At 61.8% G+C, this 112,648-nt stretch carries 108 protein-coding genes and 3 pseudogenes; 55 read left to right on the plus strand and 56 right to left on the minus strand.

The window, feature by feature from the left end:
* A pseudogene (locus Q7T10_RS07240) lies at positions 1-253 on the minus strand (zinc carboxypeptidase); the annotation flags it as partial.
* Positions 254-555: 302 nt separating this feature from the next.
* Complete coding sequence (locus Q7T10_RS07245) at positions 556-2,061, minus strand: CYTH and CHAD domain-containing protein (RefSeq protein ID WP_304747190.1); 1,506 nt, start codon at positions 2,059-2,061, stop codon at positions 556-558.
* Positions 2,062-2,207: 146 nt separating this feature from the next.
* Here Q7T10_RS07245 and Q7T10_RS07250 point away from each other — a divergent pair, with 146 nt between their 5' ends.
* Complete coding sequence (locus tag Q7T10_RS07250; RefSeq protein WP_304747192.1) at positions 2,208-2,417, plus strand: hypothetical protein; 210 nt, start codon at positions 2,208-2,210, stop codon at positions 2,415-2,417.
* Positions 2,418-2,445: 28 nt separating this feature from the next.
* Complete coding sequence (locus tag Q7T10_RS07255; RefSeq protein ID WP_304747194.1) at positions 2,446-3,297, plus strand: endonuclease/exonuclease/phosphatase family protein; 852 nt, start codon at positions 2,446-2,448, stop codon at positions 3,295-3,297.
* A 17-nt stretch (positions 3,298-3,314) separates the two neighbouring features.
* Here the strand turns inward: Q7T10_RS07255 and Q7T10_RS07260 are convergent, their stop codons facing one another.
* Positions 3,315-4,400, minus strand: coding sequence for a patatin-like phospholipase family protein (locus tag Q7T10_RS07260; protein ID WP_304747195.1), 1,086 nt, complete (start codon positions 4,398-4,400; stop codon positions 3,315-3,317).
* A gap of 254 nt (positions 4,401-4,654) precedes the next feature.
* On the opposite strand from Q7T10_RS07260, the gene Q7T10_RS07265 reads away from it, so the two are divergent.
* From Q7T10_RS07265 to Q7T10_RS07280, 4 genes are all read left to right on the plus strand, one after another.
* Positions 4,655-5,662 (plus strand): thiamine pyrophosphate-dependent dehydrogenase E1 component subunit alpha, encoded by a 1,008-nt coding sequence (locus Q7T10_RS07265; RefSeq protein WP_304747196.1) that lies wholly within the window; start codon positions 4,655-4,657, stop codon positions 5,660-5,662.
* A gap of 28 nt (positions 5,663-5,690) precedes the next feature.
* Complete coding sequence (locus tag Q7T10_RS07270; protein ID WP_304747197.1) at positions 5,691-6,731, plus strand: alpha-ketoacid dehydrogenase subunit beta; 1,041 nt, start codon at positions 5,691-5,693, stop codon at positions 6,729-6,731.
* Positions 6,728-6,979 (plus strand): lipoyl domain-containing protein, encoded by a 252-nt coding sequence (locus tag Q7T10_RS07275; RefSeq protein ID WP_304747198.1) that lies wholly within the window; start codon positions 6,728-6,730, stop codon positions 6,977-6,979. The genes Q7T10_RS07270 and Q7T10_RS07275 overlap by 4 nt, the downstream gene beginning before the upstream one ends.
* 98 nt (positions 6,980-7,077) lie before the next feature.
* Complete coding sequence (locus Q7T10_RS07280) at positions 7,078-7,674, plus strand: ligase (RefSeq protein WP_304747199.1); 597 nt, start codon at positions 7,078-7,080, stop codon at positions 7,672-7,674.
* Positions 7,675-7,689: 15 nt separating this feature from the next.
* On the opposite strand, the gene Q7T10_RS07285 is transcribed toward Q7T10_RS07280, so the two are convergent.
* Complete coding sequence (locus tag Q7T10_RS07285; protein WP_304747200.1) at positions 7,690-7,836, minus strand: lmo0937 family membrane protein; 147 nt, start codon at positions 7,834-7,836, stop codon at positions 7,690-7,692.
* 275 nt (positions 7,837-8,111) lie between these two features.
* On the opposite strand from Q7T10_RS07285, the gene Q7T10_RS07290 reads away from it, so the two are divergent.
* The 5 genes from Q7T10_RS07290 (at position 8,112) to Q7T10_RS07310 (ending at position 13,137) form a co-directional block, all read left to right on the plus strand.
* Positions 8,112-8,426, plus strand: coding sequence for a BON domain-containing protein (locus Q7T10_RS07290; protein WP_304747202.1), 315 nt, complete (start codon positions 8,112-8,114; stop codon positions 8,424-8,426).
* Between the two features lie 211 nt (positions 8,427-8,637).
* Entirely contained in the window at positions 8,638-9,231 is a 594-nt protein-coding gene (locus tag Q7T10_RS07295) for a chalcone isomerase family protein (protein WP_304747203.1), read from the plus strand.
* A 109-nt stretch (positions 9,232-9,340) separates the two neighbouring features.
* Positions 9,341-11,161 (plus strand): DEAD/DEAH box helicase, encoded by a 1,821-nt coding sequence (locus tag Q7T10_RS07300; RefSeq protein WP_304747204.1) that lies wholly within the window; start codon positions 9,341-9,343, stop codon positions 11,159-11,161.
* A gap of 105 nt (positions 11,162-11,266) precedes the next feature.
* The gene (locus Q7T10_RS07305; RefSeq protein ID WP_304747206.1) at positions 11,267-12,229 is read left to right on the plus strand and encodes a patatin-like phospholipase family protein; all 963 of its coding nucleotides are present in this window, start codon (positions 11,267-11,269) and stop codon (positions 12,227-12,229) included.
* An 8-nt stretch (positions 12,230-12,237) separates the two neighbouring features.
* Positions 12,238-13,137 (plus strand): nucleotidyltransferase, encoded by a 900-nt coding sequence (locus Q7T10_RS07310; RefSeq protein WP_304747207.1) that lies wholly within the window; start codon positions 12,238-12,240, stop codon positions 13,135-13,137.
* Positions 13,138-13,402: 265 nt separating this feature from the next.
* On the opposite strand, the pseudogene Q7T10_RS07315 reads toward Q7T10_RS07310, so the two are convergent.
* Positions 13,403-13,624: pseudogene (locus tag Q7T10_RS07315) on the minus strand (DUF4172 domain-containing protein); the annotation flags it as partial.
* Between the two features lie 62 nt (positions 13,625-13,686).
* Complete coding sequence (locus tag Q7T10_RS07320) at positions 13,687-14,586, minus strand: LysR family transcriptional regulator (RefSeq protein WP_304747208.1); 900 nt, start codon at positions 14,584-14,586, stop codon at positions 13,687-13,689.
* Positions 14,587-14,769: 183 nt separating this feature from the next.
* Here Q7T10_RS07320 and Q7T10_RS07325 point away from each other — a divergent pair, with 183 nt between their 5' ends.
* Positions 14,770-15,411 (plus strand): NAD(P)H-dependent oxidoreductase, encoded by a 642-nt coding sequence (locus Q7T10_RS07325; RefSeq protein ID WP_304747323.1) that lies wholly within the window; start codon positions 14,770-14,772, stop codon positions 15,409-15,411.
* A gap of 125 nt (positions 15,412-15,536) precedes the next feature.
* Here Q7T10_RS07325 and Q7T10_RS07330 read toward each other — a convergent pair whose 3' ends face one another.
* Positions 15,537-16,712: an ATP-binding protein gene (locus Q7T10_RS07330; protein WP_304747209.1), complete on the minus strand. Its 1,176-nt coding sequence runs from the start codon at positions 16,710-16,712 to the stop codon at positions 15,537-15,539.
* Between the two features lie 162 nt (positions 16,713-16,874).
* Here Q7T10_RS07330 and Q7T10_RS07335 point away from each other — a divergent pair, with 162 nt between their 5' ends.
* The 3 genes from Q7T10_RS07335 to Q7T10_RS07345 all read left to right on the plus strand — a co-directional run bounded on the left by Q7T10_RS07335 (position 16,875) and on the right by Q7T10_RS07345 (position 18,282).
* On the plus strand, positions 16,875-17,252 hold the full coding sequence (locus Q7T10_RS07335) for a VOC family protein (protein ID WP_304747210.1): 378 nt from the start codon (positions 16,875-16,877) through the stop codon (positions 17,250-17,252).
* Between the two features lie 11 nt (positions 17,253-17,263).
* Positions 17,264-17,515, plus strand: coding sequence for a hypothetical protein (locus Q7T10_RS07340; protein ID WP_304747212.1), 252 nt, complete (start codon positions 17,264-17,266; stop codon positions 17,513-17,515).
* A 62-nt stretch (positions 17,516-17,577) separates the two neighbouring features.
* Positions 17,578-18,282: a glutathione S-transferase N-terminal domain-containing protein gene (locus Q7T10_RS07345; RefSeq protein ID WP_304747213.1), complete on the plus strand. Its 705-nt coding sequence runs from the start codon at positions 17,578-17,580 to the stop codon at positions 18,280-18,282.
* 56 nt (positions 18,283-18,338) lie between these two features.
* Here Q7T10_RS07345 and Q7T10_RS07350 read toward each other — a convergent pair whose 3' ends face one another.
* The gene (locus tag Q7T10_RS07350; protein ID WP_304747215.1) at positions 18,339-18,653 is read right to left on the minus strand and encodes a DUF2917 domain-containing protein; all 315 of its coding nucleotides are present in this window, start codon (positions 18,651-18,653) and stop codon (positions 18,339-18,341) included.
* A gap of 81 nt (positions 18,654-18,734) precedes the next feature.
* Here Q7T10_RS07350 and Q7T10_RS07355 point away from each other — a divergent pair, with 81 nt between their 5' ends.
* A complete protein-coding gene (locus tag Q7T10_RS07355) occupies positions 18,735-19,715 on the plus strand; it encodes a LysR substrate-binding domain-containing protein (protein ID WP_304747217.1) in 981 nt (326 codons plus the stop codon).
* A 28-nt stretch (positions 19,716-19,743) separates the two neighbouring features.
* Positions 19,744-20,310, plus strand: coding sequence for a DUF1439 domain-containing protein (locus tag Q7T10_RS07360; RefSeq protein ID WP_304747218.1), 567 nt, complete (start codon positions 19,744-19,746; stop codon positions 20,308-20,310).
* Positions 20,311-20,402: 92 nt separating this feature from the next.
* On the opposite strand, the gene Q7T10_RS07365 is transcribed toward Q7T10_RS07360, so the two are convergent.
* On the minus strand, positions 20,403-22,799 hold the full coding sequence (locus Q7T10_RS07365) for a penicillin-binding protein 1A (protein ID WP_304747219.1): 2,397 nt from the start codon (positions 22,797-22,799) through the stop codon (positions 20,403-20,405).
* Positions 22,800-22,811: 12 nt separating this feature from the next.
* Positions 22,812-23,462 carry a TetR/AcrR family transcriptional regulator gene (locus Q7T10_RS07370; protein ID WP_304747220.1) on the minus strand — a complete coding sequence of 217 codons (651 nt, stop codon included), beginning with the start codon at positions 23,460-23,462 and terminating at the stop codon, positions 22,812-22,814.
* A gap of 94 nt (positions 23,463-23,556) precedes the next feature.
* Here Q7T10_RS07370 and Q7T10_RS07375 point away from each other — a divergent pair, with 94 nt between their 5' ends.
* The 4 genes from Q7T10_RS07375 (at position 23,557) to Q7T10_RS07390 (ending at position 26,135) form a co-directional block, all read left to right on the plus strand.
* A complete protein-coding gene (locus tag Q7T10_RS07375) occupies positions 23,557-23,961 on the plus strand; it encodes a VOC family protein (protein WP_304747221.1) in 405 nt (134 codons plus the stop codon).
* A gap of 90 nt (positions 23,962-24,051) precedes the next feature.
* Complete coding sequence (locus Q7T10_RS07380) at positions 24,052-24,522, plus strand: VOC family protein (RefSeq protein WP_304747222.1); 471 nt, start codon at positions 24,052-24,054, stop codon at positions 24,520-24,522.
* A 43-nt stretch (positions 24,523-24,565) separates the two neighbouring features.
* Positions 24,566-24,964 (plus strand): VOC family protein, encoded by a 399-nt coding sequence (locus Q7T10_RS07385; protein ID WP_304747223.1) that lies wholly within the window; start codon positions 24,566-24,568, stop codon positions 24,962-24,964.
* Positions 24,965-25,049: 85 nt separating this feature from the next.
* The gene (locus tag Q7T10_RS07390) at positions 25,050-26,135 is read left to right on the plus strand and encodes a pirin family protein (RefSeq protein ID WP_304747224.1); all 1,086 of its coding nucleotides are present in this window, start codon (positions 25,050-25,052) and stop codon (positions 26,133-26,135) included.
* A 14-nt stretch (positions 26,136-26,149) separates the two neighbouring features.
* On the opposite strand, the gene Q7T10_RS07395 is transcribed toward Q7T10_RS07390, so the two are convergent.
* The 3 genes from Q7T10_RS07395 to tkt all read right to left on the minus strand — a co-directional run bounded on the left by Q7T10_RS07395 (position 26,150) and on the right by tkt (position 29,943).
* Positions 26,150-26,674, minus strand: a complete 525-nt coding sequence (locus Q7T10_RS07395) for an outer membrane protein assembly factor BamE (protein ID WP_370653744.1) — start codon at positions 26,672-26,674, stop codon at positions 26,150-26,152.
* Between the two features lie 178 nt (positions 26,675-26,852).
* Positions 26,853-27,851: a type I glyceraldehyde-3-phosphate dehydrogenase gene (gap, locus tag Q7T10_RS07400; RefSeq protein ID WP_304747226.1), complete on the minus strand. Its 999-nt coding sequence runs from the start codon at positions 27,849-27,851 to the stop codon at positions 26,853-26,855.
* Positions 27,852-27,903: 52 nt separating this feature from the next.
* On the minus strand, positions 27,904-29,943 hold the full coding sequence (gene tkt, locus Q7T10_RS07405) for a transketolase (RefSeq protein WP_304747228.1): 2,040 nt from the start codon (positions 29,941-29,943) through the stop codon (positions 27,904-27,906).
* A 128-nt stretch (positions 29,944-30,071) separates the two neighbouring features.
* On the opposite strand from tkt, the gene speD reads away from it, so the two are divergent.
* The 3 genes from speD to Q7T10_RS07420 are packed head-to-tail and all read left to right on the plus strand — an operon-like array spanning position 30,072 to position 32,663.
* Positions 30,072-30,452 (plus strand): adenosylmethionine decarboxylase, encoded by a 381-nt coding sequence (gene speD / locus Q7T10_RS07410; RefSeq protein ID WP_304747230.1) that lies wholly within the window; start codon positions 30,072-30,074, stop codon positions 30,450-30,452.
* Between the two features lie 14 nt (positions 30,453-30,466).
* Positions 30,467-31,231, plus strand: coding sequence for a nucleotidyltransferase family protein (locus tag Q7T10_RS07415; RefSeq protein WP_304747325.1), 765 nt, complete (start codon positions 30,467-30,469; stop codon positions 31,229-31,231).
* A gap of 34 nt (positions 31,232-31,265) precedes the next feature.
* Positions 31,266-32,663, plus strand: coding sequence for an aminopeptidase P N-terminal domain-containing protein (locus Q7T10_RS07420; RefSeq protein WP_304747231.1), 1,398 nt, complete (start codon positions 31,266-31,268; stop codon positions 32,661-32,663).
* Between the two features lie 10 nt (positions 32,664-32,673).
* Here the strand turns inward: Q7T10_RS07420 and Q7T10_RS07425 are convergent, their stop codons facing one another.
* Both Q7T10_RS07425 and Q7T10_RS07430 read right to left on the minus strand, forming a co-directional pair.
* A complete protein-coding gene (locus tag Q7T10_RS07425) occupies positions 32,674-33,450 on the minus strand; it encodes an SDR family oxidoreductase (RefSeq protein WP_304747233.1) in 777 nt (258 codons plus the stop codon).
* Positions 33,440-35,926, minus strand: coding sequence for an alpha/beta hydrolase fold domain-containing protein (locus Q7T10_RS07430; RefSeq protein ID WP_304747234.1), 2,487 nt, complete (start codon positions 35,924-35,926; stop codon positions 33,440-33,442). Before Q7T10_RS07430 ends, Q7T10_RS07425 begins: the two co-directional genes overlap by 11 nt.
* A 150-nt stretch (positions 35,927-36,076) precedes the next feature.
* Here Q7T10_RS07430 and Q7T10_RS07435 point away from each other — a divergent pair, with 150 nt between their 5' ends.
* Positions 36,077-37,135: an AraC family transcriptional regulator gene (locus tag Q7T10_RS07435; protein ID WP_304747235.1), complete on the plus strand. Its 1,059-nt coding sequence runs from the start codon at positions 36,077-36,079 to the stop codon at positions 37,133-37,135.
* A gap of 67 nt (positions 37,136-37,202) precedes the next feature.
* Entirely contained in the window at positions 37,203-40,334 is a 3,132-nt protein-coding gene (locus Q7T10_RS07440) for an EAL domain-containing protein (protein WP_304747237.1), read from the plus strand.
* An 18-nt stretch (positions 40,335-40,352) separates the two neighbouring features.
* Here the strand turns inward: Q7T10_RS07440 and Q7T10_RS07445 are convergent, their stop codons facing one another.
* From Q7T10_RS07445 to Q7T10_RS07495, 11 genes are all read right to left on the minus strand, one after another.
* Positions 40,353-41,246: a hypothetical protein gene (locus Q7T10_RS07445; RefSeq protein ID WP_304747238.1), complete on the minus strand. Its 894-nt coding sequence runs from the start codon at positions 41,244-41,246 to the stop codon at positions 40,353-40,355.
* A 145-nt stretch (positions 41,247-41,391) separates the two neighbouring features.
* The gene (pip, locus tag Q7T10_RS07450) at positions 41,392-42,354 is read right to left on the minus strand and encodes a prolyl aminopeptidase (RefSeq protein WP_304747240.1); all 963 of its coding nucleotides are present in this window, start codon (positions 42,352-42,354) and stop codon (positions 41,392-41,394) included.
* Positions 42,351-43,025 carry a tetratricopeptide repeat protein gene (locus Q7T10_RS07455; RefSeq protein WP_304747241.1) on the minus strand — a complete coding sequence of 225 codons (675 nt, stop codon included), beginning with the start codon at positions 43,023-43,025 and terminating at the stop codon, positions 42,351-42,353. The genes pip and Q7T10_RS07455 overlap by 4 nt, the downstream gene beginning before the upstream one ends.
* 92 nt (positions 43,026-43,117) lie before the next feature.
* Complete coding sequence (locus Q7T10_RS07460; RefSeq protein WP_304747242.1) at positions 43,118-44,725, minus strand: FAD-dependent oxidoreductase; 1,608 nt, start codon at positions 44,723-44,725, stop codon at positions 43,118-43,120.
* A gap of 46 nt (positions 44,726-44,771) precedes the next feature.
* Entirely contained in the window at positions 44,772-46,328 is a 1,557-nt protein-coding gene (locus Q7T10_RS07465) for a polyamine aminopropyltransferase (RefSeq protein ID WP_304747244.1), read from the minus strand.
* Positions 46,325-46,546 carry a DUF350 domain-containing protein gene (locus Q7T10_RS07470; RefSeq protein ID WP_304747245.1) on the minus strand — a complete coding sequence of 74 codons (222 nt, stop codon included), beginning with the start codon at positions 46,544-46,546 and terminating at the stop codon, positions 46,325-46,327. The genes Q7T10_RS07465 and Q7T10_RS07470 overlap by 4 nt, the downstream gene beginning before the upstream one ends.
* 37 nt (positions 46,547-46,583) lie before the next feature.
* Positions 46,584-48,107: a DUF4178 domain-containing protein gene (locus Q7T10_RS07475; RefSeq protein ID WP_304747247.1), complete on the minus strand. Its 1,524-nt coding sequence runs from the start codon at positions 48,105-48,107 to the stop codon at positions 46,584-46,586.
* A 70-nt stretch (positions 48,108-48,177) separates the two neighbouring features.
* A complete protein-coding gene (locus Q7T10_RS07480; RefSeq protein WP_304747248.1) occupies positions 48,178-49,212 on the minus strand; it encodes an SPFH domain-containing protein in 1,035 nt (344 codons plus the stop codon).
* 89 nt (positions 49,213-49,301) lie between these two features.
* Positions 49,302-51,179, minus strand: coding sequence for a potassium transporter Kup (locus Q7T10_RS07485; RefSeq protein WP_304747249.1), 1,878 nt, complete (start codon positions 51,177-51,179; stop codon positions 49,302-49,304).
* Between the two features lie 68 nt (positions 51,180-51,247).
* Positions 51,248-51,934, minus strand: a complete 687-nt coding sequence (locus tag Q7T10_RS07490; protein ID WP_304747251.1) for a response regulator — start codon at positions 51,932-51,934, stop codon at positions 51,248-51,250.
* On the minus strand, positions 51,931-53,430 hold the full coding sequence (locus tag Q7T10_RS07495; RefSeq protein ID WP_304747252.1) for an ATP-binding protein: 1,500 nt from the start codon (positions 53,428-53,430) through the stop codon (positions 51,931-51,933). The genes Q7T10_RS07490 and Q7T10_RS07495 overlap by 4 nt, the downstream gene beginning before the upstream one ends.
* 224 nt (positions 53,431-53,654) lie before the next feature.
* Here Q7T10_RS07495 and Q7T10_RS07500 point away from each other — a divergent pair, with 224 nt between their 5' ends.
* The 7 genes from Q7T10_RS07500 (at position 53,655) to Q7T10_RS07530 (ending at position 59,402) form a co-directional block, all read left to right on the plus strand.
* Positions 53,655-54,137 carry a rubrerythrin family protein gene (locus tag Q7T10_RS07500; protein WP_304747254.1) on the plus strand — a complete coding sequence of 161 codons (483 nt, stop codon included), beginning with the start codon at positions 53,655-53,657 and terminating at the stop codon, positions 54,135-54,137.
* Positions 54,138-54,236: 99 nt separating this feature from the next.
* Positions 54,237-54,401: a rubredoxin gene (locus Q7T10_RS07505; RefSeq protein ID WP_304747255.1), complete on the plus strand. Its 165-nt coding sequence runs from the start codon at positions 54,237-54,239 to the stop codon at positions 54,399-54,401.
* A gap of 109 nt (positions 54,402-54,510) precedes the next feature.
* The gene (locus tag Q7T10_RS07510) at positions 54,511-55,677 is read left to right on the plus strand and encodes an FAD-dependent oxidoreductase (RefSeq protein ID WP_304747257.1); all 1,167 of its coding nucleotides are present in this window, start codon (positions 54,511-54,513) and stop codon (positions 55,675-55,677) included.
* Positions 55,678-55,855: 178 nt separating this feature from the next.
* Positions 55,856-58,165, plus strand: a complete 2,310-nt coding sequence (locus Q7T10_RS07515) for an NADP-dependent malic enzyme (protein WP_304747258.1) — start codon at positions 55,856-55,858, stop codon at positions 58,163-58,165.
* A gap of 158 nt (positions 58,166-58,323) precedes the next feature.
* The gene (locus Q7T10_RS07520) at positions 58,324-58,716 is read left to right on the plus strand and encodes a ribonuclease (RefSeq protein ID WP_304747259.1); all 393 of its coding nucleotides are present in this window, start codon (positions 58,324-58,326) and stop codon (positions 58,714-58,716) included.
* 36 nt (positions 58,717-58,752) lie between these two features.
* Entirely contained in the window at positions 58,753-59,202 is a 450-nt protein-coding gene (locus Q7T10_RS07525) for a barstar family protein (RefSeq protein WP_304747261.1), read from the plus strand.
* Positions 59,181-59,402 carry a hypothetical protein gene (locus Q7T10_RS07530; protein ID WP_304747262.1) on the plus strand — a complete coding sequence of 74 codons (222 nt, stop codon included), beginning with the start codon at positions 59,181-59,183 and terminating at the stop codon, positions 59,400-59,402. The genes Q7T10_RS07525 and Q7T10_RS07530 overlap by 22 nt, the downstream gene beginning before the upstream one ends.
* Before the next feature lie 75 nt (positions 59,403-59,477).
* On the opposite strand, the gene rsmA is transcribed toward Q7T10_RS07530, so the two are convergent.
* The 3 genes from rsmA to Q7T10_RS07545 all read right to left on the minus strand — a co-directional run bounded on the left by rsmA (position 59,478) and on the right by Q7T10_RS07545 (position 64,105).
* On the minus strand, positions 59,478-60,263 hold the full coding sequence (rsmA, locus tag Q7T10_RS07535) for a 16S rRNA (adenine(1518)-N(6)/adenine(1519)-N(6))-dimethyltransferase RsmA (protein ID WP_304747264.1): 786 nt from the start codon (positions 60,261-60,263) through the stop codon (positions 59,478-59,480).
* 77 nt (positions 60,264-60,340) lie between these two features.
* Positions 60,341-61,714, minus strand: a complete 1,374-nt coding sequence (locus tag Q7T10_RS07540; RefSeq protein ID WP_304747266.1) for a peptidylprolyl isomerase — start codon at positions 61,712-61,714, stop codon at positions 60,341-60,343.
* A gap of 6 nt (positions 61,715-61,720) precedes the next feature.
* Positions 61,721-64,105, minus strand: coding sequence for an LPS-assembly protein LptD (locus tag Q7T10_RS07545; protein WP_304747267.1), 2,385 nt, complete (start codon positions 64,103-64,105; stop codon positions 61,721-61,723).
* 89 nt (positions 64,106-64,194) lie between these two features.
* Here Q7T10_RS07545 and Q7T10_RS07550 point away from each other — a divergent pair, with 89 nt between their 5' ends.
* The 3 genes from Q7T10_RS07550 to Q7T10_RS07560 all read left to right on the plus strand — a co-directional run bounded on the left by Q7T10_RS07550 (position 64,195) and on the right by Q7T10_RS07560 (position 66,979).
* Entirely contained in the window at positions 64,195-65,283 is a 1,089-nt protein-coding gene (locus Q7T10_RS07550; RefSeq protein WP_304747269.1) for an aminoglycoside phosphotransferase family protein, read from the plus strand.
* A 68-nt stretch (positions 65,284-65,351) separates the two neighbouring features.
* Positions 65,352-66,101: a 16S rRNA (uracil(1498)-N(3))-methyltransferase gene (locus tag Q7T10_RS07555; RefSeq protein ID WP_304747270.1), complete on the plus strand. Its 750-nt coding sequence runs from the start codon at positions 65,352-65,354 to the stop codon at positions 66,099-66,101.
* Positions 66,102-66,301: 200 nt separating this feature from the next.
* The gene (locus Q7T10_RS07560) at positions 66,302-66,979 is read left to right on the plus strand and encodes a hypothetical protein (RefSeq protein ID WP_304747272.1); all 678 of its coding nucleotides are present in this window, start codon (positions 66,302-66,304) and stop codon (positions 66,977-66,979) included.
* A 100-nt stretch (positions 66,980-67,079) separates the two neighbouring features.
* On the opposite strand, the gene Q7T10_RS07565 is transcribed toward Q7T10_RS07560, so the two are convergent.
* The 8 genes from Q7T10_RS07565 to Q7T10_RS07600 all read right to left on the minus strand — a co-directional run bounded on the left by Q7T10_RS07565 (position 67,080) and on the right by Q7T10_RS07600 (position 73,906).
* Positions 67,080-68,366, minus strand: coding sequence for an acyl-CoA dehydrogenase family protein (locus tag Q7T10_RS07565; protein ID WP_304747273.1), 1,287 nt, complete (start codon positions 68,364-68,366; stop codon positions 67,080-67,082).
* Between the two features lie 82 nt (positions 68,367-68,448).
* Entirely contained in the window at positions 68,449-69,933 is a 1,485-nt protein-coding gene (gene ubiD / locus Q7T10_RS07570; protein ID WP_304747275.1) for a 4-hydroxy-3-polyprenylbenzoate decarboxylase, read from the minus strand.
* Between the two features lie 6 nt (positions 69,934-69,939).
* Positions 69,940-70,560, minus strand: coding sequence for a UbiX family flavin prenyltransferase (locus Q7T10_RS07575; protein ID WP_304747277.1), 621 nt, complete (start codon positions 70,558-70,560; stop codon positions 69,940-69,942).
* On the minus strand, positions 70,551-70,955 hold the full coding sequence (locus Q7T10_RS07580; RefSeq protein ID WP_370653745.1) for a putative zinc-binding protein: 405 nt from the start codon (positions 70,953-70,955) through the stop codon (positions 70,551-70,553). The genes Q7T10_RS07575 and Q7T10_RS07580 overlap by 10 nt, the downstream gene beginning before the upstream one ends.
* Positions 70,956-70,974: 19 nt before the next feature.
* Positions 70,975-71,448, minus strand: a complete 474-nt coding sequence (locus Q7T10_RS07585) for an SCP2 domain-containing protein (protein WP_304747280.1) — start codon at positions 71,446-71,448, stop codon at positions 70,975-70,977.
* An 18-nt stretch (positions 71,449-71,466) separates the two neighbouring features.
* Complete coding sequence (locus Q7T10_RS07590; RefSeq protein ID WP_304747282.1) at positions 71,467-72,381, minus strand: U32 family peptidase; 915 nt, start codon at positions 72,379-72,381, stop codon at positions 71,467-71,469.
* 2 nt (positions 72,382-72,383) lie between these two features.
* On the minus strand, positions 72,384-73,442 hold the full coding sequence (locus Q7T10_RS07595) for a peptidase U32 family protein (protein WP_304747284.1): 1,059 nt from the start codon (positions 73,440-73,442) through the stop codon (positions 72,384-72,386).
* Between the two features lie 173 nt (positions 73,443-73,615).
* Complete coding sequence (locus Q7T10_RS07600) at positions 73,616-73,906, minus strand: DUF2249 domain-containing protein (RefSeq protein ID WP_304747286.1); 291 nt, start codon at positions 73,904-73,906, stop codon at positions 73,616-73,618.
* Between the two features lie 184 nt (positions 73,907-74,090).
* On the opposite strand from Q7T10_RS07600, the gene Q7T10_RS07605 reads away from it, so the two are divergent.
* A complete protein-coding gene (locus Q7T10_RS07605; protein ID WP_304747288.1) occupies positions 74,091-75,260 on the plus strand; it encodes an MFS transporter in 1,170 nt (389 codons plus the stop codon).
* Positions 75,261-75,274: 14 nt separating this feature from the next.
* Here Q7T10_RS07605 and Q7T10_RS07610 read toward each other — a convergent pair whose 3' ends face one another.
* Both Q7T10_RS07610 and Q7T10_RS07615 read right to left on the minus strand, forming a co-directional pair.
* A complete protein-coding gene (locus Q7T10_RS07610) occupies positions 75,275-76,117 on the minus strand; it encodes an alpha/beta hydrolase (RefSeq protein ID WP_304747289.1) in 843 nt (280 codons plus the stop codon).
* A 14-nt stretch (positions 76,118-76,131) separates the two neighbouring features.
* Positions 76,132-78,111 (minus strand): methyl-accepting chemotaxis protein, encoded by a 1,980-nt coding sequence (locus tag Q7T10_RS07615; protein WP_304747290.1) that lies wholly within the window; start codon positions 78,109-78,111, stop codon positions 76,132-76,134.
* A 223-nt stretch (positions 78,112-78,334) separates the two neighbouring features.
* Between Q7T10_RS07615 and Q7T10_RS07620 the strand changes: the two genes are divergently transcribed.
* Genes Q7T10_RS07620 through Q7T10_RS07630 form a run of 3 tightly spaced genes read left to right on the plus strand, consistent with a single transcriptional unit; the run spans position 78,335 to position 81,131 of the window.
* Positions 78,335-79,357: a sialic acid TRAP transporter substrate-binding protein SiaP gene (locus Q7T10_RS07620; protein WP_304747291.1), complete on the plus strand. Its 1,023-nt coding sequence runs from the start codon at positions 78,335-78,337 to the stop codon at positions 79,355-79,357.
* Positions 79,358-79,365: 8 nt separating this feature from the next.
* A complete protein-coding gene (locus tag Q7T10_RS07625) occupies positions 79,366-79,836 on the plus strand; it encodes a TRAP transporter small permease (protein ID WP_304747292.1) in 471 nt (156 codons plus the stop codon).
* A complete protein-coding gene (locus Q7T10_RS07630; protein WP_304747293.1) occupies positions 79,833-81,131 on the plus strand; it encodes a TRAP transporter large permease in 1,299 nt (432 codons plus the stop codon). The genes Q7T10_RS07625 and Q7T10_RS07630 overlap by 4 nt, the downstream gene beginning before the upstream one ends.
* Positions 81,132-81,152: 21 nt before the next feature.
* On the opposite strand, the pseudogene Q7T10_RS07635 reads toward Q7T10_RS07630, so the two are convergent.
* From Q7T10_RS07635 to Q7T10_RS07645, 3 genes and pseudogenes are all read right to left on the minus strand, one after another.
* A pseudogene (locus Q7T10_RS07635) lies at positions 81,153-81,825 on the minus strand (hydroxypyruvate isomerase family protein).
* A 61-nt stretch (positions 81,826-81,886) separates the two neighbouring features.
* Complete coding sequence (gene chrA / locus Q7T10_RS07640; protein ID WP_304747294.1) at positions 81,887-83,332, minus strand: chromate efflux transporter; 1,446 nt, start codon at positions 83,330-83,332, stop codon at positions 81,887-81,889.
* Positions 83,329-84,156, minus strand: coding sequence for a chromate resistance protein ChrB domain-containing protein (locus Q7T10_RS07645; RefSeq protein ID WP_304747295.1), 828 nt, complete (start codon positions 84,154-84,156; stop codon positions 83,329-83,331). Before Q7T10_RS07645 ends, chrA begins: the two co-directional genes overlap by 4 nt.
* A gap of 203 nt (positions 84,157-84,359) precedes the next feature.
* On the opposite strand from Q7T10_RS07645, the gene Q7T10_RS07650 reads away from it, so the two are divergent.
* Positions 84,360-85,055, plus strand: a complete 696-nt coding sequence (locus tag Q7T10_RS07650) for a transglutaminase family protein (protein ID WP_304747296.1) — start codon at positions 84,360-84,362, stop codon at positions 85,053-85,055.
* Between the two features lie 39 nt (positions 85,056-85,094).
* Here Q7T10_RS07650 and metW read toward each other — a convergent pair whose 3' ends face one another.
* Both metW and Q7T10_RS07660 read right to left on the minus strand, forming a co-directional pair.
* Positions 85,095-85,676 (minus strand): methionine biosynthesis protein MetW, encoded by a 582-nt coding sequence (gene metW / locus Q7T10_RS07655; RefSeq protein WP_304747297.1) that lies wholly within the window; start codon positions 85,674-85,676, stop codon positions 85,095-85,097.
* Complete coding sequence (locus Q7T10_RS07660; protein ID WP_304747298.1) at positions 85,673-86,842, minus strand: homoserine O-acetyltransferase; 1,170 nt, start codon at positions 86,840-86,842, stop codon at positions 85,673-85,675. The genes metW and Q7T10_RS07660 overlap by 4 nt, the downstream gene beginning before the upstream one ends.
* A gap of 173 nt (positions 86,843-87,015) precedes the next feature.
* Here Q7T10_RS07660 and Q7T10_RS07665 point away from each other — a divergent pair, with 173 nt between their 5' ends.
* The 5 genes from Q7T10_RS07665 to Q7T10_RS07685 all read left to right on the plus strand — a co-directional run bounded on the left by Q7T10_RS07665 (position 87,016) and on the right by Q7T10_RS07685 (position 90,957).
* A complete protein-coding gene (locus Q7T10_RS07665) occupies positions 87,016-87,882 on the plus strand; it encodes a formate/nitrite transporter family protein (RefSeq protein WP_304747299.1) in 867 nt (288 codons plus the stop codon).
* A 168-nt stretch (positions 87,883-88,050) separates the two neighbouring features.
* The gene (locus Q7T10_RS07670) at positions 88,051-89,253 is read left to right on the plus strand and encodes an ammonium transporter (RefSeq protein ID WP_304747300.1); all 1,203 of its coding nucleotides are present in this window, start codon (positions 88,051-88,053) and stop codon (positions 89,251-89,253) included.
* A 228-nt stretch (positions 89,254-89,481) separates the two neighbouring features.
* Entirely contained in the window at positions 89,482-90,066 is a 585-nt protein-coding gene (locus Q7T10_RS07675; protein WP_304747301.1) for a sigma-70 family RNA polymerase sigma factor, read from the plus strand.
* Positions 90,063-90,293, plus strand: a complete 231-nt coding sequence (locus Q7T10_RS07680) for a zf-HC2 domain-containing protein (RefSeq protein ID WP_304747302.1) — start codon at positions 90,063-90,065, stop codon at positions 90,291-90,293. Before Q7T10_RS07675 ends, Q7T10_RS07680 begins: the two co-directional genes overlap by 4 nt.
* 226 nt (positions 90,294-90,519) lie before the next feature.
* A complete protein-coding gene (locus tag Q7T10_RS07685; protein WP_304747303.1) occupies positions 90,520-90,957 on the plus strand; it encodes an RNA-binding protein in 438 nt (145 codons plus the stop codon).
* 111 nt (positions 90,958-91,068) lie between these two features.
* Here the strand turns inward: Q7T10_RS07685 and Q7T10_RS07690 are convergent, their stop codons facing one another.
* From Q7T10_RS07690 to Q7T10_RS07705, 4 genes are read right to left on the minus strand one after another with little or no spacing between them, the layout of a single operon-like run.
* Positions 91,069-91,845, minus strand: coding sequence for an SDR family oxidoreductase (locus tag Q7T10_RS07690; protein WP_304747304.1), 777 nt, complete (start codon positions 91,843-91,845; stop codon positions 91,069-91,071).
* Between the two features lie 18 nt (positions 91,846-91,863).
* Complete coding sequence (gene lptC, locus Q7T10_RS07695) at positions 91,864-92,481, minus strand: LPS export ABC transporter periplasmic protein LptC (protein ID WP_304747305.1); 618 nt, start codon at positions 92,479-92,481, stop codon at positions 91,864-91,866.
* Positions 92,478-93,026 (minus strand): HAD family hydrolase, encoded by a 549-nt coding sequence (locus tag Q7T10_RS07700; RefSeq protein WP_304747306.1) that lies wholly within the window; start codon positions 93,024-93,026, stop codon positions 92,478-92,480. The genes lptC and Q7T10_RS07700 overlap by 4 nt, the downstream gene beginning before the upstream one ends.
* On the minus strand, positions 93,026-94,027 hold the full coding sequence (locus tag Q7T10_RS07705) for an SIS domain-containing protein (RefSeq protein WP_304747307.1): 1,002 nt from the start codon (positions 94,025-94,027) through the stop codon (positions 93,026-93,028). Before Q7T10_RS07705 ends, Q7T10_RS07700 begins: the two co-directional genes overlap by 1 nt.
* A 44-nt stretch (positions 94,028-94,071) precedes the next feature.
* Between Q7T10_RS07705 and Q7T10_RS07710 the strand changes: the two genes are divergently transcribed.
* Both Q7T10_RS07710 and Q7T10_RS07715 read left to right on the plus strand, forming a co-directional pair.
* Positions 94,072-96,057, plus strand: coding sequence for a monovalent cation:proton antiporter family protein (locus tag Q7T10_RS07710; protein WP_304747308.1), 1,986 nt, complete (start codon positions 94,072-94,074; stop codon positions 96,055-96,057).
* Positions 96,058-96,125: 68 nt separating this feature from the next.
* Positions 96,126-96,680: an adenine phosphoribosyltransferase gene (locus Q7T10_RS07715; RefSeq protein ID WP_304747309.1), complete on the plus strand. Its 555-nt coding sequence runs from the start codon at positions 96,126-96,128 to the stop codon at positions 96,678-96,680.
* Positions 96,681-96,695: 15 nt separating this feature from the next.
* Here Q7T10_RS07715 and Q7T10_RS07720 read toward each other — a convergent pair whose 3' ends face one another.
* The 7 genes from Q7T10_RS07720 to rpmH form a co-directional block, all read right to left on the minus strand.
* Positions 96,696-97,457, minus strand: coding sequence for a hypothetical protein (locus Q7T10_RS07720; protein ID WP_304747310.1), 762 nt, complete (start codon positions 97,455-97,457; stop codon positions 96,696-96,698).
* Positions 97,458-97,687: 230 nt separating this feature from the next.
* Positions 97,688-98,266 carry a Crp/Fnr family transcriptional regulator gene (locus Q7T10_RS07725; protein ID WP_370653743.1) on the minus strand — a complete coding sequence of 193 codons (579 nt, stop codon included), beginning with the start codon at positions 98,264-98,266 and terminating at the stop codon, positions 97,688-97,690.
* On the minus strand, positions 98,256-99,665 hold the full coding sequence (gene mnmE / locus Q7T10_RS07730; RefSeq protein WP_304747311.1) for a tRNA uridine-5-carboxymethylaminomethyl(34) synthesis GTPase MnmE: 1,410 nt from the start codon (positions 99,663-99,665) through the stop codon (positions 98,256-98,258). Before mnmE ends, Q7T10_RS07725 begins: the two co-directional genes overlap by 11 nt.
* A 17-nt stretch (positions 99,666-99,682) precedes the next feature.
* Entirely contained in the window at positions 99,683-101,398 is a 1,716-nt protein-coding gene (yidC, locus tag Q7T10_RS07735; protein ID WP_304747312.1) for a membrane protein insertase YidC, read from the minus strand.
* Positions 101,395-101,667: a membrane protein insertion efficiency factor YidD gene (yidD, locus tag Q7T10_RS07740; protein WP_304747313.1), complete on the minus strand. Its 273-nt coding sequence runs from the start codon at positions 101,665-101,667 to the stop codon at positions 101,395-101,397. The genes yidC and yidD overlap by 4 nt, the downstream gene beginning before the upstream one ends.
* Positions 101,664-102,110, minus strand: a complete 447-nt coding sequence (locus tag Q7T10_RS07745) for a ribonuclease P protein component (protein ID WP_304747314.1) — start codon at positions 102,108-102,110, stop codon at positions 101,664-101,666. Before Q7T10_RS07745 ends, yidD begins: the two co-directional genes overlap by 4 nt.
* A 54-nt stretch (positions 102,111-102,164) precedes the next feature.
* Entirely contained in the window at positions 102,165-102,299 is a 135-nt protein-coding gene (gene rpmH / locus Q7T10_RS07750; RefSeq protein ID WP_066096666.1) for a 50S ribosomal protein L34, read from the minus strand.
* Between the two features lie 264 nt (positions 102,300-102,563).
* Between rpmH and dnaA the strand changes: the two genes are divergently transcribed.
* The 3 genes from dnaA (at position 102,564) to gyrB (ending at position 107,889) form a co-directional block, all read left to right on the plus strand.
* Entirely contained in the window at positions 102,564-103,976 is a 1,413-nt protein-coding gene (gene dnaA / locus Q7T10_RS07755) for a chromosomal replication initiator protein DnaA (protein WP_304747315.1), read from the plus strand.
* 97 nt (positions 103,977-104,073) lie between these two features.
* On the plus strand, positions 104,074-105,180 hold the full coding sequence (gene dnaN / locus Q7T10_RS07760; protein ID WP_304747316.1) for a DNA polymerase III subunit beta: 1,107 nt from the start codon (positions 104,074-104,076) through the stop codon (positions 105,178-105,180).
* 105 nt (positions 105,181-105,285) lie between these two features.
* Positions 105,286-107,889, plus strand: coding sequence for a DNA topoisomerase (ATP-hydrolyzing) subunit B (gyrB, locus tag Q7T10_RS07765; RefSeq protein WP_304747327.1), 2,604 nt, complete (start codon positions 105,286-105,288; stop codon positions 107,887-107,889).
* Between the two features lie 85 nt (positions 107,890-107,974).
* Here the strand turns inward: gyrB and Q7T10_RS07770 are convergent, their stop codons facing one another.
* The gene (locus Q7T10_RS07770; protein WP_304747317.1) at positions 107,975-109,882 is read right to left on the minus strand and encodes an FAD-dependent monooxygenase; all 1,908 of its coding nucleotides are present in this window, start codon (positions 109,880-109,882) and stop codon (positions 107,975-107,977) included.
* A 130-nt stretch (positions 109,883-110,012) separates the two neighbouring features.
* Here Q7T10_RS07770 and Q7T10_RS07775 point away from each other — a divergent pair, with 130 nt between their 5' ends.
* The 4 genes from Q7T10_RS07775 to Q7T10_RS07790 all read left to right on the plus strand — a co-directional run bounded on the left by Q7T10_RS07775 (position 110,013) and on the right by Q7T10_RS07790 (position 112,149).
* A complete protein-coding gene (locus Q7T10_RS07775; protein ID WP_304747318.1) occupies positions 110,013-110,435 on the plus strand; it encodes a MarR family winged helix-turn-helix transcriptional regulator in 423 nt (140 codons plus the stop codon).
* 384 nt (positions 110,436-110,819) lie between these two features.
* Positions 110,820-111,179 carry a helix-turn-helix transcriptional regulator gene (locus Q7T10_RS07780; RefSeq protein ID WP_304747319.1) on the plus strand — a complete coding sequence of 120 codons (360 nt, stop codon included), beginning with the start codon at positions 110,820-110,822 and terminating at the stop codon, positions 111,177-111,179.
* Positions 111,176-111,685 (plus strand): SRPBCC family protein, encoded by a 510-nt coding sequence (locus tag Q7T10_RS07785; RefSeq protein WP_304747320.1) that lies wholly within the window; start codon positions 111,176-111,178, stop codon positions 111,683-111,685. Before Q7T10_RS07780 ends, Q7T10_RS07785 begins: the two co-directional genes overlap by 4 nt.
* A 2-nt stretch (positions 111,686-111,687) precedes the next feature.
* Positions 111,688-112,149 carry an SRPBCC domain-containing protein gene (locus Q7T10_RS07790; RefSeq protein WP_304747321.1) on the plus strand — a complete coding sequence of 154 codons (462 nt, stop codon included), beginning with the start codon at positions 111,688-111,690 and terminating at the stop codon, positions 112,147-112,149.
* Positions 112,150-112,648 lie beyond the last annotated feature (499 nt).

Consider the following 112,648-nt stretch of genomic DNA (forward strand, 5'->3'; position numbering starts at 1 on the left):
GCAGGCGCATGACCAGGCTTTGCAGGTAGGCAATCACCACGCCGGCGCCAATGCGCTCCAGGCCATGAACGCCGCCGAAATAGCCCACTGCAGGTACCTCGCGCCCGGGATTTCCCAGGGTGATCACATGAACGGGGTAGGAGCCACCTGCGGGCAGATTGACTTCGCAGGCGATGCGTGATTCCAGTCGGCCTGCGCCCAATTCAATGATGCGTTCCAGCGCTTCCAGTTCGGGCAATTTAGGTGGGGGCACGGTTGTTTTTGGCGCATCGCGGCAAGGCTGGCGGCATCACCGCCGAGCATACAGGCCCTGCCGCCCCAAGTGCAAAACCTGTGCACATTGCCGTCTGAATTTCAAACTGACACAAAGGTGTCATATCACGCGCGTAACTTGCAGGGCGACAACCCAATGGCCGTCAAAGCTCACACATCATGTTGCACAAACCCGCCTTCTTTCGCGTACTGGTCATCCCCGCCTGCATCGTCTGGGGTGTTCTCGAATTCCTGGCCTTGCAGCGTTCCCGTTTGCAAGGCCGACGTGCACACTCTTAGCCGCTAACCCGGCCAAGTCTGCCCCACGACGACACCTCGCAAGAACTCCACCAGGCCCCGGTCCGCTTCCAGCTTGGCGACCAGCGCACCCGCTTGCAGCACATCGCGGGTGGCCCCTATGTTCGTCTGCAGGGTGGTTGCCTGCAGGTACCAGCGCTTCGTGCGTCGTTTGGGCAGAAGTGGGCGCAATGCCTCGATGCCGTAGCGCAGTCGCTTGGCCAGAATCCGGACACGGTGCTGACTCTCGGGGCTGCCGGCCTCCTTGCGCGCGACTTTCAATTGCGCATGCAGACGGACGATGCGGCGCGCAGCCCAGCGGCGCAAGGCTATTTCCAGCTCAACCCCGGCAGCGTCTGACCCACTCGATGCAGACAGGCCTTCCAGCCATTGTGTGATCTCAAGCAATGTGGCACCGACCGCGGGCTCCTGCAGTGCGTAGCGCACCGATTTGCGCCGAAGGTCGGCGGCATCCAGCAAGGCCTGCGTCATTGCCTGCCAGGCGTCTGCACGCCGGGCGTCTCCGGCCATGTAGCCGTCCGCAAGCGGCGGCAGCGTATCAATCCGGGCAACATCGAGATCCCGCAGTTCGCCCAGGAAGCTCAGCAGTGTTTGCAGCGCCTGCCAGGTCGGCAGCGCGTCGAGCGCCAGCACTGGCTTGAACAGCCGCAATGCACTTTTGAAGCGTCGCCAGCCGACCCGGGCCTGGTGCACCACTTCAGCATCCTCCGAGCTGCGCAGCGCGTTCAGGTTGGCGGTGAACTGGCAGAACATTTCGCGCAGAACCCGCTGCGCAGCCTCAGGCAATGACAGATCAGGCGTCAGCGTTGGCGGCTGGGCACGTAGCGCAGCGTCCATGCCATTCTGTGCCAGGGCGTAGCCGCGCTCCGACTTGCTCACGGTCAGCGGCAGCACGGCAAGCGTGCGGGCAATCTGCCGGGCAATGTCGAACAAAGCTGCCGGCTGACCCGACAGCAGTTCGAGCTCCAGCTCGCAAATGGGGGTGGTTTTGTCGCCGGCTGCAATCTGACCGACATCCAGCGCCACCTCGACCACACTGCCATCGCGCCGGCGCACCAGCCAGGTAGTCCGCGCGAAGCTGGTCACAAAGCAGGGTGCCAGCGCCCCAAACACGCTGCCATCGGGGTCAATGCCCGACCATGGCGTGGCCTTGAGGGCAGACCGTGACAACGCTGCACCCGGCACGGGAACTTCCCATTCGCCACGCTGCGCCAATGCCGAGTCGCTGCGGCCACCGGTCTTGAGCGTCTGCAGCCATTGTGGCTGCGCCTCGCTGCCAACGCGCCGTATGCGCAAGGCAACGCGCTGCTGCTGCAAAAGCTGCTCGGGCGTATCGAAGTACACGTTGTGCAGATGGTGCTGGCTCGCCTTGCGACGCGCTAACACGGGCGTCCGGGCGAGTTGCCTGGCCAGACTCGACGGATCGGAAGTTGGTAGCGCCAGCTTGAGTTCGATCTCCTGCGAGTCGTTGCGGGGAGCCGCTGGTTTCATTGGATGCACCCCTCTGTTTGAATGTTCAGGATTGTCCTGAAATCGGTTGATGAGCATGCCTCACTGACGCCGAGAGGTCAAGGATGTCTGACTCAAAAAACTGTCACCAAATGAGCTTACTATTTGAAAAATCGTTGGAGGAAATCATGTCTCGAAACCTCGACAACCTGAAAAGGCTGTTCCAGAAATTGCAGGCTCGCTATGGCGGTGACGATGCCATCGTCCTGCAGGTCAAACAGGCCCTTGAATTCCGTGAAGCCTTTGAGTCACGGCACTCGTGGTGGTTTGCCCCTCGGCATGAGCGCCGCTCGGGCAGGGCCCCTGAACGGCAATTGGATCCCGTGTCAGGCAGTTGACGCGCGGATCAGCCCTGTCGCCCGAAACGTGAGACTCGTTACGTGGAATATCCAATGGGGCCGCGGCGCCGATGGCCGTGTGGATCTTGACCGGATCGTGGCCCATGCACGCCGATTGGCGGATTTCGACGTCCTGTGCCTGCAGGAAATAGCGGCAGCTTACCCCGAACTGCCAGGCTGCGATGGCAGTGACCAGTTCCAGCAGCTGGCCGACCGTCTGCCGGGTTTTACAGCGATCGCAGGCGTTGCCACCGACACACCCCATCCGGCTGGCGGCCGGCGCAGCTTTGGCAACATGATTTTTTCCCGCTTTCCCGTGCTCCAGGTATTCCGCCATCTCTTGCCCTGGCCAGCCGATCCCGGCCTTCCCAGCATGCAACGGATCGCCCTGGAGGCGACGCTTGATACGCCATTGGGTTTGATCCGTGTCACCACGACGCATCTTGAATACTATTCAAGCCAACAACGCGCGGCGCAGGTCGAGCGGCTGCGCGAGTTGCATCAGGAAGCCGTCGCCCACGCCGCTGGACTGCGACCCGGTGCAGTGGCCGAAGGCCCGTTCTTCGCCGTGCCACGTGCGGCAGCATCGATTTTGACCGGTGACCTCAACTGTCGCCCCGAGTCCGCTGAGCGCTCCCGGCTGCTCGCGGCGATGGACGACGCCACGCCCCCGTACCGGGATGCGTGGAGCATCACCCACCCCGGTGTGCCCCATGCCCCGACCGTGGGCCTGTATGACAAGACCCAGTGGCCCGACCCGCCGTTCACTTTCGACTTCATCTTTGTCAGCGACGACCTGACGCCCCGCGTGAAGGAAATGCGGGTGGATGCGATGAGTGACGCTTCAGACCACCAAGCGGTTCTGCTCGTGCTTTCCTGAGCCCTGGTGAAGTTCGCTCACGCCAACCACTTCTTCATATCGACCGTTGACCGGCTTCCAATGCCTTCGGAATGCGCCGAAAGCCAGGCGCTTGCACACTCGCGGCCCTGTCCCCGCAGGACGTCAAGAAACGGGCCGTGTGCCAGCAGCTTGGTCTCGGTGCGCTGCAGACTCTCCAGGTGGCTGGCGTCGATCATATGAAACCGCATTTTCTGCAGCCGCCGCTCGAGCCGCCCCATCGTCAGGAATGTCGGGCTTGAGAATTCAGTCGCCTGCGCGAACATGCGCATCTCGCGCATGAAGTTGGCGCTGAATGCCAGCTCGACGATGCGCGCCTCGATCTCCGGCAAGGTGCGCGGCGTGCCTTCGCGCTTGAGCGGACTCAGCAGCACCAGCATGACATCGCGCGAGTCACACTCGTAGAACAGCGGGTAGACCGCAGGATTGGCCGAGTAACCACCGTCCCAATACGGCTCGCCATCGATCTCCACCGAGTGGTGGATCGTGGGCAGGCAAGCGGAGGCGAGCAGCACATCAACACTCAGTTCCGTTTCGCGAAAAATCCGCAGCTTGCCGGTGTTCGCCTGCGTGGTGCCGACGAACAGTTTGAACGGACTGCGTGCGCGCAATTGTTCGAAGTCGACCTGCCGGTTGAGCAGACTCCGCAAAGGGTTCAAGTCCAGCGGGTTGAGCTGCGACGGTGAAAAGTAGCCGGCCCACTTCACGAACAGTTTGCTCGCTGGCGAGAGGCTGAACGCGTCGCCCTCGCCCTGGGTCACCATGCCCGAGGGCATCTGCTTGCCGACTTCCGTCCAGAAGTCCGCCAAACCCTGGCGCGCGCCATCGCGCCCGCCCTTCATCCAGCCGTCCGCAAAGACCACCGCGTTCATGGCCCCGGCACTGCTGCCGCTCAGCCCCTCGAACCGGATGCGCGGGTCCTCCAGCAGCGCGTCCAGCACGCCCCAGGTGAACGCCCCGTGCGCGCCACCGCCCTGCAGGGCAAGGTTGAGCCGGGAAGGTGACGAGCGCAACCAACGCTTCAGCAGGGCAAGCCCCGACTGCGCAGTGACGCCTGGGCGTCGGAGTGTTTCGCTGTCGATCACATGGACTCCTTCCCCTTGCATGGACGGCCATGCGGTTAGGTCAGTATAGGGTTTTCCCTGATGTGCGATTCACGGATGTTGACGGCCATGCAAAGGGCTGCAAGTTCGCCTGCATGGATGGTTGGCAGTTGATAAAAATCAAAAAATCGAATGGTCGCAAGCCTATGCTGGCGTTCCCCGTCCCCTCCTAATGCTGAGCCCGGCGCAAGACACATTTCCGGTATTAGGCCCACCACAACTTCAAGGAGATGAGCATGCAAGCCAGCAAGGAAAAACTACTCTGGATGTACGAGACGATGGTCGAAATCCGGAACTACGAAGAGACCATGGTCAACGTCTATCTGGAAGACAAACTGCCGCCCAAGATTCAAAAAGGCCTGGCGTTTGACATCGGCTCCGGCCCCGTGCCCGGCGAGATGCATCTGGCGGCTGGGCAGGAGCCGGTGGCTGTGGGCGTTTGCGCCCATCTCAATAAAGAAGACACGGTGGTGGGCACGCATCGGCCGCATCACTTTGCGATTGCCAAGGGCGTGCCGCTCGACAAGATGACGGCCGAGATGTTTGGCAAGGTCACCGGGCTGGGCAAGGGCAAGGGCGGCCACATGCACCTGTTTGACCCTGACCACAAGTTCAGTTGCAGCGGCATCATCGGTGCCAGCTTGCCGCCGGCCTGCGGCGCCGGTCTGGCCGCCAAAAAAATGGGCAAGGACTGGGTCGCCATCGCGTTCTTTGGCGAAGGCGCTGCCAACCAGGGCTCGTTCCATGAGTCACTGAACCTGGCAGCCCTGTGGAAGCTGCCGGTGATCTTTGTCTGCGAAGACAACAAGTGGGCAATCTCCGTGCCCAAGACCAGCGCCACCTCTATCGACTGGGTGGCCGACCGCGCGTCGGCCTATGGCATGCCCGGCATCAAGGTGGCGAACAATGACGCGCTGGAAGTGTATGAGGCCGTGGCGCCGGCGATTGAGCGCGCGCGCCGCGGTGAAGGCCCCAGCCTGATTGAAGTGAAGACCGACCGTTACCTGGGCCATTTCCAGGGGGACGCGGAGGTCTATCGCCCCAAGGACGAGGTCAGCAATCTGCGCAAGAACGATCCGATCCCGAAGCTGGCCGCCATGCTGAAAAGCCGCAGCCTGATGACCGACGCCGAAGAAGGCGTCATCGTGGCCCGGGCCAAACAGCGGGTGGCCGATGCCTTCGACTTCGCCCGCAAGAGTGCCTACCCGGCAGCGCAGGATGCGCTCAATGACGTTTTCGTCTGAAACCAAACATCGACATCAGGAGCAGAACATGAGCACGACCCGCAAACTCACGATGGCCCAGGCGATCTCGGAGGCCATGGCCCAGGAAATGACACGCGACCCCAATGTGTTCGTCATGGGCGAAGACATTGGATCTTATGGCGGCATCTTTGGCGCCACCGGTGGCCTGCTGGAGAAGTTCGGCCCGGACCGCATCATGGACACGCCGATTTCCGAGACGGCCTTCATCGGTACCGCAACCGGTGCGGCGGCCGCTGGCCTGCGACCGATTGTGGAGCTGATGTTTGTCGATTTCTTCGGCGTCTGCATGGACCAGATCTACAACCATCTGGCCAAGAACACCTACATGGCCGGCGGCAACATCAAGCTGCCGGTGGTGCTGACCACGGCGATTGGCGGCGGCTACAACGATGCCGCCCAGCACTCGCAGTGCCTGTACGCGACCTTTGCCCACATGCCGGGCCTCAAGGTGGTGGTGCCATCGAATGCCTATGACGCCAAGGGCCTGATGATCCAGGCCATCCGCGATGACAACCCGGTCATGTTCATGTACCACAAGGGCATCATGGGCCTGCCGTGGATGGCGTATTTCGAGGGCAGCAGCAACGAGGTGCCCGAGGCGGCGTACACCATCCCGTTCGGGCAGGCCAAGGTCGTGCGCGAAGGGCAGGACGTCACCATCGTGACGATCAGCCAGATGGTGCAGAAGGCGCTGCTGGCCGCTGATGAGCTGGCGAAACAGGGCATCAACGCCGAAGTTATTGATCTGCGCACGCTGGTGCCGCTGGACCGGGCCGCGGTGCTCAAATCAGTGGCCAAGACCGGACGGCTTTTGATTGCAGACGAGGATTACCTCGGCTTTGGACTCACCGGCGAAATCTCGGCCATCGTGGCGGAAAACCTCGATACCCTCGTGCTCAAGGCGCCCATCAAACGACTTGCCGTACCCAATGTGCCGATTCCCTACAGCCGGCCGCTTGAGCAGTTTGTCATCCCGCAGGTGAAAGGCATTGTGGAGGCGGTTCAAAAGCTGATGCAGGCGCGCATTGCGGAAGGCGTCGCAGCATGATCGGGATCACGCTGAGCCCTGACGCGTGGAAGGATGTCGATTCGGCAACAGAGGCGCTGGTTGACAAATGGCTGGTGGCCGAAGGCGATGCCGTGCGCGCCGGCCAGTTGTTGGCCAACGTCGTTCTCGTCAAGGCCAACCAGGACATCGTGGCACCAGCCGACGGTCGCATCGAGAAGATCCTGGTGCCGGCCGGTGAAACCTTCGCGCAGGGCAAGCCAATTGCCATGCTGAAGGGCCTGCCGTAAACACGGCGGCGCAAGAGCAGGCGTGGAACAGCCATCAGCTCTCGCTGCCGGTTGCTGCACCGCGTTGGCGCGTCTGGACCTACGCCGCACCCGCCGTTGTGCTGGGCTGTTCCCAGCGCTCCCTGCAGGATGACATCGAACACCGGCTGCAAGGTCGGGCCGAAGTGACGGCGCGTGAGTCAGGGGGCGGTGCCGTTCTGACCGGGCCCTGGCTGGTCAGCACCTCGGTCGTTTTCCCGCCGGGGCATCCCTGGGTCTGCGACGGGCTGATCGACAGCTATCGGCGCCTGGGGCAGTTGCATGTGGAAGTACTCAAGGAATTTGGCGTGCCGGCCCGCGCCCTGCCACCGCAGGAACTGCCGCGCACCCCTGATTCAAGCGCGGTCAATGCAGTGGGCTGGGCCTGCTTCGGCGGTCTGTCGCCGTGGGAGCTTGTCAGTGCCGAAGATCGCAAGCTGGTGGGGCTGGCGCAGCGACGGTGCCGAGCCGGCGTACTGCTCGTGGCCGGCACCCTCGTGGGCGCGGTCGACTGGCCTTTGCTCTGCGGCGCCATGGGCTACCCGCAGCATGAGCATCTGCTTCGGCGCCGCACCGTTTGCGCGGAAGAGCTTGCTGGTTGCGCGATTGAACCTGAGCGCTATGCTGCTGCCCTGATGCAATGGCTTGAACGCGAACTCTCCACAACCCCGGCGTGAAGAGTTTCAACGTCGCTAAAGTCGTCGGCCTTGAATGAGACGAATCAAAATCACCACGACGGCGACGACCAGCAGGATGTGGATGAATCCGCCCATGGTGTACGAGGTGACAAACCCCAGAAGCCAAAGGACAACCAGGATGACGGCAATGGTCTCAAGCATTTTTCTTCTCCTATTGCGACAAGTTGCCGGATAGTAAGCCGATCGACTCACTGCTGTCCAGCGGTTTTGCGGCGGTGTGCTGCTGATGCGGACTCGGCATCCTCTTCACGGATCTGGGCATCGCCTTTGTTTGCGTGTTGTCAAAGCCCATGGTTTTTCCTGCATGCGGTGACTTGTCGGCTGCGCTACTTCGCATTACCATTATTTTTGGGTGGCAGGCCAGGTTGCCGGCCAGTCAAGTTCAAGCACACATCAACGCTCACTGGAGGTTCCTCATGATCATGCGTACCACTCTCGCCGCTGCTGTCACCGCCGTGGCTCTGCTCACCGCGTCCGGCTGTGCGGTGACCCGCGGCCAGGAAACCGTCGGCGCCTACATCGACGACGCCGCGATTACCACCGCCGTGAAGGCGCGCTTCGCCGAGAACAAGGAAGTCGCCGCGACCAGCATCAGCGTCGAAACCCTCAATGGCACCGTCATGCTGTCAGGCTTTGCCAAGAACGCCGCGGAGAAGAGCACGGCCGAAACCATCGCGCGGGGCGTGAAAGGGGTGAAGGCAGTGAAGAACGAGATCACTGTGCGCCCGTAAACGTCCGCGCAGGCGCGCATCGGGGGTCGATGCGCCTGTGTCAGCCATGAGTCAAGGTCGTATCGATAATGCGGTGCGGTACAGCATGGCGCTGATCTGTTGCGACAGTTTTTGAACGGAGTCGATTCTCTTTGGGGTCGTGTCGTACCACACGGCTAAAAATAACAAGTCACGGTGCGTGCAGGGCGTGACATCCCATCGAGGACGACTCATGTTTTTTTCAGGTATCGCACGCGCCAGCCGCGTGTCGGTGGTGTTGGCAGCACTCTCTCTTGCGGCCGCGGGCAGTGTTGCCGCTGCGCCAACTTCGACCAAGTTCGAACCCTCCCAGACAGTACAGGGGACCCCCCTGGCGCTCAACGGCGCGGGCACCCGCTACCGGGCTATCTTCAAGGTGTATGACATGGCCTTGTACACCCAGGGCAAGGTTGGCACGCCGGAAGCGCTGCTGGCGCTGCCCGGCCCCAAGCGGTTGAACTTTGTTGCACTGCGCGATGTGCCTGGCACCGATCTGGGCCTGGCCTTCATCAAGGGTCTGGCAGCCAACTCGACACCTGAACTGACGCAGAAACACACGGCATCAAGCACCCGCCTGATCGAGATATTTTCCGGCCGCCCCAAGCTGGCCACCGGGGACAGTTTCGCCATGGAGTACCTGCCCGGCAAGGGCACCACTTTCTACATCGTTGGCCAGCCCCAGGGCGCGCCGGTGGGCGATGCCGAGTTCTTCGGAATGGTGCTGAAAATCTGGGTCGGCGCCAACCCGGCCGACTTCAAACTCAAGGACGCCTTGCTGGGTCTGTAGCTTGCGGCGCCAGTCTGGCGCCTGCCCTTGCCTGCCCGAGTGCCGGGCCGGGCCCGCCGTGTTTGCGCCCATAATGGCCCGCAAACAATTCAGGGACGGGACAACCAGAATGGCAACCCTCATACCGGCGCTTGGCGCCTGCGCATCGCGCATGGAGCCGGGCGAGCGTCGGCTGGCCGAACGGCTGGAACACAAGCTCGACGACGACTACCTGCTCTGGTACGACGTGCCGATGGGCCCGCGCAACGCCCACCCCGACTTTTGCGTGATGCACCCGCGCCGCGGCATTCTGGTGCTGGAGGTGAAGGACTGGAAGCTCGCCACCATCCAGCAGGCCGACAAACTGACGTGGACCATCATCCCCGACGGCATTCCCAAGACCGTCATCAATCCGCTGGAGCAAGCCCGCCAGTACGCGCACCAGGTGGTGGGCGCACTGGAGCGCGACCCGCAACTGGTGCAGGCGGATGGCGCCCACGCCGGCAAGCTGGCATTCCCCTGGAGCTATGGCGTGGTGTTTACCAACATCACGCGCAAACAGTTTGAAGCCGCTGAACTGCAGCACGCCATCGAACCGCACCGCGTGCTGTGCCAGGACGAAATGCTGGAGAGCGTGGGCGCCGAAGAACTGCAAAGCCGCCTGTGGGACATGTTCCCCTACATGATGCGTGGCGTGATGAGCCTGCCGCAGCTGGACCGCGTGCGCTGGATCATGTTTCCGCAGGTGCGCGTACAAACGCAAAGCGCCCTGTTTGACGACACCGACGCGGACGCCGAGATGCCCAGCATCATGCGCGTGATGGACCTGCAGCAAGAGCAGCTGGCCCGCAGCCTGGGCGACGGCCACCGCGTGATCCACGGCGTGGCGGGCTCGGGCAAGACCATGATTCTGGGCTACCGTGCGGAGTATCTGGCGCAAGCCAGCACCGCCAGCAGCAAACCCATTCTCATCCTGTGCTTTAACGAGCCGCTGGGCGTGAAGCTGCACAGCGTGATGGACGCCAAGGGCCTGAGCGACAAGGTGCATGTGCGGCATTTTCATAAATGGTGCCGCGACCAGCTGGTGGCTTTTGGGCAAACCCTGCCGGCCCAGATGGGCAGCCAGCAGTATGTGGAAGAGCTGGTGCAGCGCGTCATTACCGCCGTAGACCGCAAGCAAATCCCCAGCGGCCAGTACCAGGCCGTGCTGATTGACGAAGGCCACGACTTTGCCCCCGAATGGCTCAGATTGGTTACCCAAATGGTGGACCCCACCACCAACAGCCTGCTCCTGCTGTACGACGATGCGCAAAGCATCTACGAGCGTGCGCGCAGCAAGCAGTTCAGCTTCAAAAGCGTGGGCGTGCAGGCGCAGGGCCGCACCACCATTCTGAAAATCAACTACCGCAACACCAAGCAGATTCTGCAAACCGCCAATCTGATTGCGGCCGACCTGCTAACCGCGGATGACCGCGACGACGACGGCATCCCGCTGGTCAAACCCGTCAGCTGCGGGCGCGAAGGGCAAGCGCCCATCCTCATCAAGCTGCCCAGCCTGCATGAAGAGGCTTATGCCATTGCCGACCAACTGAGCCACGCCCACAAAGAGGGCCACGCCTGGGGCGACATGGCCATCCTGTGCGCGGACTGGAAAACCATGGACCTGTGCGCCGACGCCCTGCGCCAGCGCAAGCTGCCGTTCAATGTGCGCAAGCGCACCGGCGAATACAACCCCGCAGCCGACGCCATCCAGATCATGACCATGAAGGTCAGCAAAGGCCTGGAGTTCCCCGTGGTGGCTCTCCCCGGCGTGGGGCACATGCCCGCCAAGGGCGAAGACGAGCAGGAGGCCGCGCGGGTGTTTTATGTGGCGGCGACGCGAGCGACGCAGAGGTTGGTGATTGGGGTGGGCGGGGATGGGGGATTTGCGCGGAGGTTGGCGGGTGAGTAGTGATATCAATATTACTGATTCTGGCCAGAATTGATATTGGGCTACGCCCACTCGAGGAAGTAGTGGGCCAAGTAGACTTGTTAAAAACAAACCAGGGAGCAAACATTGACTGAAATCACGACGGTGTCTTCGCTGACGGCCGAACACCAAAGCGACGGCGTATTCCGTATCCTCTCTCTTGACGGTGGCGGTGCGAAGGGCTTCTATACCCTTGGCGTACTCAAAGAGATCGAGGCAATGCTGGGTTGCCCGCTCTACAAGCGATTCGACCTCGTGTTCGGCACGAGTACAGGTGCGATCATCGCTTCGCTCATCGCGCTCGGGTACGAGGTTGATCAAATACACGACCTCTACAAAGAGCATGTCCCACGCGTAATGGCTCAGAAGTCCCCCGCAGCTAAGACGGCTGCGTTGAGTAGTCTGGCAAAGCAAGTATTTAAAGAGAAGACCTTTGAAGATGTCATGACCGGCATAGGCGTAGTCACCACTAGGTGGATGACTGAACGACCGATGATTTTCAAGGGCAAGGTGGCGCAAGCCCATGGCCGTGTTGGAACATTCAAGCCTGGATTTGGGGTCAGCGTCGCAGATGCAGTGCAGGCATCTTGCTCAGCCTACCCTTTCTTTGAGAGAAAAATAGTCACCACGGCTGCGGGTGACAAGGTCGAGTTGATCGATGGCGGTTACTGCGCAAACAATCCAACTCTCTACGCAATTGCCGATGCCGTCGTGGCGCTCAAGAAGGAGCGCAAAGACATACGCGTGGTCAGCGTTGGTGTCGGGGTGTATCCAGAACCTAAGCCCGGATTCCTAATGTGGGTGGCGAAAAAGTGGCTTGCGGTTCAATTGCTGCAGAAAACGTTGGAGATAAACACGCAGTCAATGGACCAACTTCGTGAAATTCTCTTTAAAGATATCGAGACTATTCGGATCAGTGACACATTCGAGCGGCCAGAGATGGCAACTGATTTGATGGAACACAACGTTGACAAGCTTAATGTCTTGCGCCAACGGGGAAGCGAGTCGTTCGCTTCACGAGAAAAGCAGCTCCGAAACTTCCTGATCTGATTGGATAAATGAAAATGGGAATACCTGAATCGCAGCTGGACACGTGGTCGCATCAAGGATCTATCACACAGTCGGCTACCACTTACAACACCATCAAGAACGCACTGGAGCATGCTGGTACGGGGTACGCTGGAAAAAACTACAAGGTGTTTCTGCAGGGTTCTTACGGCAATGACACGAACATCTATTCCGAGAGCGACGTAGATGTCGTGATCCGACTTGATGATGTGTACTTCAGCGATGTTACGAACCTGTCCCCTGAAGAAAAGAGCGCCTTCGACAATGCGTTTGTCGCTGCGACATACACATACGACGAGTACAAGAAGGACGTGCTTAAGGCGCTTACAGACAGGTTCGGTACTGACGCGAAAGTTGGCGACAAGGCTATCGCAATCGCAGCCAATGGAGGCAGGCGAAAGGCGGATGTAATTGCCGCGATGCAGTTTCGTCGCTATTGGAAGTTCAAGGGTACTTACGATGAAAGATATGACGAGGGTATATGTTTCTTGAATGGGGATGGTGAGCGAATTGCCAACTATCCAAAGCAGCATTCGACGAATCTGACAACGAAGCATCAGGATTGCAACAAGTGGTTGAAGCCGATGGTTCGTATCCTCAAGAACCTACGAAGCAAGCTGGTCGCAGATGGCTCGCTGAAGGCCGGGGTTGCGCCGTCGTACTACCTTGAAGGGCTTCTCTACAACGTGCCAAGTGACAAGTTCGGAAGGAGCTATCACGATTGCTTTGTAAACGCAATGAACTGGATTCAAAGTGAAGCGGACAAAGATAACTTGTTATGTGCCAATGAGCAGTACTACTTGCTTCGGGACGGCTCACACACCTGCTGGGAAAAGTCCAGCGCAGAGGCGTTCCTGAACGCAGCTATTGGGGCATGGAATGACTGGTGACGCGACAGTGCGCTGGCTGAGTGAGCCCGCTCCAGGAGTGAGGATCACCATGTGATGATTCTGCTCGGGCGCTTACGGATTGGCTATGAGCCAAACGCCTCATGGCAAGGTGAATTCAAGTTGCAGGGAGAGGCGCGGGATGGCGTCGATGGTGCGCGGGGCTGGGGTTTACGGTGCGATCCTGATTTGATAGCGGCTTGCGCAGGTAGGACGAGGGCTGGAGCCCGATTTGGCACACAAGTCGTACCCCGTACTGCGCTCGCCATCTTCCAGCCTGCGGAGCACTTGACCAGCGTTGCCAGAACTGGGCTTTGTCCAGCATGCGGGCCAAAGTGGCATCTGCGCCCAGCACGGCGCGCGACAGGCAGCCCAAGAACCAGCTGAGCCAGGGTGTCACGTCCAGCGGTCCTTTTTGGGTGGCCTCCAGTTGGCCGTAATAGTATTTGCGTTCGCGCTGTATCTGGGCGCTAAAGCTGTAGAAGCGTTGGCGTCAGCGATGGGGGCGCTTATTCGCCGCAATTTGTGCGGTGAATGCATGCAGAGTCAGTTTCAAAGCCGTTCAGCAAACCGCCGCGACAGCAAGAACTCCACAAACGTAGCCGTATTCAGTGCCAGCCATTGGCGCGCCGGGTACACCGCATACAGCGACGGCCCACTGGGCAGGCGGTAGGCCGGGAGCAGTTCGACCAGTGCACCACTGGCCAGCTCCTGCTCCACCAAAAGGCGGTCCAGCACGGTGACGCCCGCCCCGGCACAGGCCGTGGCCACTAGGGCCATGCCGTCGTTGATGCGGATACGGCCCTGCACCCGGACCAGGGTGGTGGTGTCGTCCAGCATGAAGGTCCATTCGTCGAACACGCGGTTGTCGCGCGTCCACAGCAGGCATTCGTGCTGCGCCAGATCCTGGGGCACTGCGGGCACCCCGGCGCGTGCCAGGTAGGCAGGTGCCGCCACCAGCACGCGGGGGTTGTCGGCCAGTTTGCGCGCCACCAGCGTGGAGTCGTCGAGATGCGCCACACGGATGGCCACGTCGATCTGCTCGGCGATCAGGTCGCTCATGCGGTCTTCCACCAGCAGCGTCAGCTCCACCAGGGGGTGCAGTTGCGTAAATTCGGTGATCAGGGGCACCAGATGGCGCTGCCCCAGCGGGCGCGGGCAGGCCACGCGCAAGGGGCCGCGCACCTCCTGCTGGAACTGGCCAGAAATTTGCGCCACGTTGCTCAGGGCGCGGTCAATCTGCTGGGCTTGCAGCAGCACCACCTTGCCCACCTCCGTCAGCGTTAACTTGCGCGTGGTGCGCTGGATCAGGCGTGCGCCGAGGTCGGCTTCCAGCCGGGCCAGCTGGCGCGAAAGGACAGACTTGCCGCAGCCCTGCCGGGTGGCCGCAGCGCTGATGCTGCCCGCATTGACGATGGCCGAGAAGGTGGTGAGGAGTTGGGGATTGAGCATGGCTAGCGGTTTATTGTTGCTCTAAAAGCAACTCAATTGTGCTTTATTGGGGCTTCTCAGGCAACGGTATTGCTTCTACATTCGATACCAACATACCCCAACCCCTATCCAAGGAAGCTTTGCATGACCCAGTCCGCCACTCTCGCAGCACCCGCAAACACCGAACTCCCCAGCACCCAGGAGATGCCATCGGACGCCATGATCGAGCGCCTGCAGTGGCGCTACGCCGCCAAAAAGATGGACCCCGCCAAAGCGGTGCCCCACAACAAAGTGGAGCGCATTCTGGAAGCCGCGCGCCTGGCACCCACCTCCAGTGGCTTGCAGCCCTACGAGATCATTGTGGTGACGAGCAAAGAGGTGCGCGAGCGCATCAAGCCCATCGCCTGGAACCAGGGCCAGATCACCGATGGCTCGCATCTGCTGGTGTTTGCGGCGTGGGACAACTACACGGTCGAGCGCATCAACATGATGTTCGACCTGACCAACACCGTGCGCGGCTTTAAAAACGAGGGCTGGGAGAACTACCGCAACATGCTGCTGGGCATGTACCCGCAGCGCGATGCCGAGGTAAACCACCAGCATGCGGCGCGCCAGGCCTACATTGGCATGACCGCTGCCATGCTGGCCGCCGCCTTTGAAGAGGTGGATTGCACCCCGATGGAAGGCTTTGACCCCAAGGCGCTGGACGAGATTTTGAACCTGCGCGAGCGGGGCCTGCGCAGCGTGGCCATTTTGCCGCTGGGCTACCGCGAGGCAGACAAGGACTGGCTGGTGAACCTGACCAAAGTACGCCGCCCGCGCGAGCAGTTCATCACGGAAGTCTGATCACCGAAGGCCCGATCCCGCTGGCGTTCTGAGACTGAAATCAACCCTCAGAACCGCAGAGTGATTTGCTCTGATTTTGATAGCTACTGGCGCACATTTCACGGGGGCTACAACCCAATTTGGCATTAACCCTGTGCCAACAGCGCGGCCAGCTCCTGCAAGCCAATCGCCTGCGCCCCATGGCGCAGGGGGATGCGCTCTTGCCCCGGGTACACCACGTAGCACTGCGCAATCTGCAGGTCGTCGCAGGCAATGGCGAAGCCCTTTTCCGGGCTGGGCGCCACGGAGCGTTTGATCTCGATGGCCATCTCGGGTTTGCCGCCTTTTTCCAGCACCAGGTCAATTTCCGCGCCGACCTGGGTGCGGTAGAAGTAGGGCACGCGGCGGCTGCCGGCGGCCTGGATCAGGTTCTCAATGCAATGGCCCTCATAGCTCAGGCCGCACACGGGGTGGCCCAGCAGGTCGTTCAGAGTTTCCAGTTCCAGCAGGCCGTGCAGCAGGCCGCTGTCGCGCACATAGACCTTGGGCGACTTGACCAGCCGTTTGCCCAGGTTGCCGCCCCAGGGCCGCAGGCGGCGCACCAGCTGCAGGTCCACCAGCAGGTCGATGTAGCGGTCTATGGTGGGGTTGGCCACGCCCAGCGCGCTGGCAATGCGCGCCTGGTTGAGTACACTGCCCTGGTTGTGCGCCAGCATGGTCCACAGTCGGCCAATGGTCTCGGCCGGCAGGCGGGGCGCAAACATGGGCACGTCGCGTTCCAGGTAGCTGCGGATAAAGTCGCGCCGCCAGTTCAGGCTTTGGGTATCGTCAGCAGCTAACAGGCTGTCGGGGAAACCGCCGCGCAGCCACAGGGTGCTGTCGGCAATGCCAGCCGCAGCGGCTTCACCGGTGTTGAGCGGGGCAATGTCGAGGTAGGCCACGCGCCCGGCCAGTGTTTCGCTGGATTGGCGCATCAGGTCCAGCGCCGCCGAGCCCAGTAGCAAAAACTGCCCGCTGCGCAGGCCGGCTTGCCGGTTGTCGTCAATGATGCCGCGCAAGATTTCAAACACGCCGGGAGCGCGGTGGATCTCGTCCAATATGACCAGCTTGCCCTGCTGGGCTCGCAAGTAGGTGTCGGCATCTTCCAACCGAAGACGGTCGGCGGGGCGCTCCAGGTCCAGGTACACCGCGCCGCCGGGCCAGTCCTTGGCAAGGGTGCGGGCCAGCGTGGTTTTGCCCACTTGGCGCGGCCCCAGCAGCACCACAGCAGGGGTTTGGAGCAGTTTCTGGCGGACGGTGGATTCAAATTGGCGACTTATCATTATTGCAATTTTAACGAATTAAGTTAATTTTGCAATGCAAATATGAATCTCCCTGGTATTGAAGGGCACCCGTTCGTCATTTGAGTGACCGGCCGTTAACCAACCAGCAAGTACCATGGCAACGAATCAACCTGCCCGCCATGGGCGCCAACGGAGAAAGTTATGTTCAGTCATGTGATGTTCGGTGTGAATGACCTTGAGGTCTCGAAGAAGTTTTACGACGCGCTGCTTGGCACGCTGGGCATTGCCCCCGGGGTTGCCAACAAGAGCCGGTATTTCTATCGCAGCCCCACCGGTACCTTCGGCATCACCACGCCCATCAATGGCGAGCCCGCGACCCACGGCAATGGCAGCACGCTCGGGTTTACCGTGCAGTCGCCGGAACAATGTGACGCGTTCCATGCGGCCGGCATCGCCAACGGCGGCACCACCTGCGAAGAACCCCCGGGCTTTCGCGACGGCGCGGTGGGCAAGCTCTACCTGGCGTATCTGCGCGACCCGGACGGCAACAAGATCTGCGCGCTGCACCGCCCGACATGAGGAGCAGCAGCATGACCCAAGACTTGAATCAACCCGACGAATCGAAAAAACCGGCGCTGTGCGACTCGTGCGCTGGCATCCAGCGCAACTGGCGCGGCGCGCCCGGCCACCCCGAGCTGATGCAAGGCGTCAACCGCAAGGAACCGCGCAGCCACGGCCAGGTCACCATCACCAAGTACCGCTGTGAACGCTGCGGCACACAGTGGGAGTACGAGAACAACAAGGTCAACCTCCACGCGGGCTGGTCGGTGGTGGGCGAATAGCTTTCCAGCCAAAATAGGCGCATCAGGGCGCTCGTCGCCCGCTTCCCTTTCAAGGAGCCACCATGACCGATCTCTCCAGCTTCCCCATCACCAAAAAATGGCCCGCCCAGCATCCCGAGCGGCTGCAGCTCTACTCGCTGCCCACGCCCAACGGGGTCAAGGTGTCGATCATGCTGGAGGAGACCGGCCTGCCGTATGAGCCGCATCTGGTGAGCTTTGAGAGCCACGACCAGCTGTCGCCGGAATTCCTCTCGCTCAACCCCAACAACAAGATTCCGGCCATCATCGACCCCAACGGCCCGGGCGGCAAACCGCTGGCGCTGTTCGAGTCCGGCGCGATCCTGATTTATCTCGCGGAGAAGACGGGCCTGTTTCTTCCGCAGGATGCGGCGCAGCGCTACGAGACGATCCAGTGGCTGATGTGGCAGATGGGCGGCGTCGGCCCGATGATTGGCCAGCTGGGCTTCTTTCACAAGTTCGCCGGCAAGGACTATGAGGACAAACGCCCGCGTGACCGCTACGTGACCGAGGTCAGGCGCCTGCTGGGCGTGCTGAACCAGCGTCTCGCTGGCCGCACCTGGATCATGGGTGACGCCTACACCATTGCCGACATTGCCACCTTCCCGTGGATGCGCAACCTGATCGGGTTCTATGGCGCAGGTGACCTGGTGGGCATGCCGGATTTCCCGCATGTGACGCGGGCGCTGGACGCGTTTATTGAGCGCCCGGCGGTAGCGAGCGGTCTAGAAATACCTGCTCGCTCCTGATTTGATAGCTATTCAGGCAGACAACACGGGGGCTGGGTGCCGAATTTGCTCTGAGCTCAGGCAGCTTGCAGCGCGAAAGTCACTTTGGCGCCTGAGGCCGCGTGCGTTCGGCCCATCCGGCGTACCGGGGCGACGGACGGCACCATGGCCAGACTGAGGGACGAAGGCCGCAGCGCATAGATCAAGGCGCGGCGATGTTCGGTCGCCGTAAAGCTGTCCCCGGCGTCAAGGACGACATCGCGCGTGTCGCCATCCAGCGTGACCCACACACTGCCCTCGTGGCAGGCGATTTGGACCCCGGCGGCGTCGGACACGTTGAACATCGCCTGGTGGGCGAGGGACAGGTCAAACTGGTTGGAAGTGGTGTTCATGGCAGTCCTTTCATATTCGGTGTGAGAATGAATATACTGACCGACTCCTAATCTATCAAACGGTGAATTGGAATCTCTAGCATGCAGCCAAGGAATGCCAAATCTCCCGCCTCCGCGACTGTTGTGCGGGGCATCCGGCGCGCGGAACTGCCGCCGCTGAACCTGCTTTACAGCTTCGAGGCGGCGGCGCGCACACTGAGCTTCACCCATGCGGCCACCGAGTTGTTCCTGACGCAATCGGCCGTCAGCCGGCAGATCCAGCAGATCGAGAGCGGGCTCGGCACCGCGCTGTTCGAACGGCGCCACCGCGCGCTCGCGCTCACCGAAGCCGGCAAAGTCATGCAGCGCGCGGTCAACGATTGCCTGGAGCGCCTGCGCGATGCCACCGCCATCGTGCGCGCTGCCCAGGCACCACGGCAGGTAGCCATCACCACCACACCCGGTTTCGCCTCGCTGTGGCTGATTCCCCGGCTGGCCCGCTTCACTGCCAGCCATCCTTCGGTGGACGTGCGGATTTCCGCCACGATGGACCTGTTGGACTTGCAGCGCAGCGGCATTGATGTGTCGGTGCGCCTGAGCACCATCAGCCGGGGCGTTGGCACTGCCCTGTTTGAGGAGCAGGTGCTGCCCGTCTGCGCGCCGCAACTGCTGAAGAACCCCGCGCTCCCCTTGAAGAAGCCGGCCGACCTGGCCAGGCACACCCTGCTGGCCATCGACACGCCGCAGGGCCAGCCGCTGAACATCGACTGGGAGCCCTGGTTCAAGGTGATGGGGCTGCCGGAGTTGCGCATGAAGAACACCTTGCGGTTCACGCAATATTCCGATGTCGTGGCGGCGGCTGTGGCCGGGCAGGGCGTGGCGATTGGCCGCCTGCCGCTGCTTGACGCGATGCTGCGCGACGGCAGGCTGGTCGCGCCCTTCGGTAGCGCAGCATCTCATTTCGGCTATTTTGTGAACGTGGCGCCGCGCTCGGCCGGCAATGCCGACGCACAGGATTTCGTGCGCTGGCTGATGGCCGAGGCCGAACTGGCCAAGACACTGGAGCCCGGGAAAAGCAGATGAGTGATCAAACCCTCAACGGAGAACATCGATGCATCGCAGATTCTTTTTGACCGCCGTCGCCTGTCTCGCCCTCGCCGGGGTGGCCCAGGCGGCGCTGCCGGACGCGCAGCCCCAGCCGCGCTACACCGTGTCGGCCGAGCAATTGCAGCAGGCAGTGGCGCAGCGTTTTCCGAAGCGTTATCCGGTGGCCGGCCTGTTCGATCTGGCGGTGCAGGCGCCGCGCCTGCGTCTGCTGCCCGAACAGAACCGCGTGAGCGCCGAGATGGCGGTCGAGGCCACCGGCCCCGCGTTGGGGCGCAGCCAGACGGGCACGTTCGATGTGGACTTTGCGCTGCGTTACGAGGCCAGCGACCGCACGGTTCGCGCCTACCAGCTGCGCTTCAAGCACCTGCAATTCGCGGGCCTGCAGCCGGCAGTGTCCGAGCTGCTCAATGCCTACGGGCCGGCGCTGGCCGAGCAGTCCTTGCAGGAGGTGGTGTTGCACCAATTGCGCCCGCAGGACCTGGCCCTGGCCGATGGCATGGGGCTGCAGCCCGGCAGCATCACGGTGACGGACAAGGGCCTGGTGATTGGCTTTGTGGTGAAGCCGCTGTGACCGCGAGCGGCGGCTGAGGCCGGTCGTCTTTTGCTCCTGAATAGATAGCTGCTTGCGCTTATTTGACGCAGTCTACAAGCCAATTTGGCACTTCAGGGTGCTCGGTCTTCGGTGCCTAGCGGATTCACCTCAGCCGGCACCGGCGTAACGGGTTCAGGCGCGGACCCGGCAGGCGAACTGGCGGGGGCCGCTGGCGGCACGACATTCACCGGTTCGACAGGCACAGCCGGCAGATCAACCGGCGCGGGCAGGGGCTCGGACAAGAGCTCTGGCTCGGGCGCCTCGTCCGGGGCCGGCGGGGGCACCGGCCTGGGTTCGGCCGGGCGTCCAGGCTCTTCTGTGATCGTGCCCATGAGCTTGTTGGCCCAGTCGCGCAGGCGCCCCAGCAGCGGGCCGATCAGGCTCATGTCCTGCGGCTCGGCAAACCGTGCGCGGGCGTCGATGATGCGCGCGCGCAGGGCTTGCGCCGTGAAATCGCCCACGATGGGCAGCGCACTGTGCGCGCCCTGGCCCCAGTAGTTGCTGCGCAGCGTGACGCGGCCGTCGTTAAAGCCAACCCAGGCGCCAGTCACCAGCTGCGGATGCATCAGGATGAACCAGCCGTCGGCGTTGTCCTGCGTGGTGCCGGTTTTGCCAGCCACATCGGCCCGTATGCCGTAGCGGCTGCGAATGGCGGCGCCCGTGCCTTTGTCGACCACGCCGCGCATGGTGTCGAGCAGCGTGTAGTTGACGCGGGCCGACAGTGCGGCCTCAGGCGATGCGGGCCGGAACTCGGCCAGCACGTCGCCCGCGCGGTTTTCAATACGGGTGACCAGCATCGGCTCCAGGTAGGCGCCACCGTTGGCGATGGTGCCGTAGGCGCTGACCATCTCGAACAGGGTGACCGGGCTGGTGCCCAGTGCAAGCGACAGCACGGGGTCGAGCTTGCTTTGCCGCACCCCCATGGCGTAGGCCAGTTTGGCCACCCTGGCGGGGCCCACGGCCTGCATGAGCTGGGCGGTGATGGTGTTTTTTGAATACGCCAGGCCGTCGCGCAGGGTCATTGTGTTGCCGCTGGGCGGGGTGTCGTCGGTGGGGCGCCACACGTCCTTGCCCGACACGGTGATTTCCACCGCCTGGTCAACCAGGGTGTCATCGGGGCTGGCGCCTTTGTCAAACGCCGCGCCGTACACAAAGGGCTTGAAGGTGGAGCCGGGCTGGCGCCGCGCCTGCTGCACATGGTCAAACGGGTCCGCGGCGAAGTCACGGCTGCCCACCCAGGCGCGGACCTGGCCGCTGCGCGGGTCCAGCGCCAGGAAGCCGGCCTGGACCCGGGTTTTTTGCTCGCGCAAGCTGCGCATGAAGGCCGCGTCGGCCAGCAGCTTCTTCAAGGCCGCTTCTTCCGTCAACCCGGCGTCGCGGGTGGTTTTGAACTCGGGCGTTTCGCGCACCCAGTCCTGCACCAGCGCATTGCCGGCACCCCAGGCAGCGCGCGAACTCCAGGCGGCGTCGGCAATGCCCTGGAGTTGGCGGCCGTGGCGCGCCACAGCCTGGTTGGCCACGGTCTGCAAACGGGAGTCGATGGTGGTGCGCACCACGAGGCCATCGGTGTAGATGTTGTAGTCGTTGCTGTCAGCCCAGGTGATGAGCCATTTGCGCAAGTGCTGGGCGAAGTGGGGCGCCGGGCCCAGCGGCGCGGTCTGGCGCTCAAAATCGACGCGCAGCGGCCGTTTTTTCAGCGTCTCGTACCTGGCTGCATCGAGTTGCTGGCGCTTGACCATTTGCGCGAGCACGGTATTGCGTCGCTGCAGCGCGCGCTCGGGGTTGAGCACCGGGTTGTAGTAGCTGGTGCCCTTGAGCATGCCCACCAGCGTGGCGCTCTCCAACAGGTCGAGCTGGTCGGCCGATTTGTCGAAATAAGTGCGCGCCGCCATCTCGATGCCAAAGGCGTTGTAGAGAAAAGGCACGGTGTTGAGGTAGGTCTCCAGAATGTCGCGCTTGCTGTAGAGGGCCTCGATCTTCAGCGCCGTGATGGCTTCCTTGAGCTTGCGGTTGAGCGTGGGCGCGCGGCCAATTTCCTGCGGGTACAGGTTGCGCGCCAGCTGTTGCGTGAGGGTGGAGCCGCCTTGCCGGTCACCCGAGAAAGTGCTCACGGCCGCAGCGGCGGTGCGCCGCCAGTCCAGGCCGTGGTGCTGGTAGAAGCGGTGGTCTTCGGTGGCAATCAGGGCCGTGACGACCGCGGGGGCGATGTCGTCAAGCGGCACCCAGGCACGGTTGGCCCACTTGAATTCGGCCAGCAGCTTGCCGTCGGCCGAGAGCACCTGCGCCGGCTGCTCCTGCCTGGCCTTGCGGATATCGCTGATGCTGGGCGTGAACGGAATGAGCGCCAGCACATAGAGCAACAACAGCGCCGGCACGGCGGCCAGCGCCCAAGCGGCCTCGCGCCGGGTGGGGCGGCGCAAACGGCGAAGTTGGTCGGCAGCAAGGGTTTTGAGTTGGGAGAAATTCATCAAGCGCATGCTCTACAAGCCCTTTTCGACCATGTCCAGCAGCCGCTGCCCGATGCGCTGCATCTGGGGCCCGACGACGCTGGCCAAGGGGCCGTCGATGACCAGCATGGCCAGGCCATGCACGGCCGACCAGGCGAGAAACTCCGCGCCCGGGCGGCGTTCCGGCGGCATCACGCCGGCTTGCACCAATCGGTCCAGTGCGGCGCCCAGCAGTTCAAACGGATTCAGGCCGCCGGGGCCGGCCGTGGGCAGCTCGGGTGTGCCTTGCAGCAACTTGTCGGACGCAGCGAAGGCGGTGCGGAACAAGCCCGTCTCAGTCTGGGCAAAGCGCAGGTAGGCGGTGCCAACGGCACGCACGCTGGCGCGGGCAAAGTCGGCGGGGGGCAGGTCGGGCGACAGGGTGGCGAGTTCGTCCTCCATGGCCCTGGCCACGGCCGACAGGGCGGCGGCACGCACCGCCTGCAGCAGGGCCTGCCGGCTGGCAAAGTGCCGGTAGGCCGCGTTGGGTGCCACGCCGGCGCGCCGGGTGGCTTCGCGCAGCACCACGGCGTCAGGGCCACCGCGGCGGGCCAGCTCAATGCCGGCCTCCAGCAAGGTGCGCCGCAGGTCGCCGTGGCGGTAAGTGCTGCGCGGGGACGGGGCAATTGTTGATATGGCAGTCATGGTATTGGCAAATGTGGACAGCGTCCATTATCTTTGCTATTCTTTTGTGGACGGTGTACACAAGTAGCGCGGTTCAAGCTGTAAAGGAGCTGCCATGACAACCCAGATCTTCGTCAACCTGCCCGTCAAAGACCTCGCCCGATCGACCGAGTTCTTCACCCGGCTCGGCTACAGGTTCGACCCCCGGTTCACCGACGAAAAAGCCGCCTGCATGATCGTGAGCGACGATATTTACGTGATGCTGCTGCTCGAAAAGTTCTTTCAGACCTTCACCACCAAGCCCATTGCCGACGCCACCCAAAGCACCGAGGTCCTGATGGCCCTGTCCTGCGAAAGTCGTGCCAAAGTGGACGAACAGGTGCGCAAGGCGCTGGCCGCCGGTGGCACATCCCCCAGAGCACCGCAGGACCATGGCTTCATGTACGGGCACGGCTTTGACGACCTGGATGGGCACATCTGGGAACTGTTCTACATGGAGCCCAGTGCCGTCAAGGATTGATATTGCCGCTTTACAGCGCGCCCATGGGCAGCCATAGTTCGTCGCCCACCACCCGCAGAATCTCTATCCCAACCGCAAAGGAGAACCACCATGAGCACTGTCAAACCGACCCCTGAGGGCTTCCATGCCATCACGCCCTATCTTGCCGTCAAGGGTGCGAAGGCCGCCATTCAGTTCTATCAGCAGGCCTTTGGCGCGAAAGAGGTTGGGCGCATTTCGATGCCCGGTGGCGCCGTGGGGCATGCCGAATTGCAGATCGGGGACTCCCGGATCATGCTGGCGGAGGAGATGCCCGACTGGGGCAACAAAAGCCCGACGACCCTGGGTGGATCGCCTGTTGGCATAGCCTTGTATGTCGTCGATGTGGATGCCACTTACCAGCGTGCGCTGGACGCTGGTGCGAAGGCGATCGAGGCCGTGAAAGACCAGTTTTATGGCGATCGTGCGGGCTCCTTGCTGGATCCGTTCGGGCACAAGTGGCACATCCTGACGCACATTGAAGATCTGTCATTCGAAGAGATGCAGACACGTTGCGACGCGATGTTTTCCGCCAGCAAATGATTGCCTGGCTTTCAATCATGCACCTACTGAAAAAGGAGATCCCATGAGAGTCGAGCCCTATCTGTTTTTCAACGGCCGCTGCGACGAGGCCCTGGATTTTTACAAGGAAGCGCTGGGTGCCGAAGTCACCATGCTGATGCGCATGAACGAGGGTCCCGAACCGCATCCGCCGGACTCCGGGCAAAAGATCATGCATGCCACCCTGCGCATTGGCGAGACCAGTGTCATGCTCTCGGATGGCAACAGCGCCACGCCCGCCAGTTTCCAGGGGTTCTCGCTCTCGATCGGGGTTTCCGACGAAGCCCAGGCCGAGCGGATTTTTGCCGCCCTGGGCCAGGGCGGCCAGGTCCAGATGCCGCTGGGAAAAACCTTTTTCTCGCCCTGTTTTGGCATGGTCGCAGACCGATTTGGCGTGGGCTGGATGATCATCGTGGCGCCCTGAGGCATCCGATCGAAGCCCGCCAGGCGCTGAATGCAGGGCGGTGTGCAATGGGGTAATCTCGACGACACCCCTCGAAAGTACCGCCATGCCCGACACTTCCCGCCATCCCATCCTCCAGATCAAGCCGCTCGGCTTCCCGTGGGAGACCATCGACCCGTTTCTGTTTTGCGTGTATCACGACGACGCCTACCCGCAGGGCAATGCGCAACTGGGGCCGGGTGCCTCGCTGGCTGGCCGCGACATGGGGCAGGACTTCAGCCGCAAGGACGGCTGGAGCATGTACCACGGCGCAGAAGTGCCGGGCTTTCCCTCGCACCCGCATCGCGGATTTGAGACGGTGACCATCGTGCGCAAGGGGCTGATCGACCATTCGGATTCGCTGGGCGCAGCGGCACGATTTGGCGGCGGTGATGTGCAGTGGCTGACCGCGGGCAAGGGGGTGGTCCATTCGGAGATGTTTCCGCTGCTGAAAACCGACGCACCGAACCCGCTGGAGCTGTTCCAGATCTGGCTCAACCTGCCCGCATCGTCCAAGATGTCGGCGCCGCACTTCACCATGTTCTGGTCCGAGCAGATTCCGCGTCAGCTGGTCACGGATGCACTGGGCCGCAGAACCGAGGTGACGGTGATTGCGGGCCAGCTGCAGGGCGTGAACGTCAACGCGGCGGGGGCGCCGGTGAGCGGACCGTTGGCGCCGCCGCCCGACTCGTGGGCGGCGCAGTCAGACGCCGACGTGGCGATCTGGACGATTCGCATGGCGCCCGGCGCCAGCTGGACGCTGCCGGCGGCCAAGGGTCAAGGCACGCGGCGTCAGTTGTATTTTTTCAAAGGCAGTGCGGTGTCCGTCGCCGGGCAGGGCGTGAGCCAGCATGCCGCCATTGAACTGCGGGGTGATGCAAGGCTTGAATTGAAAAACGACGATCAGGGTGCAGAAGCCGAGTTTCTGCTCTTGCAGGGGCGCCCGATTGCCGAGCCCGTGGCGCAATACGGGCCATTTGTCATGAACACCGAGGCCGAGATTTCGCAAGCCATTGCCGACTACCAGCGCACGCAATTTGGCGGCTGGCCCTGGCCCGACAGCGGGCCGGTGCACGGGCGTGACCCGGCGCGCTTTGCGCGGCACCCCGACGGGCGGGAGGAAAAACCGGCTGCGGTCGCCGCTCGATCCTGAAACGGGAACTCCGGTCAGCGGAGCTGCGGCCCGGTGTCCACCACGGAGGCGGTGGAGACAACCCGCAGGTCGCTGTTGAAGATCACCGTGAATATTTTCTTGTCCGATTCATTGGGGCCGTCGATATAGCGCCAGTCGTAATGCCAGGTCTTCTGGAGCTCAAACGGGGTGATCTTCATGGGCTTCCCCAGCATCCTTCGCACCTCTTCCATTGCCATTCCAGGCTGGATTTTGGCAAAATTTTCCGGCGTCAACACCTGTCGCAATGCGCTCATCTTGCCGTCCGTGCCGATGGTGATCATGTAGTTTTTCGCGCCTTCGGGCTGGCGGTTGTACTCGAAGATCCTGGCGCCGTTGGCACCCTCCCATATCTTCTCCGGCTCACCGAATTTCATCCGCACATCGCCCTCCGTGGCAACGCCTTCTTCCAGTTCGGCGATGCGCTGAACATCGCAAGCCGACAGGCCAATCATCAGGAAAAACAAGGACGAGATGACGCGGAATCTTCGAATGACCGGCCCGAAAGCGGTGGAAAACATGTTCAAGATGAGCCCCTCCAAAAAGTTGACGATAACTGAAGAAACTGGCCGCGTCTATCGCTGCGGTACGCCAAGTCTGCACCAGAATGCAGGGCAAGAAAAAAGGCTCCTGCCAGTGATTGGCAGAAGCCTTGCTGCGGTCCCGTCCCGTCGACCGCGGGACTGACGGCGGGTCGAATTACCTGGCGACGACGCGCACCATTTCCAGGCACTTGTTGGAGTAACCCCATTCGTTGTCGTACCAGGCGACGACCTTCACGAAAGTGCCGTCGAGCGCGATGCTGGCGTCGGCATCAAAGACGCTGGTGCAGGTCTCGCCACGGAAGTCGGTCGCCACCACTTTGTCTTCGGTGTAGCCCAGCACGCCTTTGAGAGCGCCTTCGCTCTGCGCTTTCATCTCGGCGCAGATGTCCTTGAGCGTGGCTTCCTTGTTCAGCTCCACGGTCAAGTCAACCACCGACACGTCACTGGTGGGCACGCGGAACGACATGCCGGTGAGCTTCTTGTTCAGCTCGGGAATCACCACGCCGACTGCCTTGGCCGCACCCGTGCTGGACGGGATGATGTTTTCCAGAATGCCGCGGCCGCCGCGCCAGTCTTTGTTGCTGGGGCCGTCCACCGTCTTTTGCGTGGCGGTGGCGGCGTGCACGGTCGTCATCAGGCCGCGCTTGATGCCCCATTTGTCATGGAGCACCTTGGCGACGGGCGCCAGGCAGTTGGTGGTGCAGCTAGCGTTGGAGATGATGGCCTGGCCCGCGTAGGTTTTGTCGTTGACGCCGAACACGAACATCGGCGTGTCGTCTTTGGACGGTGCCGAGAAAATGACCTTCTTGGCACCGGCGGCCAGGTGTTTCTCGCCAGAAGCCTTGTCCAGAAAGAGGCCGGTCGCTTCGATGACGATGTCGGCACCGACTTCGTTCCATTTGAGGTTGGCGGGGTCACGCTCTTGCGTCAGGCGGATCTTCTTGCCGTTGACGATCAGGGTGTTGCCATCGACCTTGACGTCACCCTTGAAGCGGCCGTGCACCGAGTCGTATTGCAGCATGTAGGCCAGGTAGTCAGGCTCCAGCAGGTCGTTGATGCCAACGACTTCAATGTCGCTGAAGTTCTGCAGAGCCGAGCGCAACACGTTGCGTCCGATGCGGCCAAAGCCGTTGATACCAATCTTGATCGTCATGCTTTTCTCCAATAGTTAAAACCAGAAACCTGAGCCACCCCATGCGGGGCAATTACTTGCGCAAAACCTTTTCCACGGTGTCCGCCACATTCTCGGGCGTAAAGCCGAAGAGCTTGAACAGCACCGGTGCTGGAGCCGACTCACCATAGGTGTCGATACCGACCACGGCCGCACAGCCGTATTTCCACCAGCCATCCGTCACACCCATTTCGACGGCGATGCGGGGTACGCCGGCCGGCAACACGCTGGTCTTGTAGGCCTCGCTTTGCTTGTCAAACGTGGTGTTGCTCGGCATCGACACCACGCGCACGGCTATTCTGCGGGTCGCCAGCAGTTCCTGCGCCTTCAGCGCCAGCTGCACCTCGGAGCCGGTGGCGATGATGACGGCCTGGGTCTTTTTCCGCAGGCCCACTTCGCTCGGCTCGGCCAGCACGTAAGCACCCTTGCTGATGTCGCCCAAACCGCCCTTGGGCGCGTAGTTGATGTTCTGGCGGCTCAAGAGCAGCGCGGTCGGCTTGCTCTTGTTTTGCAGGGCCACAGCCCAGGCCACGGCGGTCTCGGCCGTATCACCCGGACGCCACACGTCCAGATTCGGAATCAGGCGCAAGGATGCGGCGTGCTCGATTGACTGGTGCGTCGGGCCGTCTTCGCCCAGACCGATCGCGTCGTGCGTGAACACATGCACTACGCGCAGCTTCATCAGCGCGGCCATGCGGATGGCATTGCGGCTGTAGTCGCTGAAGGTCAGGAAGGTGCCGCCGTAAGGGATGAAGCCACCGTGCAGCGCAATGCCGTTCATGATGGCCGCCATGCCGAACTCGCGCACACCGTAGTTGATGTGACGCCCGCCGTTGCCCACACCGGTGAGCGAATCGAAACGAAGACTGGGTGTGCTCTTGGTGTTGGTGAGGTTGGAGCCGGTGAGGTCCGCCGAACCGCCCAGCAGTTCCGGCAGGGCGGCGGTGAATGATTCCAGCGCCAGTTGCGAGGCCTTGCGCGAAGCCACCGTCTCCGCCTTGGTGTGGGCGGCCACGGCCGTGTCCACCGCCACCTGGTTAAAGTTCCTGGGCAACTCGCCTTTCATGCGGCGCACCAGCTCTTTGGCGAGGTCCGGGTAGGCCGCTTTGTAGGCAGCAAACTTGTCGTTCCAGGCGGCTTCAGCGGCGTTGCCTGCGGCCTTGGCATCCCACGCGGCGTACACGTCTTTTGGAATGACGAACGGCTTGGAGGGCCAGCCCAGCGATGCGCGGGTGAGCGCAATTTCTTCCGCACCCAGCGGTTCGCCGTGGGCCTTGGCGGTGTTGGCGCGGTTCGGGCTGCCGTGACCAATCGCCGTTTTGCAGATGATCAGTGTCGGGCGGTCGGTGGACTGCTTGGCTTCTGCAATGGTGCTGGCCACCAGCTCGGCGTTGTGGCCGTCGATGGGACCCAGCACGTTCCAGCCGCAGGCCACGAAACGCAGCGAGGTCTGGTCGATGAACCAGGGGGCCACTGCGCCGTCAATCGAGATGCCGTTGTCGTCGTACAGGGCAACCAGTTTGTTGAGCTTCCACGCGCCCGCCAGCGCCACCGCCTCATGGCTGATGCCTTCCATCAGGCAGCCGTCGCCCATGAACGAAAACGTGTGGTGGTTGACGACCTCGTGACCATCGCGGTTGAACTCTTTGGCCAGCAGTTTCTCCGCCAGCGCCATGCCTACGGCGTTGGTGATGCCCTGGCCCAGCGGGCCGGTGGTGGTTTCCACGCCGGGTGTCACGCCTACTTCAGGGTGACCCGCGGTTTTGCTGTGCAGCTGGCGGAAGTTCTTCAACTCGCTCATCGGCAGCTTGTAGCCGGTGAGGTGCAACACCGCGTACAGCAGCATGGACGCATGCCCGTTGGAGAGCACGAAACGGTCGCGGTCGAACCAGTGCGGGTTGGCGGGGTTGTGCTTGAGGTGCTGGCTCCACAAAGCGACGGCCATATCGGCCATGCCCATGGGCGCACCGGGGTGACCCGAGTTGGCTTGCTGCACGGCATCCATCGCCAGAGCGCGGATCGCATTGGCCATGTCGGCGCGGTTTGCGCTGCTTGTTTGTTCTGTATCAGCCATCTGTACCAACTCCGGGAAAGTTCTGGGGGGTGTTAGGGGAAACCCGGCATTTTACCGGTCGCGGCCAAGCCGCCGATTTGTTCGGTCTGCAAACCGGTGCGCGACCTGCAATGCGTATAGTCTCACCCATGCAAGGACTCCACCTGACCGCCGATCTTCACCAATGCCGTTGTGACCTGCGATGGCTGGCCGACGCCGCCCTGCTGGGTGAGCGTTGCCTGCAGGCTGTGGCCGCTGCCGGCCTGCAGGCCGTGGCGCAAGTGTTTCACGCCTTCCCCGCCACCGAGCATGGTCCCGGCGGCGTCACCGCCACCGTGCTGCTGGCCGAGTCGCACCTGTGCGTGCACACCTGGCCCGAGCAACACGCCGTGACCCTAGATGTTTATGTCTGCAACTTTGGTGGCGACCACTCAGCGAAAGCGCACGCATTGATGGCGGCGCTGATGACGCTGTTCGAGCCGGGGCACGTGGAGCGACACAGCCTGCTGCGCGGAGCGGTTGCCGCATGACGCCGACCAAAGCCATGATCCTGGCCGCCGGGCGTGGCGAGCGCATGCGGCCACTCACCGACACCACCCCCAAACCGCTGTTACCGGTGCAGGGCAAGCCCCTAATGCAGTGGCCGCTGGAAGCGCTGGCGCGTGGCGGCTTCGCCAGTGTGGTGGTGAACACGGCCTGGCTGGGGCAACAGATTGCACAAACGTTTGGCGATCATTTCACGCTGCAGCCCCCGTCAAATAAGCTTAACCAGCTATCAAATTCGGAGCAACTGCACATTGCCTATTCGCACGAGGGGCAGGACTTCGGTGGCGCGCTGGAGACTGCGGGCGGCATCGTGCGCGCGCTGCCACTGCTGGGCGATGTGTTCTGGGTGCTGGCTGGCGACGTGTTTGCGCCCGACTTTGTGTTCAGCCAGGACGCCGTGGACCGTTTCGCCGCCAGTGACCAACTGGCCCATATCTGGCTGGTGCCCAACCCGGCACACAACCTCCGGGGCGATTTTGGCTTGAGCAGCGCGGGCCTGGCACTCAACCAGGCCGACGTGAAATACACCTACTCCACCATTGGCCTGTACCGCAGCCAGCTGTTTGCGCCGCCCTGGTGCGACATCCCTGCGGGCAACGCGCAGGGCGTCAAAGCCCCACTCGCGCCGCTGTTGCGCGCGGCGATGGACAATGGCCTGGTCAGCGCTGAACTCTACCGCGGCGCCTGGACCGACGTGGGCACGCCCGAGCGGCTGCAATCACTGAATCAGGTCCCTGCAACCGGACCGAACAACCCTGACTGATCTGGCCCCCATCCGTGCCAACTGGAGCTAACCCATGAACCCCGCTACCACCACCGCCCTCTACGCCCAACGCCGTGCCCGACTGGCCGGACTGATCGGGGCCAAGGGCATCGCCATCCTGCCCACCGCGCCCGAGCAACAGCGCAACCGCGACGGTGATTTCCTGTACCGGCACGACAGCTATTTTTACTACCTGAGCGGCTTCACCGAACCCAAGGCCTGGCTGGTGATCACCGGCGACGGCAAGACCACCCTGTTTTGCCAGCCCAAAGACCTGGAGCGGGAAATCTGGGACGGCTACCGCCTGGGGCCCGATGCAGCGCCCGCCCAGCTGGGTGTGGATGCCGCCTTTTCCATCGCCGAACTGGATGCCCGGATGCCCGCGCTGCTGGACGGGCGCGATGCGGTCTGGTACCCATTTGCCACCCACAAAAGGCTGGAGACCCGCATGGACGACTGGCTGGGCAGCGTGCGGGCACGGGTACGTTTTGGTGCCCTTTGCCCGGAGCAGCAGCGCGACCTGTGCGGCCCGCTGGACGAAATGCGCCTGATCAAGGACGTGCATGAGCAAGCGGTGATGCGGCGCGCGGCGCAGATCAGTGCCGGGGCCCACATCCGCGCCATGCAGCTCAGCGCCCGCATGCTGCGCGAAGGCAACGAGGTGCGTGAATACCACCTGGACGCCGAGCTGCTGCACGAGTTTCGCCGCCATGGCTCGCAGTACCCGGCCTATGGCTCCATCGTGGCGGCCGGCGCCAATGCCTGCGTGCTGCACTACCGCGCCGACACGGCCCCGGTGCGCGATGGCGAGCTGGTGCTGATCGACGCCGGCTGCGAGCTGGATGGCTATGCGTCCGACATCACGCGCACCTTCCCGGCTAACGGCAAATTCACCGGGCCGCAGCGCGCGCTGTACGAACTGGTGCTGGCCTCACAAGAGGCGGCCGTGGCCGCCACCCGCGCCGGCGCCCGCTTTACCGACCCGCACGACGCCAGCGTCAAGGTGCTGGCGCAGGGCATGCTGGACCTGAGCCTGCTGGACAGGAACAAGGTAGGTACGCTGGAGGACGTGATCGAGAAACGAGCCTACTTCCAGTTCTACATGCACCGCACCGGCCACTGGCTGGGCATGGACGTGCACGACTGTGGCGGCTACGTGGAGCCGTCGGAGATCGGCCGGGTCAGCGAACGCAAGGACCCGCTGAGCGGTGAAGTCATCCGGGACCGGCCCAGCCGCATCCTGAGGGCCGGCATGGTGCTGACCATCGAGCCCGGCATCTATGTGCGGCCGGCCGATGGGGTGCCGGAGCAGTTCCACGACATCGGCATTCGCATTGAAGACGATGCCATCGTCACCGAGACCGGCTGTGAACTGATCAGCCGCGGCGTGCCGGTGGAGGCCGATGCGATTGAGGCGCTGATGCGGGGGTGAGTGGCGGGGATCAGCTGGCGATGCGCCTGGCGATGAAACGGGCCAGCCAGTCGGGCGTCAGGCTCGTCAGACGGTAAAGCCAGATCGCCTGCAAGCCGACGGGCCAATGGACCTTGCCATACGACCCCTTGAAATCGGCGGCCTTCCAGATCACCCTGGCGACGTCCTCGGCGGTCAGTCGCACGCCGAGACGATCAGCGCTTCGGGCATTCAAGTCCTTGACCATTCCCGTGCGCACATACAGCGGCATGATGTCCATGACCCGAATGTCATCCTTTTGCCATTCGACGTTCAAGCCTTCGGTCAGGCCCCGCACCGCAAATTTGGTGCTTGAATAGGTTGCCAGCGACGCCTGGCCATAGACCGCTGCCGTTGAAGACAGGTTGATGACGCGCGCCCTGGGTGTCGAACTCAGGTAAGGCTTGGCATGAAAACAGCCATTCAGCATCCCCTTGAGGTTGACGTCGACCAGGGCGTGATGCCGGGACAGCGCGTTGGACTCAAAGGGACCCGAGATCAGAATGCCGGCGTTGTTCACCAGCACGTCGAGACGACCACAAAGACTGTGGAATTTCTTGAGGGCCAGATGCCAGTCATCGGAACTGGTGACATCCAGGTGGAGGGGTGTTGCACTTTGCGCGCCCAGCTCCTGCGACAGGGTCAGGAGCGCAGCCTGATCGATGTCAGCCAGGCCCACGAACCAGCCACGCTGCGCGAACAGGCGTGCGGTCGCGCGACCGATCCCGGTGGCCGCGCCTGTGATGAGTATGCAGGATCTAGTGTCCATGGGAATTGCCGCCACGAGGTGAATGGGGAGGTGGGGATGCAACGCGCGCACGCGCAAAACGGGCCAGCGTCTGCAGCGCCCGAACGGCAGAGCGAAGGTAGAAGGACTGGAGATGAAAAACATGCCACCGCGCGCGGTGGATTTCGATCCTGCAATCAACCCCGCATTGCGCCGCGTGGTCGGCAAGCCGGGTGGCATCCGAGAGAAGTATCTCCCGGTCACCAACTTGAATCAGCATCGGAGGCAGGCCGCCCAGTTGGGTCTTCAGCGGTGAGTGTGCTGGTACCCCCGGCGGACACTGGTACCAGTGCAAACCCTGCGCCAGCCAGCCACGGCGGACCATCGGATCCGCGTCTGCGTTTTCCGTCAGACTTGCGCCGCTCAACGTGGGGTCGGTGACCGGCGAAATCAGCATCAGTCCCGCCGGCATGGCTTCTCCCCGGTCCCGCAGGCTGATCGCCAGGGCCAGGGCCAGGGCGCCGCCGGCTGAGTCGCCTGCCAGCACGATGCCGCCAGGGGCATGCCCCTGGCTCAGCAACGCGCGGTAGGCGGCCGTCACGTCGTCCAGTGCAGCCGGATAGGGGTGCTCTGGCGCCAGCCGGTAGTCGGGTACCCAGACCGACATGCCGCTTTCATACGCCAGGTGTGAGGTGATGCTGCGATGCGTGTTGGGCCCTCCCAGGCAGAACGCGCCACCGTGAAGGTACAGCACTGCACCCTCCGCCTTGCCGGCGCGCGGCACGACCACTTCGACCGGCACGCCGGACACCACGGTCTGGGAGCGAACAACTCCACGGCGGCCCGGCATCAGCACCGAAAGAATGGCGGTCCAGCGGCGCTGGCCGGTCGGCCCGACCGGCGGACCGATGAAGGTCCGAAAAGCAACACGGAGAAAGCCGCGCAGAAAAGCAGCGTTGGCCGCTTCAAGCAAGCCACCCGGTTCGGCGATTTCAACCGCGGCGGCCTTGCCCGCCGCGACATTTTCAGTGTGCGTGAAACGATAAGCAGCCAGGCTTCCCCGTTGCGTGAGCCAGCGGTAGGAGAGCGTGAAGCCCGGCCAGTTGTTGCTGTTGTGCCCCCGTGCATCGACGTACCAGCTCTGGCAGCCATTCCACACCGTATCCGCCAGGCGACGCTGAACCCGGGCATTGAATCGGGTGTAGGGAAGGGTCTGCACTTCGATGGCATTGGCATGGCTGGCGCGCATCGCCTGCAAGCAGCGCATCACATGCGCAATCTGGCTCTCGAGCATGTAGACGATGGAGTTGTGGCCAAGGTTGGTGTTCGGACCGTAGAGCATGAAGAAGTTCGGGAACCCCGGCACCGTGAGTCCGAGATAGGCTTGGGCTCCCTGGCTCCACGCAGCGTTGAGTTCCTGGCCGCCACGCCCCTTGATGCGCATGGGCGCCAGAAACTCGGTCGCGGTAAAACCCGTTCCATAGATGATGGCGTCGACTGCATGATGCCGGCCGTCGACGGTTTCAATGCCCTCAGGGGTGATCCGCTGGATGCCTTCAGTCAGCAATTCCACATGGGGCTGGGCGAAGGTGGCCAGGTAGTCGCTGGACAGGAGGATGCGTTTGCAGCCGATGGGATAGTCGGGCACCATCCTGGCGCGCAGCGCTGCGTCCTTGACTTGCCTGTCCAGCAGCCGGCGAAAGGGCCAGCCGGCAGCGATCTTCATCAGCCCCTTGAATCTGGTGAAGGCCAGGGCCCGCGATTCATAGCGCACATAAAGGCTCAGGCGAAGCAGCTTCATGAGCCACGGCGCAAAGCTGAACAGCGTTTTCTCCAGATCCGAATAGGCGCGATCGGGCCTTGGAAGAATATAGGCAGGCGAACGCTGAAACACCTTGAGCTGGGCGACCCGGCCCGCAATGGCAGGAACAAACTGGATGGCCGATGCCCCTGTGCCGACGACCGCGACCCGCTTGCCCTCCAGCGCGTAGCCGTGATCCCAGGCGGCCGAGTGAAACGAATGCCCCTTGAAATCCTCCATGCCTTGCAGGCGCGGATAGGCGGGGCGGCTCAGTTGGCCGGTAGCGGTGATCAGCAGATTTGCCGCCAGGCTCGACCCGTCCGTCAGCGTGACCGTCCAGAGGGCGCTTTTTTCGTCGTACTCTGCCTCGCTGACTTCAGCGCCGAAACGGATGTGGCGCAACAAATCGTACTTGCGGGCGCAATGCCTGAGGTAGTCAAGGATCTCACTCTGCGGCGAAAAAATCCGTGACCAGCGCGGGTTGGGCTCGAAAGAAAATGAATAGAGTTGGGACGGCACGTCGCAGGCCGCGCCGGGATAACTGTTGTCGCGCCACACGCCACCCACGTCCGCCGTCTTTTCAAGGATGACAAAGTCAGTAATGCCCTGCTTGCGCAGGGCCACAGCCATGCCCAGACCGGCAAATCCAGTGCCGACAATGATGGCGCTGAGCCCGGCGCGGCTGTCTGGGCTTCGGGTCACATCGGGGTCAGGCATCTGTAGTTTCCTCGGCAATCAGGGTGGTCGGCGCATCCGGCCGCTTTGCAAGGGCGCAATTGTTCTGTGGGCACGGGTATTCGCCAATGCTTTCAAAGGACAGTCCCATTAGACTTTGGGCCAATTCGTGCCAACCAAGGGTATCTCCTTATGCGTGTCTGGGATTTCATGCGCAGTCCTGCGAGTGTCCGCCTGCTCGTGGATTTCGGGCTGGATCTCGGACTCCCGCCCGGCGAATTGCTCAAAGGCAGCGATGTGGCGCAGTCGCAGCTGGAGGACCCGAATGCCGAGCTGTCGGCCGCCCAGGAGTTACGTGTCATCGGCAATCTGCTGCGGCTGTCAGGCAAGCCCGGCAGGCTGGGGCTGGAAGTCGGGCTCAGATACAACTTGTCGGTCTATGGCTTGTGGGGCTACGGGCTGATCAGCAGCGCGACATTGGGCGACGCCATGAGCCACGCCCTGCGTTTCATCCCGCTGACTTTCGCGTTCACGTCGATCTCGTACCACATCGAGGATCAGCTGGCCGTACTGGATTTTGACGAGCCCGATCTCGATGACGAAGCCAGAAGGTTCGTGCTCGACCGCGACATGGCTGCGGCCACCGTGCTTTTCAGAGAACTGGCGGGGGCGGAATTTTCCATCCAGCGCGTGAACCTGCGCGAAACGGCCGAGGCAAGGCGCGAGAACAGCGATGGTCTGGTGCGCGCCTTCGGCATCGAACCGACCTGCGGCGCCCGGTCCAACAGTCTGGCATTCGACGTGAAGCTGTTGAACCGGCCTCTGCCCCAGGCCAATACGATCACCGCCACCATGTGTGAACAGATGTGCCGCGACCTGCTGGAGCGCAGGCGGGCACGGCAAGGTAGCGCCGCGATTGTCAGGCAATACCTCGCCATACGCGGCGATCGCCCGGCCGATCTTGCCAGCATGGCCCGCCTGATGAACACCAGCGGGCGCACCCTGAAACGCAGACTGAAAGAGGAAGGCACTTCTTTCAGAGCGCTGCTGATGCAGTCGCAAAGCAGCAGCGCCGCTGAGCTGCTGCAGGACGGCACCCTGAGCGTTACCGAGATCGCAAGCCGTTTGGGGTTCAGCGATGCCTCCAGTTTTTCCCAGACCTTCAAACGCTGGTTTGGCGTGGCGCCAAACAATTACCGCAAGGCGCAGGCCGAAGGTGTGCCGGCAGAGGTGGACGCGATTGAGGGGTGATGACGCGGGCGCCGGACAGCGTGACAACTTTGCAGGACCAAAGACGCTTCCCGATGTAAAGTGCAGCATGGCTTTAACGGTTCGCGCCAGGCATTCTGTGAAAACCAGAATCACACTCACCATGCTGGTTATCTTCCTGGTGGGATTGTGGTCGCTGTCCTACTACGCCACCCAGATGTTGCACAAGGACATGGAGCGCTTGCTCGGTGAGCAGCAGTTTTCGACGGCCTCCCATGTCGCGGCGGAAATCAATCGCGAACTGGACGACCGGCTGGGAGCGCTCAAGACAATTGCCGAAGCGGGTGGTCCGGCCATGCTGCTCAATGGAGCGACTTTGCAGATGCTTCTGAGAGAGCGCCCGCTTCTCCACGGGCTGTTCAACGGGGGCGTCGTCGCCTGCCGGCTGGACGGCACCGCCATCGCGGAGGTTCCGCTCTCGGCAGGACGGGTTGGTGTCAATGACATGGACATCGATACCGTCGCCGCCGCGCTCAAGGAGGGCAAATCCACGGTGGGCCGGCCGGTCATGGGCAAGAAGCTGCTGGCGCCCGTTTTTTACATGACGGTGCCCATGCGCGATGCGCAGGGCAGCGTCATCGGCGCCTTGTCGGGGGTGACCAACCTGAGCCAGCCGAGCTTTCTTGAAAGACTGACGGAAAATCGCTACGGCAAGAGCGGCGGCTATCTGCTGATCGCGCCGCAGCACCGGCAGATCATCACCGCCACCGACAGGAACCGCAGCATGGAGATGTACCCCGCTGCCGGCATCATTGCGCTGCTCGACCGTATCATTGACGGCTATGAGGGTTCTGGTGTTGCCGTCAACCCCCACGGCACGGAAGTGCTGGTCTCGGCCAAGGGCATTCCGGCGGCCGGCTGGATCCTGTCGGCCACACTACCGACCGCGGAAGCCTTTGCCCCGATTCGCGCCATGGAGCAGCGCATGCTGCTGGCAACGCTCATCCTGACCCTGCTGGCGAGTGGTCTGACCTGGTGGATGGTCGGTCGCCAACTGGCACCGATGCTGGTTGCCGCAAAGACGCTGGCCAACATGTCGGATATCAACCAGCCCGCAAAGCCCCTGGTCGTCGAGCGGCAGGATGAAATCGGCCAGCTGATTGGTGGCTTCAATCGCCTGCTTGAAACGCTGGGGCAACGGACGTCTTTGCTCAAGCAGATTCTTGACACCTCCAGCGTGGCCATCTTTCTGGTCGATCCGCAGGGACGCATCACGCAAGCCAACCAGCGCATGGCAGAGATGTTTGGATACCCTCTGGATGCCCTGGAAGGGATTGAATACGTGGCCCTGGTCCACCCGTCGGAACGCGAGGTCGGGCGCCAGAAGATGCTGGCCCTGCTGGCCAGCACCATTGGGTCGGTGGATGTCGAGCGCCGGTACTGGCGCGCCGACCACACCGAGTTCTGGGGGCACCTGACGGGCCAGCGTTTCACCGATGCCAACGGTGTGAAACGTGGCCTCGTCGGTGTCATCGCCGACATCACCACACGCCGGCAAGCCGAGGAGGCGCTGCGCATCGCCGCCACCGCCTTCGAGTCGCAGGAAGGCATATTGGTGACCGATATCACACGGGTGATCCTGCGCGTCAATCACGCCTTCACCGCGATCACCGGCTACACCGCCGACGAAGCCGTGGGCCAGAACCCGCGCCTGCTTAGCTCGGGCCGCCATGACGCCGGTTTTTTTGCCGCCATGACGCACAGCCTGGAGCACGGCGGAACATGGCACGGTGAGATCTGGAACCGGCGCAAAAATGGCGAGGTCTACCCGCAATGGCTCACCATCACCGCCGTGAAAGACGAGGCCGGGCGGGCAACGCACTACGTCGGCATCTTCACCGACATCACCGCACGCAAGATGGCCGAGGACGAGATCGAAAGCCTGGCCTTCTTTGATCCGCTCACCCGGATGCCCAACCGCCGGCTCCTGATGGACCGCCTGGAGCAGGCACTGGCCGCCGGCGCCCGTCGCCAACGTAAAGGCGCGCTGCTCTTTGTCGATCTGGACAACTTCAAAACCCTCAACGACACGCTCGGTCATGACACGGGTGACCTGTTGCTGGAACAGGTCGCCCGCCGTCTGGCCGCCTGCGTGCGCGAAGGCGACACCGTGGCCCGTCTGGGCGGTGACGAATTCGTGGTGCTGCTGGAGGATCTGAGCGAGAACGCGATGGAGGCCGCCACCCAGGCCGAAGCCGTGGGCGAGAAGATTCTCACCGAGCTGAGCCAGAGCTACCGGCTCGCCAGCCAGGAACATCACAGCACCGCCAGCATCGGCATCACCCTGTTCGGTGAACAGCAGGAAGGCATCGATGAGCCCTTGAAGCGGGCCGATCTGGCCATGTACCAGGCCAAGGCCGCCGGTCGCAATACCGTGCGCTTCTTCGACCCGCAAATGCAGGCGGTCGTCACGGCGCGTGCAGAACTCGAAACGGGTTTGCGTGAGGCCGTTGCAAAAAACCAGTTCCTGCTGCACTACCAGGCCCAGGTGACGGGCGAACACCGGGTCACGGGCGCGGAAGCGCTGGTGCGCTGGCAGCATCCCCAGCGCGGCATGGTGTCGCCGGCCGAGTTCATCCCGCTGGCCGAGGACACCGGGCTGATCCTGCCTTTGGGCCGTTGGGTGCTGGAGAGCGCCTGCACCCAGCTGGCGCTGTGGGCCACCCGGGCAGACATGGCCCATCTCACGGTCGCGGTGAATGTCAGCCCCCGCCAGTTTCACCAGCGTGATTTTGTCGAGGAGGTGCTGGCGACGCTTGAGCGCACCGGCGCCAACCCGCACCGGCTCAAGCTGGAGCTGACCGAGAGCCTGCTGGTGTCCAACATCGAGGACGTCATCGGCAAGATGCACGCACTGAAGGGAAAAGGCGTGGGCTTCTCGCTGGACGACTTCGGCACAGGCTATTCATCGCTCTCCTACCTGAAGCGGCTGCCGCTGGACCAGCTCAAGATCGACCAGGGCTTTGTCAGGGACATCCTGATCGATCCCAACGATGCGGCCATTGCCAGGATGGTTGTCGCGCTGGCCAACAGTCTGGGACTGGCCGTCATCGCGGAAGGTGTGGAGACAGCGGCTCAGCGGGACTTCCTCGCCGGCCAGGGCTGCCATGCCTACCAGGGCTATCTGTTCAGCCGCCCGCTGCCGCTGGACGAGTTCGAGGCCTTTGCGCGCCGGGCGTGAGCCGCGTTCAGCACGCGTTCAACGCACCGTCTGCTGCCGCAGATGCTCGGCACGCTTCATGTCCACATACTGCCCCCGGTCCATCTCATGCAACTGCCGTGGATACTGCTCGGTCGCCGAAAACCAGTCCTGCAAACGCTTCTCAACCCGCGTCGCCAGCGGCGCACCGGCGGCCCCCAGGAAGGTGTCGATCGCGAGGTAATAGCGCATCGTGTTGCGCTCCATCACGCCCCGCACCCCGCCGATGTGTTGAGGCCGGCCGTCGGCCCCCTTGCCGGTGACGGTGAACCCTACTTTGCTGCGGGCGACGGTCCCGAGATAGGTCTGCATGGCCAGCCGCGCGGCAAAATTCACGGCGTAGGAGTAAGTCAAATGCAAAAAGGTTTTGGCGTTCGGCAGCGCCACCGCCTCCAGCCGGATCAGGTAGTCGCTGGTGCCCATCGGGCCGTCTTTGGCGTTGAGCACAATTTCAAGGTACTGCGGGGTGGCGGCCGCGACGCCGTAATTGAATTCAACCCGCGCCACGTTGATCAACAGTTCAGATGTCTTCTTGCCGATATTGACCCGCAGCCTGGTGCCCGGCTGCCCCTCCATCGCATGACAGTACTTCACATTGATGTGCAGCAGCATCACGTCGCACCAGTGATTCGGATCGTTCAACGCGGCCGTCACCGTGCCAAAGGGGTGATCGACGACTGCGTAGATATCGCCCTTCAATCGGTCCGGCAATTCAGCGGAATCGAGAACCAGCGGCCGTTTGAATTGATTCTGGCGCAGCTGTTCCTCCAGCGACGCATGCTTGGCCAGCAGTGTCGCCACCGCATCCGTCTTGGCCATCGCCGCGCACGCAGAACCCGCCACCCAGACCAGGAGCAGGCATTTCAGCCAGCTCACCCAAAAACGCTTTTGCATTGCCCCTCCATTACTTCACCAGATTTGCAGAAGATAGTCCGGACAGCCGAACAGGTCTGTACGCCAGCGAACGCGCCACTGGTATTGGAGGCAGACATGACGTCCAGGGTTCCCGGCACGGGATCAGCGCGTGGCCGCGGCCGGGCTACAGCGTGCCCTGCCGCTTGAATTGCTCGGTGGCCGCCACCAGGGCACGGGCAGTACCGGGCTCGAAGGCCGCGTGGCCGGCGTCGTCGATCATGCGAAAGCTGGCCTGCGGCCAGGCCTGATGCAGTCGCCACGCCGCGCGCGGCGGGCACACCATGTCATAACGGCCTTGAATGATGGCGGCCGGCAGATGGCGGATGCGGTCCACATGGCGGATCAGTTGGTCATCCGCCAGGAAGGCCTCGTGGCGGAAGTAGTGCGCCTCCAGCCGCCCCACACCGAGGGCGACCGTATCCGAGCCAAACTCGTCGGCCACGTCCGGGTGCGGCAGCAGGTGCAGGCAACTGCCTTCGTAGCGGCTCCAGGTGCGCGCCGCCAGCAGGTTTTGCGCCGCATCATCGCTGAACAGGCGCCGGCAATAGGCCTGCAGCAAGTCTGCCCGTTCTGCTTCAGGAATGGGCGCGACAAAGCGTGCGTGCTCCTGCGGGAAGAACCATTGCATGCCGTTCATGAACCAGTCAATCTCGGGCCGGGTGCACAGGAAGATGCCGCGCAGCACAAAACCCGTGCAACACTGCGGATGGGCCTGGCCATAGGCCAGTGCCAGCGTCGAACCCCAGGAGCCGCCAAACACCAGCCATTGCGCAATGTCCAGCAGCTGGCGCAGGCGCTCGATGTCTTCAACCAGCAGCTGGGTCGTGTTGTTGCGGCATTCGCCCAGCGGCGTTGACTTGCCGGCGCCGCGCTGGTCAAACAGCACGATGCGGTAGTACGCGGGGTCGAAGAATTGCCGATGTCTGGGCGACAGGCCGGCACCGGGTCCGCCATGCAGAAACAGCACCGGCACACCCTGGGGGTTGCCGCATTCCTCCCAGTACAGGGTATGCAGGTCGTCCACCGGCAACCGGCCGCTGCGGTAGGGCTCGATGGGGGGAAAGACGTCGCTGGGGCTGGGGTTCATGGCCGAGGCATTTTTCTCTGAAGTTCAGCCACGAAACCCTTGTCAAGCTCATTGGCACGAGGCGTCTTCTCCGCCAGTTTTACCTTCTGCCATGCCTCCCGGTAGTTGCCCAGGTGGTACAGGGTAATTGCCCAGTTCTGAAAATTCAAGACGTGATCAGGTGCTCGCGCTTGAAGTTTTGCGAACCTGGTCAGGGCATCGGCGACAAGCGCCTTGTTTTCCGTTTGAACACCGATCATTCCCAGCGCGCGAGCGTGATCCACAGCAAAATCAATGTCGTTACCCACAAGGCGATCTGCCTCGGCGAACAGACGCAGTGCATCACTGTTCTTTTCAAGTGATGCCTGGGCTGCAGCCATTCCCCAGATCGCGGCCCCGTTGCCAGCATCCAGCAGCCATGCTTGATTGAAACGACGCATCGCTTCATCAGGCTTACCCTGCCGCAGGAGGCTCCAGCCTCGTTTCGCGGCTTCCGCCGCGCCCTTCTTGCGATCCCCCTGGTAGTGCTTATCGATCTCAGAGATGAATCGCTTGTCCGCATCCTGCTGCGCTGTTGTCTTTTGTGCCGATCCGTATTTTGGCAATGAATTAATGTCTTGCGCCTTGACCGGGATCGTCGTCGTGACCGCAAGGACAACGCTGACAATGAGCGAATTCAATAGTTGACGCATGAGTACTCCTGACGAATTGCGTTTATCTGCCGCGAGGCCAAGCTGATGGGAAACCTGACGCGGACGAATTTCCAAAAGCGCGCCACAGCCCGTCAGGCAACGAGCCCGGCCCCATGCCCCATGGTAAACGCCTCCTCAAACACCGAGTACCCGGCCCAGTCGCTATGGGCGAAAGCCAGTCGCTCATGGGCGAACTGCAGTCGCTCCGAATTTTGTAGCTGACTGCGCTTGTTCTGCGCGGGCTGCAGGCCAATTCGATCAAATTTCCGGGGCATCGGGATGGCCATGGCGTGGCCATAGCGGGTGATGTCGATGTGGCTGGTTTTGCCCGCCAGATCAGGGTGGGCTGCCGACAGCTCCGCCAGGATCTCGTCGCGCCACGCGGCCCATGTTCTTTCCAGCAGCTGGCGCCGGCCGGCCAGCGCGCCACCCGGCACATCGCCCAGCGCGCGGTAATAGGTCAGCACCGTGGCGCCCGGCACCGGCTGCAGGCTCTGGTGCATGGCGTCCACATAGCCCAGGCCCGGCGCACCGTACAGCACGTTGTCCCAGCTCGGCGCCGGCCCGGGGCGGTCATGCAAGGGGCTTCTGATGTGGATGTTGGCCACCAGCCAGGGCGCGTACACGGTGCGGGCTGCGGCCTGGCGCAAGAAGTCGGGCGCGTCCTGCACCACGCGCGCCGCCACGAACACCGGCAGCGCCACGATGGCGCGCCTGGCCTGCCAGCGCTCCATGGTCTGCGTGGCGGTGTTGAAGGCATCCACCTCCACGCCGTGTTTGACGTTGGCAATGCGCAGCACCACCCGCCCGGCGTGCAGGCGCTCTTGCAACGGGGCTGCGAGGCGCTGCGTGAGCCAGGCGTTGCCCTCGGGCCAGGTGAGCACGCCTTCGCGCTCGGGCGTCTCCGTACCGGGCGCAGAGAAGCCGTGGCGGCTGGCAAAGTAGTGGATGCCGGCCCAAGCCGACACGGTGGCAATGCCCGCACCGAAATCATCGCGGCAGCAGTAGTCCAGGTACCAGCGCAGGTGCGGGTCGCTCAAACCGTTCTGCTCCAGATACGCTATGAAAGTAATAGCTACCAGCGCATGTTGTACGGGGGCTAGAGGCCTGTTTGATGCTGGAATTGTCCAGCGTGCCGCCTGGCGCGCCTGCGCCACCAGCGCGGCAAACTTCTGGTACTGCGCCAGCGTGGCAGCACCCACGCCCTGCACCGGCAGCAGACCATCCTGCCACTCGCCATGGAAGAACAGGCGCTCCTGCGGGCTGTGGCACAGGTGACGCTCATCCATCACCCAGCGGCCCGCGACGCGACGGCGCACCCCCAGTTCTTCCAGCAAGTCCTGTACCTCCGGCGCATGGTCACCCGGCACCGGCAGGTAGTGCGCGCCCAGCGGGCAGGCGATGCCGTTCACTGCGCCACCGCGGCTGTTGCCGCCGGCGGTGTCTTCCAGCTCCAGCAAGGCAAAGTCGTCCAGCCCCTTGAGGCGCAAGGCACGCGCCGCTGCCAGCCCCGCCACGCCGCCACCGGCGATCAGCACGTCCGTTTTGTGAATCACCGACGGGGCGGGCCAGTTCTTGCGGTCACGCAGCAGGTGGCCGCGCTCATGGTTGATGCCGGTGAAGCCGCCGGTGATCTGCTGTTGCTCATCGCAGCCAAACAGCGGCAGGGCTGAGGCGGCGAGAAAGTGACGCCGCTTCACGGCGTGACCCCAGCGGCGTAGCGAGCAGGCGCAGTAGCCGCCAGCATCAGTGCGCCACCTTGCCCCACTCCGCCTCATACGTCGTCACCAGCACCTGGTTCGACAAGCGATTCACCTCGGTCGGCACCCGTGCCATGTCCAGCGGAAAATCAAACAACAAGGGCAGACTCGGCAGGTTCAAAAAGCGCAACCCCTCAGGCAAGACGGTGGGCAGCCGGTAGGGGCGGCGGCTGGCGACGACAAAGCCCCACTCGCCAAAGCTGGGCACATGGGCGTGGTAGGGCATTGCGTTGAGTCCCACCGACTCGATGGTGCTGACCACGGTCCAGAAACTCTGGCGTGCCACCAGCGGCGAGGTGGTCTGGATCACGGCATAGCCGCTGGCGGCAAGCCGCTTGTCCAGCAGGGCATAGAAGGAGTTGGTGTAGAGCTTGCCGATGGAGAAATTGGTGGGGTCAGGAAAGTCCACCACCACCACGTCAAAGGTCTCGGTCGTGGTCTCCAGCCAGCTGAAGGCATCGGTGTTGATGACCCGGACCTTGGGCGACTGCAAGGCGCCGCCATTGAGTTGCGCCAGCATGGGCTGCGTGGAAAACAGCGTCGTCATGGCCGGGTCCAGCTCGACCAGCGTCACGCTTTCCACCCCGGGGTATTTGAGGATTTCACGCACCGCCATGCCGTCGCCGCCGCCCAGCACCGCCACTTTTTTCGGCGCGCCACCGGCTGCCGCATAGGCTGCCATCACCGGATGCACCAGGGCTTCGTGGTAGCGGTACTCGTCGCGCTGGGCAAACTGCAGATTGCCATTCAGGAACAGGCGGTAGCCCGCCCGGCCTTCGCCCCCGCTGTGCGTGAGCACAATGCGCTGGTAGGGCGAAGTGGCAGCAAACACCACGCGGTCCTGGTAAAAGCGGTCTTCGGCCCAGGTGGTGATGTGCTCGGCCCCGGCCATGCCGGCCGCCAGCGCGCCCAGCGTGGCGACGCAGGCCAGCGCATGCGCCCGGAACTGCCGCAGCTCATGGCGAAACAGCCACAACGCCCACAAGGCCACGGCGGCATTCATCAGGCCAAACAACAAGCCGGTGCGGATCAGCCCCAGCTGGGGCACCAAAATCAGCGGGAACGCGAGCGACACGGCCAGCGCGCCGAGGTAGTCGAAGGTGAGCACCTGCGACACCAGGTCTTTCAGCGCCACATTGCGCTTGAGGATGCGCATCACCAGCGGGATTTCCAGTCCCACCAGCGTGCCGACCAGCAGCACCAGCGCGTAGAGCAGAAAGCGAAAGGAGCCCGGCAGCCAGGCATTGGCGATGAAAAGCAGCGCTGGCAGCGCCCCGCCAACGAGGGCAACCAGCAGTTCTATGCGCAGGAAATGGGCGGGCAGCTGGCGCTCGAAAAAGCGCGACAGGTACGAGCCCACCCCCATCGCAAACAGGTAGGTGCCGATGACGGTGGAGAACTGCAGCACCGAGTCGCCCAGCAGGTAGGACGCCAGGGCGCCGGCCGCGAGTTCATAGACCAGCCCGCAGGCCGAGACAATGAAAACCGACGCCAGCAGGGCAACTTCGACCGGACGTGGCCCGGTCCGCTCATCGCTACTCATCCATGAATGGCGGCCGCCACGATGATGCAGATGCCCAGCGACATGGCGGCCACCACCAAGGCCAGCGCCTTGTTCTGCTTCTCGACGATTTCTTCCCACAGGTTGTAGGGCGTGAGCTTGTCAATGATCAGAAAGCTCAACCAGAAAATGAGCACGCCCATCAGCGCAAACAGGATGGAGCCGAAAAAAGCACTCGTTCTCAACCATTCCATAGTCATGGTGATCTCCTTCAAAAATAACGATTCAATTGGCGCTTCATTTGTGCCCGCCGCCGCTGGAGAAGCCGCCGAACGAGCCGCCTGAGCTGCGGGCGCTGCTGCTTGAACAATTCTCGGTCTTCGGGTCGCAGCTTGAACAGCGGCTGGTCAACAACAGGAACAGCAGGATGATGAGAAAGAGCACGATGACCGTGCCGAAACCGACCCCCTTGGCCGCGCTGCCGGGGCCGGCATCGCTGCGCTTGAGCAGTTCCTTCTTGTCTTCCAGCTTGAACGCCCTGGCGACCGCATCGCTCTCGATGTTGCTGCCGGCCGACCATGTCACTTCATTCGGCGACTGCTCCATCGACAGCAGGTTTTTGCCGCTGGCGAAATCGCGGTTCGAGGTCTTCTGGCCGCGACTGACCTGCCAGTAAAACTCGCCCGCTACATAGGTGGTTTCGGCGTTGTAGCTCTCTTTGAGCTGGTAGCGGCTGCCGAGGTAGGTGGCGCTCTGGCCGTTGTCGCTCATCACCGGCGCGCCGGTGGTGGGCTTGACCACGCTCCAGCCCTCGGTGGAATCCACCAGAAAGGTGAAGCCGCGCTTGGCGTTGTAGAGCAGGTACTCTTCCCAGCCGAAGTGCTCGTCCGGGTCAGTCGGGTCGAAACCCATGCGGTGCTGAAAGCCCACCACCTGCCACGGCACGCCCTGCAGGAGGCCCTGGCTGCCCAGCGGGATGAGCGGCGCCACCGGCTCGTCCTGGAGCGCGTGTTTGAGTTCGGCACCGATGCCCTGCGACAGGTCAATGATGCTGTTGCACGAACCGCAGGTGATGCTCTTGCTGCTGGCCAGCCGCACCGCCACCTGGGCGCCGCAATTGGGGCAGCTGAACTGGCGGCCCGTCTCGTCCTTGGCGGACTCGTCACGCAGGCCCGAGAGCTTGAGGTCGTCCAGCAAAACCGGTTTTCCGATGGAAACGCTGGGCGGCTGGGTGCCGTAGTCGATGCTGAGCACCGACTCATCGCGGCCGATGCTGCCATTGCCCTGGCTGCGCAGCTCCACCATGGCAAAGGACTGACCCAGCACCGGCAAATGAGGTAACTCGCCCTGCGCCGATATCAGCGCCACCTGCTGGTTGGAGGCAACGCTGAAGGACTTGCCGTTGATGGCGGTGGTGGCGCCCACGCGGAAGTGCGCGGCGTCCGGCAGGTCGCGCTGCATCGCCAGCGGCGTGCTGAAAACGTAGGCGCCGTTGTCTTCGCTCAGATAGGCGCTGGTGCCGTCCACCAGCACCGCATGCCACTCGGTCCAGGTGCCCTCGCCGTACTTGTACTGCAGGCGGCCGACCAGCGTGAAGGCCTTGCTGTTCCAGCTGCCCGACGCCAGGAGTTGCAGTGGGCTGTGGTCATCGAACAGCTCGGCCATCTTGCCGATGCGCGCCAGCGTCTCGCCGCTGCGCACCACCGTGCTCTGGCAATACGCGCACACCGCGTGGGTGGACTGCGCGCTGCGAAATTCGACCGGCGCACCACAGCCCGGGCACGGAGCCCGGTAGGCGCGTTGAAAGGATTCGGTAGCCATGGGGTGCGAAGTCACCGTTGCGCCTGAGCCTGTCGCAGTCTTCGACAGGCTCAGGGCGAACGGGAAAAAGTCAGACCAGCTTTTTCAGGAGTTCTGCTTTCTTCGCGTCAAACTCTTCCTGCGTCAGGATGCCTTTGGCTTTGAGCTCGCCCAGTTTCTCCAGCGTGGCCATCACGTCCTCGGCCTTGACCCCCACCGCTTGCGCTGCGGGTGGCGTCGCGCCGCCCTGCAAGCCAGCCTGCAGGTTCTGCGCCAGCACCTGGCCCAGCGCCACACCGGCACCCAGCCCCATGGCGTCACCCGCGATGCCGCCGCCGCCCGAGCCGGCGCCTTCGGCAAATTTCGGAATCGCCTGTGCCGTCTGGTACTGCATGAACTTGCCCATGTCGTTACCGACCATGCCCATGCCGATTTTCTGGTCGAGTATTTTCTGCAACTCTTCCGGCAGCGAAAGGTTTTGCACCGTCATGCCTTCGAGCGTCAGGCCGATTTTGGCGAACTCGGGCGTCAGCTGCTGCTTGAGCGCTTGCGCAAACATCAGCTGGTTAGCCGCCAGATCGAGAAACGCAACGCCGCTGCTGGCGATCGCATTGCTGATGTTTTGCAGCACCAGCCCGCGCAACTGGCCCTCCAGGTCGCCCACGCCATAGCTGTCGCGTGTACCCGAAATCTCGGTGTAGAAAAGCTTGGGGTCCGACACGCGGTAGGTGTAGTTGCCGAAGGCCCGCACGCGCACGGCGCCAAAGTCCTTGTCGCGAATCGTGATCGGCTGCGGCGTGCCCCACTTCTGGTCGACCTGCTGGCGCGTGCTGAAAAAGTAGACGTCGCTCTTGAACGGGGACTCAAACAGCTTGTCCCAGTTCTTCAGGTAGGTCAGTACCGGAATGGTCTGCGTCGTGAGCTTGTACATGCCGGGCCCGAACACGTCGGCAATCTTGCCCTCGTTCACGAACACCGCCATCTGCGACTCGCGCACGGTGAGCGACGCCCCGTACTGGATCTCCATGTCGGCCATGGGGAAGCGCCAGGCCAGCGTGCCGTCTGACGCTTCGGTCCATTGAATGATGTCAATGAACTGTTTCTTGATGAAGTCCATCAGCGCCATGGGTTGCTCCTGTAGGTGAGATTGGAATGGGATGATACCCGGCACAGTTGGGCAGCGGCATGCCAGTTTTCTCACCGGCCTGCGCCATGTCAAATCTGAACCCGGGTCCCCAGTTCAATCACGCAGTTGTTGGGCAGGCGAAAGAAGTCCGCCACGCTGCCTGCGTTGCGGGACATGACGGCAAACAGGGCTTCACGCCAACGGGCCATGCCGGCGCCCCGGGTCGGCACCACGATTTCGCGGCTGAGGAAATACGAGGTCTCGAACAAGTTGATGGGCAAGCCCTGGGACTGACAGAGTTCCAGCGCTTTCGGAATATCCGGTGTGTTTTTGAAGCCGTAATTCACCTGCACCTTCCAGAAACCGGACACCAGAGGTTTGACTTGCACGCGCTCCTCGAATGGAATCCAGGGCACATCGTGGAATACGACCGTGAGGATCAGATTGCGCTCGTGCAGCACCTGGTTGTGCTTCAGGTTGTGCATGAGGGCCTGCGGCACGGTATCCGGGTTGGCGACCGCATAGACCGCCGTCCGCGGCGCCCGATGCATACCGTCTGCGGCCAACGCCGTGATGAACGGCAGCAGCTCGGGATCATCCTGGCGAATGCTGTCAATCAACAGTTCACGTCCGCGCCGCCAGGTGGCCATGATCGTGAAGATGGCCATGCCAAGCACCAGCGGGAACCAGCCCCCTTGAAAGAACTTGAGCGAACAGGACACCACGAGGAGTGCGTCGAGAGCCAGGAGCGCCCCCGTCGCCGCCAGCGCCACCGGCAAGGGGTAGCCCCAGCCATGGCGGATAACAAAGAATGTCAGCGCGGTGGTGATGAGCATCGTCACGGTCACGGCAATGCCGTAAGCCGAGGCCAGGGCCGAAGAACTTCCGAAGCCCACCACGGCCAACAACACGGCCACCAGCAGCATCCAGTTCACTTCAGGTATGTAGATTTGCCCCATCTCCTTGGCTGACGTGAAGTGCACCCGCATGCGCGGCAGCAGGCCCAGTTGCACGGCCTGTTTCGTCATGGAGTAGGCCCCCGAGATCACCGCTTGCGACGCGATGACCGTTGCCAGCGTTGCCAGCACCACGGCCGGGATGAGCCAGGCTTGCGGGAACAGGCGATAGAACGGGTTCTCCAGGGCGGACGGGTCACGCATCATCAGCGCGCCTTGCCCCATGTAATTGATGGCCAGGGCCGGCAGCACCATGCCCATCCAGGCGAACTGGATCGGTCGTTTGCCGAAATGGCCCATGTCGGCGTAAAGCGCCTCCGCACCGGTGAAGGCCAACACAATGGCGCCCACCGCGACAAACATGTGCCAGCCTTGTGAGCGTAAAAATGCCAGCCCGTTCAAAGGGTTCAGCGCCGCCAGAATGGCCGGTTGCTGAATGATCTCCACCACGCCGGTGACGGCCAGCACGCCAAACCACAGCATGATCACGGGTCCGAACAGTTTGCCCACCAGCCCCGTGCCATAGCGCTGCACCGCAAACAAACCGATGAGCACGGCCACCGAAATTGGCAGCACATAGGGCTTGAAGGCAGGCGTCACCACCTCCAGCCCTTCGACCGCACTCAGCACGGAGATGGCCGGGGTGATCACGCTGTCGCCATAAAACAGGGCAGCGCCAAACACGCCCATCAGCAGCAGGACGGTACGCCGCTGAGGGGTTTTGCCAGCGGCATTGGCTGCAAGCGCCGTCAGCGCCATGATGCCGCCCTCGCCACGGTTGTCGGCACGCAGGATCAGGAACACGTATTTCAGCGTGACGACCAGCATCAAGCCCCAAAAAATGACGGAGACCGCGCCGATGAGATGGACCGCGTCCAGCGGGATGCCAGTGGCGGGACTGAAGACCTCTTTCATGGTGTACAAGGGACTGGTGCCGATGTCGCCATACACCACACCCAGGGCGCCCAGGGTGAGCGCGGCCAGGCTTTCCCTCTCCGATTTTTTACTCATTGCAATCCATTGACAGTGAACAGGGTGTCACTATCGCCCTGGGCGCATCAGGAACGCATAAGGACCGGTCAAGCAGCCGCCAGCCTGTAGCCCACACCGGTTTCGGTCAGCAGATGGCGTGGTTCTGCCGGGTCACGCTCAATCTTGGCCCGCAGCTGCGCCATGTAGAGCCGCAGGTAGTGCGTGTGCTCCGTGAACTCGGGTCCCCAGACATCGGTCAGCAACTGCCGATGGGTCACGACCCGGCCCGCACTGCGCACCAGGCGCGCCAGCAGCTTGAACTCGGTCGGCGTGAGATGCAGCACTTCACCCTTGCGCTGCACCACATGGGCCGCCAGGTCGATGCGCAGGTCTTCCAGCTCATGCACCGTGACAGCGGCGGCCAGGGCTGTACCACGATGGCGCAGCGCGACGCGGATGCGGGCCAGCAACTCAGCCACACTGAACGGCTTGGTCAGGTAGTCATCGGCACCCGCGTCCAGCAGCTGAATTTTCTGCGCCTCCTGATGGCGGGCGGACACCACGATGATGGGCACCGCATTGCGCTTGCGCACCTCACGCACCAGCTGCACCCCGTCGCCGTCGGGCAGCCCCAGATCCAGCACGATGACATCAGGCGGGTCGTGGCGCAGCAGTGCGCTGGCCTCGCTCAGGGACACTGCCGTTTGAACCTCAAACCCCTCCACCGACAGAGAGGATTGCATCAGCGCCCGTATCTCACGATCGTCCTCGACCACCAGAACGTGCAGGCTCATGACAGCTCCGTGGCGGGTTGCTGCGCTTCGATCGGCAGGATGAGAGAGAAATTGCTGCCACCGCCAGCGCGCGTCCGCAATGACAATTGCCCCCCATGCGCCTCGGCGATGGCCCGACACAGTGCCAGGCCCAGACCGGCACCGCGCTGGCCCGACTGGTCACTGCGGGCGTAGGGCTCGAATAGGGTTTTGTGCTCCGCTTCAGGGATGCCGGGTCCCCGATCCTTGACGGACACCGTCAGCGCCTGAGCGTCAGCGCTCACCGTCAGCTCAATCGCACCGTCGCTGTATTTCAGCGCGTTGTCCAGCAGATTGCCGATCAATTGGCCGAGCAGCACCGGGTCTGCCTTCACCAGCGGCAACCCCTCGGGCACTCTGGACTTGATGCGGCGCCCGGGGTCACGTTGGCGCACGCGTGCCAGCACGGCGCCGACAATCTCTTCCATCGACTCCCAGTCCCGTTTGAGTTCCTGCGCCGAGCTTGAGAGGCTCACGAGTTGCAGCGTGTTCTCGGTCACCGTGGACAGGTAGGCGGCTTCGCCGGCAATGCTGCCCAGCAAGCGCTCCTGCTCAGAGGGGCTTAACTTGTCGCGCTGGGTCTGCAGGGAAGAGGCGGCGCCGACGATGGCTGCCAGCGGCGTGCGCAGGTCGTGCGAGATCGCTGCCAGGAAAGTGCTTTGCAATTGCTGGCGTTGTGCTTCGCCCTGCGCCGCCAGCATCGAAGCGGTCAGGCGCAGACGCCACAGCGCTTGCGCCAGCAGGGTGCAGAGTGCTTTCGCATGCGCGCGACCGCTTTCATCACTGGCCAGTGCAGGCTCGACACAGGCGGCGCCCGTCATGTGTCCCTTGTCACCCAGTGGCAGGTACCAGGCATTCAGCCCCGGCCAGCGTCCGGTCCCGGGTCCCAACACCGCCGCTTCGGCCATACAGCAGCGCATGCCGTCCCGCACGGAGGCGGCAAGCCCGGTGGCGGGATCCGGTTCCTTCCCGTCATGCGTCAAGGCCAGCGAACAAGGCCCGGCAAAGGCGACGTCCAGGGCCGCCTGGCCCAGCGCCAGAACCTCCTGCGCCGTGGTGGCATTTGACAGGTCGCTTGCCAGGCCCTGCAATTGCCGGGCACGTCGCTCGTTCAAACGGGCCATCTCGGTCTCGCGCCGAATCCCGGTGGCCAGGTGACTGATGACCAGGGCCACCACCAGCATCGTGGCCAGTGCGATGAAGTGTTCCTGGTTTTCGACCTCAAACGTCCAGCGCGGCGGCACAAAAAAGAAATTTAATGCCGTGACCGCCCCGACCGCGCAGACAGCCGACTCGATCCAGTCCAGTTTGTAGGCGGCAATCACGACCGCCAGCACATAGAGCATGGCCTGGCTTGTCAGCGATACATACCGGTCCAGCAAAAATCCGCAGGCAGTGGCGGCTGTCAGCAGCAAAGCCACGATGACCCACGCTCGGGCCGAATGAGGGCTGGGTTCCAGAACTTCAGGGGCGTTCATGAGGTAGCCAGCGTAACACTCACGGTGTCAGGATTGCATTAGGAAAGCGCGGTTGTGCTGCGCAGAGCGGCGGTGCCACGCGCCATCTCGTCGCACGCCTCCGATAGCCACTATCAATCACTTAGCCAAAACCAATTATCTATAACTATAGATTGGTCATATCATTCATCCCATGCTGATTGAAAACCTCTATCAGAGAACTCTTCAACCCACAGGAGCCCAAGATGACTGCACCACAACGCCCCGAGATCAAGACCATGGCCAACCTGGAGTCCGCCTTCGCCGGCGAATCCATGGCCCACATCAAGTACCGCTACTTCGCCAAACTGGCCCGCGAAATGGGTGACGAGGACACGGCCCGCACCTTTGAAGAAACTGCTGACCAGGAGGTGATGCACGCCTTTGGCCACCTGGATTTGCTCTACCCCAAGGCCACCATGACGCCGGCCAAGGCCCTGCAAATCGCCATCGACGGCGAGACCTATGAGTACACCGAGATGTACCCCGGCTTTCGCAAGACCGCCGAAGCCGAGGGCCACGCTGCCGCCGTGGCCGAGATGGACGAGCAGATCGAAGAAAGCAAAGTGCACGCGGCCGCCTTCCGCGCCACGCTGGAAAAAGCCCAGAAGCGCTTTGCCGCGCTGGCCAAGGTGGAAGAGCGCCACGCCAACCACTACAAGGCACAGCTGGCCAAGGTGACGGCCTGAGCCAGGGCGCCGCGCCGTACGCTATTGTTTTAATAGCTAGTTAGGCATATTCGACGGGGGCTGTAGCCCGATTTAATCAATATTTATCTGGAACATCACATGAAAACCTATCTCTGCATTGTTTGCGGCTTCATCTACGACGAGGCCACTGGCCGGCCGGAAGACGGCATCGCACCCGGCACCAAATGGGCCGACGTGCCCGAGAGCTGGGCCTGCCCGGACTGCGGCGTGGCCAAGGCCGACTTTGAAGCCGTCGAAATATGACCCCCACGCTTGCCACTTCGTGTGCTGCGCTGCCCCCCGAGGGGGCTAATCTTCCTGGGGGCGGCCCGGCGGAAGATTGTCAACCATTGCTAAATCGGAGATTTCCTCAATGAGTCCCATCATCATCATTGGCGCCGGTCTGGCGGGCTGGACCACAGCGCGTGAGTTCCGCAAGCTGGACAGCACCACGCCAGTGATGCTGATCACTGCAGACAGTGGCGACTTCTATGCCAAGCCGTCGCTGTCCAACGCGTTGGCGCAAGGCCGCGCCCCGGCGCAGCTGGTCAGCACGCCGGCGGCCAAAATGGCGCAGACCCTGGACGTCACGCTGCTGGCCCAGACGCGGGTGGAGGCGATCAACCCGGTGACCCGGACCATCGCCACTTCGCAAGGCGACTTCGGTTACAGCCAGCTGGTGCTGGCCACGGGTGCGCAGCCGATCCGCGTGCCCGTGGCGGGGGATGCAGCGGACCGGGTGCACTCGGTCAACTCACTGGATGACTTCTCGGCGTTTCACGCGCGCTTGACGGACCCACAAGCGACCGGGAAACATGTGCTGATCATGGGCGCGGGCCTGATTGGCTGCGAGTTTGCCAACGACCTGGCCGCCGCTGGCCACCAGGTGACGGTGGTGGACCCCTCCACCGGACCGATGGCCGCGCTGTTGCCGGCTGAAGCCAGTGCACAACTGCGCGATGCGTTGACTTCTGTGGGCGTGACGTGGCACTTCGGCGCCACCGTCAGATCGGTGAGCTTCGTTGCTGACGCTGATGCACAGGATTCGGTGCTCCGGGTGGATTTGTCCAATGGGCATGCAGCCTTGGTCGATACGGTGTTGAGTGCTATCGGTTTAAGAGCGGACACAGCGCTGGCAAAAGCCGCCGGGCTGGCCTGCGAGCGCGGCATCGTGGTAGACGCGGCCCTGCAAACCAGCAGCCCCCACATCTACGCGCTGGGCGACGGCGCACAGTACGCCAGCGCCGGCAACCGGACCCTGCCCTACGTGATGCCGATCATGAGCGCCGCCCGGGCCCTGGCCGCCACGCTGGCGGGAACGCGCACCGAAGTCGCTTTTCCGTTGATGCCGGTGACCATCAAGACCCCGGCGCTGCCGCTGGTGGTGGCAAGCGCTGCGCCCGGCACGCCCGGCGACTGGCGCAGCGCGGAGCCAGGGCTGTGGCAGTTCATGGGAGCGCAAGGTCAGGCGCGCGGCTTTGTGCTCGCTGGCAAGCAGACCAGCCGGCGCGCGGAGCAGGCGAAACTGATTCTGGCCTGAGGCGCCATGGCGCGGCGGCACAGTCACACGATTACGCCGGAAAAAGTCACAGCCGAAACACCCTGATACGCGAATTCCCGTACCAGGGTTTGCCATTGGCAGCGCCTACAATTCCATCCCTTGTAGAGACGCTGACGGGCTGGCCTTTCGGTCATACTGATTGCAGCAGGAGACAAAAATGCCCCAAACACCGGCCAATGCCGAAGAAAAACGCGCCGAGCTGCGCCGCGCCGCACTCGAATACCACGAGTTCCCCACTCCCGGCAAGATCTCGATTGCCGCCACCAAGCAACTGACCAACCAGCACGACCTGGCCCTGGCCTACTCGCCCGGCGTGGCCGCCCCCTGCGAAGAAATCGTCAAGGACCCCAACGCGGCGTTCAAGTACACCAGCCGCGGCAATCTGGTGGCCGTCATCACCAACGGCACGGCTGTGCTCGGCCTGGGCGACATTGGCCCGCTGGCCTCCAAGCCGGTGATGGAAGGCAAGGGCGTGCTGTTCAAGAAGTTTGCCGGCATTGACGTGTTTGACATCGAGATCAACGAGAAGCACGACCTCGACAAGCTGGTGGACATCATCGCCTCGCTGGAGCCGACCTTTGGCGGTATCAACCTGGAAGACATCAAGGCGCCCGACTGCTTTTATGTCGAGCGCAAGCTGCGCGAGCGCATGAAGATTCCGGTCTTTCACGACGACCAGCACGGCACCGCCATCACGGTCGGCGCGGCCATTCTGAACGGCTTGAAGATCGCCGGCAAGGAACCGAAGGATGTCAAGCTGGTGACCTCTGGCGCCGGCGCTGCCGCGCTGGCCTGTGTCGGCTTGCTGGTCAAGCTGGGCATTCCCCGCGAGAACGTCTGGGTCACGGACCTGGCCGGTGTGGTGTACGAGGGCCGCGTCGAGTTGATGGACCCCGACAAGGCGATTTATGCCCAGAACACATCGGCACGATCGCTGGGTGAAGTCATTGACAATGCCGACGTTTTTCTGGGCCTGTCCGCCGGCGGTGTGCTCAAGAGCGACATGGTCAAACGCATGGCGCCACGACCCATCATTTTTGCGCTGGCCAACCCGACGCCCGAGATCACGCCGGAGGAAGTGAAGGCGGTGCGCAGTGACGCCATCATTGGCACCGGGCGCTCCGACTATCCCAACCAGATCAACAACATTCTTTGCTTCCCCTATATTTTCCGGGGTGCACTGGATGCGGGGGCCTCCACCATCACGGTGGAAATGGAAATGGCCGCCGTGTATGCCATTGCCGAGCTGGCCCAGGCCGAGCAGAGCGAAGTGGTGGCCGCCGCCTATGCGGGCGAGCCGCTGGCCTTTGGCCCGGAGTACCTGATTCCCAAGCCGTTCGACCCGCGTCTGATGATGAAGGTGGCGCCGGCGGTAGCCCAGGCGGCAGCCGACAGCGGCGTGGCCTTGCGGCCCATCCAGGACATGGACGCCTACCGCGAGCGGCTGCAGAGCTTTGTCTACGCCTCGGGCACGGTGATGAAGCCGATTTTCACGGCGGCCAAGAAGGCGCTCAAGAAGCGCGTGGCCTACGCCGAGGGCGAAGAAGAGCGGGTCCTGCGCGCCGCCCAGATTGTGGTGGACGAGCGGCTCGCCCTGCCCACCCTGATTGGCCGTCCGCTGGTGATTGCCGAGCGCATCGAGAAATTCGGCCTGCGCCTGCGCCAGGGCGTTGATTACAGCGTGGTCAATGTGGAGCAGGACCACCGCTACCGGGATTTCTGGCAGACCTACCACCGCATGACCGAACGCAAGGGCATCACGGCCCAGGTCGCCAAGATCGAGATGCGCCGCCGCCTGACCCTGATTGGCGCCATGCTGCTGCACAAGGGCGACGTGGACGGGCTGATCTGTGGCACCTGGGGCAGCACGGCCATGCACCTGCAGTACCTGGACCAGGTGATTGGCAGGCGTCCGGGGGTCAACACCTATGCCTGCATGAATGGGCTGATGTTGCCCGAGCGCCAGCTGTTCCTGGTGGATACCCACGTCAACTACGACCCCACTGCCGAGCAATTGGCCGAAATCACCACGCTGGCGGCCGAGGAAATGATGCGTTTCGGCATCCGGCCCAAGGCCGCCTTGCTGTCCCACTCCAACTTCGGCAGCAGCAACCAGCCCAGCGCCGTCAAGATGCGCCAGGCACTGGACTTGCTGCGGGTCCAGGCGCCCTGGCTGGAGGTAGACGGCGAAATGCACGGCGACCTGGCCCTGGACGGACGGGCCCGTGCCGCCCTCATGCCCAACAGCACGCTCGCTGGAGACGCCAACCTGCTGGTGCTGCCCAACATCGATGCCGCCAATATTGCTTACAACCTGCTGAAAACAGCAGCAGGAGGCAACATTGCCATTGGCCCGGTGCTGCTGGGGGCGGCCAAACCGGTGCATATTCTGACGGCCAGCACCACTGTGCGCCGGATTGTCAATATGACAGCACTCACCGTTGCCGACGCCAATGCGACCCGCTAATTGATGTAGCTCAAGTTAGCGCACACTTACAAACCCTGCAAACCCCTCCCGATTGCCTAATATTTGGGCAGTCGCTTGCATTATTTCCGTAAATACGCGACACTACGAACCTTGAAATTTCCGGGTAAACCCGGAGTGTTGTCAGAAAAGTTTTTTTCATGCCGCGTCTAACAAGCTTGAAGTTAGTACTTACTGGCTTTTTGCTTCTGACCGGTCTAGCCTTCGGTTTGGTGCAGGCCAAGGGGCCTGCCGCTGCGGATGCCAAGGCCACCATAACGGTGGCTGAATTGTCCAGGCAAGGCGCCCAGACCTATGCCCTGATTCATCAGGGTGGTCCGTTTGCACATGAAAAGGATGGGGTTGTATTTGGAAACCGGGAGCGTTTGCTACCGGCCCGCAAACGTGGTTACTACCGCGAATACACCGTTGCAACACCGGGTTCGCGCGACCGGGGAGCCCGGCGCATTGTGTGCGGGGGGCCACCACAAACACCGGACGCCTGTTATTACACGGCCGATCACTATGCAAGCTTCCGCAAGATCGTTCCGTGATTTTGATTTTTTGCCATTTTGGAAAGTGAAGCGGGAATGAATATGTCACTTACTCAAGAAACACCAGCGCCACAGCGTGCTGCGCCGGACGTGCCGCTACGCGGCATACGGCCAAATATTGTCCAGTCGATCCGCGCCTTCCGGGTGCAGGAGTTGCAGGATGCGGCCCAGTCCCTGGGACAGCATTTTCTGTATGCCAATCTGGCCAATGCCCAGACCAAGCAGGACGTGCTGGACCTGATCGCCCAGCAATTCATGCTGTCTGCGCATGTTGGCAAGAATTTCGATGCGCTGTATGACAGCATGACAGACCCGCTGCACAAGTCCGGCCCACAGCCTGGCTTTATCGCGGTACTGGAGCACATCCCGGCCAATACCAAGTTCGACAAGGAAGCACGCGAGCAGTTGCTCGATATCTTCCGGGACGCGGCCGATTATTGGTCGGATCGAAAGATTCCGTTCCGATGTTTCTATTCTTTTCTGTAGCCCGTTCTGCACACACCAGCCAAGCAGAACGGGCGAACGAGGCAAAAGGCACAAACGCGGGCAGCGAAGCCGTGTCTGGCATTGAACTCACCACCGAATCCGGTGAAAAAATGCCAACCGACAAACTATTGGACATCTCTCCGATGGCGCTGCGCATGAGCAGCCCCTTCAATGCCGGGTACTGGCTGACTGCTGCCTGATAACGGCAAGCAACCGTAAAAAAGGCTCACCGGATGGTGAGCCTTTTTTCTTGGGTGCTGATCATGGCGCGGGCGTCAGACAGATGCCGGTTGCCTGCCGCCCTGGATCTGCCCGGCCAATGCCAGATACTCGGCCACCGGGACTTCCTCGGCCCGGCGCTGTACGTCGAACTCGCCCGCAAAGCCTTTCTCCTGCAGCCACTTGCCCAGGGTGTGGCGCATCAACTTGCGACGCTGGCTGAAGGCCACCTGCACGATTTCGCTGAGCAGTTTCTCGTCCACCAGCGCAGCGTTCTCTCGCGGCACCATGCGCACGACAGCACTGTCCACCCGTGGCGGTGGCTCGAAACTTCCGGGCGGCACAAACAGCACGTTTTCCATGGCGTAGCGCCACTGCAGCATGACACTCAAGCGGCCATAGTCCGAGGTCGCCGGGCGGGCCACCATGCGGTCAATCACTTCCTTTTGCAGCATGAAGTGCTGGTCTTCGATGACGTCCACGAAGCCGAGCAAATGAAACAGGATGGGGGTGGAGATGTTGTAGGGCAGGTTGCCCACGACTCTCAGCTTGGTGGCCCCCTGCGCGTGCGCGAGTTCGGCAAAGTCAACCTTCAGTACGTCGGCCTCAATCACCGAGAGCTGTGCATGAGCCCGCAGGCGCGCCGCCAGGTCGCGGTCCAGCTCAATCACGGTGAGGTGGCCCAGGCGCTCCACCAGGGGTTGCGTCAGCGCCGCCAGACCGGGCCCAATTTCCACCATGGCCTGTCCGGGCTTGGGTGCAATCGCGTCAACGATGGCTTCAATGATGCTGCCATCGGCCAGGAAATGCTGGCCGAAACGTTTGCGGGGAATGTGTTTCATGCGGGGAACGTGGGGGCTGCCGCCGCGCCGGGCAGCGCCGTACGCGAAGCGACAAGCGTGGGGGTTGTCATATATTTCTACTGGGGCGGTTCGCGCATTTCCACATAGGCACGGGCACGCAATTCTTGCGCCCAGGTGGCGTAAGCATCGTCGAGCTTTTTCTCGCGCAACATGGCGCGCACGGCCTCGCGTTGCTCGCGCGGGCCCAAGGCAACATTGCGGCGCTCGGTCAGCTGAATCAAATGGACACCAAAGCGCGACACCAGCGGGTCGCTGATCTGACCGGGTGCCAGCCGGTTCATGACCTCCTCGAACTCCGGCACAAACATGCCGGGATTGGCCCATCCCAGATCGCCTCCCTGCGCCGCACTGCCGTCTTGTGAGTTGTCACGGGCCAAGGCTGCAAAATCGGCCTGCCCCGCCAGAATGCGCTTCTTGAATTCACTGAGCCTGGCGCGGGCAGCCGCCTCGCCCAGTTGTGGACTGACACGTAACAGGATATGCCGCGCCCGACTCTGCGTCACGGTCATGACAGGCATTCCAGCACTTTTCTTCTCAAGTACCTTGAGGATGTGAAATCCCGCACCGGAACGCACCAGCGCCGAGAGGTCGCCGACACCCAGATTTTGTGTTGCCTCCAGGAACAGCGGGGGGTAGCGGTCAACCGTGCGCAGGCCCAACTGGCCGCCATTGGCGCGGTCTGAGGCACTGGAGAGTTCACGCACCAGGGTAACGAAGTCTTCGCCAGCCCGGGCCCGCTCCAGCGCGCGCTGGGCCTTGGCCTGGAGGGCTGCAATCTGCTCTGCGGTGGCCCCCTCAGGCACTGCCACCAGGATCTGTGCCAGGTTGATTTCCTGAACTGCAGGCGCGTTGCTCTTCTGCTGCTCCTGCAGGTATTGGTCCACCTCGAGGTCAGAAACGCGCACGCGTGGCTCCACATCGCGCTCGCGCAGACGCGTCAACATGATCTGGTCCCGCAACTGGGCGCGGAACTGGCTGAGCGCGACCCCATCCTTTGCCAGGCGACGGTGCAACTCGGCCACATCCAGCTGGTTTTGCCGTGCAACGTCCTGCTCCGCCTGATCGATGGCCGCCTCGTCCACGCGTATGCCGGCTTCGCGCGCCAGCTGAAGCTGCGCCTTTTCGTTGATGAGACGCTCCAGCACCTGTCGCGCCAGCAGGTTGAGGTCGGGTTGGGGCCGGCGCTGCTGGGCCAGCTGCTGCGTCACGCGCTGCAGCGCCACGCGCACCTCGTTGTTGGTGATGGGCTCGGAGTTGACCACGGCCACAATGTAATCAGCCTGAAGCTGAGCACCAGGCTGCACGCGAAGGGCGGGCGTCGCAGCCGCGGCGCCGACACCCCCGGCTGGCCGCAAGCCCTGCGCCTGCGAGGTGACGGAGGCAAGAATGGCAAGGCTGGCCACGGTCAGGGCCATGAGGCGATGGGTCATGATGGGTCAATCGTAATTGCTGAATCGGCTGGGAGCGCTGGTTTGCTCTCGCAGGTATTGGTAATTTGGAATATTCTCTTTCAGGGTCTTCAGTGGGTTGACGCCCAGACGGGTGAACCCGACAAATTCAAGCTGGAACATGATGCGCTGCGTGGCAGACGAGGTACTGGTCTGCAGCCGCTCCAGCACCGCACGGCCCAGCCAGCAGCCGGCATCGTACTCAAAGCCGATGACTGCGTCGACCAGTCTGCCCTCATTCAGGCTGTAGTTGAGTCGGCCCACGCTGTACCAGCGTCCCTCGCCCTGGCCCCGTCCGGCTCCCAGCTCCTGCCCCCGGTCGCCCCAGAGATCATTCACCGGCCACTGCCAGCCCACGTCCAGCTGCTCGCTGAGGTCACGCTGGTAGCGGTAGGCGGCGGACACCACCCGGTAGTTGCCCGGGCTGTAGCGCGCACCAATGGTGGCACGCACGGACTGTTCTGTCTTGGGGTTGAACTGCACGGTGGAGTCAAAAGCCCATTTCGGGTTCCAGTTGACAGATGCCCCCAGCAGCACGTCGCTGATGCGGTCAACCACCGGAGCGCCGCCGGGCAGGGTCACGTTCTGATCCTTGAAGCGCAAGCGCTGTGCGACGCCAAAGCGTGCTGCCTCGGCGCCGGTATCCGGGTCCAGCAGGCGCGTGGTCACCCCGAGCGTCAGCAGGTTGCTGTCAGAAATGCGGTCGTTGCCAACGAAGGCGTTTTCGGTATAGATGGTCGCGAAATTGAAGTCATTCGCACCCGTGTCGTAAACGGGCAGCAGGCTCTGGTCGCGGTACGGTGTGTTGACGTAGAAGGCCCGCGGTTCGAGGGTCTGGCGAAAGGCCCGGCCAAAATAGCTGGCGTCGCGTTCAAACACCAGACCACTGTCCAGACTGAAGGTGGGCACCACGCGGCTGGCGGAGTTGGCGCCGTTGGCCAACGGCGCATCCAGCTGGTAATTGCTGACGTGCAACTGCAGCTTGGGCGTGATGAACCCGGCGGGCGCCATCCAGGGACGACTGACCTGCAGCAGCGAGTAGGCGCGCTGGCCATTGGCATTGGGCTGCGCCGACAGCAGGCTGTCTGCCTGAAACCGCGAGTAATCGGCAACCACCGAGTAGTCGATCCCGTTGGCTGTGCTGCGGGCATAGCGCGTGGTCAACTGGGGTGCAAGGTCATAGGGCTGCGCGATCGGTGCCGCCGGGTCTTGCAGCGTCTGCCACTTGAGCATGCGCACGCTACTGGCGAAATAGCCATTGGTCCAGGACAGCGAGGCGTCATTGGCCAACAGGCGCTGCGTCAGTGACGCCCCGGTGCGGGAGAAGTCGCGCCAGTAATTGTCATCACTCACCCGGTTCAGGTTGAGATTCAAGGCCAGACCGTTGTCCGTCAGCCGGTTTTTCAACGTGCCCTGATGGGCATAGGACAGGCCCCAGCGATTGCGCTCGCGCAGCTGATCGGAAGGCATCAGATCAAGGCGCATCTGTCCCGCATAGTCCGCTTCAAGATAACGAAACTCGCTCGCCAGATTCACCCCGCGCTTGCTCATCACACTGGGGGTGAAGGTTGCATCGCGGTTTGGCGCGATATTCCAATAGTACGGGACAGACACCTCGGCCCCGTTGACGTTGTCCAGCCCCAGGGTCGGGGGCATGAAACCTGACTTGCGCCGGTCGCTCAGCGGAAAGGTGATGTAGGGGATCGGCAGCAGGGGTACCCCTTTGAACGACAGTAACGCCCCTTGCGCCGTACCCACGTCTTCTTCGTTGTCCATGCGGATCGTGTTGGCACGCAGGATCCAGTCCGGCATCCAGCTCGGGCCCGGCAGGCGGCGGCAGGTGGTGTATGTGGCGTTGCGGATGACCGCCCGTTTGTCATCGATGAAATCAACACGGTCGGCTTCGCCATGCGCGTCATTGTTGAGAAAGTGGTAGCTTGTCTCGTTGAAAAATCCCTCGAAGGTGTCGAGCTTGAGCTCCAGCAGCGACCCTTCGTACACATTGCCTGCGCGGTTGATGTGGACATTGCCAAGGGCTTTGGCCAGGTCATCCGGCTGGTAGTACTCCAGCCGGTCCGCCTTGATCACCATGTCGCCACGGCGCAGCACGGCGTCGCCCTCCACCACGGTTTCCAGGTCGGGGCGTCCGTACAGGCGGTCGCCAATGATGAAGGTGGGCAAGGCGCTGCGCGAGGAGGGGGAAATCTGCTCGTCCAGCAGAGGGCTGCTTTTGAGAAACAGCGGCGCCTCATCCGCGGCCGCTGATACCTCCTGGGCGCCAAGCGACGTCGCCTGCAGCAATGCCCATGCGACCAGGGCGACCGGGCTTCGGGCATAACGGAAATGGGGCACCCTGTGTGTCAGGTCGTGCATCAGGAGGCGCATCGGGCAGGGGCAGTATCGGTCGTGAAGCGGGTTGGAAACGAACACTGACGCGTTCGGGTTTGTAGAATGGATTATCCATGAGCCAAGCCCCCCCTTCCGAACCCACCCTGTTCACTGCCCCCGTCTGGTCTGACGCGCAGCGCGCCACCGATTTCAACGACTGGCTGAGCGCCCTGGTGCCCGTCCATGGCCTGGTCATCAACTCGCTGCGCAGCGCCTCCGCCGACGCCAGTTTTCGACGTTACTTCCGTGTGGACTCGGCGCAGGGCAGCCGCATCATCATGGATGCGCCCCCGGACAAGGAGGACTGCCGCCCCTTTGTCAAAGTCGCACAGCTGATGAATGAGGCCCATCTGCATGTGCCGCAAGTGCTGGCATGGGACGAGGCGCGGGGCTTCATGCTGCTGAGCGACCTCGGGGCGCAGACCATGATGCAGGTGATCAACCGGGACGAGCCCGGTGCCAACCAGGGCTTGTACCTGCAGGCGGTTGACGCCCTGATTGCCTGGCAAACCGCCTCACGCCCGGGTGTGCTGCCGCCCTACGACGAAGCACTGCTGCGGCGCGAGCTGGAACTGTTTCCCGACTGGTATCTGGCCCGGCACCGGGGCGTGGCCGTCGAGGGCGACGTGCGACGCACACTCGACGATGCGTTCAAACTCATTGTTGAGCGCAACCTGGCCTGGCCCAGCGTCTATGTGCACCGTGATTTCATGCCGCGCAACCTTATGATTTCGGGCGACGGGCCGCAGATGCGCCTGGGTGTGCTGGACTTCCAGGACGCGGTGTATGGGCCCATCACCTACGATATTGCCAGCCTGATGCGCGATGCCTTCCTGAGCTGGGAAGAAGACTTTTGCCTCGACATCACCATCCGCTACTGGGAAAAAGCACGCAAGGCCGGTCTGCCAGTCGGCGACGACTTCGGCGAGTTTTACCGCGGCGTGGAATGGATGGGCCTGCAACGCCACCTGAAAGTGGCCGGCATCTTCGCCCGCCTCACGCTGCGCGACGGCAAGCCGCAGTACCTGGCCGACACGCCCCGCTTTATCAACTACATGCGCGCCACCTGCGCCCGCTACCGCGAACTCAAACCGCTGCTGCGCCTGATCGACCGCGTCGAGGGCATTGAGTCCGCCAGCGGCTACGCCTTTGGCAGGGTCTGAACAAAATAGTGCTCCAGCCCTCGCAGAATATGCGCTATTAGCCATCATTTTTATAGCAACAACCTCTCATGCCCCGTTTTTACTGCCCGACCTCTCTCGCCACCGGTGACGTGCTGGACTTGCCCCCGGGCGCCGCGCGCCACGTGCAGGTGCTGCGCCTGCAGCCCGGCGACACCATCACACTGTTCAATGGCGGGCCCGGCATTCCGGCTGGCAACGGCGAGTTCGAGGCGACCGTCACGCGCATGGGCCGCAGCGACGTGCAGGTGCAGGTCGGCACCCACCACCCGGTGGAACGCGAAGCCGCCCGCGCCGTGCATCTGGCCATGGGCATGCCAGCCAATGACCGTATGGACTGGCTGGTAGAAAAGGCGACCGAGCTGGGCGTGGCCAGCATCCAGCCCTTGATGACCGAGCGCAGCGTGCTACGGCTCAGCGGTGAGCGGGCTGAAAAAAAAGTGGCGCACTGGCAGAGCGTGGCGGTGGCGGCCTGCGAGCAATGCGGCGGCAACCGGGTGCCCGTCATTCACGAGGTCATGGGTTTTCCCGCATGGATCAAGGCGCAGTCCACCAGTCACACAGGACGGGCGCTGCTGCTGTCCCTGCGTCCGGGAACGCAAGGCTTGCGTGACGCGGTCAGCGTCCCGGGCACAGCGGCCGGAAGCATCACCTTTCTGTCGGGGCCGGAGGGGGGCTTGAGCCCCACCGAGGAAGAGGCGGCCCTGGCCGGCGGCTTCGCGCCCGTCACGCTCGGGCCCCGCGTGTTGCGCGCTGAGACAGCCGCCCTGACCGCCCTGGCGGCATTGCTGATAGGGTGACGATGCATCCGCAATGACCGGTCATTGCGCTCGCTGCCGCCGTTTTTTTGGTTAACAGTTCGCCTATCCGCAGGCAACTCACAACAACATCCGCGATTTTTGCCTTAAAGCCCGTACACTCGTCCAAACCAAAAAGAGCACGAGAGATGTACAAGTTTTCAGGGATGTTGACGATCGGCTTGACCTTGCTGACAGGGCTGATGCTGGGCGCGGCTTTTTACGCGTGGTGGCAGAAAAAGACCGAACTTGCCAAACAGCGTATTCCCAGAAAATGGCCTCTGGCAGTGCGGTCCCTCGTCAGTCAGCAGGAGCATCTCGCCTGGCACTGGCTTGTTCGTTCGTTCTTTGATCATCATGTGATGCTCAAGATGCCGGTGACCCGTTTCACCCTGCCCCAGGACAAGGAAGAAGGACCACACTGGTTCCAGTTGCTGAATGGCGTCAACTGCACCTTCACCGTGTGCACGCCCGAAGGCCATGTCATCGGCTGCGTCGATGTTCCGGGTCCGATGGGCTTGTCACTGAGCAACCAGAAACTCAAGCATACCTTGCTGTCCCAGTGCAATATCGGCTACTGGGTTGTCGACCCCGAGCATCTGCCGAGTGTGAGCAAAATCCGAATCGCTTTTCTTGGCAACCAGGTGGCCATCAAGCAGGACCTTGAGCGTGCACGCCGCCAAGGCGCATTCAACGAAAGTCGCGCCAACCTGCAAACGGCTTTGCTGCGGCAACGCCAGCAAAAGAACAGTGATTTTGTCCCCCTCGATGCCACACCCGGCGAGGCATCCGATTCGTCGGGCGACAGCCATCTCTCGAGCGGATGGCAGGAAAACTCTTTCCTGACGCCGCTCGACAGCAGGTCGGCTGGACGCCGCTGAACCGGCTCGATTTGACCGGAAGACCTCAGGTCAAGGCGATCATCGCCTCAACGATTGCATCACCACACGCCATGGCCAATGGATTGGCAAGAAGATGGCGCTACCGGATGCGCGGCTCGGCCAGCAGTTGGTCGGGCAATGTGAAGTAGGCCGATGTCGCACCACGGCATTGCCGCGCCTCGTCCAGTTCATGACGAGCGACGGTGCGCAAATGCACTTCATCCGGGCCATCGAGCAGGTGCATGGCCCGGCCCCAGGTCCAGAAATAGGCCAGCGGGGTGTCCGGCGACAGCCCCATGGCACCAAACACCTGCATGGCGCGATTGACCACGCGCGTCTGCAGCCGGGCCGCCACCACCTTGATGGCGGACACATCCACCCTGCCCTGCCTGCGATCGCATTCGCTCTCATCCTGGTCCAGCCGCCAGGCGGCACGCAACACCAGCAAGCGGGCCTGATCGATTTCCAGGCGGGACTCGGCAATCCACTCCTGCACGTTGGCAAAGTCGGCCAGATACTTCCCAAAAGCCCGGCGCTCCAGCGTGCGGTCGCACATCAAAGCAAGCGCCAGCTCACACTGGCCAATAGTGCGCATACAGTGATGAATGCGCCCCGGCCCCAGGCGCGCCTGCGCCATGGCAAAACCGGCGCCCTCCTGGCCCAGCAGATTCGTCAGTGGCACGTGCACGTCACGGAACACGATTTCGCAATGCCCCTCGGGCGAGTGGTGCTGCATGATGGGAATGTTGCGCACCAGCGTGACGCCGGGCGTGTCCAAGGGCACCAGCACCATGCTGTGTTGGTCATGTTTCTCCGCCTCGTCTTCACCACTGCGGCACATCACGATCAACAACTTGCAGTTCGGATGGGCGGCGCCGGTGATAAACCATTTGCGGCCATTGAGCACCAGTTGCCCGCCGTCATGGCGCATGCGGGTCTGCAGGTTGGTCGGGTCCGATGAGGCCACGTCCGGTTCGGACATGGCAAACGCGCTTCGTATCTCGCCATCCAGCAAGGGGCGCAGCCATTGCCGGTTCTGTTCGGGAGTTGCAAAGAGGTGCAGCAATTCCATGTTGCCGGTGTCGGGTGCGCTGCAGTTGAACACCTCCGAGGCCCACGGCAGTCGCCCCATGATCTCGGCCAATGGTGCGTATTCCAGGTTGCTCAGCCGCTCGCCGGGCTCATCGTCGTGCAGACCCGGCAGGAAAAGGTTCCACAAGCCCTCCGACTTGGCCAAGGCCTTGAGGTCCTCCATGAAGGGGGGCGGAAAGACGCCCTCTGCCACCGAGCGATGCCACGCGCCGTTGTAGGGCAGCACGTACCGATCGATGAAGTCTTCCAGGCGCTGGCGCAAGGTCTGCACCTTCGGTGAATACTCGAAATCCATGGGTGGCCTTTCTGGTGAAGCGATGCTCTTGCCAGCGCGACGATTCAGCGCTGCCGCGCCAGGCACGCCAGGGAAATCGCCGTCACAAGCCCAGAGTCTGCCAAACTTGTTCCACTTTGGCTGTCACCTCGGCGCTCATCTGCATGGGACGCCCCCACTCGCGCTGGGTCTCACCGGGCCACTTGTTGGTGGCGTCCATGCCCATCTTGCTGCCCAGGCCGCTTGTCGGGGACGCGAAGTCGAGGTAGTCGATGGGCGTGTTGTCCACCAGCAGGGTGTCACGCGTCGGGTCCATCCGGGTGGTGATGGCCCAGATGACATCAGCCCAGTCGCGGATGTTGATGTCGTCGTCGACCACCACGATGAACTTGGTGTACATGAACTGGCGCAGATAGCTCCAGATGCCAAACATCACGCGCCTGGCGTGGCCAGGGTAGGACTTCTTGATGCTCACCACCGCCAGGCGGTAACTGCAACCTTCGGGCGGCAAATAGAAATCAGTGATCTCGGGGTATTGGCGCTGCAGCAACGGCACAAACAGCTCATTCAAGGCCAGCCCCAGCGTGGCGGGCTCGTCAGGCGGCTTGCCGGTATAGGTGGAGTGGTAAATCGGCTCACGTTTGAGCGTGATGCGGTCGATGGTGAACACCGGAAACTCGGCCGTTTCGTTGTAGTAGCCAGTGTGGTCGCCAAACGGGCCTTCCACTGCATGTTCGAACCCACTGGCGTGGGTTGCATCCGGATAGATATGGCCTTCCAGCACGATCTCTGCCGAAGCGGGCACCCGCAATTCGCTGCCCAGCGCACGGACGACTTCGGTACGGCTGCCGCGCAGCAAACCGGCAAACTGGTATTCCGACAGGCTGTCGGGCACTGGCGTCACTGCGCCCAGAATCGTGGCCGGGTCGGCCCCCAGCGCCACGCACACCGGGTAGGGCTGGCCGGGGTTTTGCACCCCATGCTCCCGAAAATCGAGCGCACCGCCGCGATGCGGCAGCCAGCGCATGATGACCTTGTTGCGCGCCAATACCTGCTGGCGGTAAATGCCCAGGTTCTGGCGCTCCTTGTGCGGCCCTTTGGTGATCACCAGGCCCCAGGTGATCAACGGGGCTACATCGCCGGGCCAGCAATGCTGGATGGGCAAGCGGGCCAGGTCCACGTCCTGCCCTTCCCACACCACGTCCTGGCAGGCGGCGCTGCGCAACTCTCTGGGTGCCATGTTCCACAAGGTTTTCACCATGCTGCGCATGCCCATCAGATCTTTGAAACCCTTCGGTGCCTCGGGCTCCTTGAGTGCGGCCAGCACATGGCCAAATTGGCGCAACTCGCTGACGTCGGCCACGCCCATGCCCAAAGCAACACGGCGCGTCGTACCGAACAGGTTGCCCAACACCGGCATGCTGTACCCGGTCGGATTCTCAAACAGCAAGGCGGGGCCGCCTGCACGCAAGGTGCGGTCGCACAACGCGGTCATCTCCAGATGGGGGGAGACCGCTGCACTCACCCGCTTGAGCTCGCCCAACTGTTCGAGCTGGGCAATGAAGTCTCTCAAGTCGCGGTACATCATGGTCGCCTAGTCAGCGCCGGGCTCGCTCTGCGCGGCCACCTTGAGACCTTGCCAACGTGGCGCCTGTGGCTGGGGCAGTCCCAGCAAATCGACCACCCGGCTCACTGTGTGATCGATCATGTCGGCCAGGGTCTGCGGTCGGTGATAAAAACTGGGCAAGGGCGGGAAGATGATGCCCCCCATTTCAGTGACGCTGGTCATATTGCGCAGATGCGCCAGGTTCAGCGGTGTTTCACGCACCATCAAAATCAGTCGGCGCCGTTCCTTCAACATGACATCAGCGGCCCGCGCGATCAGGTTGTCTGACAGGCCCAAGGCCACGGCTGCCAGCGTACGCATGGAACAGGGCGCCACCACCAGGCCGTCACACTGGAATGAACCGCTGGCTATTGCCGCGCCCACATCGTGCACCGGGTACGCCACATCGGCCAGAGCCTCGACTTGCGCGCGGTCCATGTCAAGCTCTTGTTGCAGGTTCAGGAAGCCCGCATCAGACACTGTCAAGTGGGTTTGGACATCGCCCATCTCACGCAACACCTGCAACAGACGAACGCCATACACGGCACCGCTGGCACCGGAGATGGCGACGACGATGCGTTTTTGGGGAGATGGCGGGACTAGGTGCACAGGCTGCCCGATCCGGCGACAGTCCGCGGAGATACCTGCAGGTCCGCCATGACGCGGGTGATCAGGGCCTCGACCTCTCCGGGGTCAAAGTCGGCGTGGTAACGCTTCTTCACGCCATACTGGTTCAACTGGTAATACCGGTCGGCCTCGATGGCATGGCGGGACAGGCAGCTCCTGACGCAGGCCAGCGGACAACCGTCCAGCGCCACAATGGGGCGCCCCGAATTGGCGATCTTCAGCAGGTAGGGCACGTCACCGCCCACACCGGCAATGCAGGACATTTCCGCCACACCGCGTCGATCCAGTTGCAGGGCCACATGATTGGCCAGCTGCGCTGCGCTGGAGCAACCGGAGCAGGAATAGACAAGCGGCAGATGGTATTTGGCCGGGCGCATGGACATCACTGCGTTTATGTCAGCGGGCCGCCCGTCTTGCCTTCAAGCGCGCCAGCAACTGCGCCGGCTTGAATTGCTCTAAATTGAGCACTGGCAACTCAATCGCATCCAGCGTGTTCTTCACCAGCAAGCCCAGCTCGGTATCACCCTCCATGGACAACCGGCGACTGAAAAAGAGCGTGTCCGGGTCTTCCTGACGGCGCGCCAGCAAGACAAAGTCATAGGCACTGGCGCTGATCGTCAGGTCGGCTGCACCCTTGTTCTGGCTGGCTGAGAAGCTGCCGTTGACCCATTCAAAATCAAATGCCCATTGGGCATCGGTCACACGCAGACGCAGCTTCTTGCCCAGCAGCATTTGCGTGACATCGAGCGCCAGCATGCGCGCCAGCGCCAGGTTCAGGCCAGTCACAAAGAGCATGGACCCCGGATAGGCCGGCAGGCGGGACAAGAGATGTCCCACAGGTTGGGGTAACAGAAACGGACTGGCGTTCATGGTGGGGACCTCCAGCTTCTACGCATGTTCTGGCTGAGCCGCCAGCTGCTCCAGCCCGGGCTTGCCGAACCAGTAGCCATTGCACCCTTGATCCGGCATCAGACCCGCCATCGCCTGCATGGCGTCAACGGCGGTGGCTTGGTGCGTCAACACGCCATGGAACAAATTGACAATCTCGACGGTGTGTTGCGACTGCGGGCTGATCCGCACAACATCAACACCCAACTCGCGCATGGCGTCCAGTTCAGGCAACAGGTTGTACACACGGGCCGACTGGGTTTGCGTGCCATTGAGAACAAGAAAGCCCTCGCTTTCACGGGTTCGCATCATCAAGCCATCGGCATGGTCCAGGCAACTGAACTGGCAATCATCCTTGGGCAGATTGCGGTGGCGCGCGGTGAAGCAGCGCGCGGAAAATGCCAGCGGCATGCGGCCATAGGCGAAGACTTCGGTTTCCAGGCCCTGAGGGCGACCCTGCTGCATCAGCGCCAGGTCGTCACGCCCCATCTCCAGCGGCATCACCCAACGTTTGACGCCCAGACCTGCCATCCACTGCAGTGTGGGCACGTTGTAGATATTGAGGTGAGGGCCGGCGATGAAGGGGGATTTGCCCGACAGACAATGCACGGCCCCCATGTCATTGGCTTCGACCGTGAAATCGCCATTGACCGACATGTCGGTGATTTTGTGCAGCACCGTGACATCGGCGCCCGATTCGATCAGCACCTGGGTGGACAGCACCACCTCCTTGCCGGCATCCAGTAGACGCGCGGCAATGCTTAACCAGTCGGCCAACCGCAGCTCGTGGCGACGAGAACAGACCGTTTCCCCCAGATACACAATATCCACCGGTGATGCCGCAATGGCGTCATAGAAACTGAACACCGCATCGCGCTGCCAGTAATACAACAAGGGCCCTAATGCGAGTTTCATGCTCATTTCCATGGTCGGTGATAGGCGCCCAAGGTGTGCTGCTGACCTTCGGCCACCTTGTCCAGATCGCTCATCCAGGCCGGCTTGGCGGAATAGCGGTGCGGGTTGTCACGACAGCTGTCAATGGCTTCGCGCCACACCTTGGTGACTTGCGCCACATAGGCCGGGCTGCGCTGGCGCCCTTCAATCTTGATGGCCCGCACACCCATCTTCATCAACTGGGGCAGCAGGGCCAGTGTATTGAGGCTGGTGGGCTCCTCAATCGCGTAGTAGTTTTTCTCGTCCCCCACGTCGAAGCGCCCCTTGCACAGGGTCGGATAGCCCGCGTTTTCTCCAGCCGCGTAGCGGTCGATCAGCACACCGTTCAGACGCGACTCGCGCCCCTGTGGCGTCTCCGTCCAGCGCACCGCCTTGGGCGGCGAGCACACGCCGTTGGTATTGGGCGCCTCGCCCGTCACATAGGAAGACAGCGCACAGCGCCCCTCGACCATCACGCACAGGCTGCCAAAACCAAAAACTTCGATTTCGACCGGGGTTTTTTCGACCACTTGCTCGACCTGGGTGAGCGACAGCACGCGCGGCAGTACGGCGCGGGCAATGCCAAAGTGCTGATGGTAAAAATTGATCGCCTCGTAATTGGTGGCGGACCCTTGAACCGACAGGTGCAGTCTGAGCTCCGGGTGGTGCTTGACGGCGTAGCTCATCAAACCCGGGTCCGCCAGGATCACGGCATGGACACCGCTCTGCGCCGCGCGGTCAATCGCGTTGCGCCACACCTGCGGACTGGCCGCCTGCGGGTAGGTATTGAGGGCCAGCAATACTTTTCGACCCCGGTCATGCGCATAGCGGATACCGGTGTTGATGGCCGCTTCATCGAAATTCAGGCCGGCGAAATTGCGTGCGTTGGTGGCGTCGCGAAAGCCCAGGTAAACGCAATCCGCGCCATGGTCGACAGCGGCTTTGAGGGCAGGCAGGCTGCCTGCCGGGCAGACCAGTTCCATGGACGCTGTGACAGGGGCATCTACCGGAGATGCAGGAGAACGGTCGACGATGGAATTCATCTTGGGCCTGGAAATGGGTCACCGTTACCGGGTGTCTCGTTACCCGCCCCGACAGGCAGGCAGTTTTTCATGGAGCAAAGGTATCAGACCTCACGCAGAGGTCCGATGACTTGGGTCAACCAAGTGGGAGTTAAATGAAATCGCCCAACCAACCATGACTCAACTGGCGGGAGTCAACCGCCGCAACCGCCGCCGCAACAACCACCGGAAGCCGCGCTCGCAACCTTGGCGCTTTTGCCGATCTGGACGCGCCACACCTGCGGGCCCTTTTCCAGGTAACTCCAGCTGAAAAGACCGGGCGAACGCATCTGAAACTGCTCATTCAGGGGTTGCGGGTCGTGGTCATTGATCAACTCCATCGTCTGCCCCGGCAGCAGGGCCTCGAAACTGTTGAATATCAACGAATGCCGCTGTGGCGGGGCGATCTGGCGCAGATCGATGGCGCTTGCGAGGGATGCAGTCATGGGATGGTCTTTCAACTGGATTGGCTTTGTCAAACAAAACGGCTTACAAACATGTACTAATAATGCCTCTTTAATGTAGTCGCAAAAGGCAGAAAAAGCAATCTACAGGATGAATCTTTGAGCACGCTCAGTGACAAAACTGGGAGAATGCAAGTCAATTCTTGCGCTACATCAAACATCCTCCATGAACCGACACCTCTGGCTGCTGGCCATCTGCCAGGGACTTTTCCTGACCAACAACGTGACCTTCATCGCCATCAACGGCCTGGTGGGTCTGAGCCTGGCGCCGCTGGGCTGGATGGCAACCCTGCCGGTCATGGGCTATGTGGTCGGCGGCGCCCTGTCCACCGGGCTGGTGGCCAAAACGCAGCACCGATTTGGTCGCAAGATGTCGTTTCAGCTGGGCCTGGCAGTGGCGCTGGCATCGAGCCTGCTGTGCGCGTACGCCGCCGTGAACAAGGATTTCTGGCTGCTGTGCGTCGCCACGGTGATCGCGGGCTACTACAACGCCAACGCGGGTCTGTACCGCTTTGCAGCGGCTGAACTGGCCGAGCCGGCCTGGCGCGAGAAGGCCGTCTCGCTGGTGATGGCCGGCGGCCTGATTGGGGCAGTGCTCGGGCCCAACCTGGCCCAGCAGACCCGCACCATGATGAACGCGCCCTTTGCAGGGGCCTACATCGCCCTGGCTGCCGTCGCCCTGCTGTCCATGGTCATCCTCAGCTTCATTGATTTCCCGCCGCCACTGCCCAAAAAATCCGGCAGCGGAGGCCGGCCGCTGAGCGAAATCATGCGCCAGCCCGCCTTCATAGTGGCGGCCGCCACCGGCGCCCTGGGCTACGGCGTGATGAACCTGCTGATGGCGGCCACGCCACTGGCCATGCAGCAGTGCAGCCTGCCTTTTTCCGACGTGGCGCTGGTGCTGGAATGGCATGTGATTGGCATGTTTGCACCGGGATTTTTCACCGGCCATTTGATCAAGCGCTTTGGCACGCTGCCCATCATGGGCGTGGGTGTCGCGCTCAACGCGCTGTGCATCGTGGTGGCGCTGTCCGGCGTTGAACTGCAGCAGTTTTTGATTGCGCTGTTTTTGCTGGGCGTGGGCTGGAACTTCCTGTTCACCGGCAGCACCACACTGTCGCTGCAAACCTACTCGCCCGAAGAAAAAGACCGGGCGCAGGGTGCCCTGAACTTCTTTGTGTTCGCCACACTGGCCCTGAGCTCATTTGCCTCCGGCGTGCTGGTCACCACACGCGGCTGGGCGCTGCTCAACTACGGCTCGCTGGTGCCGGTCGCATTGACCGCCGCGTCACTGGTCTGGCTGTGGACGCAGCAGCGCCGCGCGCTGGCTGCTTGAGGCCCCCTGCGGATCTAGAACCGGGCATCCAGCCACTGCTTGAGCGCGGCAAACACGGGCTCGGGATTGAGCTCATTGAAGATCTCATGGTAGAGCGTCTCAAAGCAGCGTGAGCTCACCACCTGCTTCGGAGCGGCTGCGGCAAAGGCCCGGCTGCCCGCCGGGTTGACCAGTTTGTCGGCCCCGGCGTACATCAACAGCGTGGGCAATTTCCAGGTCGGCGCCAATGCCACCGTGGCCGGCCCGCCCTCCGCAATGAAGCGCGCGAGCCGGCCTGACACACGGTCATGCACTAGTTTGTCAGCGCGGTAAGCCGCCACAACGGCCGGGTCATGTGAAATGAGCGAGGCATCCAGGCCGTTGCCGACCCGCAAGTTGGGAGCGATTTTGGGCAGTACCGCCAGCAGCAGTTTCTGGACGGCATTGAGCCCCGGGTCCAGCGCAGGCGAAGACATGACCAGGGCCTCCACCGGCCGGATGGCCAGCGCCACAAAACGCCCCGCCACCAGACCGCCCATGCTGTGCCCCAGCAATATCAGCGGCGTCCTGGCTTTCATGCGCGCCCGGGTGCTGTCGATGACATCGGCCAGATCGTCCAGCAAACGGTTGTCGGTGGGCAGGCCGCCACGTGGCCCGCCCGACTCGCCATGGCCATACTGGTCATACCCTCGCACGGCAAATCCCCAGTCATTGAGCTGACGGGCCACATGGTCATAACGGCCGGCATGTTCGCCCAATCCGTGCACCAGGACGACGACGCCCCGCAAGGTCCTGCCCGGACCCAGCGGCCAATCCTGAATGGCAACGTTGTCGCCATCGCTGGCAACAAAGGTGGTGAGCGTGCTTTCGGTATTCATAAGTCGGTCAATTATCAGGTTGATGAATGGCCCAATGCCCGCGGTCGCAGTTCAGTCACCCCGGCGCCGGTCAGCTTGAACACGGCCACCGCCTGCGCCAGGCGCTGCGCCTGATCGCGCAGGCTCTCCGCCGCCGCCGCCGACTGCTCCACCAGCGCCGCGTTTTGCTGCGTCATCTGGTCCAGCTGATTCACGGCGGTATTGACCTGGCCAATGCCGTCCGACTGCTCGGCCGCAGCGGCCGAAATCTCGCCAATGATGTCGCTGACCCGTTTGACCGAGCCAACGATCTCATCCATCGTGTTGCCGGCGTTTTGCACCAGTCTGGAGCCCGACTCGACTCGCTCAACCGACGCCCCGATCAGGGTCTTGATTTCCCTGGCCGCCTCGGCACTGCGTTGCGCCAGACTGCGCACTTCACTGGCCACCACCGCAAATCCGCGGCCCTGCTCACCGGCCCTGGCCGCCTCCACGGCCGCGTTCAGGGCCAGGATGTTGGTCTGAAAGGCAATGCCGTCAATGACGCTGATGATGTCAGCAATTTTCCGGGAACTTTGGTTGATCTCGTTCATGGTGGTGACCACCTGGCCCACGACGGCACCACCGCGTGCCGCCACTTCTGCGGCGGACGCTGCCAGCTGGTTGGCCTGTCGCGCGGCATCGGCGGATTGCTTCACGGTCCCGGTGAGTTGCTCCATGCTCGACGCCGTGCGCTGCAGGTTGCTTGCAGTCTGCTCGGTGCGCACACTCAGGTCCTGGTTGCCACTGGCGATCTCGGAACTGGCCGTGCCGATGCTGTCGACCGAAGCGCGCACTTGCGACAGGGCTTGCAGGTAGCGCTGTCGCATGCCTTCAACCTCATTCACCAATGCACCGATCTCGTCTTGTCGATCCGTATGAAAGGCTTGCGTCAAATCGCCGTGGGCCACTGCCGTGACGGCGCCGGTGAGTTCACCCAGCGGTTGGCTTACCGTGCGACGTACCAGCGCGTAAAGCCCGACACCCAGCAAGACGGTGGTCGCGGCTAGCAGTCCCCAGATGACGGCCATGTTGGTCCAGTACCTGGCCATGGACTCGCTCTCGGATACCTCCGCGACTAGCCATCCCGCGCCCGATTTGGTCTTGCGCATGACCGCCCATTTGTCGGCCGTCTTGTCTCCCAGGACCGTGATTGCATCGCGCACATACCCGTCCGGCGCTGCAGCAAGGGCCGCCAAGAACTTCTCAGCCTGCGGATAGGCTTCCAGAACCTTCTTGCCCTTGGCCGTCGGATGCACGGTGAAGCGCGCCTCGGCCAGCGGACCCGGCGAATTGATGAAATAGACGCCCCCGCTCTGAAAAAACCGCATCTCCGAAATCTGCTTTTCCACGGCCGCCTGCTGCAGCGAAATGTCACTGCCCACGAAAAAGATCCCCACGACAGCCCCCGCCGCGTTTTTGATCGGGTCGTAGTGGGTCATGTAGGCCTTGCCAAACAGCACTGCAGGCCCTGTGTAGGCCTGGCCCGCCGACACCAACTTGTAGGCCGGGTGGGTGCGGTCCAGCAATGTTCCCAAAGCGCGCTCCCCGTCCTGCTTCTTGAGGGACGTGGTGATGCGCAAGAAATCCTCCCCCTTTTTGACAAAAACCGTGGCCACCCCGCCCGTGTCCCGGGTGTATTTATCCACGGCGCCGGTGTCGTTGTTGACGACCGCACCATAGCTATTGAGTTCACCCGTGGCTTCATTCAGGGTGGGCACTGGATCGAAATCCTGCCGGAAGCTCTTGTAGGAACGCAACGCCAGTTCGCGGTTGGTCTGATCGGACGCATCGGCCACGGCCACAATGCTCTGGACGCGCTCGGCCACCGACGTCTCCATCAGGGCGTGCGTGCTGCGCTGTTCAATGACGCCGATGGCAACACTGACCGCCAGCAGCACGGCAGCCAGCCCGCCAAGGGACAACAGCGCCAGCCTGCGCGCAACTGACTGGTTTTGAGCGGTGGATTGATCCATGTCGACGTCTTTCGGAGAGTTATGAGAAGGGCCCAGGCTCTTCAGCCTCGCGTATGGCTGGAAACCGTGGTTCCGGTACCGGGAGGTGCCGTCGACCTGAGTCTAATGGGGTTCATCTGTGCTCCGCCTGCTGGATAACACCGAGGCATGAAAATACCGGGAGCGTATCGTGCGATAGTTTCGCCTTTGCCAACGCCCGATTTCCGTACAAGAACCAAAGCCTATGACTCCATCAATCTCCCGATCAAACACCCCAGTCATCCGGCGCCGCACCTGGTTGACCCTGGCCACAGCACTGGGTCTGGCGACGCACCACGCGTTCGCCCAGGCCCGCCAACTGCTGCGTATTTCGACGCCAGCCGTCCCGGACGACTGGCACGCCAGGATGTGGACGGTCATGAAAGAGCAACTGGGAAAAACGGCCCCCGGCCAGTTCGATGTGCAAATCAGCCTGAATGCCTCCCTCTTCAAGCAGGGGGCCGAGCCGGTGGCCATGGCACGCGGCAATCTGGAAATGACGACACTGTCAGCCTTTGACATTGCCAAACTCGTGCCGGAATTCTCCATCTTCACCGCCGGCTACGTGATTCGCGACCCGGCCCATTTGATGAAAGTGTTCAACGGCCCGATTGGTGAAGAGTTGTTCAAGCGGGTCAGCGAGAAGATGGACATCACGGTGCTGGCGCCCCTTTATTACGGCACACGCCAGCTCAATTTGCGCGAGCGCCGCAACGTCAGAACGCCGGCCGACCTCAAGGGCGTCAAGCTGCGCATGCCCGGCAGCAAGGAGTGGCTGTTTCTGGGCGAGGCGCTGGGTGCCACGCCGACACCACTGGCGTTTGGCGAGGTCTACCTGGGTCTGCGAACCGGCACCATCGACGCGCAGGACAACCCGCTGCCCACGGTGAAAAGCGCCAAGTTTTATGAAGTCACCCAACAGATCACGCTCACCGGCCACCTGGTGGATGTGCTGTTCATCGGCGTTTCCAACAAACTGTGGGCCACGCTGAACGCGGAACAAAAAGGCAGGCTTCAAGGCGCGGCCCAGGCCGCCGCCAGCTACAACAACGAAAAACGCATCGCCGATGAAAACCAGATGGTGGACTACTTCAAGCGTCAGGGCTTGAGCGTGACCACGCCGGACGTGGATGCGTTCCGCAAATCGGTGCAGACCACCTACCTCCAGTCCGACTACGCCAAGGTCTGGCCGAAGGGGCTGCTGGATCGCATCAACGCTACCCGATAGGCGGCGCCATGTTCCAATTCTTGCGCCAGGGAGCGAATGCCGTCGGAGTCTTGCTGTTCACCCTGCTGTTTTTGGTGTTTGTCGTGCAGGTGACGGCGCGCTTCGGCTTCAATCAGCCGCTGGCCTGGACCGATGAGGCCGCCGTCATTCTGTACCTGTGGGCCATTCTCTGGGGCGCGGCGCTGGTGTGCAAGGACCGGGAAAACGTCGCCTTTGATCTGTTGTACCAACATGCCAGTCCGCAGGTGCAGCGGGCCATGGCATTGGCCGCTTGCGCCTTGATCGGCGTGCTGGCGGCGTGGGGCCTGCCCGGCTCGCTGGACTACATCTACTTCATGCGACGCGAGTCCACCCCGGTCATGGGCCTGCCCTTCAACTGGGTCTTTGCACCCTTTGCGCTGCTGCTGCTGGCACTCACCGTGCGCTACGCCCTGCGCATCTACCGCCTGCTGGGCCGCGACTGGCGGAGGCATTTGTGAGCACAGCCCTGATCACCCTGTTGCTGGTGCTGGTGGCAGGCATGCTGCTGCGCGCGCCCATCGCCTTTGCCATGCTGGCCAGCGGCATTGCCTACCTGGTCGTCAAGGGGCATGACGTGGGGCTGGCCGCCGAGCAAGTGCTCAACGGCCTGTACAACGGTTATGTGCTGCTGGCCGTGCCGCTGTTTGTGTTTGCCGCCAACCTGATGAACGCCGGCACCATCAGCGAGCGGCTGTTCGAGTTCTCGCGCGTGCTGGTGGGGCGCATGCGCGGCGGGCTGGCGCAGGTGGACATTCTGGTCAGTGTGATTTTCTCCGGCATGAGTGGCAGCGCCATTGCGGACGCGGCCGGGCCGGGCCTGGTCACCATCAAGCAGATGCTCAAACACCCGGAATACACACCCGGCTTTGCCGGCGCCGTGGTGGTAGCCAGCGCCACCATCGGCCCGATCATTCCGCCGTCGATCCCGATGGTGATCTACGCCCTGGTGTCCGGCACCTCGGTAGGGGCGCTGTTCCTGGGCGGCCTGCTGCCCGGCCTGCTAATCGCCGCGCTGCTGATGGCAGGCGTGCATTTCATTGCCACCCGGCGCAACATGCCGAAGGATGATCCGATTCCAGCCCGTGACCTGCCCGGCATTCTGCTGCGCGGCTTTCTGCCCTTGACCTTGCCGGTGGTGCTGCTGGCCGGCATTTACTCCGGTGCCTTCACCCCCACCGAAGCGGCGGCCGTGGCGGCCCTGCACGCCCTGATTCTGGCTGGTGTCGTTTACCGTGCCTTCACGCCCAAAGCCCTGTTTGTTGTGACGCTGGAGTCGCTGCGTTCCAGCGCGGTCATCACCATGATCATCGCCTCGGCCTACCTGCTGAACTACGCCTTTGCCACCGAAGGAGTGCCTGGCAACCTGGCGCTGTGGGTGGCCAGCCTGCATTTGGGTCAACTTGAGTTCCTGCTGCTGGTGAACGTGGTGTTTCTGGTGCTGGGCTGCTTTCTGGACGTCTCGGTCATGCTGCTGGTGTTTGTGCCCATGCTGATCCCGACCGCCAGGCTGCTGGGCATTGACCTAGTGCACTTCGGCGTGGTGGTGGTGGTCAACATGATGATCGGGCTGATCACCCCGCCGTTTGGCATGCTGCTGTTTGTGACCAATGCGCTCACCGGCATTCCGCTCAAAGACATGGTGCGCGAAGGCTGGCCATTCACGCTGCTGCTGTTATTGGCGCTGCTGCTGCTGACGCTGTTTCCGCAAATTGTGCTGTGGCTGCCGCAAACCATGGGCTACGTGACGGGCTGATGTGATCCGCCGGGCCCGGTGTCACAGGTAGGGCTTGAGCCAGCCCAGTCCGGCTGAGGTGCTACCGGCCTGCATCCCTCTCACAGGCCGGTACTCACAACCGACCCAGCCGGCATAGCCCAACTCGTCCAGCACCGAGAACAGGTACGGGTAGTTGAGTTCGCCCAGATCGGGCTCGTGCCGCTCCGGCACCCCCGCAATCTGGATATGGCCGACGCGGCCGCTCGGCAGGTATTGGCGCAGTTTCATCGCCACGTCACCTTCCGCGATCTGGCAGTGGTACAAGTCCATCTGCACCTTGAGGTTGGGCGCACCCACTTCTTGCACGATCTCATGCGCATGGTCCTGGCGGTTCAGAAAGAAGCCCGGCATGTCGCGAGTGTTGATTGGCTCGATCAACACGTCAACCCCCTGCTTCGCCGCCTGAGCCGCGGCCCGGAATGCAGGCCACACCCCGGGTGCCCACCTCCCACGCCCGCTGAATGGAGGATTCGTCCGTGCCACCCGGCGGCGCGTTGAACAGGACCTGTTGCAAGCCATGGGCGTTTAGACGGGCCGTCAGTTCTTCCGGCGCCCAGGCGTAGGGAAACAGATACTCCACCGCCTTGAAACCGTCCCGGGCCGCCGCCTCAAAGCGCTCCAGAAAGGGCAACTCCGGGTACAGCAGGGACAGGTTGGCGGCAAAACGGGGCATGGCGTAGTTCAGACTTGGAGCGGGGCGCAAAGTGTCGCACAGGCATGGCCAGCGTGCGGCGTCAGCCCAGACCCGTCAGCCGCACCGCCAGCCCCGCCAGCGCGCAGGCCGCAATCACCGGAATGACGCCCAGTTTGTAACGCAGCAGCGCCAGCGCCGCCAGGGCCACCAGGGCCAGTGCCACAAAATCTATTTTTGAGGCAAATGTGCCTGCAGCCCCCGTCCTGTATGCGATATGCACTATGAAAAACAGAGCAAGACTGGCAATCACTCCGACCACGGCGGCGGTGATGGCGGTCAGCGGTGCGGTGAAGTGCAGCTTGCCATGGGTCGACTCCACCAGCGGGCCGCCCGCCAGAATGAACAGGAAGGACGGCAGGAAGGTAAACCAGGTCACCACCACCGCGGCCAGTGCCGCCCCCAGAAACAGCGCGTCCGGCCCCAGCACCTGCTTGGCCCAGCCGCCCAAAAAGCCGACAAACGCCACCACCATGATCAGCGGGCCGGGTGTGGTTTCACCCAAGGCGAGGCCGTCCATCATCTGCGGCCCGGTCAGCCAGCCAAACTGCTCCACGCCGCCCTGGTACACGTAGGGCAACACGGCGTATGCGCCGCCAAACGTCAAGAGCGCGGCCTTGGTGAAGAACCAGCCCATTTGGGTCAGCGCCCCTCCCCAGCCCTGCCACGCGACCAGTGCGCCCATCGGCAGCAACCACAAGGCCGCGCCGATGAGCAGAACCTTGGCCAGACGTGATTTCCTGAAGCGCGCGTGCGGCGGCGTGGGTGTGGCGTCTCCGATCACAAACGGCGCATGGTCTTGCCCCGCCTGGGCCGCACGCGCCTGCTGGCGCCCGGCATTGCCGCCGGCGGTGTGCCCGCCCGCGTGCCCAAACTGCCGAAGCCCCCAGCGCTGGCCGAGCCAGCCGGTCAGCGCCGCCGCCAGCACCACCCACGGAAAAGGCACGTCCAAGAAGGCAATTGCTACAAAACTGATAGCTGCTACCGCCCATAACACGGGGGCTGTTGATGGTTTCTTCAATGTCCTGGAGCCAATGCGGTGCACCGCCTGCAGCACGATCGCCGCCACCGCCGGTTTGATGCCATACAGCAGCCCGGCCACCCACGGCACACTGCCAAAGGCCACATAGATCCAGCTCAAGCCGATCAGAATGAACAGCGAAGGCAGCACAAACAGCCCGCCCGCCACCACGCCGCCCCAGGTACGGTGCATCAACCAGCCGATGTAGGTGGCCAGTTGCTGCGCCTCCGGGCCCGGCAGCAGCATGCAGTAGTTCAACGCATGCAGGAAGCGCTTCTCGGAAATCCAGCGTTTTTCTTCCACCAGCTCGCGGTGCATGATGGCAATCTGCCCGGCCGGCCCGCCGAAGCTGATGAACCCCAGGCGGAGCCAGAACTTGAAAGCGTCGAAGAACGACACCACCGGCGCCGCCTGCTGACTTGACGTGACACCGGCAGCGATCGTTTTGCTGGACGGACGCGCGCTCATGCCGACTTCCAGGTGTGTTTTTCATCCTGGCCCGCCACCGCATCGCGGCACCAGGCGTACAGGGCGTCGTAAACGGGCATCAGAGTCTCCAGCATGGCGGCATCTTCGGAGTGGGTGCGCGCCATGCCCAGCGAGACAGCCACCAGGCCGGCGCACTGGGGCGCCAAGTCGAGCCGGTCGGTGTCGGCACCGCGCACGATCAACGCGAGGCGCAGCAGCGCCGCGTCCTGCGCCAATCCGTAGTGTTTGATGAACGCGTCGAAACTGCACCGCTCGCCCTCATGCGTGAACAGCGTGCTGGCCACGTGCGGCCCGACGTCGTACGCCATGGCCACTTCGCGCTGCGCCACGGCCGCCACCTGGTCGGTGGGCACATACAGGAATTGCGCGCCGGCATCGACAAAACGCCGGACCAGCCAGGGACAGGCAATACGGTCGATGCGCGGGCGCTCGCGCGTCACCCAGCGTGTGCCATTGCCCACGGGTTTGGCCACCAGGGGCAGGGTCTGTTCACGCCACGCTTCGATGCCGCCCTGCAAAAAAGACGCGTTGATGCCGCGCTGGCGCAAGGCCGTCACGGTGCCCTGGCTCACCTCGTGTCCGTGGATGCAATACACCAGCACCGACGCGACGACCGGCAGCGTCGCCGCCCATTGCGCCACCTGCAAAGGGTCGCGGCGCAAAGCGCCTGGCAACAGGTACGCGGAGGCATCAAAGGCCTCGTTCTTACGCACATCAACAACCAATGGCGCAACGGGTCCGCGCAATTGCGCAGCGAGCGCGGTCGGGGAAATGGAATAGGAAGGCGGTTTTGTGGTGTCCATAAAAGTCCAATCAAGTTTGCAGCATTTGGACGGGACACCGTCTTGAGACCCTAATAGGCCTGATGCCGGGGAGCTGACACCCCGACAGGCGAAATGTAGCATAGCGCGTTCAACCCTGCATGACGGCTTGCTCAGCGACCGGCAACACGTGCTGTGACCCACGCGTCGGCCGAATTCGGGGCTCTCTGCCAACATAATGTGCCATGAACCCGACACCGCCCCACCCCGACACGCTCCAAGCCACGGCACTGGTTGACAGCGACCACCCAGCCGTGCAGGCCTTCGCCCGGGAACACGCCAGCGGCAGCACCGACCGCGAGCGCGCCATCGCCCTGTACTACGCGGTGCGGGACGGCTTTCGCTACGACCCCTACCGCATTGACCTGTCAGCCGCGGGCATGACGGCCAGTTCGGTCATCGCCGCGGGTTGGGGTTGGTGCGTGCCCAAGGCCACGCTGCTCACCGCCGTCTGCCGCGCCGCCGGCATTCCGGCCCGCCTGGGCTTTGCTGACGTGCGCAACCACCTCTCGACCGAACGCATGCGCCAGACCATGAAGACGGACGTCTTTGCCTGGCATGGCTACACCGACATCTGGCTCGATGGCGCATGGCGCAAGGCGACGCCGGCTTTCAATGTGCAGCTGTGCGAGAAATTCGGACTGCTGCCGCTCGAATTTGATGGCACCAGCGATTCGATCTATCACCCGTTTGACCGGGCTGGCAACCGGCACATGGAGTATGTGAAACAGCGCGGCACCTTCAACGACCTGCCACTCGCGGAAATTGTGGCGACGTTCCGCGAAATTTATGCAAACTGGCTGCCGGGTGGAGACGCCACCAGTCAACTGCAAAGCGCAGACTTTTCAGCTGATGTGGCCGCTGAAGCCAAACCCGGTTAAGCGCCGCCTTGTCAGCACGGCGTTACTGGACGTCACCAATTAGCGCGACAAGGTGTACACCGAGGTACCCGCCAGCAGGTTAGGCGCGAAACGCACCGTTTTGCCGTCCTGGATGCCGAAGCTGTCCAGCACTTTCAATCCGCTGCGCAGCGCCAGCGCCGCCAGGTCGGCATGGGTGCCGACGCGGATGTTGGGGGTGTCGTACCACTGGTAGGGCAGGCGGCGCGTCACCGGCATGCGGCCCCGCAGCACGCTCAGGCGGTTCGGCCAATGCGCAAAATTGGGGAAGGCCACAATGCCAATGCGGCCCACGCGCACGGTTTCACGCAACATCACCTCCGCATTGCGCAGGTGTTGCAGGGTGTCGATCTGCAGCACCACGTCGAACGAGGCATCGTCAAACAGGTCCAGGCCTTCGTCCAGATTGAGCTGGATGACGTTGACGCCAAGCTTGACGCAGGCCAGCACGTTGGCGTCATCAATCTCGATGCCGTAACCGGTGCAGTCACGTGTTTTCTGCAAATGCGCCAGCATGGCGCCATCACCGCAGCCCAGATCCAGCACGCGCGAGCCCTCGGGCACCAGTCGGGCAATGGCTTCCATCGTCAAAAGATCGCTCATGGCCGGCCCTCTTTGGCGACGCTATCAAAATAAGAGCGAACAACGCCCATATAGCGGGGGTCATCCAGCAAAAAAGCATCATGCCCGTGCGGCGCATCGATCTCGGCGTAGCTGACGTCACGGCGGTTGTCCAGTAGCGCCTTGACGATCTCACGGCTGCGTTTGGGCGCAAAACGCCAGTCGGTGGTGAAACTCACCAGCAAGAATTTGGCAGTGGCGCGCGCCAGGGCGTGACTCAGGTCGCCATAGGTGCGGGCCGGGTCAAAGTAGTCGAGTGCCCGGGTGATCAGCAAATAGGTGTTGGCATCAAAGTACTCGGCGAATTTGTCGCCCTGGTAGCGCAAGTAGCTCTCGATCTGGAACTCCACGTCCTGCGTCGAATACTTGTAACCATCGACGCCGCCTTCCCGCTGCGGTTTGTCCCCCGATTGGGCCAGCACCGTCTGGCGCAACTTGCGTCCGAACTTCTCGTTCATCACGTCGTCACTCAGGTACGTGATGTGGCCAATCATGCGGGCGATGCGCAAGCCGCGCTTGGGAACAACGCCGTGCTCGTAGAAATGCCCGCCATGAAAATCGGGATCGGTCACGATGGCGCGGCGCGCCACTTCGTTGAAGGCAATGTTCTCGGCAGTGAGATTCGGGGCACTGGCCACCACCACGGCGTGGCGCACGCGATCCGGGTATTGCAGCGTCCAGCTCAGGGCCTGCATGCCGCCCAGACTGCCCCCCATGACGGCAGCCAGCGTCTGGATGCCAAGAGCGTCCAGCAACCTGGCCTGCGCGTTGACCCAGTCTTCGACGGTGACCACCGGAAAATCGGCGCCATACACCCGACCCGTGTCCGGGTTCACATGCATCGGGCCGGTGGAGCCGAAGCAGGAACCCAGGTTGTTGACGCCGATAACAAAGAACTTGTTGGTGTCCAGCGGCTTGCCCGGTCCAATCATGTTGTCCCACCAGCCCTCGGACTTGTCCTGACCGGCATACGTTCCAGCCACATGGTGCGAGGCGTTCAAGGCGTGGCAGATCAGCACGGCATTGGATTTGTCGGCATTGAGCGTGCCGTAGGTCTCGAAGCTCAGTGAATAGTCGCGAAGAGTCGCACCGCTTTGCAAAGGCAAGACGGCGGCAAACTGCATGGACTGTGGCGTGGCAATCAACATAAAAAAACCCGGCAGCGCTAAATGCGGAGCCGGGTTACCTGGTGGGGTAGCGGTGGCCGTCTTTAGCTGAACTTCGAAACTCAAAGGTTTCGGCGCCCGCAATCGAGGATCAAATCGGCGCAAGCGGTTAGTATAAATCCAAGTCGAAGTCCGATCGAACAAAGGGAGTCCCCATGTCAGAGCTGTACGGGTCCGACGCCTACGCGCCACGCGAGGTCGCGCAGCGCATTGAAACGGTCGGCGTCGCCAAAGCGCGTCTGGCCACACTGCCGCTTTTGATGCTGGGCATGCTGGCCGGCGCCTTCATCGGACTGGGCGCCATGTTTTTTGTGCTCGTCAAGTCGGACCCGACGCTAGGCTTTGCGGCGAGCTCGGTGCTGGCTGGCCTGGTGTTCTCGCTCGGCCTGCTGCTGGTCGTCGTGGCGGGCGCCGAATTGTTCACCGGCAACAACCTGCTGGCCATGGCGTGGGCCGACGGCAAGATCAGCACGGCCGAGGTCCTGCGTAACTGGCTGCTGGTGTGTCTGGCCAATTTTGTCGGTGCCGCCGGCCTGGCGGCGCTGGTGTTTGCCAGTGGCCACACCGACCTCAATGGCGGCGCCATCGGGCAGCAAGTCGTGAAGATGGCCCTGGCCAAGCAGAACCTGTCCTTGGGCCAGGCTTTTTTCCGGGGCGTGTTGTGCAATGTACTGGTCTGCATGGCGATCTGGATGGCGATGGCCGGGCGCAGCGTGACGGACAAGATGGTGGCCATCGTGCTGCCGATCACCGCGTTTGTGGCGGCGGGCTTCGAGCACAGCATCGCCAACATGTACCTGATGCCGCTGGCCATGCTGATTCAGTATTTTGATCCGGCCGTCGCTGGCACGGCCCCAGTGACCTGGGGCGGCATTGCAGGCAATCTGGTCCCCGTGATTGCGGGCAACCTCATAGGTGGCAGTGTTCTGGTCGGACTGGCCTACCATGTGATCTACCGGCGCACCCCGCTGGAGGTTACGCCCAGCCCACCCAGGGCGTCGAGCCCCAACCCGGATAAATAGGGGGCTGATGCCTACGGCGCATGATTCAAGGCGGCGCCCGGGTGTCTTTTGGCACAGTTATGGACCTCAAGACTCGATGCTGGCTCGTTTATTGCTTTACTTTGGTGCGTTTCCAATATTTTTGGAGTAAACGCACCAATAAAACCCATTCCATCTCAAGAGGTTCTCATGGAAGCACTAAAACAGGGCGCAGACACCCTGTTCATCCTTCTCGGCGCAATCATGGTGCTGGCCATGCACGCCGGTTTTGCATTTCTGGAACTCGGCACCGTGCGCCGCAAGAACCAGGTCAATGCGCTGGTCAAGATTCTGGTGGATTTTTCCGTCTCCACCGTCGTCTATTTCATCATCGGCTACGGCGTGGCCTACGGCACCAGCTTTTTTGTCGGCGCGGAACAGCTGGCCGCCAAGAACGGCTATGACCTGGTCAAGTTCTTCTTTCTGCTGACTTTTGCCGCCGCCATTCCGGCCATCATCTCCGGCGGCATCGCCGAACGCGCCAAGTTCTGGCCGCAGCTGATTGCCACCGCCGTGATCGTCGGCTTCATCTACCCCTTCTTTGAAGGCATTGTGTGGAACCAGCACTTTGGCGTGCAGGCCTGGATCAAGGGCCTGACTGGCGTCGAGTTTCACGACTTTGCCGGCAGCGTGGTGGTGCATGCGGTGGGCGGCTGGATTGCGCTGCCCGCCGTCATCCTGCTGGGCGCGCGCGCCAACCGCTACCGCAAGGACGGCGGCATCTCGGCCCATCCCCCCTCCAGCATTCCCTTTCTGGCTCTGGGCGCGTGGGTGCTCACCGTGGGCTGGTTCGGCTTCAACGTGATGAGCGCGCAAACCCTGGACAAAATCTCTGGCCTAGTGGCGGTGAACTCGCTGATGGCGATGGTCGGCGGCACGCTGGCTGCGCTGATCGCCGGCAAAAACGACCCCGGCTTTGTACACAACGGTCCGCTGGCGGGTCTCGTGGCCGTGTGCGCGGGCTCCGACCTGATGCACCCGCTGGGTGCGCTGGTGGTGGGCGCCGTGGCAGGCACCGTCTTCGTTGTCATGTTCACGCTGACGCAAAACAAATGGAAGATCGACGACGTGCTGGGCGTGTGGCCGCTGCATGGCCTGTGCGGCACCTGGGGCGGCATCGCAGCCGGCATTTTTGGAACCAAGGCGTTAGGCGGCCTGGGAGGCGTCAACCTGGGCGCGCAGTTGATCGGCACCGCCATGGGCGTGGTCTGGGCCGTGGCCGGGGGACTGGTGGTTTACGGCGTGCTCAAGGCCAGCATGGGCTTGCGCCTGAGCCAGGAAGAAGAATATGACGGGGCCGACCTGTCAATTCACAAGATCAGTGCGTCGCCCGAGCGGGAAGCGAACTGGTAGCTTGATAGGAAACAATTAAGTCTGCCGTCGACTTGTCTGAAAGACAGGCAGAACGGCCGTCGCCAAGTTCCGGGCGGCTGTTCTGAAAAACGACCGGTTGGGCCGGAAATCCTTGTTGCAGGGTTTGCCCACAGTACCAAGTGTCGTCTTCAGGCATCGGCCAGCGCGTCAGGCATCACTGGCAAGACAGGCGCGCGCCCGCCACCCCCTTACACTGCACAGGCCATCATGACCAACGCCGCCACACCCTCCTTTGAACAGCAACTGGCTGGACACCGTGACTACCTGCTTCGCTTCGCCCGCCTTCAGTTGCGAAACGAAACGTGGGCTGAAGACGCGGTGTCTGAAACGGTTTTGGCGGCACTGGCCAAGCCCCAGTCGTTTGCCAACCGCTCGCAGCTCAAGACCTGGCTTGTCGGCATTCTCAAACACAAAGTGATTGACGCGCTGCGCCATCACAGCCGTGAGCTCTCTGGTCTGGACAGACCTGACGACGATGACGCTGACCCGCTGGACTACCTGGGATTCAAGGCGGATGGGCACTTTTCACAGCAACCCGCCGACTGGGGGAACCCCGAACAAGAATTGAAGAGCCGGCAGTTCTTCAAGGTGCTGGAGGCTTGTACCGACAAGCTGCCGCCAGTCCAGGGCCGGCTCTTCTTGATGCGGGAGTGGCTGGAACTCTCCAGCGAGGAGATTTGTAAGGAATTGGGCCTGACGTCGACAAATTTATATGTTCAGTTGCACCGTGCCCGGCTCAGGTTGCGCGAGTGTCTGGAACTCAACTGGTTTGCCAAACCCAACGCGCCATGATGCCCTTTCACCGAACCTGCAAAGAAGTCTCCGCCCTTGTGATTGCGCGGGAAGACCATGTGCTGCCATGGCGTGATCGACTCGCACTGCGTCTGCACATGGCTATTTGCGCTGCATGCCCCACGTTTGAGCGCCAGGTGCTGACCATGCGCAACGCCATGAGACAGTGGCGAAATTACGAAGGTGTCGAGACACCGCCCGGCAACGCCGACAAACCTCCGAATTGACCGTTCGGGACGATCGGCCTAGCACTGATCTTCGGTTTCCCTCAAAAAATTTGTGGAAAAATAAAACTTGACGCATAATGCGCTTGTATTGCCGAAAATCGGTTGTACAAGTTTGCGGTGTTTAGTCAGTTTCGCGTCTGCTTTAAGTCTTCATTTGTTTGTTGATTGCGTGGTGATAGCGGTTTTGGACTCCATCGCGTTTTGAGTTATTTTGAGGAGTCCTTTCATGGGCAACAAACTTTACGTGGGCAACCTGCCCTACACCTTCCGTGACGAAGACCTGCAACAAGCATTTGCTGCGCACGGTACCGTCACCAGCGCCAAAGTCATGATGGAACGTGACACCGGCCGCTCCAAAGGCTTCGGCTTTGTGGAAATGGGCAGCGATGCTGAGGCACAAGCTGCCATCAACGGCATGAACGGCCAGCAATACGGCGGCCGTGGCCTCGTGGTGAACGAAGCCCGTCCGATGGAAGCACGTCCCCCCCGCACTGGCGGCGGCGGCTTCGGTGGTGGTGCTGGCGGTGGCGGCGGCGGTTACGGCGGCGGCGCTGGTGGCGGCCGTAGCGGTGGCGGCGGTTACGGCGGCGGCGCTGGCGGCGGCGGTGGCCGTAGCGGCGGTGGCGGCGGTGGTGGTTACGGCGGTGGCCGTAGCAGCTACTAAGCAATCGACTGGCTTTACGCCAAGCGGAAAAAAAGGGCCCTCGTGGCCCTTTTTTCATTTCCTCATTTCCTCATCCCAGCACGGCAGCACCGGCCTACGCTGGACGGCCGATCAGGCCTCCGGACTGCGCGGTTTTCGGGGTCGCCCGGCAAATGCCTTGTCAAACAGCCAGTTCGGCAACAGGCGCAGCACCTTGGCCACCACCCCCATTTGCCAGGGAATCACGCGATAACTGACGCCGGCCTCGATCGCCCGGAAGGCTTTGTCAGCAAAATCTTCCGGACGCATCAGGAACGGCATGGAATAGGCATTTTTCTGCGTCAGCGGTGTATCGATGTAGCCCGGGCAAAGGGTCACCACTTTCACGCCGCTGGTCCGCAGTTCACCGCGCAAACACTCGCAATAACTGATCATGGCCGCCTTGCTGGGGCAGTTTGCGCCATGACCGGGGAAGCCCCGGATACCGTTGACGCTGCCAATCCCGACCAGGACACCCGAGCCTCGTTTGACCATGGCGTTCAGAAAAGGATGAAAGGTGGCCGTGGTGCCAATGTTGTTGGAGGCAAAGGTTCTGGCGATCACCTCAATATCGGCCCGCTGGGCCGTATCCACACCGATGCTGATGCCGGCGCAGGCGATCACCACATCTGGAACGCCCTGCTGCACCATGCAGGCCTGGCCCACGGCCACAATACGGTCCGGCACAGATACATCGGCACTATAAATTTGACAGCGGTCTGCGCTTATTTGACGGAAGCCAACCCACGCTTCGATCTCCCGTGTGCGCCGTGCCACCAGAGCGAGCGAATAGCCGGCCTGATAGAAGCGCCAGGCGAGTGCCTGCCCAATGCCACTGGATGCGCCAGTGATAAAAACAAGTTTAGACATTGGCGTCCTTTGGACAGTCTATTCGGCGGCGCCAGGCACCAGCGTGCCCTTGACACGGCCCTTGAGTTCCATGACACGGTCAAGGTTATCGTAATCCATCGAATCCGCCGTGAAGCGGTCTCGTCCGCGTATGAGCTCCACCGGCTTGTGCGATTTGACGCGCTCAGTGTCCATGAACGCATGCAAAAACTCACCTCGAAACTCCATCCGCGGCAAAGGCTGGCCAGCTTTGTCTGACACGGGCTCGCGCACCACCCGCGCGTCGCCAAACAACTGCACTTCCGAGGCATCGGCATTGGTCAACGCCCGTTTGGCAGTTGCCGTCGTCAGACGACCCTCTTCGTTGAATGAACGGATTCGGACAAGATCGATTTCCAGGGTATCGGTGTCAGGGAAGTGGCGGGCATCAGTCCCCAGCACTTCACTTTTCAGTCTTCCTGCGCCATCAAATGTCTTGACTGAAAACTTGTGCATGAAATAGTCAGGTTCATGGCGCGCTGGCGCCTCCTGCTCGGGCGTCAGCATCATCGGCGTGCTTCGAACCAGCCAGTAGGTGCCTAACGCCAGCACGCCCATGAGAATCACGGGAAGATAGAGCGACAGGCGCTCCCACGCCGTGCGTACGACCTTGATCACAACGTGCTTTCCTCCAGCAGGCCGGCGTACTTTCCGCTGGCCACCAGCAGCAGGTCACACAATTCCCTGACCGCCCCGTCACCGCCCCGGGCTCGTGTCACGTGGTGCGCGACCGCCTTGGCCTCCTCATGGCCATTGGATGGGGCGCAGGCCAGCGCACAGCGCCGCATCACGGGAAGATCCGGCCAGTCGTCACCCATGCCAGCGGCCTGAGCCCAGTCCAGCCCCAAGGCTTCGAGAATTTGTTCAGCAGCGGGGCGTTTGTCCTCCGTGCCATAGTGCACATGGCCAATCCCGAGCGCCTCCAGCCGCAGTCGCAGCGGTTTTGAATCCCTCCCGGTAATTACCGCCGGCGTGATGCCGGCGCGCTGCAACAGCTTGAGGCCATGTCCATCCAGCGTATTGAACCGCTTGATCGTTTCGCCCGCCTCCGTCAAGTACAGGCCACCATCGGTCAGGACCCCATCCACATCGAAGAACGCCACGCGAATGCCTTGCGCCTTGAGCAGCAACTGGGGCGGAAAATTGAGTGCGACGGCAGCCATCAGATCACCTTCGCACGCATCAGGTCATTGCTGTTGACTGCGCCACACAACTGCCCAGCCGCATCGAGCACAAGCACACTGGTAATGCAGTGGTGCTCCATGAGTTCGGCGGCCTCCACCGCCAAGGCGTCGCTGCCGATGGTGCGGGGGTTGGGATGCATGACCTGCTGCGCGGTCTTGGCACGCAAATCGACACCGTTCTCCACCAGTCGCCGCAAGTCGCCATCGGTGAAGATTCCCAGCACGTTGGCGCTTTCATCCACGATGGCTGCCGCGCCCAGTCCCTTGACGCTCATCTCCCGCATCAACTCGCTGAAACTTGCCGTTGGCCCGACTCTGGGTACGTCATCTCCCGAACGCATCACGTCGCTGACATGGGTGAGCAGCTTTCGTCCCAGGGCGCCGCCGGGGTGGGATCGCGCGAAATCTTCAGCCTTGAAGCCACGTGCATCCAGCAGGGCGACCGCCAGGGCATCGCCAAGTGCCAGCTGGGCGGTGGTACTTGCTGTGGGTGCCAGGTTCAAGGGACAGGCTTCTTTTTCGACCCCACAATCAAGAAAAACATCCGCATGGCGGGCCAGTGTTGAATCAACGTTGCCGGTCATGGCGATCAGGGGCGCACCCATGCGCTTGAGGACGGGCAGGATCGCCGTCAACTCTTCCGACTCCCCGCTGTTCGAAATGGCCAGCACAAGATCGACGGATTTGATCATGCCAAGGTCGCCGTGGCTGGCCTCAGCGGGGTGGACGAACATGGCGGGTGTCCCCGTCGAGGCCAGGGTGGCAGCTATCTTTCGCCCGATATGGCCGCTTTTGCCCATCCCCATCACCACAACGCGGCCGCTCACCTCCAGCATCATCTCCACCACACGAACAAATGAATCGCCCAAATGCTGTTTCAGTCCCAGCACCGCCGCAGCCTCAATGTCCAGCGTTTCCCGCGCCAGACGAATGACTTGCTCAGGCTGAAATGCAGTTGGTTGCGTGTGTTGTGGTGTCATGACGGGATTTTATCGGTCAGCACATCGCTTGTTAGTATGCAGGGGTGAGCCCCCTTGAACTGACACTCCTCTATTTGCTTGCCGCCGTGCTCGGCGTGGTAGCGTTCCGATCACTAAAACTGCCTCCCATGCTGGGCTATCTGGCAGTAGGCGTGATTATCGGACCCAATGCGCTGGCTTTGGCCAAAAACGCAGATGGTGTGCGCCATCTGGGCGAATTCGGGGTGGTGTTCCTGATGTTTGTGATTGGGCTGGAGTTCAATCTGCCCAAATTGCGAGCCATGCGCAACTATGTGTTCGGGCTGGGCTTTTTTCAGGTCCTGCTCACCATTCTGGGTGCCACGGCGGCGGCCATCGGACTGGCGGTCATTGCGCCCGCCGTGTGGGGAATGGGTTGGAAAACTGCGTTGGCCCTGTCATGTGCGCTTGCCATGAGCAGCACGGCCATCGTGGTCAAGCTGATGACGGAACGCCTCGAGATGGAATCAGAGCACGGCAAACGTGTCATGGGCGTTCTGTTGTTTCAGGACTTGGCCGTTGTCCCTCTGCTGGTGCTGATTCCGGCGTTGGGGGCTTCGGGCGAACAGTTGGTCACCACACTGGCCGTCGCCACCCTCAAGGCAACGGCACTGATTACGTTGCTGCTGGTCGGTGGCCCGCGCGTGATGCGATTCTGGTTGACCATGGTCGCCCGACGTAAAAGCGAAGAACTGTTTGTTCTCAATCTGTTGCTCATTACCCTGGGGCTGGCCTGGTTGACCGAGTTGGCGGGCTTGAGTCTGGCGCTGGGCGCCTTTATCGCAGGCATGCTCATCTCCGAGACGCAATACAAACAGCAGGTGGAGACCGATATACGGCCATTTCACGATGTGTTGCTCGGGCTGTTTTTCATCAGCATCGGAATGATGCTCGACTGGCGCCTGGTCCTGGAACGATGGCCGCTGGTACTGTTGCTGGTCACGCTGCCCGTGTTGTTCAAAGCGGCCCTGGTGACCTTGCTGGCACGTGGCTTGGGGGCCACCATGGGTGTGTCGCTAAGGACCGGCCTGTACCTCGCGCAAGCAGGTGAATTCGGCTTCGTGTTATTGACACTTTCGCAAGCCAACGCCCTGGTGCCCCCCGCACTGCTCAATCCAATATTGGCAAGTATGGTTCTTTCCATGCTGGCGACGCCCTTCATCATCCTCTACAGCAACAAGATTGTCATGAAGCTGGTCAGCAGTGAATGGCTGCAGCAGTCGCTGCAAATGACCACCATTGCCCGCAAATCGATCAATGTGAACAAGCATGTCATCATTTGTGGTTATGGCCGCTGCGGCCAGAACCTGGCGCGCATGCTGGAGAGGGAAAGCATTCCCTACATGGCGCTGGATCTTGATCCCGACCGGGTACGCCAGGCGGCCGCCGCCGGTGATTCGGTGGTCTTTGGGGATGCCGCCCGCCTTCAGGCCCTGATGGCAGCCGGACTTGCCCGTGCCAGTGCGGTAGTCATCACCTACCTTGAAGTACCGGGTGCCATGAAGGTGCTGGCTCACATCCAGACTCATGCACCCCAGGTCCCCGTCATCGTGCGCACGCAGGATGACCATGATCTTGAAGCGCTACAGCGGGCGGGCGCCACCGAGGTAGTCCCGGAGGCAATCGAGGGTTCGCTGATGCTGGCCAGCCACGCCCTGGCATTGGTGGGCGTTCCAATGCGACGGGTAATTCGCATCGTGCAAGACCAGCGTGATGCGCGCTACAACCTGCTGCGGGGTTACTTCCACGGAGCGGACGATCACTCGGGCGACGAGCTTCTTCAGGAGCGCCTGTCCTCACTGACGTTACCCCTGGGCGCCAAGGCAGCAGGCAAACCGGTCAGCCATTTTGCCCTGGAGAATCTGGACGTTCGCATCGTCAGCCTGCGGCGCAGTGGCGGCAAGGTTGTTCCCATAGCACAGGAGACTCTGATGGAAGATGGCGATACGCTGGTGCTCTCGGGCAAGGCCGAAGCACTTGCCATGGCCGAAGGAAAGCTGCTCAAAGGGTGACGTGTCGACGTCATCCATGAACTGGGCACGATGCACAATACGTGCATCCAACCTCCATCCCATGCGCCATGCAAAACCTCAGCGTCAACCAGTACCTCAGAAATCACATTCGTACGGTGCCTGACTGGCCGGCACCAGGTGTACAGTTTCGCGACATCACACCGCTGCTGCAGGACGCCAAAGTATTCCGGATACTGATCGACGCATTTGTTCATCGCTATATGGACCCGTCCATGCGACCCGATGTAGTGGCGGGTCTTGATGCGCGTGGCTTCATTTTGGGCGCGGTGATTGCCTATGAACTGAACGTGGGCTTTGTTCCGGTCCGCAAGAAAGGCAAACTGCCGTTCACGACAGTGGAAGAAACCTACGAACTGGAGTATGGGAGTGCCACCGTTGAACTCCATACGGACGCCGTCAAGACCGGAGACCGCGTGCTGCTGATTGATGACCTGATCGCCACCGGGGGCACCATGATGGCCGGCAAAAAATTGCTGGAAAAGCTCGGAGCTCAGGTCATGGAGGGTGCGGCCATTGTGGACCTGCCGGAGCTGGGTGGCTCGGCCAAGCTGAGGGCTGCCGGGCTGCCGCTTTTCACCCTGATCGATTTCGACGGGAGCTGAGGGCCGGCCGGGCCGTCAGTTCAGATCGCCGTATTGGGTGCCGCTCAGCGGCGAGGCGCGTTCGTCCGGATCGACCATTTGCGTGTCTTCGAATTCAACGGGGGGTGCCGGGTTGCGGCGCCCCGATGTCACAATCTTGCCCACCGGCGACAGGGGTGGGGCTGGCGTGGCACTGGCCAATGCCCGCTTGAACGCAACGACTTCGTTTTCTTGCAGAGGCTCATACCGCGGCGTCTGACTGGCCAACGAAGCCGGGGCTGCCGGTGGGCGAAGCGCCTGAGGTTCAGGTGCCGTTCGGATTGGCTGTGGCGCAGGGACTGGTTGATTCTTCGACAGGCCGGCCGTGACATGCTCATTCACGCGCCAGTACACGGCCGTGACCAGAATGCCATGGCGCATCTTGGCGGCTTGGGCCATCATGGCTTCGATTTCTGCCAGACGACCGGTCTCACCCGCGGACTGGTTGGCGAGATCCATCATGATGAGGTACTGCAGTCCACGTGCATCCAACGACAGAACCTTGAATTTATAGCTGGCAGCAAGTACCCCAGCGCGAATCATCGAGTCGCGCACCACGCTGTAGAGCAACTCACGACGCTCGAGCCGCTCGGACTTGCGGTTCGCAGCATGACTGATGGGCGGCGGAGCCTGCTTGATCCGAAGTCTGTCAGACGGCATCAAGGGAACCGTCGCGTCAACATGACCCAGTCCCGAACTTTCCGGCGCGGGGGCCAGTCTTGAAGCCTGCCTGCCGGTGAACCAATTGAATATAGACATAATTTGCATTATCTTAAACACGGGGATTACCGGCACCAACTTTTTGTAACGTATTGATTCCAGACGTCCGGTTTCAATTTTCGGACCTTCCTTGAGGACCGATGAAACGCGTCAATTCACTGTGGCAGCGGTACTTGCCGGCCCGGTTTCACCAGATGAGCCAGGTGACCGCTGATGTGGGGAGAAAACAAATCCGGCAAGAGCCCGGGCTGGGCCACCGCAAGCGGGGTTCAGGTCACTGCGACACGCCTGCGTCGGTCCTGCATACGTTTGCAGACAATCGCACCCAAGGCCATCGTCAACGCCAGCGCCGCCCCGGGCAGGCGATGAGACAATTCGGCAAATCGCATTGGCGTGATGCTCCACATGGTGCATTCCGTGGCGGCCTGCACGGTGGCGTTGCGCGGCATGTGCGAGAAAAAACCTCCTTCACCCAAAACCGAACCGGGGCCCACGATGGCAAGGCGTATGCGATCGGCTGCGTCTTCGTAGTGGACACTCAACGTGCCTGTTTCCACAAAATAGAGCGTGCGATCCTTCGATCCCTGTGTGATCAGAATCTGACTTTGTGCCAATGTAAAAGGCTGCATGTAGTTCGCCAGCGCCTCCCACTGGGCAGGTGTCACCGTACGGCTGAGTGCGTCTTCGCCATGGTTGTGCACGAACGCCTCAATCAAGCCTTTGACGTCATGCTTATTGGAAAATTGGACATTTGCATTCATGAGGCGCGCACCTTGTTTTTGATGTTCAGTCATTGCAGCGAACTGCGGTTTCCACCCGCCCTGAACCAAAGACGAGTCATTTTCCAATGCAAAACTTGGAGAATATCACCCCAAGGAGATCGTCCGAGGTGAATTCACCGGTTATTTCACTCAGGGCATTCTGTGCCAGACGAAGCTCTTCCGCCAGCAGATCCAGCGACTGCGCTTTGGCGGCCAAATGGGCACCGGCTTCCCGCAAATGTCCATCCACCCGGCGCAGGGCCTGCACGTGCCGCTCACGCGCAATGTAGACACCCTCCGACGCCGACCGCCAACCCACTACCTCCAGCAGCCTGAGGCGCAGGGCGTCCAGTCCGGCGCCGGTTTTGGCCGACAGCGTCAGACCCCGGTCGCGACGCGCGGCAGTCGTGGCGTCGGCCTTGTTCCAGACATCTATGAGAGGTACGGTTGAAGGCAGTTTTTCGGTCAATACCCTGGCAATTTCGGAGTCGTCAGCTATGTAGTTCGCAGCATTCGCGCGCGTCAGATCGTGTACAAACAAGACGGCGTCAGCGGACTCAATTGCGTCCCAGGCACGCGCGATACCGATCTTTTCAACCTCATCATCGCTGGCGCGCAAACCCGCCGTGTCGATGACATGCACGGGTACACCCTCAATCTGGATTGTTTGTTGAACTCGGTCGCGGGTGGTACCGGCCACGGGAGTCACGATCGCCAGCTCGGCCCCCGCCAGCGCGTTGAGGAGTGACGACTTGCCTGCATTGGGCTGGCCCGCAATCACTACCTTGATGCCTTCACGCAACAAGGCACCTTGTCGGGCTCGTTGCAGCACGGTTTGCAGAGTCTGCTGCAACTTTGACAGTTGTCCCTGCGCGTCGGCCTTGCGCAGGAAGTCAATTTCTTCCTCAGGAAAGTCGAGCGTCGCCTCCACCAGCATCCGCAGATGAATCAGCGCGTCACGCAGGGTGTGGATTTCTTTGGAGAATTCGCCGACCAGTGACCGACTGGCGCTGCGTGCAGCAGCCTCGGTACTGGCATCGATCAGGTCGGCGATCGCCTCGGCCTGAGCCAGATCGATCTTGCCGTTGAGGAACGCTCGCTCGGAAAATTCACCCGGCTGCGCTACCCGCAGTCCGGCAAGCCGCGGCACATGACGGAGAGAATCAAAATCAGCGCCCGCTTCGATGCACCGGGCCAGCAACAGTTGCAGCACCACCGGTCCGCCATGGGCCTGCAACTCCAGTACATCCTCGCCGGTGAATGAGTGGGGCGCGGCGAAATAAATGGCCAATCCCTGGTCGATGGTCAGCCCAGCGCGGTCGAGAAATGGAAGGTAAGTCGCTTCGCGGGGCTTGAGCTGTCTCCCGCAAAGCGCCTGTATCAGCGCATCAAGATTCTTCCCGCTGATCCGCACAATGCCCACCGCACCCCGACCGGGGGCCGTGGCAATGGCAGCGATGGGATCCTGATGACGCGGCAGAGACACGCGCAGGACCCCTGTATTTACTTGAACTTGGGCAGGTTGAACTGCGGTGGCACACCCATTCGGGTGTTGATGATCCACTGCTGCGCAATCGACAGGATGTTGTTGGTAATCCAGTACAGCACGAGACCAGCAGGGAAGAAGAAGAACATCACGCTGAATGCCAGCGGCATGAACCACATCAACTTGGCTTGCATCGGATCTGGCGGCGCAGGATTGAGCGCTGTCTGCAGCACCGTGGTCAGCGTCATGACCAGCGGCAAAATATAGAAGGGATCGGGCGACGACAGATCATGAATCCACAGAACCCATGGTGCATTGCGCATCTCGACGCTGGACAGCAACACCCAATACAAGGCGATGAACACCGGGATCTGGATCATGATTGGGAAACAACCCCCCATCGGATTGACTTTTTCTTCGCGGTAGATGCGCATCATCTCCTGTTGCATCTGCTGCGGGTTGTCCTTCAGGCGTTCACGCATCTCCGTAATCTTGGGGTTGACCGCCTTCATCTTGGCCATGCTGGCATAAGCCTTGGCGTTGAGCCAGTAAAAGGCCGCCTTCAGCAACAGCACCAGAGCGACAATGGACCATCCCCAGTTGCCAATAAAGCTGTGCAACTTGTCGAGCAGCCAGTACAGTGGCTTGGCCAGAATGGTGAGCCAGCCATAGTCCTTGACCAGTTCCAGTCCGGGGGCCAGAGATTCCAGTACTTTTTCTTCCTGCGGCCCGGCAAAGAACTTCGCCTCCACGGCTCGGCTCGTTCCAGGCGCAATATTGTCCAGCGGTGTAATCATGCCAACGGAATAAAGATTCGTGTCGACCTTGCGCATGAACAGATCGCGCTTGATGCCATCGCCCAGCAACCATGCGCTGGCAAAGTAGTGCTGAACCATGGCCACGTAGCCGTTTTCCGCTGTTTTTTCGATGTCGACTTTGTTCTTCTCAATGTCGCTGAATTCCACTTTCTGGTATTTCATCGCCTCGGTGTAAACCGCCGGACCAGTGAATGTGGAATAGAAGGAAGACTCTCCCGGTGGCTTGTTGCCATCGCGCACCAGTTGCAGGTACAACTGCGGCGACACGGCGGCGGCACCGCCATTCAGCACCTCGTGCTTGACCGCGATGGCATAGTTACCACGGGTCAGAGTGAAGGTTTTCACCAGCTTCACACCTCCCAACTCAGGCGATTCAAATCGAACCACCAGCTCTTTGCTGCCGTCTTTCAGGGTGCGTTCTCCTGGCACCACGTTCATGAGCGTCTTGTGCGTGGGGAAAGCTCCCCCGGCCGCGCCGGCAATCAGACCGGTTTGCGCCATGTAAACACGGTCTTTGCTGTCATCGAGCAGGACGAAGTTTCTGGTCTTGTCGGCCATGTCAATATGTTTTACGAACTCGGCATGTACGAGCGAACCGCCCTCCGTGTCAAACGTCAGCTTCAACACATCAGTCGTCACCACCACGCGCTCACGCGGTGCGGCGGGCGCCTCAGGCGCTGATACGATTGGGGCTGCAGCTCCCGCGATTGGTGCGCCACTTGCTACTGAATTCATAGCAGGAACCCCCGTTGGGACACTAGACGCCGCCACCGGCGTATTGGCGGGTGCAGCCGTTGTAGTCGGGCCCGGGAAGAACGTGGCTTTCTTGCCACCGTAAATCTGCCATTGATCCCATAGCAATACCATGGAAAAGCCAAAGATCACCCACAAAATGGTGCGGCGAATATCGTTCATGAAGACTTCTTTTCAGTGGAAGATGGAATCAGCTGGGTAAAGAGCCGGGGTTTTTCAGTGGGTACAGGATCATGCCCGCCCGCACACCAGGGATGGCAACGTGCGATACGCGCCAGAGTCAAATAACTGCCCGCCGCGGCGCCGTGCGTCTGCAGAGCCTGCAACGAATAGGCGGAACAAGTGGGTTCGAACCGGCAGGACGAGCCCAGCCACGGACTGAGCAGCAAACGGTAGCCCTTGACCAAGGCGATCAACAAGGCCTTCATCATGTTGCGCCGTCCTGCCTGGCGGTTGCAGGCGACCGTGCAGTGACACCTGCAAATAGTTGCTGCAACTCATGGCGAACGGCGGCCTTGAGCACGTCCGACGTAGCGCTGGTAAATTCCTTGCGGTCAAAACTGGCGCGCAAACGCACCACGTGGGCCGCAACGGGAAGCGCAGCATCGAAATCGGCGCTCACGCTGTAGATCTGACGTTTGATGGCATTGCGCGTAACGGCTCGTTTGGCCCAGCGCTTGGGCACCATGGCACCCATCCACAGATCGTGGACGACAAAGAGCGCCGCTACCGGCGTCGCCGCAGGCGCAGAGGACTTTTGCATGACAACGGGAGCTTCAAGTGAAGCACGATGCAACGCGAAATGGGGCGTCCGCCCCACGGTGCCGCCAGCCAGCACCGCCTGAAACTGGCTACGTGTCTTCAGTCGCTGCAATTTGAAGCGGCGCCAGAACAGCGAATCAGCGGCGCGCGATGCAGGTCGCCAGAATCAGACAGCCAGGCGCTTGCGGCCCTTGGCACGACGAGCGTTGATCACGGCACGGCCGCCACGGGTTTTCATGCGAACCAGAAAACCGTGAGTGCGGGCGCGTTTGATCTTGGAGGGTTGGTAAGTGCGTTTCATTTTGGAAATCCTAAAGGGCTCAAAGACGGCCCGCCACTGTTAAAGAACTACTGAAAAAGAGTGGGCCGCTGTCTTGTCTCCCCCAAGTCAATCAGGGGAACCGGCGATTATCGCAAACTTTCTCAATCCCGGCAACACCTTACGGTGCATAGAAGCAGTAATACTGATGCTTCTGACGGTTTTTGCAGCTTGTGGATAAATTCTTGATAAATTATAATTAGTCGTTCGGTAATCCATAACTATCCACAGAAGCTGATACGAATAATGACTGAGGGACAATACGCCAGCCAACCTGGTTCTGCAGGCGATGGCGCTGGACAGAGCCTGTGGCAAACCTGTATCGACCAACTGGCGCAGGAACTGCCGGATCAGCAGTTCAACACCTGGATCAAACCCTTGTCAGCGCAGGTCACGGACGACCTCTCGAAAGTCACCATCTTTGTCGCGAACCGCTTCAAGCTGGACTGGATCAGGGCTCAATACAGCAATCGTATTTCCAGTCTGCTGGAGAAATTCTCAGGCCAGTCCATCCAGATGGAGTTAGCGCTTGCTCCGCGAGAGCCTATTGCCAAAAGCCATTTACTTCAGCGTTCGGTTGAACCCATCCCGATGGAGGACTCAACCGAACTGGGGGACGATCGAAGCGCAAACAGTCTCAAGAACCGGCTCAATTCAGCCCTGACGTTCGACACTCTGATTGAAGGCACGGCCAACCGCATGGCGCGTGCGGCGGCCATGCATGTTGCCGGCATGCCGGGGCACCTGTACAACCCTCTTTTCATTTACGGTGGCGTGGGTCTGGGCAAGACCCACTTGATGCATGCCGTGGGCAACCGCCTGCTCGCCGACAGGCCGACGGCCAAAGTTCTCTACATCCATGCTGAGCAGTTCGTATCGGATGTGGTTAAGGCTTACCAACGCAAGACTTTTGACGAATTCAAGGAGCGCTACCATTCTCTTGATCTTCTGTTGATAGATGACGTTCAATTTTTCGCCAACAAGGAACGTACCCAGGAAGAGTTCTTCAATGCATTCGAGGCATTGCTGGCCAAGAAGTCACATATTGTGATGACCAGTGACACGTACCCGAAGGGCCTGACGGATATCCACGAGCGCTTGGTGTCGCGTTTTGATTCCGGGCTGACGGTGGCTATTGAGCCACCCGAACTGGAAATGCGGGTTGCAATTCTGATCAACAAGGCACGCGTTGAGGGCATTGAGATGCCTGAAGAAGTGGCGTTCTTCGTGGCCAAAAATGTGCGCTCCAACGTGCGCGAACTCGAAGGCGCATTGCGCAAAATCCTGGCGTACTCGCGCTTCAACCAGAAAGAAATCTCGATTCTGCTGGCACGTGAGGCCCTGCGGGACCTGCTTTCCATCCAGAACCGCCAGATTTCGGTGGAAAACATCCAGAAAACGGTCGCGGACTACTACAAAATAAAAATTGCGGACATGTATTCCAAGAAGCGGCCTGCCAGCATTGCCCGGCCGCGCCAGATCGCGATGTATCTCGCCAAGGAACTGACACAAAAGAGTCTCCCGGAAATTGGAGAATTGTTCGGTGGACGCGACCACACCACCGTATTGCATGCCGTGCGCAAGATTGGTGGCGAGCGCCAGCAAATGACCGAGCTGAACCAGCAACTTCACGTGCTGGAACAGACGCTCAAAGGCTGATTGTGGGTAGAAAAAGGGGAAAATGGTGGCTTTGACAGCAATTTGCTCCCCTTGTCCGTTATTGATTTGAACTGAAGATACTTAAAAAGAGGTTGACATGATCGTCCTGAAGGCAACACAAGACAAAGTGCTATCGGTACTGCAATCGGTAGCAGGTATCGTCGAGCGCCGGCATACCTTACCCATTCTGGCCAACGTGTTGATTCGCAAGACGGGCTCCTCTTTGCAGCTCACCACCAGCGATCTCGAAATCCAGATCCGGACTACGGCTGAGTTGGACGGCGATACAGGCAACTTCACCACGACGGTGGGCGCGCGCAAGCTGATTGATATTTTGCGCACGATGCCGTCGGATCAGACGGTGTCACTGGAGTCAAGTGCAGCCAAGCTCATTCTCAAGGGCGGCAAGAGCAAGTTCACCCTGCAAACCATGGTGGCCGAGGACTTTCCGCTGGTGCAGGAGGCGGCCAACTTCGGCCCGGCGTTCAGCGTGCCGCAGAAGACGCTGAAAGATCTGCTGGGTCAAGTGTCGTTTGCCATGGCCGTGCATGACATTCGCTATTACCTCAACGGCATTCTGTTCGTCGCCGAAGGCAAACAACTCAGCCTGGTGGCCACGGACGGCCACCGGCTCGCTTTTGCCTCGGCCACGCTGGACGTGGACGTGCCCAAGCAAGAGGTTATTTTGCCCCGCAAGACCGTCATCGAACTGCAGCGCCTGCTCTCTGACAAGGAGGGCGCCATTGAGATGCAGTTTGCCAACAACCAGGCGAAGTTCAGCTTTGACGGCATGGAGTTCGTCACCAAGCTGGTCGAAGGCAAGTTCCCTGACTACAACCGCGTTATCCCCAAGAACCACAAGAACAGCATCACGCTGGGCCGTAGCGCGCTGCTGGCCACGCTGCAGCGCACCGCCATTCTGACCAGCGACAAGTTCAAGGGTGTGCGTCTGAACATTGACCCCGGCACCTTGCGTGTGGCATCCAACAATGCCGAGCAGGAAGAGGCGGTGGACGAGCTGGACATTGACTACGGTGGCGACAGCATCGAGATCGGATTCAATGTGACCTATCTCATCGATGCCTTGGCCAACATGAGCCAGGACATGGTGAAGCTGGAACTGTCTGACGGCAACAGCTCGGCCCTGTTCACTATCCCTGACAACGCCACGTTCAAATATGTGGTGATGCCGATGCGGATTTGATGCCGCAAAGTTTGTAGCAATACAAAGCCCGAACCCGCGATGAACGAGAAGTTCATTGCGGGTTTGGTCATTCAAGAGTTTGAGAAATCGTTAGAGAAGTTAGCCATGACCGAAGAAAACAAGCCAGTTCCGACCCCCGAAAACGGTGAGGCCGACGTGCACACGGGCGAAAGTACAGCCGACAGCTCCAACTTCCAGCCCACCATTGATGCCCATCAGGCCGGTGCCTCCGAGGCCTATGGCGAAGGCTCCATCCAGATTCTGGAAGGGTTGGAGGCGGTGCGCAAACGTCCCGGCATGTACATCGGCGATACGTCTGACGGCACCGGCCTGCACCATCTGGTGTTCGAAGTGGTGGACAACTCGATTGACGAATCGCTGGCCGGCCACTGCGACGACATTCTGGTCACCATCCACTCCGACAACTCGGTGTCAGTGGTCGACAACGGGCGCGGCATTCCGACCGGCGTCAAGATGGACGACAAACACGAACCCAGGCGTTCGGCGGCTGAGATTGCCCTGACCGAGTTGCACGCGGGTGGCAAGTTCAACCAGAACAGTTACAAGGTTTCCGGCGGCCTGCACGGGGTTGGCGTGAGCTGCGTCAATGCCCTGAGCAAAATGCTGCGCCTGACCATCCGGCGTGATGGCAAAGTGCATGTCATGGAGTTCAGCAAGGGCTTTGTGCAGAACCGCATTACCGAGATGGTGAACGGGGTCGAAGTGTCGCCCATGAAGGTGATTGGCGATACCGAGAAACGCGGCACCGAGGTGCACTTCCTGCCCGACACCGACATCTTCCAGCAAAACAATGATTTTCACTACGAAATCCTGAGCAAGCGTCTGCGCGAACTGAGTTTCTTGAACAATGGCGTCCGGATTCGCCTCAAGGACGAACGCAGCGGCAAGGAGGACGACTTCTCGGGCGCAGGCGGCGTCAAAGGCTTTGTCAACTTCATCAACAGAGGCAAGACGGTGTTGAACCCCAACATCTTCCACGCCATGGGCGACCGCCAAAGTGACCAGAACACCAACATCGGCGTCGAAGTGGCCATGCAATGGAACAGCGGCTACAACGAGCAGGTGCTGTGCTTCACCAACAACATTCCGCAGCGTGACGGTGGTACCCACTTGACCGGACTGCGCGCCGCCATGACGCGCGTCATCAACAAGTACATAGATGACAGCGAACTGGCCAAAAAGGCCAAGGTCGAAGTCACCGGCGACGACATGCGCGAAGGCCTGACCTGTGTGCTCAGCGTGAAGGTGCCCGAGCCCAAATTCAGCAGCCAGACCAAGGACAAACTCGTGAGCTCCGAAGTGCGCGGACCGGTGGAAGATATCGTCAGCAAGCTGCTGTACGACTACCTGCAGGAGCGCCCGGCCGACGCCAAGATCATCGTCGGCAAGATCATCGAAGCCGCCCGCGCCCGCGAGGCCGCCCGCAAGGCCCGCGACATGACGCGCCGCAAGGGTGTGCTGGACGGCATGGGCCTGCCCGGCAAACTGGCCGATTGCCAGGAGAAAGACCCGGCGATGTGCGAGATCTACATCGTCGAGGGCGACTCCGCCGGTGGCTCCGCCAAGCAGGGGCGCGACCGCAAATTCCAGGCCATCCTGCCGCTGCGCGGCAAGATCTTGAACGTGGAAAAAGCCCGCTATGAAAAGCTGCTGACCAGCAATGAAATTCTGACGCTCATCACCGCTTTGGGCACCGGCATCGGCAAGGCGGGAGGCACCACCGGCAATGACGACTTCAACGTCGCCAAGCTGCGCTACCACCGCATCATCATCATGACCGACGCCGACGTCGACGGCGCGCACATCCGCACGCTGCTGCTGACCTTCTTCTACCGCCAGATGCCCGAACTGGTGGAGCGTGGCCATATCTACATTGCGCAACCACCGCTGTACAAGGTAAAGGCCGGCAAGGAAGAGCTCTACCTGAAAGACGCCCCAGCGCTGGACACCTTCCTGATGCGCATTGCGCTGATCAACGCATCCGTCCACACCGGTGGCGACAACGGAACAACGATCAGCGGCGACACCCTGGCCGAGCTGGCACGCAAACACCAGGTCGCACAAGCCGTGATTGCGCGTCTGCGCAACTTCATGGATGCCGAAGCATTGCGTTCGGTGGCCGACGGCGTCGCCCTGAACCTCGACACCGTGGCCGATGCAGAACTATCTGCCGCCGCGCTGCAAGCCAAGCTGCCCGATGCCGAAGTGGCTGGCGAATTTGACGTGCGCACTGACAAACCGATTCTGCGCATCAGCCGCCGTCACCATGGCAACGTCAAGAGTAGCGTGCTGACGCAGGACTTTGTCCATGGCGCCGACTATGCGGCACTGGCAGAGGCGGCGAACACGTTCAGAGGTTTGCTAAACGAGGGGGCCAAAGTCATGCGCGGTGAGGGCGAGCGCCAAAAGGAAGAGAAAGTGTCCGACTTCCGCGAGGCCATGGCCTGGTTGATTGCACAAGCGGAACACGCCACCTCCCGTCAACGCTACAAGGGTCTGGGCGAGATGAACCCGTCACAGCTATGGGAAACCACCATGGACCCGACAGTGCGCCGCTTGCTCAAAGTACAAATCGACGATGCGATTGAAGCCGACCGTGTTTTCACCATGCTGATGGGCGATGAAGTTGAGCCACGCCGTGAGTTCATCGAAACCAACGCGCTTCGGGCCGGGAATATCGACATCTAGCTTTGTTGGCACTGGAAGAAGATCCGAGGGGATCTTTGATTTCCGTCCTCAGCGATCTGGCGAACGCCTGCGATGCGTTGGCTTCTCAGCCGCGCACTCGCAGGATGGCGGCGAAATACTCCGTCAGGTCATCGCGGGCATGCAGCGGGAGGATATGGCCCACGTACTGATCCGGGCGGACAATGAGCATGCAGCCTGCGGCCCGGTCGATGCCACGCGACTCGAAGATGTCCTCGCCCCGCTTCAAGTCGGCACAGAAGACCTTCTCGTAGTCGCACAGCCCGTAGCGGCCCACGTGCGGGCGCAGCAGCGTGGGCATGGTACCGAAGTCCAGCGCGCGGAACCCCTGCTGGAAGACCGCGCGGATGTCGATCACGGCATCCACGTCTTCCCCTGACAAGGTATGGCGGCGCACCGGTGAGGCCGGGTCGTGTTCAAGCCAGTCGCACAGCCTGGCGACGGCGCGGCCCTGGCCGCCTGCGTCGTCCGCGGGGGCAAAGATGAACAGGCGGAAGCGCGCATCAGCCTCGATGCAATGGCCGAGGTGCATGGGCTTGGCGTCGGCCAACCGGACGACAGGTGCGGAATGGAAGCGCTTGCCAATGTCGAAGCCCGTAGCGAGGTACTGATGCGTGTGCGCACCTGTCAGTGCGCTGGGTTCGTACTGGACGGTCAGGCCGCAGGTAAAGGGCAGATTGTTGATGAACTCCCGCGCCACGCGGGGCAGGCCGTCTGTTGCGTCATCCTCGGCACGGGCTCCGACGACGCGGGCCCACTTGTGGTCGAACTCCACCAAGCCCTTTGCCGCGGCGCGCCGTTCGCCGGAATAGCTGTGCAGCAGGGCAGGGGCGGTGCGGCCGGTCAGGACCGAAATCAGTTTCCAGCCGAGGTTGAAGGTGTCGCCCATCGACACGTTCATGCCCTGCCCGGCTTTGGGACTGTGGGTGTGGCAGGCGTCGCCGGCCAGCATCACGCGCGGCGCGCGCGTGGCAACCTGGTCCTCGGGTACGTCGTCGAACTTGTCGGTCAGGCGGTGACCGATCTCGTAAATCGACCACCAGACCACGTCCTTCACGTCCAGTTCGAACGGGCTGAAGATGCGCTGCGCTTTAGCGATGATGTCCTCGGCGTCCATGCCACGGTCGGCGGCACGCTCGTGTTCGCCCAGACGGTCGAGCTCGACGTACAGGCGCACCAAGTGACCACCCTCGCGGGGCAGCACCATCAGGATGCCCTCGTCCCGCGAGCGCACGAAGGACTTCATGCGCCAGTCGGGGAAGTCGGTGACTGCCAGCACATCCATCACGCCCCAAGCGTGGTGCGCCGCGTCGCCGTGCAGCGCCCCGCCGATTGCGCTGCGCACGTTCGAGCGTGCACCGTCGCAGCCGATGACGTAGTTGGCGCGCAGCTTCGTGGTTTGGCCCTCGCGGCCAGGGGCAGTGTGCTCCAGCGTGACGGTGACGGGATATTCGGCGGCGGTGGGGTCAATCACCAGGTCAGCCACCTTCAGGCCGTAGTCGGGCTCCAGCCGGGTAGGCGAGCGGCGCATGACGTCGAGGAACATGTCGTGCACCCGCGCCTGGTTGATCAGCACATGGGGCATCTCGGAGGTGCCGTCAGGCACGTCCTGCACGCGGGCGACGCGAGCCAGGGGCGCGTCCGCACCGGGCGACCAGAAGGTGGTTTCGTTGATCCAAACCGACTCGCGCATGACCTTCTCGGCAAATCCGAAGGCCTGGAACATTTCCATCGAGCGCACGCTGATGCCGTCGGCCTGGCCCTTTTCCATCGGCCCCAGCTTGGGTTCGACCAACATGGTGCTGATCTGCGGCACGCGGGCGAGCTGGGCGGCCAGGCACAGGCCGGCCGGCCCCGAGCCGGCTATCAACACGTCCACCGTGGCCGGCAACGGGTCGCCCGGGCGGCGGTGGCCCGGAGCTGCCGGGAGAACATCGGGGTCTCCGGGGTGGAAGCCGTTGACGTGGTACTGCATAGTGTCTCCTTAATGCGGTTTGCCAGGTTGTTTGTAGTAAGATAACATATGATATGCATACATACTATCTTTGTCAAGCGGACAATAAGCCGGTAAGACAGGGCGTGGTATGAAACAAATGGAGGCACGGATGAACAGGATCGAGATGGCCGGACACCTGATCCGGCGCCTGCATCAGCAGTCGACGCAGATCTTCCAGACACAGACACAGGGCGCGGGCTTCGACCTGACCTCGGTGCAGTTTGCAGCGCTCGACGCCATCGCCCAGGATCCCGGCATTGACCAGGCCAGCCTGGCCGCGATCATCAGCTTCGACCGTGCCACGATCGGCGGTGTGATTGACCGCCTGGAGCACAAGGGGCTCGTGCAGCGTGTGGTCAGCGCTCAGGATCGTCGGGCGCGCCGGCTTCACCTCACGCACGGGGGTGAGCAATTGTTGGCTGCTTGTCGGCCGGTGGTGAACGCCTTGCAGTCCGACATCCTGGCGCTGCTGTCACCCGCAGAGCGCGAAGTCTTCCTGGCGCTGGCGCAAAAGGCGCTCGGCCTGGGCTGAAGTCGAAGCTGCACCGCGCTGTCTGCGGTCGCTGTGGGGTGCTGCATCTGCCCGATCCGCGATGGCTCGCCGAGCAGGCCCAAGGTCGCGGTTCGCCAGGCGGTGCGCACCGAAGCCAGCAACTGCCTCGTCATTTTTAGAGGAAACAGTTTTTGTAACCCCATGTCCGCTTTGCGGCAAATTATTCCAATGTCGGGACCTGGTCATCACACCACGACCAATGACTTGATCCTTGAGGAGTACTCAGGCAGGAGGTCGACCGGTTCAACTCTGCGTAACTTGGTCACCGAACCGCGTGCTCGATTACATCCACTTGAAGTTGACAATATTCGCAGCTGGTCCTATATTTAACTAATTGGTTTAATGCAGAGGAATTCAGTACACATGCACCAACAAGCTGCCATCGACCCGCTGAGTGCGACCTTTGCCGCCTTGGCCGACCCGACGCGCAGGGCAATGTTGGCGCGCCTTGCATTGGGTGAAGCATCTGTCAATGAACTGGCTGCACCATTTGCAATGAGTTTGCCTGCCGCGTCCAAGCACATCAAAGTACTGCACACCGCTGGACTGATAACCAAAGGACGCGACGCGCAGTGGCGCCCGTGCCGTATTGAAGGTGAACACCTCAAGGAAGCGATGGACTGGATCGGCCAGTACAAACAAATCTGGGAAGACCGTCTGGATCGTCTGGATGCCTATTTACTCACCCTGCAACCCGCGTCCACACAAGGGGAAGAAACATGAAGCCAACGTATCAATTCAATTCGAAATTCGACCTGAGTTTTACCCGTGTGGTCGATGTGCCAAGAACTCTGGTGTGGCGCGCCTGGACCGAGCCGGAACTGCTTAAACCCTGGTTCTGTCCATTGCCGTGGAAAACTATCGAATGTGAAATCGACTTGCGCCCGGGCGGTGCTTTCCGGACCACGATGCAGTCACCGGAGGGAGTTGAATTTCCCAATGCGGGTTGCTACCTCGAAGTGGTGCCCAATGAAAAGTTGGTATGGACCAATGCCCTGCTGCCTGGATACAGACCCAGCAATGTGACCGCGACATGCGGCTCCGATGACACCCATTTCATGTTCACCGCCATGATCGAATTGGCCGACGATGGGCTGGGTACACGCTACACCGCAACCGTTATTCATGCGGACGAAGCTGGCTGCAAAACGCACGCGGCGATGGGATTTGAAGGCGGATGGGGTACGGCGTTGGATCAACTCGTCGCAATGATCAAGCGAGGTATCTGATCATGACTACAGCCATTGAATCCGAGCGCGAATTGGTGCTGCAGCGGGAAGTGCCCTTCGCGCGCGAACTGGTCTGGACAGCCATGACTGTCCCCGAGCACCAAGACCGGTGGTGGGGCCCGGACGGCTTCAGGAACGAAGGTGTGACCATGGATTTCCGGGTTGGAGGTGCCTGGACTTTTGACATGGTGGGTCCCGACGGAACGCGCTATCCCAATCACTGCGTTTTCAAGGAAATCACGCCACCGTCCAAGCTGGTTTTTGACCATGGCGACGGCAAAAGCATGTGGTTCGAGGCCAGCATCACTCTGCAAGAAACATCCGGCGGCACCCTGATCACCCTGCGTCAGATTTTCCCCAGCAGGGAATCCCGTGACGAGGTCGTCGAAAAGTACGGCGCCATCGAGGGTGGCAAACAACACCTGGCGAAACTTGAAGCGTATATCAGGGAGCGCATGTCATGAACGAAGCAGGTATGGGCCTGGAAAACTCTTTGGCACAGCCGCCACCTGATGCGTTGCACTGGAATACTGGACCCACTGGAAAGCGTAAGCCATTGGGTCGTGGCGGCTTGCGCTGCGCGTTTTCAGTTAGACTGAACCAAAGGAATCATCACTATGGCAGGCGTATTCGGTAAAGATCCCAACATGAAGAAAAGCAACCACGCGGAGCTCGAAAGGCTCAACCTGGAGCGCAAGCGGAAGTTGGCAGAAGCGGCTGTCAAGTTCACTCAAAAGAGACCTGTCGCTCCAAGCAAGGACGCAGCTGAGAAATAGCGTCTATTTAGACAAAAATGAAGGCCCCTTGATTGGGGCCTTCATTTTTTCTGCCATGACCAGCAGTATTGACCCTCCGGTCTCGGGCAAGCAGTTAAAAGCCGCAAGGGCTGGAGAAATGCGCGGCCACCAGAAGACGTCCCTACAATTCCACTCTAACTTGTGCAAAAAGGTTGGCGTGTTCGAG

This window comes from Rhodoferax sp., assembly GCF_030646845.1.
In the GTDB taxonomy this organism is placed as follows: Bacteria; Pseudomonadota; Gammaproteobacteria; order Burkholderiales; family Burkholderiaceae_C; genus Rhodoferax.

Bases quoted from the DNA above. Each gene is read 5' to 3' on its own strand.
- Q7T10_RS07245 (WP_304747190.1), bottom strand. From the start codon at position 2,061: ATGAAACCAGCGGCTCCCCGCAACGACTCGCAGGAGATCGAACTCAAG.
- Q7T10_RS07250 (WP_304747192.1), top strand. From the start codon at position 2,208: ATGTCTCGAAACCTCGACAACCTGAAAAGGCTGTTCCAGAAATTGCAG.
- Q7T10_RS07265 (WP_304747196.1), top strand. From the start codon at position 4,655: ATGCAAGCCAGCAAGGAAAAACTACTCTGGATGTACGAGACGATGGTC.
- Q7T10_RS07270 (WP_304747197.1), top strand. From the start codon at position 5,691: ATGAGCACGACCCGCAAACTCACGATGGCCCAGGCGATCTCGGAGGCC.
- Q7T10_RS07275 (WP_304747198.1), top strand. From the start codon at position 6,728: ATGATCGGGATCACGCTGAGCCCTGACGCGTGGAAGGATGTCGATTCG.
- Q7T10_RS07285 (WP_304747200.1), bottom strand. From the start codon at position 7,836: ATGCTTGAGACCATTGCCGTCATCCTGGTTGTCCTTTGGCTTCTGGGG.
- Q7T10_RS07290 (WP_304747202.1), top strand. From the start codon at position 8,112: ATGATCATGCGTACCACTCTCGCCGCTGCTGTCACCGCCGTGGCTCTG.
- Q7T10_RS07295 (WP_304747203.1), top strand. From the start codon at position 8,638: ATGTTTTTTTCAGGTATCGCACGCGCCAGCCGCGTGTCGGTGGTGTTG.
- Q7T10_RS07300 (WP_304747204.1), top strand. From the start codon at position 9,341: ATGGCAACCCTCATACCGGCGCTTGGCGCCTGCGCATCGCGCATGGAG.
- Q7T10_RS07310 (WP_304747207.1), top strand. From the start codon at position 12,238: ATGAAAATGGGAATACCTGAATCGCAGCTGGACACGTGGTCGCATCAA.
- Q7T10_RS07320 (WP_304747208.1), bottom strand. From the start codon at position 14,586: ATGCTCAATCCCCAACTCCTCACCACCTTCTCGGCCATCGTCAATGCG.
- Q7T10_RS07325 (WP_304747323.1), top strand. From the start codon at position 14,770: ATGCCATCGGACGCCATGATCGAGCGCCTGCAGTGGCGCTACGCCGCC.
- Q7T10_RS07330 (WP_304747209.1), bottom strand. From the start codon at position 16,712: ATGATAAGTCGCCAATTTGAATCCACCGTCCGCCAGAAACTGCTCCAA.
- Q7T10_RS07335 (WP_304747210.1), top strand. From the start codon at position 16,875: ATGTTCAGTCATGTGATGTTCGGTGTGAATGACCTTGAGGTCTCGAAG.
- Q7T10_RS07340 (WP_304747212.1), top strand. From the start codon at position 17,264: ATGACCCAAGACTTGAATCAACCCGACGAATCGAAAAAACCGGCGCTG.
- Q7T10_RS07345 (WP_304747213.1), top strand. From the start codon at position 17,578: ATGACCGATCTCTCCAGCTTCCCCATCACCAAAAAATGGCCCGCCCAG.
- Q7T10_RS07350 (WP_304747215.1), bottom strand. From the start codon at position 18,653: ATGAACACCACTTCCAACCAGTTTGACCTGTCCCTCGCCCACCAGGCG.
- Q7T10_RS07355 (WP_304747217.1), top strand. From the start codon at position 18,735: ATGCAGCCAAGGAATGCCAAATCTCCCGCCTCCGCGACTGTTGTGCGG.
- Q7T10_RS07360 (WP_304747218.1), top strand. From the start codon at position 19,744: ATGCATCGCAGATTCTTTTTGACCGCCGTCGCCTGTCTCGCCCTCGCC.
- Q7T10_RS07365 (WP_304747219.1), bottom strand. From the start codon at position 22,799: ATGAATTTCTCCCAACTCAAAACCCTTGCTGCCGACCAACTTCGCCGT.
- Q7T10_RS07370 (WP_304747220.1), bottom strand. From the start codon at position 23,462: ATGACTGCCATATCAACAATTGCCCCGTCCCCGCGCAGCACTTACCGC.
- Q7T10_RS07375 (WP_304747221.1), top strand. From the start codon at position 23,557: ATGACAACCCAGATCTTCGTCAACCTGCCCGTCAAAGACCTCGCCCGA.
- Q7T10_RS07380 (WP_304747222.1), top strand. From the start codon at position 24,052: ATGAGCACTGTCAAACCGACCCCTGAGGGCTTCCATGCCATCACGCCC.
- Q7T10_RS07385 (WP_304747223.1), top strand. From the start codon at position 24,566: ATGAGAGTCGAGCCCTATCTGTTTTTCAACGGCCGCTGCGACGAGGCC.
- Q7T10_RS07390 (WP_304747224.1), top strand. From the start codon at position 25,050: ATGCCCGACACTTCCCGCCATCCCATCCTCCAGATCAAGCCGCTCGGC.
- Q7T10_RS07395 (WP_370653744.1), bottom strand. From the start codon at position 26,674: ATGTTTTCCACCGCTTTCGGGCCGGTCATTCGAAGATTCCGCGTCATC.
- gap (WP_304747226.1), bottom strand. From the start codon at position 27,851: ATGACGATCAAGATTGGTATCAACGGCTTTGGCCGCATCGGACGCAAC.
- tkt (WP_304747228.1), bottom strand. From the start codon at position 29,943: ATGGCTGATACAGAACAAACAAGCAGCGCAAACCGCGCCGACATGGCC.
- speD (WP_304747230.1), top strand. From the start codon at position 30,072: ATGCAAGGACTCCACCTGACCGCCGATCTTCACCAATGCCGTTGTGAC.
- Q7T10_RS07415 (WP_304747325.1), top strand. From the start codon at position 30,467: ATGATCCTGGCCGCCGGGCGTGGCGAGCGCATGCGGCCACTCACCGAC.
- Q7T10_RS07420 (WP_304747231.1), top strand. From the start codon at position 31,266: ATGAACCCCGCTACCACCACCGCCCTCTACGCCCAACGCCGTGCCCGA.
- Q7T10_RS07425 (WP_304747233.1), bottom strand. From the start codon at position 33,450: ATGGACACTAGATCCTGCATACTCATCACAGGCGCGGCCACCGGGATC.
- Q7T10_RS07430 (WP_304747234.1), bottom strand. From the start codon at position 35,926: ATGCCTGACCCCGATGTGACCCGAAGCCCAGACAGCCGCGCCGGGCTC.
- Q7T10_RS07435 (WP_304747235.1), top strand. From the start codon at position 36,077: ATGCGTGTCTGGGATTTCATGCGCAGTCCTGCGAGTGTCCGCCTGCTC.
- Q7T10_RS07440 (WP_304747237.1), top strand. From the start codon at position 37,203: ATGGCTTTAACGGTTCGCGCCAGGCATTCTGTGAAAACCAGAATCACA.
- Q7T10_RS07445 (WP_304747238.1), bottom strand. From the start codon at position 41,246: ATGCAAAAGCGTTTTTGGGTGAGCTGGCTGAAATGCCTGCTCCTGGTC.
- pip (WP_304747240.1), bottom strand. From the start codon at position 42,354: ATGAACCCCAGCCCCAGCGACGTCTTTCCCCCCATCGAGCCCTACCGC.
- Q7T10_RS07455 (WP_304747241.1), bottom strand. From the start codon at position 43,025: ATGCGTCAACTATTGAATTCGCTCATTGTCAGCGTTGTCCTTGCGGTC.
- Q7T10_RS07465 (WP_304747244.1), bottom strand. From the start codon at position 46,328: ATGAGTAGCGATGAGCGGACCGGGCCACGTCCGGTCGAAGTTGCCCTG.
- Q7T10_RS07470 (WP_304747245.1), bottom strand. From the start codon at position 46,546: ATGACTATGGAATGGTTGAGAACGAGTGCTTTTTTCGGCTCCATCCTG.
- Q7T10_RS07475 (WP_304747247.1), bottom strand. From the start codon at position 48,107: ATGGCTACCGAATCCTTTCAACGCGCCTACCGGGCTCCGTGCCCGGGC.
- Q7T10_RS07480 (WP_304747248.1), bottom strand. From the start codon at position 49,212: ATGGCGCTGATGGACTTCATCAAGAAACAGTTCATTGACATCATTCAA.
- Q7T10_RS07485 (WP_304747249.1), bottom strand. From the start codon at position 51,179: ATGAGTAAAAAATCGGAGAGGGAAAGCCTGGCCGCGCTCACCCTGGGC.
- Q7T10_RS07490 (WP_304747251.1), bottom strand. From the start codon at position 51,934: ATGAGCCTGCACGTTCTGGTGGTCGAGGACGATCGTGAGATACGGGCG.
- Q7T10_RS07495 (WP_304747252.1), bottom strand. From the start codon at position 53,430: ATGAACGCCCCTGAAGTTCTGGAACCCAGCCCTCATTCGGCCCGAGCG.
- Q7T10_RS07500 (WP_304747254.1), top strand. From the start codon at position 53,655: ATGACTGCACCACAACGCCCCGAGATCAAGACCATGGCCAACCTGGAG.
- Q7T10_RS07505 (WP_304747255.1), top strand. From the start codon at position 54,237: ATGAAAACCTATCTCTGCATTGTTTGCGGCTTCATCTACGACGAGGCC.
- Q7T10_RS07510 (WP_304747257.1), top strand. From the start codon at position 54,511: ATGAGTCCCATCATCATCATTGGCGCCGGTCTGGCGGGCTGGACCACA.
- Q7T10_RS07515 (WP_304747258.1), top strand. From the start codon at position 55,856: ATGCCCCAAACACCGGCCAATGCCGAAGAAAAACGCGCCGAGCTGCGC.
- Q7T10_RS07520 (WP_304747259.1), top strand. From the start codon at position 58,324: ATGCCGCGTCTAACAAGCTTGAAGTTAGTACTTACTGGCTTTTTGCTT.
- Q7T10_RS07525 (WP_304747261.1), top strand. From the start codon at position 58,753: ATGAATATGTCACTTACTCAAGAAACACCAGCGCCACAGCGTGCTGCG.
- Q7T10_RS07530 (WP_304747262.1), top strand. From the start codon at position 59,181: ATGTTTCTATTCTTTTCTGTAGCCCGTTCTGCACACACCAGCCAAGCA.
- rsmA (WP_304747264.1), bottom strand. From the start codon at position 60,263: ATGAAACACATTCCCCGCAAACGTTTCGGCCAGCATTTCCTGGCCGAT.
- Q7T10_RS07540 (WP_304747266.1), bottom strand. From the start codon at position 61,714: ATGACCCATCGCCTCATGGCCCTGACCGTGGCCAGCCTTGCCATTCTT.
- Q7T10_RS07545 (WP_304747267.1), bottom strand. From the start codon at position 64,105: ATGCACGACCTGACACACAGGGTGCCCCATTTCCGTTATGCCCGAAGC.
- Q7T10_RS07550 (WP_304747269.1), top strand. From the start codon at position 64,195: ATGAGCCAAGCCCCCCCTTCCGAACCCACCCTGTTCACTGCCCCCGTC.
- Q7T10_RS07555 (WP_304747270.1), top strand. From the start codon at position 65,352: ATGCCCCGTTTTTACTGCCCGACCTCTCTCGCCACCGGTGACGTGCTG.
- Q7T10_RS07560 (WP_304747272.1), top strand. From the start codon at position 66,302: ATGCTGGGCGCGGCTTTTTACGCGTGGTGGCAGAAAAAGACCGAACTT.
- Q7T10_RS07565 (WP_304747273.1), bottom strand. From the start codon at position 68,366: ATGGATTTCGAGTATTCACCGAAGGTGCAGACCTTGCGCCAGCGCCTG.
- ubiD (WP_304747275.1), bottom strand. From the start codon at position 69,933: ATGATGTACCGCGACTTGAGAGACTTCATTGCCCAGCTCGAACAGTTG.
- Q7T10_RS07580 (WP_370653745.1), bottom strand. From the start codon at position 70,955: ATGCGCCCGGCCAAATACCATCTGCCGCTTGTCTATTCCTGCTCCGGT.
- Q7T10_RS07585 (WP_304747280.1), bottom strand. From the start codon at position 71,448: ATGAACGCCAGTCCGTTTCTGTTACCCCAACCTGTGGGACATCTCTTG.
- Q7T10_RS07590 (WP_304747282.1), bottom strand. From the start codon at position 72,381: ATGAAACTCGCATTAGGGCCCTTGTTGTATTACTGGCAGCGCGATGCG.
- Q7T10_RS07595 (WP_304747284.1), bottom strand. From the start codon at position 73,442: ATGAATTCCATCGTCGACCGTTCTCCTGCATCTCCGGTAGATGCCCCT.
- Q7T10_RS07600 (WP_304747286.1), bottom strand. From the start codon at position 73,906: ATGACTGCATCCCTCGCAAGCGCCATCGATCTGCGCCAGATCGCCCCG.
- Q7T10_RS07605 (WP_304747288.1), top strand. From the start codon at position 74,091: ATGAACCGACACCTCTGGCTGCTGGCCATCTGCCAGGGACTTTTCCTG.
- Q7T10_RS07610 (WP_304747289.1), bottom strand. From the start codon at position 76,117: ATGAATACCGAAAGCACGCTCACCACCTTTGTTGCCAGCGATGGCGAC.
- Q7T10_RS07615 (WP_304747290.1), bottom strand. From the start codon at position 78,111: ATGGATCAATCCACCGCTCAAAACCAGTCAGTTGCGCGCAGGCTGGCG.
- Q7T10_RS07620 (WP_304747291.1), top strand. From the start codon at position 78,335: ATGACTCCATCAATCTCCCGATCAAACACCCCAGTCATCCGGCGCCGC.
- Q7T10_RS07625 (WP_304747292.1), top strand. From the start codon at position 79,366: ATGTTCCAATTCTTGCGCCAGGGAGCGAATGCCGTCGGAGTCTTGCTG.
- chrA (WP_304747294.1), bottom strand. From the start codon at position 83,332: ATGAGCGCGCGTCCGTCCAGCAAAACGATCGCTGCCGGTGTCACGTCA.
- Q7T10_RS07645 (WP_304747295.1), bottom strand. From the start codon at position 84,156: ATGGACACCACAAAACCGCCTTCCTATTCCATTTCCCCGACCGCGCTC.
- Q7T10_RS07650 (WP_304747296.1), top strand. From the start codon at position 84,360: ATGAACCCGACACCGCCCCACCCCGACACGCTCCAAGCCACGGCACTG.
- metW (WP_304747297.1), bottom strand. From the start codon at position 85,676: ATGAGCGATCTTTTGACGATGGAAGCCATTGCCCGACTGGTGCCCGAG.
- Q7T10_RS07660 (WP_304747298.1), bottom strand. From the start codon at position 86,842: ATGTTGATTGCCACGCCACAGTCCATGCAGTTTGCCGCCGTCTTGCCT.
- Q7T10_RS07665 (WP_304747299.1), top strand. From the start codon at position 87,016: ATGTCAGAGCTGTACGGGTCCGACGCCTACGCGCCACGCGAGGTCGCG.
- Q7T10_RS07670 (WP_304747300.1), top strand. From the start codon at position 88,051: ATGGAAGCACTAAAACAGGGCGCAGACACCCTGTTCATCCTTCTCGGC.
- Q7T10_RS07675 (WP_304747301.1), top strand. From the start codon at position 89,482: ATGACCAACGCCGCCACACCCTCCTTTGAACAGCAACTGGCTGGACAC.
- Q7T10_RS07680 (WP_304747302.1), top strand. From the start codon at position 90,063: ATGATGCCCTTTCACCGAACCTGCAAAGAAGTCTCCGCCCTTGTGATT.
- Q7T10_RS07685 (WP_304747303.1), top strand. From the start codon at position 90,520: ATGGGCAACAAACTTTACGTGGGCAACCTGCCCTACACCTTCCGTGAC.
- Q7T10_RS07690 (WP_304747304.1), bottom strand. From the start codon at position 91,845: ATGTCTAAACTTGTTTTTATCACTGGCGCATCCAGTGGCATTGGGCAG.
- Q7T10_RS07700 (WP_304747306.1), bottom strand. From the start codon at position 93,026: ATGGCTGCCGTCGCACTCAATTTTCCGCCCCAGTTGCTGCTCAAGGCG.
- Q7T10_RS07705 (WP_304747307.1), bottom strand. From the start codon at position 94,027: ATGACACCACAACACACGCAACCAACTGCATTTCAGCCTGAGCAAGTC.
- Q7T10_RS07715 (WP_304747309.1), top strand. From the start codon at position 96,126: ATGCAAAACCTCAGCGTCAACCAGTACCTCAGAAATCACATTCGTACG.
- Q7T10_RS07720 (WP_304747310.1), bottom strand. From the start codon at position 97,457: ATGTCTATATTCAATTGGTTCACCGGCAGGCAGGCTTCAAGACTGGCC.
- yidC (WP_304747312.1), bottom strand. From the start codon at position 101,398: ATGAACGATATTCGCCGCACCATTTTGTGGGTGATCTTTGGCTTTTCC.
- yidD (WP_304747313.1), bottom strand. From the start codon at position 101,667: ATGATGAAGGCCTTGTTGATCGCCTTGGTCAAGGGCTACCGTTTGCTG.
- rpmH (WP_066096666.1), bottom strand. From the start codon at position 102,299: ATGAAACGCACTTACCAACCCTCCAAGATCAAACGCGCCCGCACTCAC.
- dnaA (WP_304747315.1), top strand. From the start codon at position 102,564: ATGACTGAGGGACAATACGCCAGCCAACCTGGTTCTGCAGGCGATGGC.
- dnaN (WP_304747316.1), top strand. From the start codon at position 104,074: ATGATCGTCCTGAAGGCAACACAAGACAAAGTGCTATCGGTACTGCAA.
- gyrB (WP_304747327.1), top strand. From the start codon at position 105,286: ATGACCGAAGAAAACAAGCCAGTTCCGACCCCCGAAAACGGTGAGGCC.
- Q7T10_RS07770 (WP_304747317.1), bottom strand. From the start codon at position 109,882: ATGCAGTACCACGTCAACGGCTTCCACCCCGGAGACCCCGATGTTCTC.
- Q7T10_RS07775 (WP_304747318.1), top strand. From the start codon at position 110,013: ATGAACAGGATCGAGATGGCCGGACACCTGATCCGGCGCCTGCATCAG.
- Q7T10_RS07780 (WP_304747319.1), top strand. From the start codon at position 110,820: ATGCACCAACAAGCTGCCATCGACCCGCTGAGTGCGACCTTTGCCGCC.
- Q7T10_RS07785 (WP_304747320.1), top strand. From the start codon at position 111,176: ATGAAGCCAACGTATCAATTCAATTCGAAATTCGACCTGAGTTTTACC.
- Q7T10_RS07790 (WP_304747321.1), top strand. From the start codon at position 111,688: ATGACTACAGCCATTGAATCCGAGCGCGAATTGGTGCTGCAGCGGGAA.